This is a genomic window from Marinobacter aromaticivorans (assembly GCF_002806975.1).
Classification (GTDB): Bacteria; Pseudomonadota; Gammaproteobacteria; order Pseudomonadales; family Oleiphilaceae; genus Marinobacter; species Marinobacter aromaticivorans.
Window position 1 is genome coordinate 1 of record NZ_NIHD01000004.1, and the last position, 115343, is coordinate 115343.

At 55.7% G+C, this 115343-nt stretch carries 104 protein-coding genes and 2 tRNA genes (1 of these 106 running past the window's edge); 55 read left to right on the forward strand and 51 right to left on the reverse strand.

Translation table 11 applies throughout. The annotated features are described in order from the left end of the window. Window positions 1-267: 267 nt before the first annotated feature. From dsrO to CDH48_RS07505, 3 genes are read left to right on the forward strand one after another with little or no spacing between them, the layout of a single operon-like run. Window positions 268-1047, forward strand: coding sequence for a sulfate reduction electron transfer complex DsrMKJOP subunit DsrO (gene dsrO, locus CDH48_RS07495; protein ID WP_100688125.1), 780 nt, complete (start codon window positions 268-270; stop codon window positions 1045-1047). Continuing rightward, window positions 1028-2137, forward strand: coding sequence for an NrfD/PsrC family molybdoenzyme membrane anchor subunit (nrfD, locus tag CDH48_RS07500; protein ID WP_100688126.1), 1110 nt, complete (start codon window positions 1028-1030; stop codon window positions 2135-2137). The genes dsrO and nrfD overlap by 20 nt, the downstream gene beginning before the upstream one ends. A gap of 22 nt (window positions 2138-2159) precedes the next feature. Next, on the forward strand, window positions 2160-5261 hold the full coding sequence (locus CDH48_RS07505) for a molybdopterin dinucleotide binding domain-containing protein (RefSeq protein WP_100688127.1): 3102 nt from the start codon (window positions 2160-2162) through the stop codon (window positions 5259-5261). A gap of 33 nt (window positions 5262-5294) precedes the next feature. Here the strand turns inward: CDH48_RS07505 and CDH48_RS07510 are convergent, their stop codons facing one another. The 6 genes from CDH48_RS07510 to CDH48_RS07535 all read right to left on the reverse strand — a co-directional run bounded on the left by CDH48_RS07510 (window position 5295) and on the right by CDH48_RS07535 (window position 10681). Further along, entirely contained in the window at window positions 5295-5852 is a 558-nt protein-coding gene (locus tag CDH48_RS07510; protein WP_100688128.1) for a winged helix DNA-binding protein, read from the reverse strand. A gap of 56 nt (window positions 5853-5908) precedes the next feature. Then, entirely contained in the window at window positions 5909-7213 is a 1305-nt protein-coding gene (locus CDH48_RS07515) for a TRAP transporter large permease (RefSeq protein ID WP_100688129.1), read from the reverse strand. A gap of 4 nt (window positions 7214-7217) precedes the next feature. Beyond that, on the reverse strand, window positions 7218-7757 hold the full coding sequence (locus CDH48_RS07520) for a TRAP transporter small permease (protein ID WP_100688130.1): 540 nt from the start codon (window positions 7755-7757) through the stop codon (window positions 7218-7220). 91 nt (window positions 7758-7848) lie between these two features. Continuing rightward, window positions 7849-8859, reverse strand: a complete 1011-nt coding sequence (locus CDH48_RS07525) for a TRAP transporter substrate-binding protein (RefSeq protein WP_100688131.1) — start codon at window positions 8857-8859, stop codon at window positions 7849-7851. 192 nt (window positions 8860-9051) lie between these two features. Continuing rightward, window positions 9052-9849 carry a thiol:disulfide interchange protein DsbG gene (gene dsbG, locus CDH48_RS07530; RefSeq protein WP_100688132.1) on the reverse strand — a complete coding sequence of 266 codons (798 nt, stop codon included), beginning with the start codon at window positions 9847-9849 and terminating at the stop codon, window positions 9052-9054. 19 nt (window positions 9850-9868) lie between these two features. Further along, window positions 9869-10681, reverse strand: a complete 813-nt coding sequence (locus tag CDH48_RS07535) for a TlpA disulfide reductase family protein (protein WP_100688133.1) — start codon at window positions 10679-10681, stop codon at window positions 9869-9871. A gap of 234 nt (window positions 10682-10915) precedes the next feature. On the opposite strand from CDH48_RS07535, the gene CDH48_RS07540 reads away from it, so the two are divergent. Genes CDH48_RS07540 through CDH48_RS07550 form a run of 3 tightly spaced genes read left to right on the forward strand, consistent with a single transcriptional unit; the run spans window position 10916 to window position 13677 of the window. Beyond that, window positions 10916-11611 (forward strand): response regulator, encoded by a 696-nt coding sequence (locus tag CDH48_RS07540; protein WP_100688134.1) that lies wholly within the window; start codon window positions 10916-10918, stop codon window positions 11609-11611. Next, on the forward strand, window positions 11608-12924 hold the full coding sequence (locus tag CDH48_RS07545) for a histidine kinase dimerization/phospho-acceptor domain-containing protein (RefSeq protein ID WP_157807808.1): 1317 nt from the start codon (window positions 11608-11610) through the stop codon (window positions 12922-12924). Before CDH48_RS07540 ends, CDH48_RS07545 begins: the two co-directional genes overlap by 4 nt. A 12-nt stretch (window positions 12925-12936) precedes the next feature. Next, the gene (locus CDH48_RS07550; RefSeq protein WP_100688136.1) at window positions 12937-13677 is read left to right on the forward strand and encodes a 5-oxoprolinase subunit PxpA; all 741 of its coding nucleotides are present in this window, start codon (window positions 12937-12939) and stop codon (window positions 13675-13677) included. Window positions 13678-13680: 3 nt separating this feature from the next. Here the strand turns inward: CDH48_RS07550 and CDH48_RS07555 are convergent, their stop codons facing one another. The 3 genes from CDH48_RS07555 to CDH48_RS07565 form a co-directional block, all read right to left on the reverse strand. After that, window positions 13681-15537 carry a methyl-accepting chemotaxis protein gene (locus CDH48_RS07555; RefSeq protein WP_100688137.1) on the reverse strand — a complete coding sequence of 619 codons (1857 nt, stop codon included), beginning with the start codon at window positions 15535-15537 and terminating at the stop codon, window positions 13681-13683. Window positions 15538-15909: 372 nt separating this feature from the next. After that, window positions 15910-16359, reverse strand: a complete 450-nt coding sequence (locus tag CDH48_RS07560) for a hypothetical protein (protein ID WP_100688138.1) — start codon at window positions 16357-16359, stop codon at window positions 15910-15912. Window positions 16360-16507: 148 nt separating this feature from the next. Beyond that, window positions 16508-17044 carry a DUF2058 domain-containing protein gene (locus CDH48_RS07565; protein ID WP_100688139.1) on the reverse strand — a complete coding sequence of 179 codons (537 nt, stop codon included), beginning with the start codon at window positions 17042-17044 and terminating at the stop codon, window positions 16508-16510. A gap of 107 nt (window positions 17045-17151) precedes the next feature. On the opposite strand from CDH48_RS07565, the gene dbpA reads away from it, so the two are divergent. The 4 genes from dbpA to CDH48_RS07585 all read left to right on the forward strand — a co-directional run bounded on the left by dbpA (window position 17152) and on the right by CDH48_RS07585 (window position 22178). After that, complete coding sequence (dbpA, locus tag CDH48_RS07570; RefSeq protein ID WP_100688140.1) at window positions 17152-18525, forward strand: ATP-dependent RNA helicase DbpA; 1374 nt, start codon at window positions 17152-17154, stop codon at window positions 18523-18525. A 219-nt stretch (window positions 18526-18744) separates the two neighbouring features. Next, complete coding sequence (locus CDH48_RS07575; protein WP_100688141.1) at window positions 18745-18996, forward strand: OadG family protein; 252 nt, start codon at window positions 18745-18747, stop codon at window positions 18994-18996. Window positions 18997-19041: 45 nt separating this feature from the next. Continuing rightward, window positions 19042-20829 carry a sodium-extruding oxaloacetate decarboxylase subunit alpha gene (gene oadA / locus CDH48_RS07580; protein ID WP_100688142.1) on the forward strand — a complete coding sequence of 596 codons (1788 nt, stop codon included), beginning with the start codon at window positions 19042-19044 and terminating at the stop codon, window positions 20827-20829. 14 nt (window positions 20830-20843) lie between these two features. Next, window positions 20844-22178 carry a sodium ion-translocating decarboxylase subunit beta gene (locus CDH48_RS07585; RefSeq protein WP_227521001.1) on the forward strand — a complete coding sequence of 445 codons (1335 nt, stop codon included), beginning with the start codon at window positions 20844-20846 and terminating at the stop codon, window positions 22176-22178. 228 nt (window positions 22179-22406) lie between these two features. Here CDH48_RS07585 and CDH48_RS07590 read toward each other — a convergent pair whose 3' ends face one another. From CDH48_RS07590 to imuA, 3 genes are read right to left on the reverse strand one after another with little or no spacing between them, the layout of a single operon-like run. After that, entirely contained in the window at window positions 22407-25541 is a 3135-nt protein-coding gene (locus CDH48_RS07590) for an error-prone DNA polymerase (RefSeq protein ID WP_100688144.1), read from the reverse strand. Then, a complete protein-coding gene (locus CDH48_RS07595) occupies window positions 25541-26953 on the reverse strand; it encodes a Y-family DNA polymerase (RefSeq protein ID WP_100688145.1) in 1413 nt (470 codons plus the stop codon). The genes CDH48_RS07590 and CDH48_RS07595 overlap by 1 nt, the downstream gene beginning before the upstream one ends. Before the next feature lie 5 nt (window positions 26954-26958). Beyond that, window positions 26959-27648, reverse strand: a complete 690-nt coding sequence (imuA, locus tag CDH48_RS07600; RefSeq protein WP_100688146.1) for a translesion DNA synthesis-associated protein ImuA — start codon at window positions 27646-27648, stop codon at window positions 26959-26961. A 143-nt stretch (window positions 27649-27791) separates the two neighbouring features. Between imuA and CDH48_RS07605 the strand changes: the two genes are divergently transcribed. After that, complete coding sequence (locus CDH48_RS07605; protein ID WP_100688147.1) at window positions 27792-28130, forward strand: 4a-hydroxytetrahydrobiopterin dehydratase; 339 nt, start codon at window positions 27792-27794, stop codon at window positions 28128-28130. Here the strand turns inward: CDH48_RS07605 and CDH48_RS07610 are convergent. Next, a complete protein-coding gene (locus CDH48_RS07610) occupies window positions 28121-28294 on the reverse strand; it encodes a DUF2897 family protein (protein WP_100688148.1) in 174 nt (57 codons plus the stop codon). The two genes, CDH48_RS07605 and CDH48_RS07610, sit on opposite strands and share 10 nt — an antisense overlap. Before the next feature lie 139 nt (window positions 28295-28433). On the opposite strand from CDH48_RS07610, the gene CDH48_RS07615 reads away from it, so the two are divergent. Both CDH48_RS07615 and yghU read left to right on the forward strand, forming a co-directional pair. Beyond that, window positions 28434-28736 carry a monooxygenase gene (locus tag CDH48_RS07615; protein WP_100688149.1) on the forward strand — a complete coding sequence of 101 codons (303 nt, stop codon included), beginning with the start codon at window positions 28434-28436 and terminating at the stop codon, window positions 28734-28736. Between the two features lie 65 nt (window positions 28737-28801). Further along, window positions 28802-29683, forward strand: coding sequence for a glutathione-dependent disulfide-bond oxidoreductase (gene yghU, locus CDH48_RS07620; RefSeq protein WP_100688150.1), 882 nt, complete (start codon window positions 28802-28804; stop codon window positions 29681-29683). A 285-nt stretch (window positions 29684-29968) separates the two neighbouring features. On the opposite strand, the gene ftsH is transcribed toward yghU, so the two are convergent. The 3 genes from ftsH to ggt are packed head-to-tail and all read right to left on the reverse strand — an operon-like array spanning window position 29969 to window position 33951. Next, on the reverse strand, window positions 29969-31876 hold the full coding sequence (gene ftsH / locus CDH48_RS07630) for an ATP-dependent zinc metalloprotease FtsH (RefSeq protein WP_100688151.1): 1908 nt from the start codon (window positions 31874-31876) through the stop codon (window positions 29969-29971). Further along, entirely contained in the window at window positions 31873-32121 is a 249-nt protein-coding gene (locus tag CDH48_RS07635) for a YkoF family thiamine/hydroxymethylpyrimidine-binding protein (RefSeq protein ID WP_100688152.1), read from the reverse strand. The genes ftsH and CDH48_RS07635 overlap by 4 nt, the downstream gene beginning before the upstream one ends. Window positions 32122-32172: 51 nt before the next feature. Next, window positions 32173-33951 (reverse strand): gamma-glutamyltransferase, encoded by a 1779-nt coding sequence (gene ggt / locus CDH48_RS07640; protein WP_100688153.1) that lies wholly within the window; start codon window positions 33949-33951, stop codon window positions 32173-32175. A gap of 156 nt (window positions 33952-34107) precedes the next feature. Here ggt and purU point away from each other — a divergent pair, with 156 nt between their 5' ends. From purU to pyrF, 12 genes are all read left to right on the forward strand, one after another. Continuing rightward, entirely contained in the window at window positions 34108-34962 is an 855-nt protein-coding gene (purU, locus tag CDH48_RS07645) for a formyltetrahydrofolate deformylase (protein WP_100688154.1), read from the forward strand. Between the two features lie 126 nt (window positions 34963-35088). Next, the gene (gyrA, locus tag CDH48_RS07650; RefSeq protein WP_100688155.1) at window positions 35089-37746 is read left to right on the forward strand and encodes a DNA gyrase subunit A; all 2658 of its coding nucleotides are present in this window, start codon (window positions 35089-35091) and stop codon (window positions 37744-37746) included. Window positions 37747-37796: 50 nt separating this feature from the next. Further along, complete coding sequence (serC, locus tag CDH48_RS07655) at window positions 37797-38879, forward strand: 3-phosphoserine/phosphohydroxythreonine transaminase (protein WP_100688156.1); 1083 nt, start codon at window positions 37797-37799, stop codon at window positions 38877-38879. Window positions 38880-38881: 2 nt separating this feature from the next. Beyond that, a complete protein-coding gene (gene pheA, locus CDH48_RS07660; RefSeq protein ID WP_100688157.1) occupies window positions 38882-39979 on the forward strand; it encodes a prephenate dehydratase in 1098 nt (365 codons plus the stop codon). 66 nt (window positions 39980-40045) lie between these two features. Continuing rightward, complete coding sequence (gene hisC / locus CDH48_RS07665; RefSeq protein ID WP_100688158.1) at window positions 40046-41170, forward strand: histidinol-phosphate transaminase; 1125 nt, start codon at window positions 40046-40048, stop codon at window positions 41168-41170. 1 nt (window position 41171) lies between these two features. Next, on the forward strand, window positions 41172-43439 hold the full coding sequence (locus CDH48_RS07670) for a bifunctional prephenate dehydrogenase/3-phosphoshikimate 1-carboxyvinyltransferase (RefSeq protein ID WP_100688159.1): 2268 nt from the start codon (window positions 41172-41174) through the stop codon (window positions 43437-43439). Then, on the forward strand, window positions 43439-44119 hold the full coding sequence (gene cmk / locus CDH48_RS07675; protein WP_100688160.1) for a (d)CMP kinase: 681 nt from the start codon (window positions 43439-43441) through the stop codon (window positions 44117-44119). The genes CDH48_RS07670 and cmk overlap by 1 nt, the downstream gene beginning before the upstream one ends. Window positions 44120-44249: 130 nt before the next feature. Beyond that, complete coding sequence (gene rpsA, locus CDH48_RS07680; RefSeq protein ID WP_100688161.1) at window positions 44250-45944, forward strand: 30S ribosomal protein S1; 1695 nt, start codon at window positions 44250-44252, stop codon at window positions 45942-45944. A 133-nt stretch (window positions 45945-46077) separates the two neighbouring features. Next, a complete protein-coding gene (locus tag CDH48_RS07685) occupies window positions 46078-46374 on the forward strand; it encodes an integration host factor subunit beta (RefSeq protein ID WP_100640373.1) in 297 nt (98 codons plus the stop codon). A 67-nt stretch (window positions 46375-46441) separates the two neighbouring features. Beyond that, the gene (locus CDH48_RS07690) at window positions 46442-46744 is read left to right on the forward strand and encodes a LapA family protein (protein ID WP_100688162.1); all 303 of its coding nucleotides are present in this window, start codon (window positions 46442-46444) and stop codon (window positions 46742-46744) included. After that, window positions 46744-47913 (forward strand): lipopolysaccharide assembly protein LapB, encoded by a 1170-nt coding sequence (gene lapB, locus CDH48_RS07695; protein ID WP_100688163.1) that lies wholly within the window; start codon window positions 46744-46746, stop codon window positions 47911-47913. Before CDH48_RS07690 ends, lapB begins: the two co-directional genes overlap by 1 nt. 62 nt (window positions 47914-47975) lie before the next feature. Further along, window positions 47976-48686 carry an orotidine-5'-phosphate decarboxylase gene (gene pyrF, locus CDH48_RS07700; protein WP_100688164.1) on the forward strand — a complete coding sequence of 237 codons (711 nt, stop codon included), beginning with the start codon at window positions 47976-47978 and terminating at the stop codon, window positions 48684-48686. Between the two features lie 331 nt (window positions 48687-49017). Here the strand turns inward: pyrF and CDH48_RS07705 are convergent. Together CDH48_RS07705 and CDH48_RS07710 are read right to left on the reverse strand one after the other, a co-directional pair. After that, window positions 49018-49093: transfer RNA gene (locus tag CDH48_RS07705), tRNA-Asn, on the reverse strand. 69 nt (window positions 49094-49162) lie between these two features. Continuing rightward, on the reverse strand, window positions 49163-50347 hold the full coding sequence (locus CDH48_RS07710) for a pyridoxal phosphate-dependent aminotransferase (protein ID WP_100688165.1): 1185 nt from the start codon (window positions 50345-50347) through the stop codon (window positions 49163-49165). A gap of 214 nt (window positions 50348-50561) precedes the next feature. On the opposite strand from CDH48_RS07710, the gene uvrB reads away from it, so the two are divergent. Then, window positions 50562-52625, forward strand: a complete 2064-nt coding sequence (gene uvrB / locus CDH48_RS07715) for an excinuclease ABC subunit UvrB (protein ID WP_100688166.1) — start codon at window positions 50562-50564, stop codon at window positions 52623-52625. 20 nt (window positions 52626-52645) lie between these two features. Here uvrB and CDH48_RS07720 read toward each other — a convergent pair whose 3' ends face one another. After that, window positions 52646-53770, reverse strand: a complete 1125-nt coding sequence (locus CDH48_RS07720; RefSeq protein WP_100688167.1) for a GNAT family N-acetyltransferase/peptidase C39 family protein — start codon at window positions 53768-53770, stop codon at window positions 52646-52648. Window positions 53771-53972: 202 nt separating this feature from the next. Here CDH48_RS07720 and CDH48_RS07725 point away from each other — a divergent pair, with 202 nt between their 5' ends. After that, the gene (locus tag CDH48_RS07725; RefSeq protein ID WP_100688168.1) at window positions 53973-55472 is read left to right on the forward strand and encodes a RimK family protein; all 1500 of its coding nucleotides are present in this window, start codon (window positions 53973-53975) and stop codon (window positions 55470-55472) included. A gap of 26 nt (window positions 55473-55498) precedes the next feature. On the opposite strand, the gene CDH48_RS07730 is transcribed toward CDH48_RS07725, so the two are convergent. Then, window positions 55499-56659 carry a cation diffusion facilitator family transporter gene (locus CDH48_RS07730; RefSeq protein ID WP_100688169.1) on the reverse strand — a complete coding sequence of 387 codons (1161 nt, stop codon included), beginning with the start codon at window positions 56657-56659 and terminating at the stop codon, window positions 55499-55501. Window positions 56660-57089: 430 nt separating this feature from the next. On the opposite strand from CDH48_RS07730, the gene CDH48_RS07735 reads away from it, so the two are divergent. Continuing rightward, a complete protein-coding gene (locus CDH48_RS07735; RefSeq protein ID WP_100688170.1) occupies window positions 57090-58109 on the forward strand; it encodes a quinone-dependent dihydroorotate dehydrogenase in 1020 nt (339 codons plus the stop codon). Between the two features lie 174 nt (window positions 58110-58283). Here CDH48_RS07735 and rmf read toward each other — a convergent pair whose 3' ends face one another. Further along, complete coding sequence (gene rmf / locus CDH48_RS07740) at window positions 58284-58496, reverse strand: ribosome modulation factor (RefSeq protein WP_099619549.1); 213 nt, start codon at window positions 58494-58496, stop codon at window positions 58284-58286. Window positions 58497-58814: 318 nt separating this feature from the next. Here rmf and rlmKL point away from each other — a divergent pair, with 318 nt between their 5' ends. Next, window positions 58815-60989 (forward strand): bifunctional 23S rRNA (guanine(2069)-N(7))-methyltransferase RlmK/23S rRNA (guanine(2445)-N(2))-methyltransferase RlmL, encoded by a 2175-nt coding sequence (rlmKL, locus tag CDH48_RS07745; RefSeq protein ID WP_100688171.1) that lies wholly within the window; start codon window positions 58815-58817, stop codon window positions 60987-60989. Between the two features lie 27 nt (window positions 60990-61016). Here the strand turns inward: rlmKL and CDH48_RS07750 are convergent, their stop codons facing one another. Next, window positions 61017-61625, reverse strand: a complete 609-nt coding sequence (locus tag CDH48_RS07750) for an outer membrane beta-barrel protein (protein WP_100688172.1) — start codon at window positions 61623-61625, stop codon at window positions 61017-61019. A gap of 82 nt (window positions 61626-61707) precedes the next feature. After that, window positions 61708-62193, reverse strand: coding sequence for a hypothetical protein (locus tag CDH48_RS07755; RefSeq protein ID WP_100688341.1), 486 nt, complete (start codon window positions 62191-62193; stop codon window positions 61708-61710). A 149-nt stretch (window positions 62194-62342) separates the two neighbouring features. Between CDH48_RS07755 and CDH48_RS07760 the strand changes: the two genes are divergently transcribed. After that, window positions 62343-63632: a M18 family aminopeptidase gene (locus CDH48_RS07760; protein WP_100688173.1), complete on the forward strand. Its 1290-nt coding sequence runs from the start codon at window positions 62343-62345 to the stop codon at window positions 63630-63632. A gap of 5 nt (window positions 63633-63637) precedes the next feature. On the opposite strand, the gene CDH48_RS07765 is transcribed toward CDH48_RS07760, so the two are convergent. Next, window positions 63638-63713 (reverse strand) — tRNA-Asn (locus tag CDH48_RS07765). 73 nt (window positions 63714-63786) lie between these two features. Here CDH48_RS07765 and CDH48_RS07770 point away from each other — a divergent pair. Continuing rightward, window positions 63787-64752 (forward strand): YheT family hydrolase, encoded by a 966-nt coding sequence (locus CDH48_RS07770; protein WP_227521002.1) that lies wholly within the window; start codon window positions 63787-63789, stop codon window positions 64750-64752. 16 nt (window positions 64753-64768) lie between these two features. On the opposite strand, the gene CDH48_RS07775 is transcribed toward CDH48_RS07770, so the two are convergent. Next, entirely contained in the window at window positions 64769-65398 is a 630-nt protein-coding gene (locus tag CDH48_RS07775) for an arylesterase (protein ID WP_100688175.1), read from the reverse strand. 58 nt (window positions 65399-65456) lie between these two features. Here CDH48_RS07775 and CDH48_RS07780 point away from each other — a divergent pair, with 58 nt between their 5' ends. Together CDH48_RS07780 and CDH48_RS07785 are read left to right on the forward strand one after the other, a co-directional pair. Then, a complete protein-coding gene (locus CDH48_RS07780; RefSeq protein WP_100688176.1) occupies window positions 65457-66176 on the forward strand; it encodes an ABC transporter ATP-binding protein in 720 nt (239 codons plus the stop codon). Beyond that, entirely contained in the window at window positions 66176-68662 is a 2487-nt protein-coding gene (locus tag CDH48_RS07785) for an ABC transporter permease (protein WP_100688177.1), read from the forward strand. Before CDH48_RS07780 ends, CDH48_RS07785 begins: the two co-directional genes overlap by 1 nt. 43 nt (window positions 68663-68705) lie before the next feature. On the opposite strand, the gene CDH48_RS07790 is transcribed toward CDH48_RS07785, so the two are convergent. The 3 genes from CDH48_RS07790 to CDH48_RS07800 all read right to left on the reverse strand — a co-directional run bounded on the left by CDH48_RS07790 (window position 68706) and on the right by CDH48_RS07800 (window position 71846). Next, window positions 68706-69893 (reverse strand): iron-containing alcohol dehydrogenase, encoded by a 1188-nt coding sequence (locus tag CDH48_RS07790; protein ID WP_100688178.1) that lies wholly within the window; start codon window positions 69891-69893, stop codon window positions 68706-68708. Next, on the reverse strand, window positions 69893-70438 hold the full coding sequence (locus CDH48_RS07795; RefSeq protein WP_100688179.1) for a hypothetical protein: 546 nt from the start codon (window positions 70436-70438) through the stop codon (window positions 69893-69895). Before CDH48_RS07795 ends, CDH48_RS07790 begins: the two co-directional genes overlap by 1 nt. 175 nt (window positions 70439-70613) lie before the next feature. Beyond that, window positions 70614-71846: a M48 family metalloprotease gene (locus CDH48_RS07800; RefSeq protein ID WP_100688342.1), complete on the reverse strand. Its 1233-nt coding sequence runs from the start codon at window positions 71844-71846 to the stop codon at window positions 70614-70616. A 151-nt stretch (window positions 71847-71997) separates the two neighbouring features. On the opposite strand from CDH48_RS07800, the gene CDH48_RS07805 reads away from it, so the two are divergent. From CDH48_RS07805 to CDH48_RS07830, 6 genes are all read left to right on the forward strand, one after another. Then, entirely contained in the window at window positions 71998-72468 is a 471-nt protein-coding gene (locus CDH48_RS07805) for a PaaI family thioesterase (protein ID WP_100688180.1), read from the forward strand. Further along, window positions 72465-72899, forward strand: a complete 435-nt coding sequence (locus tag CDH48_RS07810; protein WP_100688181.1) for a PaaI family thioesterase — start codon at window positions 72465-72467, stop codon at window positions 72897-72899. The genes CDH48_RS07805 and CDH48_RS07810 overlap by 4 nt, the downstream gene beginning before the upstream one ends. A gap of 302 nt (window positions 72900-73201) precedes the next feature. Further along, window positions 73202-75094: a molecular chaperone HtpG gene (gene htpG, locus CDH48_RS07815; protein WP_100688182.1), complete on the forward strand. Its 1893-nt coding sequence runs from the start codon at window positions 73202-73204 to the stop codon at window positions 75092-75094. A gap of 4 nt (window positions 75095-75098) precedes the next feature. Further along, the gene (locus CDH48_RS07820; protein ID WP_100688183.1) at window positions 75099-75317 is read left to right on the forward strand and encodes a DUF2835 domain-containing protein; all 219 of its coding nucleotides are present in this window, start codon (window positions 75099-75101) and stop codon (window positions 75315-75317) included. A 226-nt stretch (window positions 75318-75543) separates the two neighbouring features. Then, window positions 75544-77058: a catalase gene (locus CDH48_RS07825; protein WP_100688184.1), complete on the forward strand. Its 1515-nt coding sequence runs from the start codon at window positions 75544-75546 to the stop codon at window positions 77056-77058. Between the two features lie 106 nt (window positions 77059-77164). Beyond that, on the forward strand, window positions 77165-78142 hold the full coding sequence (locus tag CDH48_RS07830; RefSeq protein ID WP_100688185.1) for a tRNA dihydrouridine synthase: 978 nt from the start codon (window positions 77165-77167) through the stop codon (window positions 78140-78142). 318 nt (window positions 78143-78460) lie between these two features. Here CDH48_RS07830 and CDH48_RS07840 read toward each other — a convergent pair whose 3' ends face one another. Continuing rightward, window positions 78461-79474, reverse strand: a complete 1014-nt coding sequence (locus CDH48_RS07840) for a class I fructose-bisphosphate aldolase (protein ID WP_100688186.1) — start codon at window positions 79472-79474, stop codon at window positions 78461-78463. 180 nt (window positions 79475-79654) lie between these two features. On the opposite strand from CDH48_RS07840, the gene CDH48_RS07845 reads away from it, so the two are divergent. Beyond that, entirely contained in the window at window positions 79655-81715 is a 2061-nt protein-coding gene (locus CDH48_RS07845; RefSeq protein WP_100688187.1) for a dehydrogenase, read from the forward strand. Between the two features lie 24 nt (window positions 81716-81739). Here the strand turns inward: CDH48_RS07845 and CDH48_RS07850 are convergent, their stop codons facing one another. Then, window positions 81740-82006, reverse strand: coding sequence for a DksA/TraR family C4-type zinc finger protein (locus tag CDH48_RS07850; protein WP_100688188.1), 267 nt, complete (start codon window positions 82004-82006; stop codon window positions 81740-81742). A 223-nt stretch (window positions 82007-82229) separates the two neighbouring features. Between CDH48_RS07850 and CDH48_RS07855 the strand changes: the two genes are divergently transcribed. Further along, on the forward strand, window positions 82230-82889 hold the full coding sequence (locus CDH48_RS07855) for a class I SAM-dependent methyltransferase (protein ID WP_100688189.1): 660 nt from the start codon (window positions 82230-82232) through the stop codon (window positions 82887-82889). Here CDH48_RS07855 and CDH48_RS07860 read toward each other — a convergent pair. From CDH48_RS07860 to CDH48_RS07905, 11 genes are all read right to left on the reverse strand, one after another. Beyond that, entirely contained in the window at window positions 82886-83272 is a 387-nt protein-coding gene (locus tag CDH48_RS07860; RefSeq protein ID WP_100688190.1) for a nuclear transport factor 2 family protein, read from the reverse strand. The genes CDH48_RS07855 and CDH48_RS07860 overlap by 4 nt on opposite strands. Before the next feature lie 195 nt (window positions 83273-83467). Next, window positions 83468-84445: a M23 family metallopeptidase gene (locus CDH48_RS07865; protein ID WP_100688191.1), complete on the reverse strand. Its 978-nt coding sequence runs from the start codon at window positions 84443-84445 to the stop codon at window positions 83468-83470. 3 nt (window positions 84446-84448) lie between these two features. Beyond that, window positions 84449-85276 (reverse strand): CPBP family intramembrane glutamic endopeptidase, encoded by an 828-nt coding sequence (locus CDH48_RS07870; RefSeq protein WP_100688192.1) that lies wholly within the window; start codon window positions 85274-85276, stop codon window positions 84449-84451. Continuing rightward, the gene (locus tag CDH48_RS07875; protein WP_227521005.1) at window positions 85269-86132 is read right to left on the reverse strand and encodes a DUF6544 family protein; all 864 of its coding nucleotides are present in this window, start codon (window positions 86130-86132) and stop codon (window positions 85269-85271) included. Before CDH48_RS07875 ends, CDH48_RS07870 begins: the two co-directional genes overlap by 8 nt. 36 nt (window positions 86133-86168) lie before the next feature. Then, complete coding sequence (locus CDH48_RS07880) at window positions 86169-86531, reverse strand: YajD family HNH nuclease (protein ID WP_100688194.1); 363 nt, start codon at window positions 86529-86531, stop codon at window positions 86169-86171. Beyond that, the gene (locus CDH48_RS07885; protein WP_100688195.1) at window positions 86528-87742 is read right to left on the reverse strand and encodes a serine hydrolase domain-containing protein; all 1215 of its coding nucleotides are present in this window, start codon (window positions 87740-87742) and stop codon (window positions 86528-86530) included. The genes CDH48_RS07880 and CDH48_RS07885 overlap by 4 nt, the downstream gene beginning before the upstream one ends. A 42-nt stretch (window positions 87743-87784) precedes the next feature. Then, complete coding sequence (cysK, locus tag CDH48_RS07890) at window positions 87785-88756, reverse strand: cysteine synthase A (protein WP_100688196.1); 972 nt, start codon at window positions 88754-88756, stop codon at window positions 87785-87787. Next, complete coding sequence (locus CDH48_RS19665; protein WP_319826653.1) at window positions 88687-89034, reverse strand: DUF3297 family protein; 348 nt, start codon at window positions 89032-89034, stop codon at window positions 88687-88689. The genes cysK and CDH48_RS19665 overlap by 70 nt, the downstream gene beginning before the upstream one ends. Next, a complete protein-coding gene (locus tag CDH48_RS07895) occupies window positions 88923-89339 on the reverse strand; it encodes a hypothetical protein (RefSeq protein ID WP_100688197.1) in 417 nt (138 codons plus the stop codon). Before CDH48_RS07895 ends, CDH48_RS19665 begins: the two co-directional genes overlap by 112 nt. Window positions 89340-89405: 66 nt before the next feature. Continuing rightward, window positions 89406-90152, reverse strand: coding sequence for an SDR family NAD(P)-dependent oxidoreductase (locus tag CDH48_RS07900; RefSeq protein ID WP_100688198.1), 747 nt, complete (start codon window positions 90150-90152; stop codon window positions 89406-89408). A 96-nt stretch (window positions 90153-90248) separates the two neighbouring features. After that, on the reverse strand, window positions 90249-90608 hold the full coding sequence (locus CDH48_RS07905) for a rhodanese-like domain-containing protein (RefSeq protein WP_100688199.1): 360 nt from the start codon (window positions 90606-90608) through the stop codon (window positions 90249-90251). 284 nt (window positions 90609-90892) lie between these two features. Between CDH48_RS07905 and CDH48_RS07910 the strand changes: the two genes are divergently transcribed. Next, a complete protein-coding gene (locus CDH48_RS07910; protein WP_100688200.1) occupies window positions 90893-91414 on the forward strand; it encodes a retropepsin-like aspartic protease family protein in 522 nt (173 codons plus the stop codon). Between the two features lie 128 nt (window positions 91415-91542). On the opposite strand, the gene CDH48_RS07915 is transcribed toward CDH48_RS07910, so the two are convergent. The 6 genes from CDH48_RS07915 to CDH48_RS07940 form a co-directional block, all read right to left on the reverse strand. Continuing rightward, window positions 91543-91830: a hypothetical protein gene (locus tag CDH48_RS07915; RefSeq protein WP_198515483.1), complete on the reverse strand. Its 288-nt coding sequence runs from the start codon at window positions 91828-91830 to the stop codon at window positions 91543-91545. Window positions 91831-91922: 92 nt separating this feature from the next. Then, window positions 91923-92621 (reverse strand): TSCPD domain-containing protein, encoded by a 699-nt coding sequence (locus CDH48_RS07920; RefSeq protein WP_100688201.1) that lies wholly within the window; start codon window positions 92619-92621, stop codon window positions 91923-91925. A 28-nt stretch (window positions 92622-92649) separates the two neighbouring features. Next, a complete protein-coding gene (locus CDH48_RS07925) occupies window positions 92650-94788 on the reverse strand; it encodes an adenosylcobalamin-dependent ribonucleoside-diphosphate reductase (protein WP_100688202.1) in 2139 nt (712 codons plus the stop codon). Between the two features lie 546 nt (window positions 94789-95334). Further along, a complete protein-coding gene (locus CDH48_RS07930) occupies window positions 95335-96129 on the reverse strand; it encodes an ABC transporter ATP-binding protein (protein WP_100688203.1) in 795 nt (264 codons plus the stop codon). Between the two features lie 9 nt (window positions 96130-96138). Continuing rightward, window positions 96139-97041, reverse strand: a complete 903-nt coding sequence (locus CDH48_RS07935; RefSeq protein ID WP_100688204.1) for an ABC transporter permease — start codon at window positions 97039-97041, stop codon at window positions 96139-96141. Between the two features lie 69 nt (window positions 97042-97110). Next, on the reverse strand, window positions 97111-98085 hold the full coding sequence (locus CDH48_RS07940) for an ABC transporter substrate-binding protein (RefSeq protein ID WP_100688205.1): 975 nt from the start codon (window positions 98083-98085) through the stop codon (window positions 97111-97113). 253 nt (window positions 98086-98338) lie between these two features. Between CDH48_RS07940 and CDH48_RS07945 the strand changes: the two genes are divergently transcribed. Together CDH48_RS07945 and CDH48_RS07950 are read left to right on the forward strand one after the other, a co-directional pair. After that, a complete protein-coding gene (locus tag CDH48_RS07945) occupies window positions 98339-100006 on the forward strand; it encodes an AMP-binding protein (RefSeq protein WP_100688206.1) in 1668 nt (555 codons plus the stop codon). Between the two features lie 128 nt (window positions 100007-100134). Continuing rightward, window positions 100135-100626 carry a YiiD C-terminal domain-containing protein gene (locus CDH48_RS07950; RefSeq protein WP_100688207.1) on the forward strand — a complete coding sequence of 164 codons (492 nt, stop codon included), beginning with the start codon at window positions 100135-100137 and terminating at the stop codon, window positions 100624-100626. A gap of 11 nt (window positions 100627-100637) precedes the next feature. On the opposite strand, the gene CDH48_RS07955 is transcribed toward CDH48_RS07950, so the two are convergent. Continuing rightward, complete coding sequence (locus tag CDH48_RS07955) at window positions 100638-102326, reverse strand: ABC transporter permease (protein WP_100688208.1); 1689 nt, start codon at window positions 102324-102326, stop codon at window positions 100638-100640. A 152-nt stretch (window positions 102327-102478) separates the two neighbouring features. Then, a complete protein-coding gene (locus CDH48_RS07960) occupies window positions 102479-103498 on the reverse strand; it encodes a Fe(3+) ABC transporter substrate-binding protein (RefSeq protein WP_100688209.1) in 1020 nt (339 codons plus the stop codon). 253 nt (window positions 103499-103751) lie between these two features. Between CDH48_RS07960 and CDH48_RS07965 the strand changes: the two genes are divergently transcribed. From CDH48_RS07965 to CDH48_RS07975, 3 genes are all read left to right on the forward strand, one after another. After that, a complete protein-coding gene (locus CDH48_RS07965; RefSeq protein ID WP_100688210.1) occupies window positions 103752-104030 on the forward strand; it encodes a PilZ domain-containing protein in 279 nt (92 codons plus the stop codon). 85 nt (window positions 104031-104115) lie between these two features. Then, window positions 104116-104727: a hypothetical protein gene (locus CDH48_RS07970; protein WP_100688211.1), complete on the forward strand. Its 612-nt coding sequence runs from the start codon at window positions 104116-104118 to the stop codon at window positions 104725-104727. 179 nt (window positions 104728-104906) lie between these two features. Then, window positions 104907-106217, forward strand: a complete 1311-nt coding sequence (locus tag CDH48_RS07975; RefSeq protein WP_100688212.1) for an HD-GYP domain-containing protein — start codon at window positions 104907-104909, stop codon at window positions 106215-106217. Here the strand turns inward: CDH48_RS07975 and CDH48_RS07980 are convergent. After that, the gene (locus CDH48_RS07980; RefSeq protein ID WP_227521006.1) at window positions 106207-107355 is read right to left on the reverse strand and encodes a hypothetical protein; all 1149 of its coding nucleotides are present in this window, start codon (window positions 107353-107355) and stop codon (window positions 106207-106209) included. The genes CDH48_RS07975 and CDH48_RS07980 overlap by 11 nt on opposite strands. Window positions 107356-107600: 245 nt before the next feature. Here CDH48_RS07980 and CDH48_RS07985 point away from each other — a divergent pair, with 245 nt between their 5' ends. Genes CDH48_RS07985 through queF form a run of 3 tightly spaced genes read left to right on the forward strand, consistent with a single transcriptional unit; the run spans window position 107601 to window position 110179 of the window. Continuing rightward, entirely contained in the window at window positions 107601-108551 is a 951-nt protein-coding gene (locus tag CDH48_RS07985) for an ABC transporter ATP-binding protein (RefSeq protein ID WP_100688213.1), read from the forward strand. Continuing rightward, a complete protein-coding gene (locus CDH48_RS07990; protein WP_100688214.1) occupies window positions 108548-109321 on the forward strand; it encodes an ABC transporter permease in 774 nt (257 codons plus the stop codon). Before CDH48_RS07985 ends, CDH48_RS07990 begins: the two co-directional genes overlap by 4 nt. 39 nt (window positions 109322-109360) lie before the next feature. Further along, entirely contained in the window at window positions 109361-110179 is an 819-nt protein-coding gene (gene queF, locus CDH48_RS07995; RefSeq protein ID WP_100688215.1) for an NADPH-dependent 7-cyano-7-deazaguanine reductase QueF, read from the forward strand. A gap of 1 nt (window position 110180) precedes the next feature. Here queF and CDH48_RS08000 read toward each other — a convergent pair whose 3' ends face one another. Next, window positions 110181-111626 carry an adenylate/guanylate cyclase domain-containing protein gene (locus CDH48_RS08000; protein WP_100688216.1) on the reverse strand — a complete coding sequence of 482 codons (1446 nt, stop codon included), beginning with the start codon at window positions 111624-111626 and terminating at the stop codon, window positions 110181-110183. Window positions 111627-111823: 197 nt separating this feature from the next. Between CDH48_RS08000 and CDH48_RS08005 the strand changes: the two genes are divergently transcribed. From CDH48_RS08005 to CDH48_RS08025, 5 genes are all read left to right on the forward strand, one after another. Continuing rightward, the gene (locus CDH48_RS08005; RefSeq protein WP_100688217.1) at window positions 111824-112378 is read left to right on the forward strand and encodes a nitroreductase family protein; all 555 of its coding nucleotides are present in this window, start codon (window positions 111824-111826) and stop codon (window positions 112376-112378) included. Between the two features lie 221 nt (window positions 112379-112599). Continuing rightward, window positions 112600-112998: a flagellar basal body rod protein FlgB gene (flgB, locus tag CDH48_RS08010; protein ID WP_100688218.1), complete on the forward strand. Its 399-nt coding sequence runs from the start codon at window positions 112600-112602 to the stop codon at window positions 112996-112998. 34 nt (window positions 112999-113032) lie between these two features. Beyond that, window positions 113033-113482, forward strand: a complete 450-nt coding sequence (flgC, locus tag CDH48_RS08015; protein WP_100688219.1) for a flagellar basal body rod protein FlgC — start codon at window positions 113033-113035, stop codon at window positions 113480-113482. A gap of 18 nt (window positions 113483-113500) precedes the next feature. Beyond that, complete coding sequence (locus CDH48_RS08020) at window positions 113501-114175, forward strand: flagellar hook assembly protein FlgD (protein ID WP_100688220.1); 675 nt, start codon at window positions 113501-113503, stop codon at window positions 114173-114175. A 26-nt stretch (window positions 114176-114201) separates the two neighbouring features. Next, window positions 114202-115343: the 5' portion of a flagellar hook protein FlgE gene (locus CDH48_RS08025; protein ID WP_100688221.1), read on the forward strand. It continues 805 nt past the right edge of the window; only the first 1142 of its 1947 coding nucleotides appear in the window; it begins with the start codon at window positions 114202-114204; its stop codon lies beyond the right edge, outside the window.

Below are 115343 nucleotides of genomic sequence, written 5' to 3' on the forward strand. Positions count from 1 at the left end.
CCGCCTAATCCTCCCAGCCGCGCCACATTAAGACCAGAACGCCTCAGTTTGTGCACCCCACATGCTGAGGCGTTTTGCTATGTGTTGCTGGGAGGATTTGAACCGAAAGAGGTTCGACCAGTTACAGACCGCATCCCGCCGTAAGGGAACCCCCTTAGTATCCAATCACACCAAATTGACGCCCATCAAGTTCCCCTCGCGCCTCCTTGATAGCATCCTGTTAGCTACCTCACTAATAAACCTCCAGCGTTACTGGATGGAGATATCATGGATAAAATCCGCCGTGCTCTGCTAGGACAGATTGCCAAACTGACAGCCGGGGCTGCGTTAGTTCCCCTGAGCAGCATTGCCTCTGCAGGCATTAACGATCAGCCGCCGCGCAGAGAGGGTGATCCGGAAAAACGCTATGCCATGCTGATTGACCTGAGGGCCTGCATCGGATGCCAGGCTTGCACGGTCTCCTGTCATATTGAAAACGAAGCGCCTCTGGGCAGTTTCCGCACCATTGTTTCGCAATACGAAGTAGAGCATGAAGACACCGGTGACTCTGCCACTTTTATGCTGCCGCGACTGTGTAATCACTGCGAGAACCCGCCCTGTGTACCCGTATGCCCGGTGCAGGCAACCTTCCAGCGCCAGGACGGTATCGTTGTGGTCGATAACGAGGTTTGTGTGGGCTGTGCCTATTGTGTGCAAGCCTGCCCCTACGATGCCCGCTTCATCAACGAGTACACCCAGACAGCGGATAAATGTACGTTCTGCGCCCACCGGCTGGACGTGGGCTTGCTGCCAGCCTGTGTGGAATCCTGTGTGGGCGGTGCCCGCATTATCGGAGATCTGCGCGACCCGGAGAGCCAGATCAGCCGCATGATGAAAGAACACTACAGTGAGCTGATGGTGCTCAAACCGGAAATGGGCACAGCCCCCCACGTGTTTTATCTGGGCATGGACGAACGGTTTGTATCCCGACCGGATGCCAAACCGGCAATCTGGGACGTGCGTGATCAACAAGGTGAGGAGATTGGCTATGAATTCAGCGGTCATTGAGGTTCTGGCACCTCGCTACGGCATTGCCTGGTACCCATGGGCAGTCCAGTACTTCTTCCTCATCGCGGTATCTTATTCGGCGCTGCTGTTGACGGTACCGGGGCTACTATTCGGCAAGAAGAATTATGAATCCCTGGCCAAAGTAGCGTTGCTGGTCACCGTCAGTTGCACACTGGCAGGCCCTGTCGCCCTGCTGGCGGACCTGCACCAGCCTTTGCGATTCTGGCACTTCTACGCCAACCTGACCCCCTGGTCCTGGATGTCAATCGGCAGCCTGCTGTTGCCTGTATACCTGGTACTGGTCGTCGCCTATGCCTGGCTGGCATGGCGGCCGGCCATGCAGGCGCAAGCCCGGGGTAACGGCTGGATTGCGAAGCTCTCGGGTTGGATCAGCCTTGGAGAGTGGCATGCGCCCCGCTGGATGCTGGTGGCGACCGGCCTTGGGGCCCTGGCGCTTTCTGTCGGCATTATGGTTTACACCGGTGCCGAAGTGGCGATTGTTAAAGCCCGCCCCCTCTGGAACACCTACTGGCTTCCGGTCATGTTCGTGCTGACAGGTGTGGTTGCAGCGGCGGGCCTGGTGATTCTGATTAACCGGCTGATGACCGGAAACGACCAGGAGGTAAACGAGCAGAGCCTGAAAGTGATCGTCGTCACCATGATTCTCTCTGCACTGGTTGCTGCGCTCTGGGTTTCGGAAGGTATTACCGGGTTCAGTCCGTCGGTTGAACAGGCCTTTGCATCGCTGCGGGGAAATCCCGAGTGGCGCGCTGTTGCGATTTACGGCTTGCTGGTTGGTATTGCGCTTACGCTCACAGCGATCGTTACGTTGCGTCGTCCCGGTTGGCTCGGGCGCTCCTGGATAGCAGGTTTGCTGGCTGTCCACATCGGCTGGACCTTCCGCTGGATGGTGCTGATGGAGGTACAGACCGTGGCCAAAAATACCGCTGGCTATTATCACTACGCCATTGAGGCGGGTTCCAGTGGTTTGCTTGGAATCATTGGAACATTTGGGCTCTGGCTGGCTGCGTTACTCATTATTGACATTCTGGTGCCCTGGAAAAAAAGCCTCCAGGCAAGCAGCCACTGATTTACGTCTCAGGAGTTGGGTTATGGACAAGAATCGTCGTAATTTCCTGAAGGGAGCAGCCGCTGCCGGCGGTGCCGCAACCTTCGCAGCCGGCTACTATGGCCCGCTGGAAAAAATGGGCAAAGGCCTGGTAAACGGAACCTCCGGCGTGGCGACCGCAGACCGGCTGCATGGTAACAGCCTTGCGCCGGAATACTCGGTAGATCCGAAAACAGGCGCGGTATCCCTCAACCCTGATCAGCGTATCGCATTCACAGTGTGCTATGGCTGCACCACCAAGTGTGGGGTGCGCGTGCGCATCGACAAGAATGAAAACCGGGTACTGCGAGTGTCAGGTAACCCTTACCATCCTCTTTCGTCTGACGAGCACCTGGATGAGAACACTCCGGTGCAGGAGGCGCTCAGGCGCATGAGCAGCTTCCGGGATCAGGGCCAGCTGAACCGCTCCACTGCCTGTGCCCGGGGCAATGCCGCCATGGCGCAACTGACCAGTGATCAGCGCGTACTTGAATGCCTGAAGCGCACCGGCCCCCGGGGCAGTAACCAGTGGGAAACCATCTCTTTCGAGCAGTTGCTGGATGAAATAGTTGCTGGCGGAGACCTGTTCGGGGAGGGCGAGGTTGAAGGCTTGCGCTCCATCCGTGATCTGAACACTCCGCTGGACCCGGATAACCCGGAGTACGGTCCCAAGGCAAACCAGTTGCTGATGATGGAGGCGACGGATTACGGACGTTCGGCATTGCTCAAGCGCTTTGCCTTCAATGCCTTTGGTACCCGTAACTACGGACATCATGGTGCCTACTGTGGTCTGGCGTTCCGTATGGGGTCTGGCGCATTGATGAACGATCTTGAAAAGAACGCTCACGTAAAGCCGGATTATGCCAACGTGGAGTTTGCACTGTTCATCGGAACCGCGCCCAGCCAGGCGGGGAATCCATTCAAACGCCAGGGCCGGCTGCTGGCCCAGGCCCGCAGTACCGGCAATCTGGAATATGTTGTGGTGGACCCGGCTCTCACAGCGGCAGCCTCTCATGCTGCCGGTGACCGTAGCCGCTGGATTTCCATTTTGCCGGGTACGGATACCGCATTGGCCATGGCCTTGATCCGGTGGCTGCTGGAGAACGAAGGCTATGCCAAAGACTATCTGGCAGTGCCTGGCAACAAGACTGCGGGTGAATCCGGGGAAGCTGGCCACACCAACGCGACCCATCTTGTCATCGATGAGGACACTCACCCCCGGGCCGGATATTTCCTGCGCCTGAGTGATATTGGCCAGGCGGAGGCCGGCACGGACCATGATCACCCGGTTGTTGTGAACCAGGCCGGTGAACTGGAGAGTGCTGAATCAGCCTCAAGCGGTCAGTTATTTGTAGAACGCAGGGTTCAGACCAGTGATGGCCCGGTCAGGGTACGCAGCTCTCTGTTCAAGTTGCGTCAGGAGGCTATGCGTCACAGCATTGAAGAATATGCAGAAATCTGTGGCATTGATGCCGCCGTTATCCGTGAGCTGGCCCGGCGATTCGCCGGTTTTGGTCGTAAGGCCGCAGCGGATGCCCATGGTGGCATGATGTCCGGTGCCGGCTTCTATGCTTCATATGCTGTCAATATGCTTAACCTGCTGGTGGGCAGTTTCAACCAGAAAGGCGGCGTGGCCAAAGGCGGGGGTAGTTTCAACGGAGTGGGTGCCGGCCCCCGGTACAACCTGGCGGATTTCCCGGGTAAAGTCCGGCCACGGGGCGTTTTCCTCTCACGGTCGCGTTTCCCCTACGAAAAAACCAGCGAGTACAAGCGCCGTCTGGCAGCGGGCGAATCGCCTTATCCCGCGACTGCGCCCTGGCGCTCACTGGCGCCGCCGATACTGACCGAGCACCTGCTTTCCGGCCTTGAGGGTTACCCCTACAGAATCAAAGCAATGATCGGTGCAATGGCGAATCCCATGTACGGCCAGGCTGGCCTGACATCATTGCTGGAAGAAAAACTGAAAGACCCGAAAAATATTGGCCTGTATGTGGCGGTGGACGGTTTTATCAACGAAACCAACCGTTTTGCCGACTACATTGTGCCCGACTCCGTTATGTATGAAGTCTGGGGGTTCACCGGTGCCTGGAGTGGCACCCTGACCAGAATGACCACCGCGTGCTGGCCGGTTGTTGAGCCGCGCCAGGCCAGAACGGCCAAAGGTGAGCCCGTAAGCCTCGATAACTTCTTTATCGAGCTGGGCCGGCGCCTGGATCTGCCCGGCTTTGGTGACAACGCTATTGAAGGCGCGGATGGCAGGATGCACGCGCTGAATCGTGCCGAGGATTTCTATCTGCGGGCAGCGGCCAACATTGCCATGACCGGTGAACCCCTGCCATCTGCCACTGAGGAAGACATCAGCGCCAGCGGCATAGAACCGTTGCTGGAGAGAATCCGGGATACGGTGTCGGAAGACGAAGCCGGGCCAGTGGCGCGGCTGTATTCCCGCGGTGGCCGGTTCGAGACCATGGATAAAGCTTACAACAATGAAAAGCTTGGCCATGCTTGGTCGCGCCCCCTGTGTGTATACAATGAGGCGGTTGGCACTGCCATCGATAGTTACAGCGGCAGGCGTTTTGTGGGCACGCCCACTCACCATGAACCCAGGTTCTGGGACGGCTCGCGGCTCAGGGATCATTATCCGGAGAGCGACTGGCCGCTACTGGCGTTTTCGTTCAAGTCCAACCTGATGAACTCCTATGCCATCGGGCTGGAGCGGTTGCGCATGATCAAACCCTACAATCCGGTGTTGATGCATCACAACGACGCGGTCAGGTTTGGTGTCCGTCATGGCGATACCATCAGCATAGAAAGCCCTGGTGGCAAAGTACTGGCACTGGCGCTGGTTGGTGACAATGTGCACGAGGGCGCTATCGGTATTGAGCATGGCTATGGCCACCGGGAATTGGGCGCCTCCAGTCATATCATCGATGGACAAGAGCGCGCCGGTAACCCGTATCTGGCTGCCGGTGTGAACATCAATGACCTGGGTTTTTCGGACCCCACACGCAGGGATGGCACAGCCACCTGGCTGGAGAACGTCAGTGGAGCGTCTGTCCGGCAGGGCTTGCCGGTGCGGGTGAGCGTGGTGCCCTATATCGCCTGAATACTTTGGGGCGGGGTGATCTGCAGGCGTGGCTTAAAGTGACGCAGCAGATCGCGCCGCCTGGTCATACAGCCCGGATATTCCGCGCAGAAAGCCGGCCACTGCACCCGTGTCGGCTCCTGAGAAGCCCAGGGTCCGCAGGGAATCCACAAGGCATTCCTCGCGAATTTCCCGGTAGCGACGGCACACGCTTTTGCCTTTCTCGGTTGTGGAATAGTAGGTTTCCTTGCCATGTTTCTCAGAGCTGACCACTTCATGTTTCAGAAGTTTCTTGAGCGCGTAGGTTACGGTGTGACTGTCTTCCACATTGAGCACCAGGCAGATGTCCGCGGTTTTTTTTGCGCGATCGCGATGGTTCACGCTGTGCAGAACCAGTATATCCAGAGGGCTTAACTCCGGCAGCCCGGCGGCGTTCATACAGCGAACCATCCACCGGTTAAAGGCGTTTCCCGCAACAATCAAACCGAATTCAAGTTCTGACAATTCCATCGCGCTGTCTGAAGCCAGGTGAGCAGAGGACACAATTGGGCCGACTTTGCGGTGTCCCTTGTCGTTGTCCGGATTCTTTAAGGAATCGTTGGTTTTGCTCATATCACTTAAATACTCTTATAAACGGTGTTTCTTCGGCCTGGCCTTTCTGGGCCGCTTTAATTGCCCATTTTCCCGGGCAGGTATGTCACAATCTCCGGGAACAGGGTAATGAGTACGACGCCGCTCAGGATCAGCAGGAAGTAGGGCAATGCCGCCCATGCAATGCGCAGGATGTTCTCTCCGGTCAGCCCCTGAATCACGAAGAGATTAAAACCCACTGGCGGTGTTATCTGGCTCATTTCCACCACAGTCACCAGATAAATACCGAACCACAGGGGATCAATGCCGGCAGCTTCCACCATCGGCAGAATCACAGACGTGGTAAGCACCACAACGGAGATGCCATCCAGAAAGCAGCCCAGCAGGATAAAAAACAGGGTGAGTGCCATCAGGAGCATGTAGGGTTCAAGGCCGAGGGTATTGATCCAGGCTGCTAGCTCCCGGGGAATACCGGTAAATCCCATTGAACTTGTCAGAAAGTGTGCACCCACCAGAATAAAGGCAATCATGGATGAGGTTTTTACCGTTCCCATCAGCCCTTTTACAAAGGTGGTCCAGTTCATGGAACCGCTTTTCCAGGACAGGAGATGTGCCAGAGCCACACCAATAGCCGCAGATTCAGTGGGAGAGGCCAGGCCGGCGTAGATCGAGCCGATCACACCGATGATTAACAGCATGACCGGAACAAGCGGGCGGCTGCGGCGAACTTTCTCTGCAAAGGAAAACGATTCGGCTTCGCCTGCCGGTATGCCGGAGGGGTTCATCAGGGACCAGATCATAACGTAGCCACCAAACAGAGCCATAAGAAGGAGGCCTGGCAGGATACCGGCTACGAACAGGCGCGCGATGGACTGTTCGGTTGCTACGCCATACACGATCAGAATGATTGACGGGGGAATCAGCAATCCCAGCGTGGCAGACCCCGCCAGAGTGCCAAGAATCTGGTTTTTGTTGTAACCGCGTTGGCTGAGTTCCGGAATCGACATCTTGCCAATGGTTGCTGCGGTGGCGGCTGAGGAGCCGGAAATGGCTGCAAAGATACCACAGCCTATAATGTTGGTGTGCAGCAGCCGCCCGGGCACCTTGCCGACCCAGGGTGAAATCCCCCGGAACATTTCTTCGGAAAGGCGGGAGCGGAACAGCACCTCTCCCATCCAGATAAACATGGGAAGCGCGGCCAGATCCCAGGATACGCTAGCGCTGTAGAATGCCGTGGAAAGGCTGTCGCCTACCGGTATGCCACTGAAAAAATACAGTGCTATGCAGCCGATCGTGGTCAGGGAAAAGGCAACCCATAACCCTGCGGCCAGGAATACCAAAAGCAGGCACAGCAGCAGCAAGCTCATCCAGATCATTTCCATGGGCCTACTCCTGCGCTGCTTCGTCTTTCAGCCGGGAAATCCGGCCGGTTGCCAGTAGAAAAAATGCATCCAGCAGGGCAATTAACAGCCAGATCAGACCGAGGGTCATAACGGCCTGAGGTATCCATAAGGGTACCGGCACCATGCCGATCGAGAGATCGCCAAAATCGTAGCTGTCATACGCCAGGCGGGCGCTGTGCCAGGCCGCAAAACCGGTAATAGCGCTCGCCACCAGCGTGACCAGCATGTCCATGATTCGGTGCAGGGATTGGGGTACCGACTGAAGAAGCAAAGTGACCCGAATGTGACCCCCTTGCCAGAATGTATAGGCAAGGCCAAAAAAGGTTGCGCCCAGCAACAGGAACGAAGCCACCTCTGCCAGCCCCGGAATGTTGAGCCCCAGAGCATCGAAGCCGGCCAGCCCCAGCAGTTTGTCCAGCACGCGGCCCAGTACCTGTGCCACGATCAACACCATAATGATGGTCAGGTGCAACGCAGAAAGAGCGCCCCCCAGCCTGTAAAACCCATCAAGTGCTTTGCGCATCGGGCCCTTCTCTTGATGTTGTCCTGTTGCTCACAGAGCAGGGATGGATCGGGGCGCTACGGCTTGGCTGTGCCGTAGCGCTACCCGGTTATTACTGCTTGTTGTAGGCGTCAAGCAGCGCCTGGCCGCTTTCACCGGCGCGCTCTAACCATTCTTCTGTCATGGTTTCGCCGATTTCTTGCAGGTGCTTGACCAGTTGCGGAGAAGGCTCCGATACTTCAATGCCGTTATCCCGCATGATTTTGATCTTCGCTGCTGTTTCCGCCTTACTGGCTTCCCAGCCACGCTTCTCAGCCACTTTGGCAGCGTCTTCGAGTGCAGTCTGGGCGTCCTCAGATAAGCGGTCAAAGGCTTTTGCGTTAACAACCACCATGTTCTTGGGGAGCCACAGCTGGGCATGGTTGAAGTGTGAGAGATAGTCCCAGGCGCGGGTGTTGGCGCCGGTAGATGGCGATGTGATCATGGCATCTACGCGGCCGGTGCCAAAGGCAGTAGGAATGTCCGGCACTTCCACCTGGGTGGGCAGGGCGCCCAGCAATTCTGCCAGTCGCTCACTGGACTTGTTATACGCGCGCATTTTCACGCCTTTGAGCTCGTCGCCGGTTTCAACCGCAAACTGCGTGTAAATGCCCTGTGGTGGCCAGGGCACGGCAAACAGCAGTTTCAGCCGCTGGCGTTCAAGGCGTTTGCTGAGCACATCTTTCGACGCCTGCCACAACTCCCACGCCTGGTCATAATTGCTGGCAAGGTAAGGCACGGAATCCACCTCAAAGAGAGGGTCCTCGTTGGCAAGGCGCGACATAATCAGCTCGCCAATGGGAACCAGACCGCGGCGCACGGAGTTCTTGATTTCCTGATGTTTGATCAATGAGCCACTGCTGTGAACGGTAATGTCCAGTTCGCCGTCGGTTGCCTCCCGCACATCGTCAGCAAACTGTCGGATATTGACGGTGTGAAAGTTGGAGTCGCCGTAGGGTGTGGGCATATCCCAGTCGGTAGCCTGGGCACTACCTACCGAAAATGCGAGGGCTGCAGCAGTAAGCAGACCCGCAATACGTTTGCTGCGACGAGCAGGGGCACTGCTCGGGTGTTGGTTTTGCATGATGTTTGCCTCCGGGCACCGCCATATTCAATATGGACGTCTGGCTTTGTTGTTGTGTTTAACCTGAATAAAGCTAGTTCCGGGGCACGGACCTGTCAAACCTTTTGCTATCAAAATGTCGAAAAAACTTAGATGTTATGCCGATAAATTGTCGACAAATTGTGTTTGACGGTCCGTAAATTCGTGTCCGAATCAGGGTTTCGGGCCGCCCATAATAGCTTCCATCTCACCGGGCCGGGGCGCTCCCTGTTTCATTTGGATAGTACCCTGAGCATCTTTGTAATAAGTGCTCGGCGTAGCACTGAGGCCCAGGCTGGACATCAGCTGATTGTTTTTCTGAACACGTTTTGCATTGTCGCTGACAATCTGCCGGTCTACCTCAATACCGCCTGCACTGTGGTTTTGTTGATTTTCCTTTAATGCCTCGCGAGGATTTTCCGAGCCCAGAATGGTTGCGGCTTTGGGTAAGCTGTCCTGTTTCAGAATGCCAACCATGATATGGCGCAGCTGTACCTCGCCCGCGTCAATCCATGGGGCTGCAGCTTGCCGGAATCGGTGGCAGAAGGGGCAGTTTGGATCGGTAAAGGTATACACAATCACAGGTGCGCTGGCATCACCGTCCCGGACCCAGTCGGCCTGTTCAAGCTGAGCCCAGGCTTTTTCATTTTGAGGGCCTACCACCAGCTCTTGGAGTTTGGGTGCGGTGAGATTGTCGCCGTTTGCACTGAGCATGGTGCCGACAATGACCTGCTCTTTATCTGCCGTAAGATAAAGAGCAATCGGGCGGCCCTGCATACTGCCTGCATAGCCGGTCATTCCGCCGGGCGCTTCAAAACTCTCGGCAATGGTAACGCCCCTGTCCACCAGTTGCTGAACGGCCTTCGGGTAGGAATCCTGGCTTTGGGCCAGGGTGGGCAGGCTGAAGCTGGTCGCGGCCATGGCGGCGGCGAGCATTGAGGGTTTGGTCAGGGTTTTCAATAGCTGCTGCATATCTGGCTCCGGTTGAATGTCAGTCGGTGTTAAAGCTTTCCAGATTGTGGGCCAGGGAAGCCCGTGAAAGCTCGCCCATGTGGGCGTTAACCTGCTGGCCGCTGGCGTTGTAAAACAGGGTGGTTGGCAAGGCCTGGCTGCCGGTTGCCCGGCCCAGGCTGGCACCTGTATCGGTGAGGACATTTTGCATCGAGAGGCTGTGCTGGCTCATGAACTGGTTGATGGTTTCCGGTTGCTCGCCCTGATTTACAAAAACGAAGACCACGCCCGGGTTGTCCTGCTGGGCTTTCTCCAATACCGGCATTTCGCGTATGCACGGTGGGCACCAGCTGGCCCAGAGGTTAACCACCATCGGCTTGTTGCCGGCTAGGTCGGAAAGGGTAACCTCTGTGCCATCCAGCAAATTGAAACGGTTATCTGGCAGGCCGCGGGAGCTGGTTTCTGCCAGGGTAACCAGCAGGGAAACCGAGCCCCAGGTCAGCAGGCCCGAGGCTGCAGCAATGGACAATGACCGGCGCATCCGGGGATGGCGCCAGAGTTTCCAGGCTGTTAACGCCAGGGCACCGGCTAATCCTGCAATGATATGGAAACCGCCGTCCCGGATATCAATAATGCTCCAGAGGTTGTCCTGATAGTGTTCAAAATACTGGATAACAAACCCGATTCGCGCTGCCACCAGCGACCCCAGGAAAATATCCGACAGGGTTCCTGCAACAGGAACTCCCTCTTTGCGCCCGGTGATGGCGCCCACAATCAGGGCGATCACAAATGCACCGAGCAATAGAAGCTGAGCCAGTGGCACGGCCAGGGGCCCAAGATTAACCGATAACATTATTACTCCTGTTTATGATTGGCGAGCGCACCTACGACCCGCAACTCACCCATGAGTTCCTGATCTGGGCAGGCCGGTTGCCAAAACCACAGGAGCGGATAACATCAACAGACCTAATCGGATGCTTCTCAACGATGACTCCCGGCAAGCGGACGTTTCAAAAAGGGAGCCGGCAGTTTGCAGGTGGTCGATTAAGGCAGCATTAAGAGTGTTTGCTCAAGGTGAGTTCAAAACGTGCATGTTTTATTGGTAGAAGACGATGAACTGGTTGCCTCCGGCCTGGAAGCTGGCCTGGCACTGCATCACTGCGTGGTTGACCGGGTAAAAACCGGTCGCGAGGCTATCGCTGCTTTGAAACACTTCGCCAGTGATGTAGTGGTCCTGGATCTGGGGTTGCCGGATAGCGATGGACTGGACGTACTGTCGCAATGGCGGCAGCAGGGCATGGATATACCGGTTCTGATCCTGACGGCGCGGGATGAACTGCATGAACGGGTGAGGGGGCTGGAAGCCGGTGCTGATGACTATGTGCTTAAACCCTTTGAGCTGGACGAACTTGCCGCCAGATTGCGCGCGCTGGTGCGCCGTGCCGCCGGTCGGGCCGCCCCGGAAATACAACACGGGGATTTGCGCATGCGCCCTTCAACGGGTGAGGTTTTCAAGGGTGACCAACTGGTACCCCTTTCCCGCCGTGAGCTGGCGTTACTGGAAAAACTGCTCAATGCCCGGGGCGCGGTTTTATCCGAGGATCAGCTCAAGGATAGCCTGTATGGCATGGAAGCGGAGGTGGAAAGCAATGCCTTGAACGTACATATCTATCACTTGCGCCGCAAGCTGGGCAAAGACCTGATCCTTACCGAGCGAGGTCTGGGCTACCGGCTGGGGGAGCCGCTCACAGCGTCAGCGAATCCCAGTGAGGTCCCGGAGTGAGCCTGCGCCGCCGGTTACTCTGGTCTTTGGGGCTGTCCTTCGTATTTTTGTGGTTTTCCGTAGCCGCAATCATGTACCTGCATCTGAACCAGCAGGTTGTAAAAACTCTGGATCAGCGCCTGGCGTCCTCTGCCAACATGGTTGCGGGGCTTGTGGCCCGGCGGCCGGAAATGCTGATAACCAGTAACGCAGCAAACCCTCTGCTGCTAGAGCCCGAGAGCAAATCCGTCGCTTGCCAGATCCGCTCGGTGACGGGCGAGGTCCTGCTGCAGACCAGCGGCGCCCGGGGGGCTTCCCTGAGCGATTCCCCTCCGGGGTACTCCATGCGCACCATTGGTGGCGACCAGTGGCGTATTTATACGCTGCAACAGGATGAAATGTTTATTACCACCGCAGACCGGATGTCAGATCGGAGGAAGCTGGAAAACAGCATTATTCTGGTTATGGTGGTGCCCTTTACTCTGGCGTTTCTTGGCGGCCTGGCAGTGCTGTGGTGGGGCGTCAGGGCCGGGCTGCGCCCGCTGCAATATCTGCACGACCAACTGCGCCAGCGTAGTTCCTACAACCTTGAGCCGGTGCGCGTGGGTTCAGCGCCTTCGGAACTAAAACCTGTGGTGGAAACCCTGAATGGCCTGTTTGCCCGGGTGCAAAGAACGGTAGCCCGGGAACAACGCTTTGCCAGTGATGCGGCCCATGAATTCCGCACGCCGTTAACCGGTATCAAAACCCACTTGCAGATAGCCCGCCGGGTGACCGGCGACAGGCAGCAACTGGCGTTAACCAATGCGGAGAAGGGCGTTGTCAGGTTACAGCGGGTTACTGAACAGCTTTTGATGCTGGCGCGACTGGAGCAGGGCGTCCCCTGTCAGGAAGAGGCTGGCAGCCGGGTGGAGGAGATTCTGGAAAACGTGCTGGCAGATCTTCCGGACCGAAGTCGTGTGCGTATCGAAAACCTGGTGCCCGGTGAGACCGTAGGGGTACCCTTGACACTGGCGTCGGTTGCCCTGCGTAATCTGATCGACAATGCCTTGAAATATTCTGTAAAAGAGTGCCTGTTGGCGATTGATACAGAGCCAGCAGCCGGACACGGGGCGTCAGTGCGGTTTCTGGTGCAGGATTCGGGCTTGGCTGAGCCGTCGGTTTCTGATGGGGCTGTTGAGCCTTCATCAACAGCGGCCCCGGTCAGCCATGGCCTGGGTCTGACCATTGTTGAAACCATCACCACGCAATGTGGCGGTACTCTGGTGGCAACGTATAATGATATGGGCGGGATGGACTGGTTACTCCACCTGCCTTTGGCTTCCAAAAGCTGACTGGTTAATGACATGTTATTGAATTGCGATATTGGCGAAAGTTACGGAACCTGGACCATGGGCCTGGATGATCAGGTTATGCCATTTATTGATCAGGCCAACATAGCCTGTGGTTTTCACGCAGGGGATCCGATGGTGATGCACCACACGGTACAACTGGCGCTGAAGCACAACGTGGCTCTCGGTGCCCATCCGGCCTATCCGGATTTGCAGGGTTTTGGCCGGCGCTCAATGGCGTTCAGCCCTGATGAAATCCACGCCATGGTGTTGTATCAGGTGGGAGCCCTTACCCATATAGCCGCAGCTCAAGGTGGCAGCCTCAGTTATGTGAAACCCCACGGCGCCATGTACAACGACATGATGCGCAACGAATCGCTCCTGCGCGCGATTCTGAGTGCCCTGAAACAGATACCGGGCGAACTCAAACTGATGGCAATGACCACCGCTGACAACCAGGCACTGAAATCACTGTGCGCCGAATACGGGGTTGAATTGTTACTGGAAGCCTTTGCCGATCGCGCCTATGACGATGCCGGTTTTTTGGCCTCCCGCAGCATTCCAGGGGCGGTGCACAAGGATCCGGACGCTATTCTTAAACAGGTGCTGGCAATTTCACGGGGCGAGACGATCCAGTCAATCAATGGAAAACCGCTGTATCTGGAGGCAGACACTGTATGCGTTCACGGCGACAACCCGGAATCTGTAGCCGCCGTGCGTGCCATTCGTCAGGCTCTTGAGGGGCAAGCCTACTGAGAATCAGAGCCTGAACCGCGAGATCAGTGTTTGCAGCTCGCCGCCAAGCCTTGCAAGTTCGGAGCTGGCGTTTGCAGTCTGGTTCGAGGAAACCGCAGACTGGTCTGTAATGTCGCGGATGCTGGTTATGTTCCGGTTAATTTCCTCGGCGACGGATGTTTGCTGCTCCGAGGCAGTTGCAATCTGGCTGTTGTACTGTTTGATTTCTTCCACCGACTGCGTGATGCGCCCGATAGATGCGCCCGTTGCTGTGGCCCGCTTGAGGGTATCCGAAGCCAGCGATGCGCTGGCTTCCATCGCTGTTACGGAAGTTTCCGCACTGCTTTGTAATGACGATACCAGTGACTCGATTTCCTGAGCTGAACTCTGGGTTCGCTGGGCCAGAGAACGCACCTCGTCAGCAACAACCGCAAATCCGCGCCCCTGTTCGCCGGCGCGTGCGGCTTCAATGGCAGCGTTCAGTGCCAGCAGGTTGGTTTGCTCCGCCACCGACTTGATGACATCCAGTACCGTCCCGATGTTCGCGGTTTCCCCTTGCAGGCCGTGAATGATTTCCATGCTCTGGTTGACTTCCTGAGTCAGTCTGTTGACCTGGCTAACGGTTTCCCTGACCTCCAGTTCACCCTCCGTTGCCTGGCTGGCTGCATCAGCCGCCACTGTAAAGGCCTTTTCGGCGTTGCGGGCAACATCGGCAACGGTCGCTGTCATTTGATTCATTGCTGCGGCAACCTGATCGGTTTCGTGTTTCTGCAGATTGATTCCGTTGCTGGTCTGGCCGGTGACCGTTGACAGCTGCTCGGCTGAGGCCGCAATGTCAGCGGCGCCGGATTCAATGCTTCTCACAAGCTCCCGCAGGCCGGTGACCATGGTTGCCAGTGCTGCCATCAGGCGCCCTATTTCATCGGTGCGGTTGTTGTCGATATGAATGGATAAATTGCCTGACGCCACCTCCGTAGCGATGGACACCGCATGATTAATGGGAGAGGTTATGGCTTTGGTGATCAGGTAGGCCATCAGGATGCCAAGTAAAACCGCAATGCCAGTTGCCCCGAAAATCAGTGTGGTGGCCTGCCTGCGCTCGGACTCCATTCTGTTTACCTGCGCCTCCCGCAAGCTGTTTGCAGATTCCATGACTCGGCGCGCTGTCGCAACCATGTCATTGGAAAGTTGCTCGCCGGATTCGGTCAGTGTTACGACGTTCCGGAATTCGCCGGTATAGGCGTCAAGGGCTTTGGTAACCTTTGCCGTTTCTTCCGCGCTGATACCTGCAGACCGCAGCGGACCCTGCATTCGTTCAGCATCTTCAAGATAGGATTGAACGCTGTCGGAGTCGCGTTCTACCAGAAACTTTCGCTCCGAGCGGCGCATATCCTCAAAGATGGCCGATGCAAAAAACAGTGAGCTTTGGGCTTTCAGAGACGACCCGAGTATCCGGGCTTTGGTTTCCAGCCGGTCCAGGGCTTCTTCACGCTGGTTGATGTTTGTTTCCACCTTGGCCATCAAAGACTGGTATTGCTCAACATCATCCTCAATGCTGTTTAAAGAGCTGATGTCGGCGCTTGTGGTGAGCAAAGGCTGGATATGCCCCGTGATTTCAAGAACCCGGTCGCCGTGGGCCCGTGATGCCTGCACGTTCCCGGTACTGCCAGAGAGCAGAAAGTTTTTCTCTTCGACGCGGGCTTCCGTGAGACTGGTGTTGACCTGGCCCAGTTTTGCCACAATGTCGGAGCGCTGGCTGTAGCTTTCCAATGCGCTATTCCCGACGACACCAACCAGAATAGTGAGCAGGAGCAGGAGAGCAAAGCCGCCCGCCATTTTCGTTCGGATGGTCATGCCGCTAAAGAGGTTTTGAAATGCCATACTGTGGTGTCCTTAGAGCTTGCGAGCAATACCAGTCCTGCCATTTGAGTCCATTCGACAGACCACGGAGAAGCATTTCTGATACGCGAGAGAGATGTTTGGGCTTTTTATTGTGTCTCTATTAACTATGTGCCGGGGACAAAATTCAATTTGTTTTGGGTAACATATAGTTGCGGAGTGCTAATGATATATTCCGTAAAGTAATTTTAATATCATTTTTTATTCTATGGTCGCCGTTTTTTGTTCTGGCGGTGGCACGCTCTTTGGTTGTTCTGCCAGCACCGAGGTTTGTTATTAAAAAGGCGCACAAAAAAGCGGGGCTGACTTTGAACCCCGCTTTTTATGCTCTGGAAAAGTGAAACCGAATCCGGGTTACTGTTTACCACTGCGCTGGCTACCAGATCCCTTGATTTTATAATCCTGGTTGCTGCCATTACCTCCAGCACCCTTGCCTTGGCCGGCACCCATTCCCTGGCTGGGTCCCATACCCTGACCGGCACCTTTGCCCTGGCTGGCACCTTTGCCTTGACCGCCACCCATACCTTGGCCGGAGCCCATACCTCGCCCCATTCCATTTTTCAGTTCTACGCCGCGCTCACGAGCACGTTGCAACATACGCTCGTGGTGCTGCTGTTGATACTGGGCTCGCTCGGCTTCGGTATTCAGATTGCGCATGGTCTGGCGGTGTTCCTGCAACTCCTGCTGGGTCATCAATTCCCGGCCAAACACTTCCTCATTGTCCTGGGCGGCCAACGGCCAACTCGCCATGGTGACAAGAATGGCGGCGCCGGCTGTGCGAATAAACGATGTTTTCAGTTTCATTGTTCAATCCCCTTGCTTCAGGTTGTGGTTTCATTCTAGACCCCGAGCCTGATTTGTGAGGGTTATGACTAATACCTATGTGTAAAATGGCTCAGCGACTGGGAGAGGATGACCAACTCCTGATTGACCAGCTCACCCGCACCAACGATCACCACATCAGGTCATCCGGGATTTCATAGCCAGCGTAGGGGTCATCATCACCCGCATCGTCTTTCTTGCGGTCATGGAGTACCACCACCGCCTGTTCATCCCGTTCGATAATCTTGCGGGCCACGCCTTCAGCAACAATCTCGTACTGCCCATTGACGAACACAATGGCAAGCCGGCCACGGGAGAGCTGATCTGCCATGATGTCGTCCACATACAATTTCTTTATTTTTTTGTCGTGAACGAACTGGTAAGAGGTTTCTCCCCGGCTGCGATCAAGCCGGTTGGTTTCCACCATTTGGCGAATCTGCGCCTGAATGGCTTTTTTCTCGGCCTCCTGCTGACGTTGCAGGTTCAGTTGGCGGTCGCGCTCTGCTTTTTCTTCCCGTGCCTGGCGAGCGCGAATTTCCGTCTCATTAACCTGCGCGGCCCCCTTGGGCTGCTGTTTGCGCTGTTTACGTTTCTCATTGCGAATAGCCTTGGCTTTTTTCTGATCGGCCAGGCCTGCTTTCAATAGCTGATCCTGCAGGGACGCCATGGGATAACTCCATCAATTGGTCAGTAATTCTGGTATTCTATCGCAACAGTATACGCCCTCATGTTTACCTTCTTAACCAGCAACCGCTGATTCCGGGATTTTCTTGTATGTCTTCCTTTAAAGATCTTGATCTGTCTGCAGCCATGCAGGCCAATCTTGCCCAGCTGGGTTTTTCCGAGCCAACGGATATTCAGGCCCGGGCTTTGCCCCACTGTTTAGCCGGGCGCGATGTGATCGCCATGGCCCAGACCGGCAGCGGTAAAACGGCAGCTTTCGGTATCGGGCTGATTGAGAGCCTCAGGCCAAAGCGGTTTGCAGTGCAAGGGCTGGTAATGTGCCCGACTCGCGAGCTGGCGGATCAGGTTGCCAAGGCATTACGGGAATTGGCGCGGGCGCGGGAGAATATCAAGATCCTTACGCTGTGTGGTGGCGTTTCCATTGGCCCCCAGATTGGTTCCCTGGCACATGGCGCGCACATTATTGTCGGCACTCCGGGGCGAATCGCGGACCATCTGCGCAAGGGCACTCTGGATCTGAAACACCTCACAACTCTGGTGCTTGATGAAGCGGACCGGATGCTCGACATGGGGTTCCAGGACGCCATGGAAGAAATTCTGGGTTATACACCCAAACAGCGTCAGACATTGATGTTCTCGGCTACCTGGCCGGAATCGATTCGTAAGCTGAGTTCCGGCTTTCAGCAGAACCCCGTGGATGTGCGTGCACAGGCCCGGAGTATGAATTCGGATATTCATGAGGTGTTTTACGAGATTCCTGCCCGGGAACGCACTCGTGCCATCATCAGCCTGCTGTCTGAGCATCAGCCTGCCTCCTGCCTGGTGTTCTGTTCCATGAAGCAGCAGTGTGATGAGTTGGCAGGCGAACTGGGCGCACAAGGCTTCTCGGCGCTGGCATTGCATGGTGACCTGGAGCAACGGGAGCGCGACAGCGTTCTGGTGCGTTTTGCAAATCAGAGTTGCCAGGTTCTGGTGGCAACAGATGTTGCAGCCCGTGGGCTCGATATCAAGGCATTGCCGCTGGTTATCAACGCAGAGCCTGCCCGGGACCCGGAAGTGCACACGCATCGGATAGGGCGCACCGGGCGTGCGGGGGAGTCCGGGCTGGCGGTTACCCTGTGCAGCCCGTCCCAGGGCCACAAGATCAACCGCCTTGAGGCTGAACGGGGCAGCCCGGTAGTGTGGGGCGATACGGAAATTTTGTTGTCTGTTCCGCCGAATCCGGTCGCTCCTGCCATGAAAACGCTTTGCATCGCCGCCGGGCGCAAGGAAAAGCTCAGGCCAGGTGATGTGCTGGGTGCGCTAACCGGGGAAGCCGGGCTGAAAGGCAAGTCCGTGGGCAAGATCGACCTGTTTGATTTCCAGTGTTTCGTGGCGGTGGAAGCTGCTCAGGCCAGGCGCGCTCTTGAGCGACTCGAGAGCGGAAAAGTAAAGGGTCGCAAGCTAAGAGTAAGGATGGTTTGAGATCCGGCGTTACAGGCTTCTGCAGTTAGCGGTAGATATCGCGAAACACTCGGAAACTCCGTATAGTCATTTGCATTTCGGTTGCTCACGGCTTGTGAAACCGGTAAATTACGCAGGATTTTACCTCCCGGTATGCTCCGGCGCTCTATAAGACACAGGCCTTATACGTTTCGGTTGCTCCGGGGAAAATCCATAAATCAATACAGGTAGCTGTTCAATATGGATGACCTGATGTCACAAGCCGTCGATCTGATGATTGCGGGTATGGGCTTTGTGTTCGTGTTCCTGATTATTCTGGTGTTCGCGACCCTGCTTATGTCCAAACTGCTGATCCGGTTTGCTCCGCCAGAACCGGCAACCCCGGCCAAAACTCCCCGTGCCAAGCCCAAGGCGCCTGCATCAGTTGACCCTGATACGGCAGAGGCGATCAAAAAGGCGATTGCGCAATTCCGGTCGCGCCACAAGAAGTGACCTGGTAACCGATTAGATACAACCTTTAAACAGAAGGCTGACACGATGACTGACACAAAGAAACCGCTGGGGATTACGGACGTTATACTTCGCGACGCCCACCAGTCCCTGCTTGCCACCCGTATGCGGCTTGATGACATGCTGCCCATTGCCGAGAAGCTCGACAAAGTTGGTTTCTGGTCTCTGGAATCCTGGGGTGGAGCTACCTTCGACTCCTGCATTCGCTACCTGGGCGAAGACCCCTGGGAGCGTATTCGTGAACTGAAAAAAGTCATGCCCAACACGCCCCAGCAAATGCTGTTGCGCGGCCAGAACCTTCTGGGTTACCGCCATTACGCGGATGATGTGGTTGAGAGGTTTGTTGAACGTGCGGCGGAAAACGGCGTGGATGTGTTCCGTATTTTTGACGCCATGAACGATCCCCGTAACCTGGCGACTGCCATCAAGGCCGTTCGCAAGACCGGCAAGCACGCGCAGGGCACCATTTCTTATACCACCAGCCCGGTACACACCATCGAGATGTGGGTTGAGCTGGCAAAAGAAGTTGCGGACATGGGCGCGGATTCTATTGCGATCAAGGATATGGCGGGTATTCTCAAGCCTTATGTGGCCTTTGATCTGGTCAGCCGTCTGAAGAAAGAGCTGGATATTCCGATTCACATGCAGTGCCACGCCACCACCGGCATGTCTACCGCTACAGCCATCAAGGCAGCGGAAGCGGGTATTGATAACGTGGATACGGCGATTTCCTCCATGAGCATGACCTACGGCCATTCGCCCACTGAGGCAGTGGTTGCCATTCTTGAGGGCACAGACCGTGACACGGGTCTGGATCTTGTGCTGCTGGAAGAGATTGCCAGTTATTTCCGCGAAGTTCGCAAGAAGTACGCAAAGTTTGAAGGCAGCCTCCGTGGCACCGATTCCCGCATCCTGATTGCCCAGGTGCCCGGTGGCATGCTCACCAACATGGAAAACCAGCTCAAGGAACAGAACGCTGCAGACAAGTTTGATGAAGTTCTGGCTGAAATTCCCAAGGTGCGTGAAGATCTCGGTTTCATCCCGCTGGTAACGCCGACTTCCCAGATTGTGGGTACTCAGGCGGTACTGAACGTTCTGACCGGTGAGCGCTACAAGTCCATTTCCAAGGAAACGTCTGCCATCCTGAAGGGTGAGTACGGTGCTGCGCCAGCGCCGTTCAACAAGGAACTGCAGGAGCGCGTTCTCGATGGAAAGGAAGCGATTACCTGTCGTCCGGCAGACAACATCGAGCCGGAAATGGACAAGTTGACCGACGAGTTGAAAAAGCTGGCAGACGAGAAGGGCATCAGGCTGGCAGATAACATTGTCGATGATGTTCTGACTTACGCGCTGTTCCCGCAGATCGGCCTGAAGTTCCTGGAAAACCGTGATAACCCCGACGCCTTTGAGCCGGTTCCCTCGGCGGAAGATGCGGCCCCGGCCAAAAAGGCCAGCGGTCCTGAAACCTATACCGTTGAAGTGAATGGCAAGAAGTACGTGGTTGCGGTTTCTGAAGGTGGTGAAATCTCCCAGATCCAGAGCGAGGGTGGTGCTGCAGCTGCACCGGCAGCGGCCTCTGCGCCAGCGCCGGCAGCAGGTGAAGGTGAGCCTGTTATTGCGCCTCTGGGTGGCAACATCTTCAAGGTTCTGGTGTCACCGGGTGACGCCGTTGAAGAAGGCGATGTGCTGATTATTCTCGAGGCCATGAAAATGGAAACCGAGATTCGCGCTCAGAAAGCCGGCACAGTCGGCGAAGTCTTCATCAAGGTCGGTGATGCCGTCTCTCCTGATGATGAAATGCTGACAATCGCATAAAGGGCCAGCATTCCATGGAAAAATTAATGACGTTATGGACAGGTAGTGGCCTGTTCAATATAGAACTTGGCCAGGTGATCATGATCGCTGTTGGTCTGCTTCTTCTGTACCTTGCGATTCGCAAGGGGTTCGAGCCGTTGCTGCTGGTACCCATCGGGTTTGGTGGCATTCTGGCGAACATCCCGGAGGCAGGGCTTGCCCTGACTGCGGCGGAAAATGCCATTCATTTTGCCTTGAATGGCGGAAAGGGCGAGATTCTGGCTGCTCTGGCAGCACCGCTGGATGTGGCCTATCAGGCCGGGCAGGCAATTACGCCCGAACTGAAAGATGCTTTCAAGGTGGCCATTAAAGAAGCGAGTTATTCCGAAATGGCTATGGCTAATGCCATCGCTCAGGATGCAGGTTATGGCAATGGCATGCTGTATAACTTCTACTCTGTGGTGATCGGCAGCACCATCGGGCCTCTGGTTATTTTCATGGGCGTTGGCGCCATGACAGACTTCGGTCCGCTGCTGGCCAATCCGAAAACCATGCTGTTGGGTGCCGCAGCCCAGTTCGGTATCTTTGGAACGGTTCTGGGGGCTGCACTTCTGGACTGGTTGGGCATTCTGGATTTCACCATTCTGGAAGCCGCTGCTATCGGTATCATTGGTGGTGCTGATGGCCCGACATCCATTTATGTATCCAGTGTTCTGGCTCCGCATCTGTTGGGCGCCATTGCAGTGTCTGCATACGCCTATATGGCGATGGTGCCGATGATTCAGCCGCCCATTATGAAGGCACTGACCAGTGAGAAGGAGCGGGCGATCAAAATGTCCCAGCTTCGCCCGGTCAGCAAGCGTGAAAAAATCTTTTTCCCGCTGGTTGTTCTGATTGCTGTTGTTCTGTTCCTGCCGGATGCAGCGCCGCTGCTGGGTATGTTCTGCTTTGGTAACCTGATGCGCGAGTGTGGTGTGGTGGAGCGTCTGAGCGACACTTCCCAGAATGCGCTCATCAACATCACCACGATTTTCCTGGGTTTGTCTGTTGGCTCCAAGCTGATGGCGGACAAGTTCCTGGATGCCCAGACACTGGGTATTCTGGGGCTGGGTATCGTGGCCTTTGGTGTGGGAACCGCTTGTGGTGTTCTTATGGCCAAGCTGATGAACAAGTTCACCAAGGATCCGATCAACCCGTTGATTGGCTCTGCCGGTGTATCTGCGGTGCCGATGGCAGCGCGGGTGTCCAACAAGGTTGGTCTTGAGGCGAATCCGCAGAATTTCCTGCTGATGCACGCTATGGGGCCGAACGTTGCTGGTGTTATCGGTTCGGCTGTTGCTGCGGGTGTGATGATCAAGCTGCTTGGCTGATTGTTGCTCTTGTACTGCAGAAAACCCCGCCTTGCTTTCGCTTGGCGGGGTTTTCTGTTTTTGTGGCCTCGTGCTATGAGTCCGAGTCGGTGCGGGGCCGATTTTCAGGAACCGCTACAAGCACATCCCTGTGCGCTTGTCTCCGGCCGTCCATGGCCTACGACATTCCTGAAAATCGGCCCCGCACCAACTCTTTGATCTTCGGTATTCGCCTTCTTAAAAACTTGTTTAATGAAAGTCTCGCGAGCTGACCGGAAGTGTCTGTATCAGATGGCTCAGATCCGAGAGCTTTCCCGCCATAACGTGAACAATGTCGCCCTCTCTTTCCAGAATGCCTTTTACGTGCAACAACCGTGCGGTGAGTAACGGTTTTCGTTGGCGGCGGGCGGTTTCGAGCCATACGACGACGTTTACGTTGCCGGTTTCGTCTTCCAGGGTTACGAAGGTAACGCCGGAGGCGGAGCCGGGGCGTTGGCGGCCGGTTACCAGACCGGCTACCTGTACGGGGATGCCGGCTTTGGTGGTTTTGAGTTGTTCGGCGCTGAGGCAGAACTGTAAGTGGCCTTGTTCCCGGAGCAGGGCCAATGGGTGGCGTTGCAGGGTCAGGCCCTGGCTGGTGTAGTCGGCGAGGATGTTCTGGCCTTCGGTGGGCTCCGGGAGTTGGTTGCAGGTTTCGGGTTCGTAGTTTTCGTTGTCTTCTGCAACAGTTTCGGCTGTTGAAAAAAGCCCGGTGGGTTTTTCGTGGCCCAGCAGTTGCCAGTAGGCCTGGTGGCGGTTGTCTGCAAAAGCAGACATGGCGTTTGCGCCGGCCAGGAGTTCCATTTCCCGCTGGTTGAGGTCTGCCAGGCGGCGCAGCTCGGCGGCGGATCGGTAGCCGGTTTCGGGGCGCTGCTGGCACAGGCGTTTTGCAGCGCTTTCCGGGAAGCCGCGGATGATTCTCAGGCCCAGGCGTAGCTGCAGGTCCGGGCTTTCCAGGGTGTGTTCCCACTGGCTTTTGTTGATGTCTGGTGGCAGTGCCGTCACCTTATGGCGCTTGGCGTCCTGTAGCAGTTGTGATGGGGAGTAGAACCCCATGGGCTGGCTGTTGAGTAGGGCGCAGTAGAAGGCGGCCGGGTAGTGGCGTTTTATCCAGGCGGAGATGTAAACGAGCAGGGCGAAGCTGGCGGCGTGGGATTCCGGGAAGCCGTAGCCGCCGAAGCCGCAGATTTGCAGGTAGAGGCGTTCGGCAAAGTCGGCGTCGTGGCCTCTTGCCAGCATGCCGTTGATGAGTTTTTCCCGGAAGGGAGTCATGTCGCCGTGGGATTTCCAGGCGGCCATGGCGCGGCGGAGTTGGTCGGCTTCGCCGGCGGTGAAGCCGGCGGCAACCATGGCCAGTTTGATGACCTGTTCCTGAAAAATGGGCACACCCAAAGTGCGTTCCAGTACGCCACGGATGGCGTCGTTGGGATAACTTACAGGCTCTAGGCCGTGCTTGCGGCGCAGGTAAGGGTGCACCATGTCGCCCTGGATGGGGCCGGGGCGAACGATGGCAACCTCAATGACCAGGTCGTAGAAGGTTTCGGGTTTCAGCCTGGGCAGCATGTTGATCTGGGCGCGGGATTCCACCTGGAATACGCCGATACTGTCGCCTTTTTGCAGCATGGTGTAGGTAGCCCGGTCTTCTTTTGGAATGTCCTGCATGCCAAAGGGCCGGCCTTTCTGGTGGCTGATCAGTTCCAGAGCTTTACGGATGGCCGTAAGCATACCCAGGGCGAGCACATCCACTTTCATCAGGCCCAGGCTTTCCAGGTCGTCTTTGTCCCACTGGATAACGGTGCGGTCGGCCATGGCGGCGTTTTCTACCGGTACCAGCTCAGCCAGCGGGCCGGAACTGATCACAAAGCCGCCCACGTGCTGGGACAGGTGGCGCGGAAAGCCGAGCAGGGTGTTCACCAGGGCAAAGAACTGGTCGGCGACTTTCGGGTTGCGGGTCAGGCGTTTGTCGAGAATCTGCTGGCGCCAGTTGGTGGCTTTGTCGCGCCAGTCGATGCCTTCCAGCAGTTGTTCCACCAGTGCCGGATCAAACCCCAGAGCCTTGCCAACGTCGCGGATGGCGCTGCGGGGGCGGTAGCGTATAACCGTTGCCGCCAGGGCGGCACGCTCCCGGCTATAGCGCCGGTAGATGTACTGGATGACTTCTTCCCGGCGTTCGTGTTCAAAGTCCACATCGATATCCGGCGGCTCGTTTCTGTCTTTGGAGATGAAGCGCTCAAACAGCAGATCCACCTGGGCCGGGTTTACTTCGGTAATCCCCAGGCAATAGCACACCGCAGAGTTGGCGGCAGAACCCCGGCCCTGGCACAGAATGCCGCGGTTGCGGGCGAAGGCAACTATGTCGTGGATGGTGAGGAAGTAGTGTTCGTACTTCATCTCCGAAATCAGTCCCAGTTCTTTGCGGATCAGGGCCTGAACAGACAGTGGTGTTCCTTTCGGGTAACGTCGCTGCTCACCTTCCCGGGTCAGGCGCTTCAGGTAAGCTGCCGGGGTTTCTCCTTCTGGCACAAGGTCTGGCGGGTATTCGTAGCGCAGGCTGCCGGGCTCGAAGGTACATTGTTGAGCAATGTGTACTGACTCTTTCAGCCAGGCTTCGGGAAACAGGCGTTGCAGCACCGGTATCGGGCGCAGGTAGCGTTCACCGTTCTGGAACAGGCAGTGGCCGGCATTTTCCAGGCTGGTGTGGTTGCGCAGGGCGGTGAGTACGTCTTGCAGGGGTTGGCGTTGCCGGCTGTGCATGTGGACTTCGCCGGTGGCGGTAACGGGGCAGCGCAGGTGGTCACTAAGCCAGCGGGCTCTGGCCAGTTGCTGTTCCTCACCGGATTCCAGGGTGCGGGCTGCGGCAATCCAGAGGCGGTGTTCGAACAGCCGGAGTAACCATTCGCCACAGGCCAGAGCCTGGTTAGAATCGGCTTCAGCGGGTGAGGGCGGCAGCCACAGGCACAGGCAGTCATCCAGAGCATGGATTTCCACGTCTTTATGGATAAGCTGATACTGCCCTTTTTCTGCTCGCCGCCGCCCGGTGGTTATGAGCTGGCAGAGTTGCCCGTAACCTTTACGGGTGCGGGCCAGAAGAATAAACCGGGGCGTGCTGGCACCGGGCGGGCTGTCGGCCAGTTCAAACCAGCTTCCGGTAATCAGTTTTACAGGGCTTTCTTTCAGTGCCGCCCAGGCGCGGGGGATACCCGCAACAGAGCAGGCATCGGTAATGGCCAAAGCGGCATACCCAAGCCCTGCTGCTCGTTCCGCAAGCTCATGGGGGTGAGATGCTCCAGTCAGAAAGGTGAAGTTGCTGAAACAGAACAATTCGGCATAAGAGGGTGCGGTCATCAGCCAAACCACCCGTGTATGAACCAGCCGTCGCGTACATCCCGGAACACCCAGGCCAGTTGGCCGCTATTGAGCTGGGCAATGTAATAATCCCTGTGTACCCTCTGGCCATCCCACCAGCCGCCGCTGATCCGTTCCGGGCCGGTAAACCAGGCTTTCGGGGTTTCCGTAAGTGGTTGCGGGCCTTGCAGAAGCCACAGAGGGCGACGGGGCAGTTGGTTATTTGTTGTTGTGCGGTTTGTTCTCCGCACTTCCGATGCGCTCCAGGCTCGCTCGGGCCGGTGATCTGCACGGGGCGCCAGTTGCCTTAATGCATTATCCCCAAGCCTTGCCTGCAAGCGGCTCATGAGGGTATGCCAGGCTTCGTTCAGATCCTGGTTTTCGCCCAGCAGATCCTGCCCGCCGGGCGCTTCCCGCCCAAGAAACCGTTTAACGACCAGGCGCAATGATACAACCGGGGCCTGCAAAGGCTGCTGTTCAAGTCGCAGGCTGATGAGGCTGAGAAACGCTTCCGCGCGGTGTTCTGGGCCGGATGTGCGAATACGCAGGCGCGTTGGTTCCGCGTGCCGGTGCCTGAGTAGCAGCAGCAGGCAGTCGGTATCCTGCTGGCGCCAGCACAGATCTTTTTCCAGCTCGGAGAGCATGCGGTGCAATGGAAAAAGCAGCCCCTGCGACTGCTCGATTTCCTGCACAAAATCGGCCTGCTGCCGGAAATGATGCGGTGGCTGCCAGGGCGCCCGGGGGTCGGGTCTGGAGCCCTGGATTTTCTGGATATACGCCAGGGTTTCCGGAGACAACCGGCGCGCCATCTCTGCCGGCGGTAAACTGAATACTTCCCCCAGAGTGTTCAGGCCAAGCCGCTGCAGTCGTGTACAGGTGCGTTCGTCAAACTCCGCAGCCAGCAGGGGCATCTTGCCAAGAGCCTGGAGGATGTGGGCTTTGTCGGAAGTACATGCTCCCGTACCGTTACGTGCAATCAGGCGTGCTGCCAATGGTGTGTGGCCTATGCCTGGCCAGGCAGTAAGCTGGCGCTCATGCAGTGCGTCTTCCACCGTTCGCCAGACTGCCGGAAGGCCACCGTACAAACGCTGCAGGCTACCGATTTCAGCCAGCAAGCCGTCTGGCGGGACCAGAACAATATGAGCTGCGTGCTGGTACAGCCAGCGGGCCTGGTCTTCCAGAATGCGCGCTTCCTGTTGTGGGTTTGCTCTTACTATGCCTAATTCCGGCACCAGGCTGATGGCTGTTTTCAGTTGCATGCCAGCACTTACGCCCAAACCCCGGGCAGCCGGGCAGGCTTGTATTACCTTCTGCCCGGAGCCATTGACAATCACCAGCGCAGCCATGTTTTCGCCGGAGCGGCGAATATGATCCAGCAGCAGGTGAGGGAAATGCAGGTGCAGCCAGAGCATGGTAATTACCGGGCAATTGCGGGCCAGGGGCCCTGGACGATGCGGGGCGTTTCATGGTGAAGCAGGCCCGCCCGGTGAGCCAGGGCAAGGGAACAGCGTTGGCCGGGCCAGCTGCCACGGCGTTTTACCACGTGCACCTTCAGGCTTTGCTGATTGTCGGGTTCCAGCTGAAGGCGTAAGGCAGCCGGAGAGTTCTGTTCGGCGTAGCGGCGCTCACGAAAAAGTACGCAAACGTTGCTGCCGGCTTCGGCGGCCAGCTGCAAGCGTCGGATTTCACGGGCAGCCAGCCTGCCAGGCCAGGCTATGACCAGACCTGTAACCGGGGAGCGCAGACAGTTTTCCAGGGTCCACAGAAAATCGTCTTTGCCTTCGGTATGGATCATGATGACCTGGTTCAGGTCGATATCTTCCCGCGCCAGTGCCGGAGCATAAGGCGTGTGCGGAGGGTTCAGCCAGAATACGGTTTTACCGGCCCGTGACAGCCTTTGCATGAGTGGTACCAGCAGGGTGAGTTCGCCAATTCCGGGGGTATCCAGCAGGCACTCGCTCAAAGCGCCCCGGGGCCAGCCAAGGCCTCCAAGCTGGTTGTCCAGAGCCTGATAGCCCGTCAGCTCGGCCAGTTGTGTGGTTTTGTTATGCCTGTGTCCCTGCCAGACACGGGCATCCTGCATTAGCGTGTCAAGAAGCTCGCTCATGGTGAAATCCTGAAATACTGTTTAAATATACAGTATTCTGAAGAGGGCCTGATTTCAAGAAGCGGGTTGATAAAATGAGGGCACGAACCCATCTTGTACTGTGCAAGCAGCAGAAAACCCTGCAATCAACTCGGAGGTTGGGCATGAGTGGACTGGCTGAACAGCATTGTGAGGCATGTAGCGCGAACGCTCCCGGGGTAACCGATGAGGAAAAACGTACACTGCACGAAGACGTTCCGGATTGGGAAATTCTCAGCGTGAGCGGTGAGGAGCAGTTACGCCGGGTATTCAAATTCAGGAACTTTGCCCAGGCCCTGGCGTTTACCAACAAGGTGGGTGAGCTGGCAGAGGCAGAAAACCATCACCCGGCCATCCTGCTGGAATACGGGAAGGCAACCATAAGCTGGTGGACCCACGCAATCGGTGGGCTGCACAAGAATGATTTCATTATGGCTGCGAGAACAGACTCGGCTTACCACTGATCCTCTGATTTTTCCTCAGCCTCAAGTTCTGCCTTGCGTTTGCGGACTTTCTCGAGTTTGTCCTCCGGCACCTGCATCTTGCCGGCTGAGTCCCGAAGCATGAATAAGCTGCCCAAAACCAGGGCCACGGCAGCGAGCAGAAAAATCCATCCTATCATTGGCATGTGTCAGGCTTCCTTTTTGTCGGAGTGGTGTTGTTGGAGCGGTTTTCTTTATAGTGGAGTATTCCGGCCAGATTGGCGGAACATTCCAATCTTTATCAAACATTATGGCAGCGTCTGCCGAAAACTGGAGTGTTATCAGATGGCAAAACTATTACAGGTTGATTTTCCGTTCACTGGCCCGTTCGGTTCAGAAATGGCCGGGGCGTTAAAAGATCTGGCTGTTTCCATTACAGAAGAGCCCGGTTTTATCTGGAAAATCTGGACAGAAAACGCTTCAGAAAAAGACGCGGGTGGAATTTATCTTTTTGAAACGGAAGAAGCCGCTCAAGCCTATCTTGAAAAACACACGGCAAGGCTGAAGGGACTGGGAGTTGAAAAGGTTAATGCCAAACTTTTCGATGTGAATGAGGATTTGTCGAAGATCACCAATGGGCCTGTTTAAGGCTCTGGATTCGGCACAGTCGCATCTCGGCAAATAACCAAACAGCAATCAAGGAGCCCGTAACTATGAGTGATTCCAGCTATACCCCACCCAAGGTCTGGAAGTGGGAATCTGCAAGCGGTGGTGCTTTTGCCAATATCAACCGCCCCATTGCAGGCCCTACTCACGAAAAAGAGCTGCCGGTTGGCAAGCACCCTTTTCAGCTTTATTCCCTGGCTACGCCTAACGGTGTGAAAGTCACGATAATGCTGGAAGAGTTGCTGGAACTCGGTATCAGTGAGGCGGAATACGATGCCTGGCTGATCCGGATTAATGAAGGCGATCAGTTCAGCAGCGGGTTTGTGGATGTGAACCCAAACTCCAAGATTCCGGCGCTGCTGGACCGCTCTCAGGATCCTGCTGTTCGGGTATTCGAGTCCGGCTCTATTCTGCTTTATCTGGCGGAGAAGTTTGGCCGGTTTTTGCCAGAGGATTTAGCTGGCCGCACCGAAACGCTGAACTGGCTGTTCTGGCAGATGGGCAGTGCTGCGTTTGTGGGCGGCGGTTTCGGACACTTCTTTGCCTATGCGCCCGAGAAGTATGAGTACCCGATTAACCGCTACACCATGGAGGTTAAACGGCAACTGGATGTGCTGGACCGCCAGCTGGCCGATAACCGGTATGTTGCCGGCAATGAGTACACCATTGCCGATATGGCAACCTGGCCCTGGTATGGCGCGCTGGTTACCAACAAGGTTTACGATGCTGCCGAGTTTCTTGAAGCACATACCTACACCAATGTAATGCGATGGGCCCTTGAGCTTAAAGAGCGGCCGGCTGTCAAGCGTGGGCGCATGGTGAACCGTGCCTGGGGTGAGCCAGCCAGCCAGCTGCATGAACGTCACGATGCAAGTGATTTCGAGAACAAAACCCAGGATAAGCTAGCCGGAGCTGCTGACGACTCCTGATTTGCCGGTTTTTGACCGGTCCAGGCTTTCTGATGATTTCTGACCTTGTCTACATCGTTGGTTTGACCGCACTTGCCGGTATCTGCATTCCCCTTGGCGGACTGCTGGCAAGAGTTGAACGGATCGGGCCCAACTGGCTGGAGCAGGAGTTCCGGCACTTTCTCATCGCTCTGGGCGGTGGCATTTTGCTGGGCGCTGTTCAGCGATGCGCCGGTTGCTCACGCCTGAGGCATGAAGCCTGCCCGAGCCGGAACATCTGGCTCGGGAGGAACATTTTTGGAGCCTTCAGGCGATTTTCCGGGTGGCTTCCTGGTGGAGGATTTTTTCAACCTCTTCCGCTGAGAGGTTTTCCTTCTTGAGCACGGCCTTGGCCAGGGCCTCAAGCTGACCCCTGTGCTCGGTCAGGAATTCGATAGTGTCAGCTTCCATAGCCAGAAGTTCTGACTGGATTTCAGCATCAATCAATTCCGCCATCTTTTCGCTGTACTCCCGATGCGAGCCCATTTCGCGGCCCAGGAATACGTGTTCCTCCCCAATACTCAGGCCCACAGGGCCGATCTTTTCGTTCATGCCCCACTGGCCGATCATGCGGCGGATCAGTTTGGTGGCTTCCTTGAGGTCGTTCTGGGCACCGGTGGTCACTTCTCCATAGATGATTTTTTCCGCCGAACGCCCGCCAAGCATCACCTTGATGCGGTCTCTGAGATAGCTTTCGGAGTAGTTGTAGCGATCTTCAGTTGGCGTTTGCTCAGTGACGCCCAAAGCCATGCCGTGGGGAATAATTGTTACCCGGGTGAGCGGGTCGGCCTTTGGCATGTAATAAGCCATGATGGCGTGACCACTCTCGTGGTAAGCCACCACTTCCCGTTCTTCCGGCGACAGCCTTGCGTCACGCTTCTCACCCAGAACGATGCGGTCGCGGGCAATCTCGAAACACCGGGCCGTGACTTCTTTCAGGTTTTCCCGGGCGGCTGTCAGGGCTGCTTCGTTCACCAGGTTTTTCAGGTCGGCGCCGGAAAAACCAATGGTGCGGGCCGCCAGTTGCTCCAGGTCAACATCGGCTGCCAGGGGCACTTTGCGCACGTGTACCGCGAGAATGGCATCCCGTGCATCCTTGTGTGGAAGATCCAGGGTAATCTTCCGGTCAAAACGGCCAGGCCGGAGCAGGGCGCTGTCCAGAACATCCGGGCGGTTGGTAGCGGCCAGTACGAGAATATTTTCGTGGGATTCGAAGCCGTCCATTTCGGTAAGAATCTGGTTCAGCGTCTGTTCCCGCTCATCGTGCCCGCCACCCAGGCCCGCGCCCCGGGAGCGGCCAATGGCATCCAGTTCATCGATAAAAATCAGCGCCGGTGCTTCCTTGCGGGCATTCGCAAACATGTCCCGAACCCTTGAAGCGCCCACGCCCACAAACATCTCAATAAACTCTGAAGCGCTGATGCTGAAAAACGGCACTTCCGCCTCTCCGGCAATAGCGCGGGCAAGCAGAGTTTTCCCGGTGCCTGGCGGGCCGACAAGAAGAACGCCTTTGGGCATGGAAGCTCCCAGAGCCCTGTATTTACCCGGCGATTTCAGGAAGTCGATAATCTCCGCAATCTCCCGCTTGGCCGATTCGATACCGGCTACGTCATCCAGGGTTGTGGTGGAGGTTTCTTTTATCGCCCGGCGGGCTTTCGACCGGCCGTAATCAAACATGCCACCGCCCTGGGTCATGCGCTTCTGCGCAGATCCCCAGAACCAGTACATCAGGCCCAGCAACAATATCCAGGGCAGGAAGCCGCGAATCAGCTCCTGCCACCACAGCAACCCCGAAGGCTGGGCCCGGATAGTGACATCGTGAGCCTCCAGCAGAGTCAGCAGTTCCGGGTCATCCATGGGTGGCCGGGTGGTGTTGAACCCGGGGCTTGAGCCCTGGGTAGCATCATCAGAGCTAAAAGACGCGCGCCCCTGGTCGTTGAACAGGCCGGTAATATTCTCTTCCCTGAGAGTTACCTCGGAAACCTGATCGTTTATAACAGCGGTTTTGAATTCAGAGTACGCCAGTTCCTGAAGCTTGGGGGCGCCGCTGTCCTGCAGCCACATGAAGGCCAGGAATATGGCCGCGCTGAGCCAGAGAAAGGAATACTGCTTGGGTATTTCCGGTTTCTGGTCAGTCGGTGGGGACTGCTTTCCCGGATTGTTTGAGTTGGTCATTTCGGTCTCCGGTCACCCTCCATGATTTTGGCAACGAAAACTGATTTCCCATAGGTCTCGAAAGACCACTTCATGGTATCCGAAAGAACGGCCATAACTTCATCGTACTCACCGAAAATTTCTGTGCCCATACGACCGGCAACAACCTGCAGGCCGGAGTCTTCCAGTCGGGCGATCAGATCCCAGATAGGCTGTTTGTAGTCATCCTTGAGGGGGTAACAGCTCAGTTGTACTGACAGGAACATAAATGCCTCCAGTTTTCGTACTCAACAATTTATTGCTCAATGGCGCCAGCATCAGTAGCCCATGGCCGAGGAAGTGCTGCGCCGCGGGTCTGCGCCACCGTACAAAGTGCCGTCTTCTCCGACCATGATACTCTGAATGGCCCCCATAGCCGAATTGGTGACCACTTTATGGCCGCGGCTCTCCAGCAAACGCACAGTGTCCCTGCTGATACCCTGCTCGATTCGTATCTCATCCGGGAGCCATTGGTGATGGATGCGGGGTGCGCTGACGGCGGTTTGTATGTTCATGCCGTGGTCAATCACGTTCATGATGACCTGCAGGGTGGTGGTAATAATTCGCGAGCCCCCCGGGCTGCCGGTTACCAGGAAGTTGCGATCGCCCTTGCGAACAATGGTAGGCGACATGGAGCTGAGCATGCGTTTGCCGGGTTCCACTTTGTTGGCTTCGCCGCCAATCAGGCCGTAGGCATTGGGCACACCCGGTTTGGCGCTGAAATCATCCATTTCGTTGTTGAGCAGAAAGCCCGCGCCCTTCACGGTAATCCCCGAGCCGTAACTGAAGTTGATGGTGTAGGTATTCGATACTGCATTGCCCCATTTATCAACCACTGAAAAGTGTGTGGTCTCCGGGCTTTCGTAGTTTGCCGGCTGCCCGGGGCGAACTTCGCTTGCGGGGCGGGCTTTGTCCGGCTTGATACCTTGCCGTAATTTCTCTGCGTAGGATTTGCTGGTCAGGCCTTTTAAAGGTACGTCCACATAATCCGTATCGCCCAGGAACTCTGAGCGGTCGGCATAAGCCAGCTTCATGGCTTCGGCCATATAGTGAATGGTGGCAGCCGAGTTATGGCCAAGTTCCGGGATCGGAAAACCTTCAAGAATGTTCAGTATCTGCACAATATGCGTGCCGCCAGAGGAGGGCGGCGACATGGAGTAGATGTCATAACCCCGGTAGTTTCCGTGTACGGGCGTACGCACAACCGGCTGGTAGGCCTCAAGATCCTGCCGGGTTATGAGGCCTCCGTGCCGCTGCATCTCTTCAACAATCAGTCGTGCAGTTTCGCCCTGATAAAAACCTTTTACGCCATCATCGGCAATGCGCTGCAGGGTATCTGCAAGTTCCGGCTGGCGAAAGCGCTCACCGGGCTGCCAGGCAGAACCGCCTTCCTTATAGAAGGTCTCAAGGGTTGCCGGCCAGCGTTGCAGTCTTTCCCGCGCCTGTTGCAGGCCTTCGCTGAAACGCCGGGGAACAATGAAACCTTCCCGGGCAAGCTTGATGGCAGGCGCCAGCGCCTGCTTCAGGGAAATAGTACCGTGGCGTTCCAGCGCCATAGCCAGGCCGGCAACTGTGCCCGGAACACCTGCCGCCAGGTGGGTAAAGCGGCTGCGGTCCTTTACCACCTCTCCGGATTCATCCTGATACATGGTTTCGGTGGCCCCCGAGGGGGCTTTTTCCCGGTAATCTATGGCTTCCGGCTCAGAGCCGTCGCCTTTGGAAATCAGCATAAAGCCGCCGCCGCCGATGTTTCCCGATCTTGGCTGGGTAACCGCCAGTGCAAAACCGGCAGTTACTGCGGCATCCACTGCGTTTCCGCCGTCCTGCAGTACTTTCAGTGCAACTTCGGTAGCCAGGGTGTGACTGGTCGCGACCATGCCATTACGGGCACTGGCGGGATGAAACCGCTCGCCCTCCAGAATGGCCTGGCTGAAAACCGGCGTTGCCAGTGTTGTGAGGCATACTGTCAGGCTTGCCATCAGGGCGAACGTGCGCAGGCTGCCTGAGCGTGCAGTGAATCGCGCTTTCCATGTTTGCTGGTGCAGGTCTCTGTCCATGTCTCCATTCCTCGTTTCTGATGTTCAGATAGGCTATGATAGCCCGTCATTTTAAAGGGTGCGTACCGCTAACGCCGATTCCTGTTCGGGCTGCCGTTTCCGGCACTGGTTCCCGGTGCACCTGCTTTCCCGTTTGTCAGTTAAGGAAAGGCTTTCATGGAGCATACCTATCGTCTTGTGATTTCCTGCCCGGACAGGGTTGGAATTGTCGCCAAGGTGAGTAATTTTCTATCGACTTACAATGGCTGGATCACGGAAGCGAGCCATCATTCGGATACCTACACTGGCTGGTTTTTCATGCGCCACGAGATCAAGGCGGAGTCTATCCCGTTTGGTCTGGATCAGTTCCGTGCCGCATTTGCACCGATTGCCCGTGAATTCGATATGCACTGGCACATTGCCGATTCCGCCCGGCCCAAGAAAATCATCCTGATGTGCAGCAAGGAGTCCCACTGTGTGGCCGACCTCCTGTACCGCTGGCACAGCAACGAAATCAACGCAGAAATTGTTGCGGTTATTTCCAATCATGATGATTTGCGCCGCATGGTGGAGTGGCATGAAATTCCATACCATCACATTCCGGTAAGCAAAGAGAATCGTGAAGAGGCGTTTGCCCACATCGACGAACTTTTCCAGAGCTACGAGGCCGATGTGGTGGTGCTGGCGCGTTACATGCAGATTCTGCCAGCAGATCTGTGCGCAAAATATGCTGGCAAGGTGATCAACATCCATCATAGCTTCCTGCCGTCTTTCGCCGGTGCGCGGCCATATCACCAGGCATACAGCCGCGGGGTGAAGCTGATCGGGGCTACCTGCCATTACGTCACCCAGGACCTCGATGAAGGGCCAATCATCGAGCAGGACGTTATCCGCATTACCCACAGCGATTCCATTGAGGATATGGTGCGCCTTGGCAAGGATGTAGAGAAAAATGTTCTCGCCCGGGGATTGCGCTCGCATATTGAGGATCGCGTGATTACCTACGAAAACAAGACCGTGGTATTTGATTAAGGCTGCCTCACAGATGCCCCTGAAAGGGCGCGACTGTGGTAGAATTGGCGGTTTGTTGAAGAATAAATACGGGGCCGGGAAGCGGCTCTGAAACGACTTCCAGATAACGCAAAGGAACCTTTCTCGATGGGTGAATTAGCCAAAGAGATCCTGCCGGTCAATATTGAAGATGAACTGAAGCAGTCTTACCTGGATTACGCCATGAGTGTAATCGTAGGGCGGGCGCTTCCTGACGTGCGGGATGGCCTCAAGCCGGTTCACCGTCGTGTTCTGTTCGCCATGTCGGAACTGAACAACGACTGGAACAAGGCCTACAAGAAGTCTGCCCGTGTGGTGGGTGATGTTATTGGTAAATACCACCCGCACGGTGACTCTGCTGTTTACGACACCATCGTTCGCATGGCCCAGCCTTTCTCCCTGCGGTACCCGCTGGTAGATGGCCAGGGCAACTTTGGGTCTATCGACGGTGACAACGCGGCAGCCATGCGTTACACCGAAATCCGCATGAAGAAAATTGCACACTCTCTGCTGGCGGACCTCGAGAAAGAAACCGTAGATTTTGTTGATAACTACGATGGTACAGAGCGCATTCCCGAGGTTATGCCCACCCGGGTGCCCAACCTGCTGGTGAACGGCTCATCCGGTATTGCTGTGGGCATGGCGACCAACATTCCGCCCCACAATCTGACCGAAGTGGTTAATGGCTGCCTGGCGCTGATTGATAACCCGGATCTTACCTGTGATGAGCTGATGGAGTTCATTCCGGGCCCGGATTTTCCAACCGAAGGCATTATCAATGGGCGTGCGGGCATCGTTGAAGCCTACCGCACCGGCCGGGGCCGCATTTATATTCGCGCCCGCCACGAGATTGAAACCGATAAAAAGACCAATCGTGATGCCATTATCATCACCGAGTTGCCGTATCAGCTGAACAAGGCACGTCTGATCGAGAAGATCGCCGAGCTGGTGAAAGAGAAGCGTCTGGAAGGTATTACCGAGCTGCGGGACGAGTCCAACAAGGAAGGTATCCGCGTTGTTATCGAGCTGCGTCGTGGTGAAAACCCGGACGTTGTTGTTAACAATCTGTTCAAGCATACCCAGTTGCAGACGGTGTTCGGCATCAACATGGTTGCGCTGATCAACGGCGAGCCGAGGACACTGAATCTCAAAGAGATGCTGGATGCGTTCGTGCGTCACCGCCGTGAAGTGGTGACCCGCCGCACCATCTTTGAGCTGCGTAAAGCCCGTGAGCGTGGCCATATTCTTGAAGGCCTGACCGTTGCACTGGCCAACATCGATGAAATGATCGAGCTGATCAAGGCCTCTCCGAGCTCAGTGGAAGCCAAAGAAAAGCTGATGGCCCGCGGCTGGGCGCCAGGCGATGTCATGGCGATGCTTGAGCGTGCCGGGGAGGATGCCTGCCGCCCGGACGATCTGCCAGAAATCTACGGCCTGCGCGATGGCCTGTACTTTATGTCGCCGGAGCAGACCCAGGCTATCCTGGACATGCGTTTGCACCGTCTGACTGGTCTGGAAACTGAAAAGCTCCAGAACGAGTACAAGGAAATTCTTGAGAAAATTGCCGGCCTTCTGGAAATCCTCGGTGATCCGGACCGGCTGATGCAGGTTATCCGTGAAGAACTGGAAGCGGTAGTAGAAGAATTTGGTGATGAGCGTCGCACGGAAATAACCAGCTCCCAGCGCGATCTCACGATTGCCGATCTGATTGATGAAGAAGAACTGGTGGTAACCATCTCCCACAGTGGTTACGCCAAGACCCAGGCGGTTGAGGATTACCAGGCCCAGCGCCGTGGTGGCCGTGGCCGGGCAGCAACCTCCATGAAAGACGAAGACTTTATAGAAAAGCTTCTGGTTGCCAACTCCCACGACACCATTCTGTGTTTCTCCAACCGTGGCAAGGTCTACTGGCTGCGTGTGTTCGAGATACCCCGGGCCAGCCGCGCATCCCGTGGCCGGCCGATGGTTAACATTCTGCCGCTGGATGAGGGTGAGCGCATTACCACCTTCCTGCCGGTTCGGGATTACCCGGAAAACCAGTTTGTCCTTATGGCAACGTCTGCGGGTGTGGTCAAGAAAACCCCGCTTCCGAACTTCTCCCGCCCGCGCAGCAGTGGCCTGATTGCCCTGTCTCTGGATGAAGGCGATACCCTGATTGGTGCAGCCATCACGGAAGGTGATGCGGAAATCATGCTGTTTTCCTCCGCTGGCAAGGCCGTTCGCTTCAGTGAAGCAGAAGTTCGCCCGCTAAGCCGAACTGCCCGCGGAGTACGTGGTATCAGAATGCCGGAAGGCCACCAGGTGGTCTCCCTGATCATTCCTCAGGAAGGTGGTGTTATTCTGACCGCCAGTGAGAATGGTTACGGCAAGCGCACCGCCATTGATGAGTTCCCGACATACAGCCGTGGCAGTCAGGGCGTTATTGCCATGCAGTGCTCCGAGCGTAACGGCAACCTGGTGACTGCTTTGCAGTTATTCGAAGGCGACGAGATGATGCTGATTTCCGATAAGGGCACGCTGGTTCGTACCCGCACGGATGAAGTATCCATTCTTGGCCGGAACACTCAGGGCGTACGCCTGATCAGGTTGAGCCAGGAAGATGAACGCCTGGTCGGTGTGGAGCGGATTGCCGAAACCGACGAAGACGACATCGACAATGTGGATGCTGGAAGCACGGGTGCAGAAAGTACGGATACCGAAGGCCAGGATGCTTCAACAGACGATAACGGGAACAGCAGTTCGGACCAGGATGCTGGCGAGGAATAAGCCAGCATTACCGGGCACCATATCCGCAAGACTTGAGAGACCACAGGAATATGAGCAGGGCGTATAACTTTTGTGCAGGTCCGGCAACCTTGCCGGAAAGCGTGCTGGCACAGGCACGGGATGAAATGCTGGACTGGCGCGGTACAGGCATGTCTGTGATGGAAATGAGTCATCGCAGTGACGATTTTATGGAAATTGCCGAAACTGCCGAGCGGGATCTGCGTGAATTAGCAGGAATATCAGATGATTACGCTGTACTCTTCATGCAGGGTGGAGCTTCCAGTCAGTTCTCCACCATCCCCCTGAACCTGCTTGGGGACAAGGCTTCTGCGGATTATGTCAACACTGGCATCTGGTCGAAAAAGGCCATTGCCGAGGCAAAACGCTACGCCGATGTAAATGTGGTGGCCAGTTCCGAAGATACCGGCTTTGTCAGTATTCCGGATCAGGCATCCTGGCAGACCAGCGCCGATGCGGCATATCTGCATTACACACCGAATGAGACCATCGGCGGCCTGGAGTTTGATTTTGTTCCCGATAGCGCGGGCGTGCCCCTTGTGGCAGACATGTCTTCTACCATGCTGTCGCGCCCGCTGGACGTATCGAAGTTCGGGCTTATCTACGCCGGCGCCCAGAAGAATATCGGCCCTTCCGGGCTGGTTGTGGTCATCATCCGGAAAGACCTTCTGGGCAAAGCCCGCAAGGAAACGCCGACCATGATGAACTATCAGGTGATTGCCGATAACGGCTCCATGTACAACACGCCGGCAACCTACTCCTGGTACCTCTCCGGCCTGGTATTCAAGTGGCTGAAAGCCCAGGGTGGCGTAAAAGCCATGGGTGAGATGAACCGCAGAAAAGCGGAGAAGCTGTACGGTTTTATCGACGCCAATGAGTTCTATGCCAACCCCATTGACCGGCGCTTCCGGTCCTGGATGAACGTACCTTTTACCCTGCGGGACGATGCTCTGAACAGCGCTTTCCTTGAGGGCGCCAACGCCCGCGGATTACTGAACCTGGCCGGGCACCGCTCCGTGGGGGGCATGCGCGCCAGCATCTACAATGCCATGCCGGAAGCGGGCGTGGATGCGTTGATTCAGTATATGAAGGAATTTGCGAAGGAGCAGGGCTGATCATGAATGATGAGCAAGTCCGCCTTGGAGAACTGCGGGAAGAAATAGACAAACTTGATCAGAAGATCATGGAACTGATCAGCGCCCGCGCCAAATGCGCCCAGGAAGTGGCCCATGTGAAAATGGCGGCAAATCCGGGAGAAGACGTGTTTTTCTATCGCCCGGAGCGGGAAGCGCAGGTATTGCGCCGTATCAAGGAGGCCAACCCCGGGCCTCTGCCCAGCGAGGAAATGGCCCGGCTGTTTCGCGAGATCATGTCGGCCTGCCTGGCGCTGGAAAAACCCATGCACATTGCTTTTCTCGGGCCCATCGGCACCTTTACCCAGGCGGCAGCCCTTAAACACTTCGGGCACTCTGTTGTCAGTGTGCCCCTGCCGGCGATTGATGCCGTTTTCCGCGAAGTGGAATCCGGTGCCGCGCATTATGGTGTGGTGCCGGTTGAGAATTCCACGGAAGGCATGATCAATCACACGCTGGACATGTTCATGTCCTCACCGTTGAAAATCTGCGGCGAGGTGCAGCTGAGAATTCATCATCATCTGCTGGTGTCACCGGATTTCCGGGATCTTGAAATCACCCGTATCTATTCGCATCAGCAGTCGTTTGCCCAGTGCCGCCAGTGGCTGGACACCCACCGTTATGGTGTTGAACGGGTAACGGTTTCCAGTAATGCCGAAGCAGCTCGCCGGGCGGCGCAAGAGCGAGGATCTGCAGCGATTGCCGGCGATATGGCTGCAGAGCTTTACGACCTGGAGAAGCTGGCGCACAGTATCGAAGACAGGCCGGACAACACCACCCGGTTCCTGATCATCGGTCGTGAAGAGGTGCCACCCAGCGGCCATGACAAATCGTCGATACTTGTCTCCATGAGAAACAAGCCGGGCGCGCTGTATCAGTTGCTGGAGCCGTTCCATAGCCATGGAATCAGTCTTACACGAATTGAAACCCGGCCATCCCCCAGTGGCACCTGGGCCTATGTGTTCTATATCGATTTTGAAGGCCATATGGACGATGATCGGGTGCGTAAAGTGCTTGCCGAAGTAGATGAAGAAGCTGTTGAACTCAAGCGCCTGGGTTCCTATCCCATTGGTGTTCTCTAGCAGCAGTCTGGCCGGCGGGAGCAGTATTTGTTCAGGATTCGCTATCAGATAGTTTGAGGAAGGTATATGTCCATTGATTATCAGGGTCTTGCGGTAAAAGGCGTTCAGGCTTTGTCTCCCTATCAGCCGGGTAAGCCAATCAGCGAACTTGCCCGTGAACTGGGCCTGAATCCATCCGAAATCATCAAGCTCGCGAGCAATGAAAACCCTCTCGGGCCCAGTGAAAAAGCGGTTGCTGCAGTGGAGCATGCGTTGACAGATCTGTGTCTGTATCCCGATGGCAACGGCTTTGAACTGAAACAGAAATTATCCGCGCGACTGGGTGTGGGCGCTGACCAGATTACACTCGGAAATGGGTCCAACGACGTGCTCGAAGTGATTGCACGTTGTTTCGCCGGTAGCGATTCCGAAGTTGTGTTTTCCCAGTACGCTTTTGCCGTTTACCCTCTGGTTACCCAGGCAATTGGTGCCACGCCGGTTACTGTGCCTGCCAAAGACTGGGGGCACGACCTGGACGCCATGGCGGCAGCAGTGACAGAGCACACCCGGCTGGTATTTGTGGCCAACCCGAACAATCCTACGGGAACCGTTCACGACGCAGACGCTATTGAAGCGTTTCTGGGGAAGATTCCTGAAGACGTACTGGTGGTTCTGGATGAGGCCTATTGTGAATACATGACCGGAAAGAAAGACCCGGACGGTGTTGCCCTGTTGAACCGCTTTCCCAATCTGATCGTGTGCCGAACCTTCTCCAAAGCCTGGGGCCTTGCCGGCCTGCGCGTCGGCTACAGCCTCAGTTCACCGGCCATCGCCGACATACTGAACCGCGTGCGCCAGCCTTTTAACGTTAGCTCTGTGGCACTCGCCGCCGCCACTGCAGTGCTGGATGACGAAGACTACCTGCAGCGTTCCCGGGCGGCCAATGCAGCCGGACTGAAGCAGCTCGAAGAGGCCTTCGACCAGATGGGGCTTCGGTATATACCATCGTCCGGAAACTTTATCGCCGTTGAGGTAGGGCCCCAGGCTATGGGTGTCTACCAGGCGTTGCTCGCACACGGTGTTATTGTGCGCCCCATTGCAGGTTACGGCATGCCCAACCACCTTCGGGTCACGGTGGGTTTGCCTGCAGAAAACGAACATTTTATTGACGCGCTCTCCAAAGCGCTGGCGGCAGCAGGGCAGGGAGCCTGAGGTGTTATCGCACAAACCGCTTTTTCAGCGTGTTGCCATCATCGGGCTGGGCCTGATCGGTGGTTCGCTGGCCGGCGCAATACGGAAAAACAACCTGGCGCAGGAAGTGGTTGGCGCAGATCAGAGAAAAGACGATCTTTTACTGGGGCAGTCCCTGGGTGTGATTGATACCGTTGCGGAAACCACCAGCGAGGCGGTGCGTGGTGCTGACCTTGTTGTGCTGGCCGTGCCGGTACAGGCGACCCGCAAAGTGCTGGAGGAAATACGCCCACACCTTGCCGCCGACGCCATTCTTACCGATGTGGGCAGTACAAAGTCCGGTTTCGTGAAGGACGTTGAAGCGGTGTTCGGGGAGTTTTTACCCTGTGTCATTCCCGGGCATCCCATTGCCGGGTCCGAGCGCAGCGGTATCCGAGCAGCTAATCCGGAGTTGTTCAGTAACCACAAGGTTATACTGACGCCACCTGATAACGTTTGCCCGGTTCATCTGGGAAAGATCCGGGCCTTGTGGGAGGCCTGCGGCGCCACCGTGCTCACCATGTCGGTGGCGTATCACGATGAAGTATTGGCAGCGACCAGCCACTTGCCCCATCTGATTGCCTTTTCGCTGGTGGATACACTGGCCGGCGAAGACGAGAATATGGATATTTTCCGGTATGCCGCAGGCGGATTCCGCGATTTTACCCGCATTGCCGCGAGTGATCCGGTTATGTGGCACGATATTTTTCTCTCCAACCGCGACGCCGTTCTCCGCGTGATTGACCATTTTACCCAGGATTTGGACCAGCTGCGTACAGCGATTGCTGAGCAGGACGGTGCGACCCTCTTGCGGGTATTCAGTCGTGCCAAGGCAGCGCGCGAACATTTTTCAAAAATGCTTTCAGGACAGGCTTACGTGACAACTAACAGTGAAAATCAGGTGACGTTCCGGCTTCAGCCCGGTGGCTCAGTAACCGGTGACATACGGGTGCCCGGCGACAAATCCATTTCCCATCGCTCGATTATGCTCGGGGCCCTCGCTGAGGGAGTAACGGAAGTAAAGGGTTTTCTGGAGGGTGAGGACAGCCTCGCAACGCTGCAGGCATTCTGCGACATGGGTGTTGCCATCGAAGGGCCGGATAACGGTTTTGTTCGCATCCACGGCGTCGGAATGCATGGGTTGCAGCCCCCCCATGGACCCATCTATCTGGGTAACTCAGGAACCGGTATGCGGTTGTTCGCCGGTTTGCTCGCAGCACAACCTTTTGAGTCCGAGCTTACCGGGGACGCAAGCCTTTCCGTTCGCCCAATGAACCGGGTCGCCGACCCGTTGCGGTCTATGGGTGCCGTTATCGACACGGCGGAAGGCGGTCGCCCGCCTCTGAAAATCAGGGGTAGTAAAGACAGGAAACTTACCGGTATCCATTATGATATGCCGGTAGCCAGCGCCCAGGTGAAATCCTGCCTGTTACTCGCTGGTCTTTACGCAGAGGGCACCACATCTGTTACCGAACCGGCGCCAACAAGGGATCACACCGAGCGCATGCTGACTGGCTTTGGTTATAAAGTAGAACGTGACGGCCCCACCGCCAGTGTTACCGGTGGTGGCAAGCTGACAGCCAGTGAAATAGATGTTCCTGCCGATATTTCATCCGCCGCATTTTTTCTGGTGGCGGCCAGCATTGCGCCGGGTTCCGATCTGGTTTTGCGCCATGTGGGCATGAATCCGACTCGGGTGGGCGTGATCAATATTCTGCAACAGATGGGTGCGAATATTGAAATCATGAACAAGCGTGAAATCGGCGGCGAGCCAGTTGCTGACCTGCGTGTGCGCTCTGCGAAGCTGAAAGGTATTGATATTCCCGAAGACCAGGTGCCGCTGGCCATTGACGAATTCCCGGTGCTGTTTATCGCTGCGGCCTGCGCCACTGGCCGCACGGTTCTGACCGGTGCAGAAGAGTTGCGGGTAAAAGAGAGCGACCGCATTCAGGTGATGGCCGATGGCCTGGCGGCGCTTGGAGTGGAAACGACGGTGACCGCGGACGGCATAGTTATTGAAGGTGGCCAGACCATTAAGGGTGGTACCGTCCACAGCCATGGCGACCACCGTATCGCCATGTCGTTCGCGGTGGCTTCCCTGCGGGCCACCGGAGAGATCGAAATAAATGATTGCGCCAATGTGGCAACGTCGTTCCCCGGCTTTGTGGAACTTGCGAAACAAACCGGCATCAATATCTCAGCCGAAACAGCTGAACGTGTTGCTGCAGGTGCGGATCAGGGAGTTCATTGATGTCAGAAGGCAAAGCGCCAGTCATTGCTGTTGACGGGCCGGGCGGGTCAGGCAAGGGGACGGTCACCCAGATGCTGGCCCGGAAACTGGGCTGGCACCTGCTGGACAGCGGCGCGCTTTACCGGCTGACTGCGCTGGCCGCAATGCGCCAGAACGTATCCCTGGATAATGAGCCAGAGCTTGCGCGCGTTGCTGCATCACTGGATGTGGCCTTCGAGCCAACACCTGAGGGTGAGCCTGCAAGGGTGATTCTTGCAGGGGAGGATGTTACCTCCGAAATTCGTACGGAAACCTGTGGTAATAACGCGTCGCGTATTGCCGTGATGCAGCCGGTTCGGGATGCTCTTTTGCAGCGCCAGCGAGACTTTCAGCAAGCACCGGGGCTGGTTGCGGACGGTCGCGATATGGGCACCGTTGTGTTTCCCGATGCGGCCGTTAAGATTTTCCTGACGGCCAGTGCCGAAGAGCGTGCGCGGCGGCGTTTCAGCCAGTTGAAGGCTGCGGGAGTCGATGTTAGTATTGACGCCCTTTTAGAGGAGATACGGGCTCGTGATGAACGGGATATGAACCGCTCTGCAGCCCCCCTCAAACCCGCAGATGATGCGCAAGTCATTGATTCTACGGGGTTGAGTATACAAGAGGTGTTAGACAGGTGTATGGCCGCAGCAGGCCAGGCCTGACTGCACCTTTTTGTCGTTGAAATGCCGGAAACAGCGAAATTTGCCAGCCGCTGGCTGATTCCGGAACTTATTAACAGACCGTGTTGCTGGCGGCACGGAGCGTACTTGCGTTGAACCTATAGGACTCATAATGAGCGAGAGCTTTGCGGATCTTTTTGAAGAAAGCCTGAAAGAAATTGACATGCAACCAGGTTCCATTGTCCAGGGAACCGTAGTGGATGTTGATAGCGACTGGGTCACAGTTAACGCCGGACTGAAGTCCGAAGGCGTTATCCCCGCCTCCCAGTTCCTGAATGAAAAAGGCGAGTTGGAAGTAGCTATCGGCGACGTTGTCGACGTAGCACTGGATGCCGTAGAAGATGGTTTCGGTGAAACCCGTCTTTCCCGTGAAAAGGCCAAGCGCGCTGAAGCCTGGAAGGTACTCGAGAAGTCCTTCGAAGCTGAAGAAGTGGTCAAAGGTATTATTAATGGCAAGGTCAAGGGTGGTTTCACTGTTGATCTGGCTGGTATTCGCGCCTTCCTGCCGGGTTCCCTGGTAGACGTTCGCCCGGTCCGCGACACTGCGCACCTGGAAAACAAAGAGCTCGAATTCAAGGTTATCAAGCTGGACCAGAAGCGTAACAACGTGGTTGTTTCCCGCCGCGCGGTTCTGGAAGCTGAAAACAGCGCCGAGCGCGAAGCTCTGCTCGAAACCCTGACCGAAGGCCTGGAAATCAAGGGTATCGTCAAGAACCTCACCGACTACGGCGCGTTCGTAGATCTGGGCGGTGTTGACGGCCTGCTGCACATTACCGATATGGCCTGGAAACGCATCAAGCATCCGAGCGAAATCGTAAACGTTGGCGATGAGATCAACGTCAAGGTTCTGAAGTTCGACCGTGAGCGTAACCGTGTATCCCTGGGTCTGAAGCAGCTGGGTGAAGATCCCTGGGTTGATATCAAGGGTCGTTACCCGGAAGGTACCAAGGTTACTGCACGTGTAACCAACCTGACCGATTACGGTTGCTTTGCTGAGCTGGAAGAAGGCGTTGAAGGCCTGGTTCACGTGTCCGAAATGGACTGGACCAACAAGAACATTCACCCCTCCAAAGTCGTTCAGGTTGGCGACGAGGTAGAGGTGATGATTCTGGACATCGACGAAGAGCGTCGTCGCATCTCCCTGGGTATCAAGCAGTGCGTATCCAATCCATGGGAAGATTTCTCCAGCAACTTCAACAAGGGCGACCGTATCTCCGGCAAGATCAAGTCAATCACTGACTTCGGTATCTTCATCGGTCTGGACGGTGGCATTGATGGGCTGGTTCACCTGTCTGACATCAGCTGGAACGAAACTGGCGAAGAAGCCGTTCGCGAATACAAGAAGGGCGACGATGTTGAGACCGTTATTCTCTCTGTTGATCCCGAGCGTGAGCGCATCTCCCTGGGTATCAAGCAGCTTGAAAGCGATCCGTTCGCAGAGTTTGTTCAGCTGAACGACAAGGGCTCGATCGTTAAGGGCACTGTGTCTGCCGTTGATGCCAAGGCAGCCACCATCGCGCTGAACGACGAAGTTGAAGCCGTGCTGAAGGCCTCCGAAATCAGCCGTGACCGTGTTGAAGACGCGCGTAACGCACTGAAAGAAGGTGAAGAAGTCGAAGCGAAGATTATCAGCATTGATCGCAAAAACCGCATTATCAACCTGTCTGTCAAGTCCAAGGACGTTGAAGACGACAAGCAGGCTCTGGACAATGTGCGCAGCAAAACTGCAGAGACTTCCTCCGGTGCGACCACCATTGGTGATCTCATCAAGGAACAAATGCAGCAGCAAAACGCCAACAAGGACTGATCTCCGGTTGGTACGAAAAAAAACGGGCTCTAAGAGCCCGTTTTTTTTGTGTTTTTTTTTGATTTGGCTAAACTGGGAAGATGGGAATTCGGCAACCAATGGCCGAATAAAAAAGAAAAGAGGGAAGTGCCTCATGACAAAGTCCGAACTGGTCGAATTAATTGCCTCGAAACAAACACAACTCTCGGTAAAAGACGTTGAACTGGCGGTAAAAACAATCATTGAGCATATGTCCCAGTCACTTGCCAATGGGCAGCGAATCGAAATTCGGGGCTTTGGCAGTTTTTCCCTTCACCATCGAGCGGCCCGCACCGGTCGGAACCCGAAAACCGGCGAAGCCGTGCAGTTACCCGCAAAGTATGTTCCTCACTTCAAGCCCGGAAAGGAACTGCGTGAGCAGGTGAATGACAGTTTGAAACAGGGGTTTTAAGCTGTTTATCCCTGAAACTGGACATCTATAATTCGGGCACTTATTAGCGTTTGGGAGAGCTAAGGCTATGGCAGGATTACAGAAAATCCTTTTGATTCTGTTGGTACTGGTCCTGGTGTTGCTGGCGCTCGTGTTTTCCCTGAATAATCAGATGGCGGTTGCTCTCAACTTTCTGGTGTTCGAGACCCAGCCCCACGGTGTTGCCGTCTGGATCATCATGTCTTTTGTTATCGGTGCGTTGGTGGGTGTTCTGATGACCTTGCTGGCTACCTTTCGCACGTCGGTTTCCCGTCGCACCCTCCAGAAACGACTTGATCGCGCCGAGCAGGCATTGGAGAAATCCAGGGCCCAGAACGACCGGGCTATTTAATGGATATAGTATTTCAGTGGCTACTGTTAACTATTGCAGTCGCCGTTGGTTGGTCGGTTGGCCGTTTTGGCGGCGGGCGTAACCAGACCCGAACCAGGATTGCGGATGAGGACTCTGTAAAAGACAGGCTGCAATTCCTGTTCACGAACTATTCTGATCAGGCGGTCGATAACTTTGTACAGTCACTGGCCGTCAACAAAGATACTGTAAGTCTGCATCTGTCTATTGGCCGGCACTTTCGCAACAAGGGTGAAACGGACCGGGCCATCCTGGTTCACCAGAACCTGCTCGCAAGACCCGAACTCCCGCCACGGTTTTCCCCCCAGGTAACACTTGAACTTGCCATGGATTTTCTCAACGCCGGCTTGCTGGATCGAGCGGAAGCACTGTTGCAGCAATTGATGGGTGATCGTGAGTACGGTCGCAAAGCGGCGCAGCAACTGATTGATCTTTACCAACAGGAACGGGAGTGGGGCAAGGCATCTGATGTTGCCCGAACCCTAGTCAAAAACGATGCGGATCCCGCCATGTACAAGGATCTGGCCTATCTGACCTGTGAGTTGGCAGAGAAGGCCCTTGGCAAGGATGATCGCTGGGCTGCCCAGAAACTGGCGAAGGAAGCGCTGGACTATGACCGTTCCTGTGTTCGTGCCACTCTGATACTGATGAAAATTCTGATTCGCCAGGGCAATTATCGGGAAGCAGGCAACCAGGGCCTGAAGGTATTTGATCAAAACCCGGATTTTGGACCGGAAGCGATCGATCGCCTTATGAAGCTGGAGCATGAGCACGGGGATATCGGTCGGCTGGTAAAAAAATTACGCAAGCTGTACGAGGCTTACCCGAGCACCAGCCTGTTGCTGGCTCTGGTAGAATCGGTTGAACGAGTTTCCGGTCGCCCTGCCGCTATTGATCTGCTGCGCCAGGAACTGGAGATACGCCCCAGCGTAAGGGCTCTCTTGCGGCTGGTGGAAATGGCAGGCTATGAAAAGGGCATGACGACCGATGAAGGCCGGCTGGTTAGCCGTATCGGTGTTCTGATACTTGCAAACAGGCCGGTTTACCGCTGTGTAAGCTGCGGTTTTTCCGGTCAGCAACTGCACTGGCTGTGCCCAAGCTGCAAACAATGGGAAACCGTTCGCCCGATTCAGGGCGTTGAAGCTGAATAAGATTGTTCAAGGTTCTCCATTACCTACACTCTATTACCGACATCCCCGTAGGACATTTTAACGTGCAAACTTCTAGCGACCCCAAGATCATCGTGGCCCTCGATTTTCCGTCTGCAACCCCGGCACTGGAGCTGGTAGACAAGCTCGACCCTGAAAAATGCCGGCTGAAGGTGGGCAAAGAACTCTTTACCCGTTCCGGTCCGCAGCTTGTTGAGAACTTGCACCGGAAGGGCTTTGACGTGTTTCTGGATCTGAAATTCCACGACATCCCCAATACGGCTTCAGCGGCCGTGGCTGCGGCTGCGGACCTGGGCGTCTGGATGGTGAACGTGCACGCCTCGGGCGGCGGAAAAATGATGCTGGCCTGCCGGGAGCGGCTGGATACCTTTGGCGCGGACAAACCTTTGCTGATCGCCGTGACGGTTCTCACCAGCATGGGCGCTGAAGATCTCGCCGGAATCGGTATAACCGATTCACCGGAAGCCCAGGTGTCGCGACTGGCAACACTAACCCGAAACTGTGGCCTGGACGGCGTAGTCTGCTCCGCACAGGAAGCCCCAAAACTCAAAGCAGAGCAGGGCATCGACTTCAAGCTGGTCACCCCCGGAATCCGTCCCTTAACCGCCGGAAAAGACGACCAGCAGCGCATCATGACCCCCAGCGACGCCCTCAAGGCGGGCTCCGACTACCTGGTTATAGGCCGGCCTATAACCCAGGCGGCTGATCCTCTGGCGGCGCTTGAGGCTATTCATGCTGAGGTTATGGGGCTTTAGTTTGGTTTTCTTGGTCTTGCTATGACCCTAGCCTTGTGGCTTTGGTGCAGGGAATGGTGGGGGCACCCTCCCAAAAACCGCTACGAGCACGTCCATGTGCGCTTGTCTTCGGCCATCCTTGGCCTACGACATTTTTGGGAGGGTGCCCCCACCATTCCGCTCGGTCTTCTCAGTTATCGCTTTAAAAACGGAACTTAACATCATTGATATCCATTTGATGGTGCCAGCCACCCCTATCTCCCAAGCCAGGCAGGCTAGGGTCCAAACCAAAAGTCCACGAACAAAAACGAAAAAACCCGCTAACTCAGAGAATTAGCGGGTTTTAGAATAGTGGCTCCCCGAGCTGGGCTCGAACCAGCGACAAACGGATTAACAGTCCGGTGCTCTACCAACTGAGCTATCGGGGAACGTCGTCATGTGACGAGGCGCGTATATTAAGATTACGCCACCGCCTCGTCAACCCCTTACCGAAGTTTTTAGCCCAGAGCCTTCTGCAAACGCTCAATGGCCTTTTCCAGATTGTTCATGCTCGTTGCGAAGCTCAGGCGCATGTGGCCGGGGCAACCGAACGCAGAGCCGGGAACCAGCGCAACGCCGGCTTCGCTTAGCAGCTTCTCTGCGAACTCCACATCGTTGCTGACAGTGGAGTCTGCATCAATGGCGCTCTGGAAACTCGGGAACACGTAGAAGGTGCCGTCGCCTTTGAGGCATTCAACACCCGGCAGCTTGTTCAACGCGTCTACCAGCCAGTCGTGGCGCTCTTTGAACGCCTTGACCATCTCACCGACACATTCCTGCGGGCCATCCAGAGCAGCCTGTGCGGCGGCCTGGGAGATGGAGCAGGGGTTAGAGGTGCTTTGGGACTGAATCTTCTTCATGGCCCCGATGATCTTCGCCGGGCCAGCGGCATAGCCGATACGCCAGCCAGTCATTGAGTAGGCCTTGGATACACCGTTCAGAACGAAAGTACGCTCATAAAGCTCCGGAGTAGCGTTCAGAATGTTGCAGAACGGCTTGCCGGTCCAGAGGATGGGCTCGTACATGTCGTCGGTGGCGATCATGATGTTCGGGTGCTTTTTCAGCACCTCGCCAATCGCCTGCAGCTCTTCCATGGTGTAAGCCATGCCGCTGGGGTTGGACGGGCTGTTGATCACGAACAGGCGGGTGCGCTCGGTGATGGCGTTTTCCAGCTGCTCCGGGGTGATTTTAAAGCGGGTTTCAGCACCGGTTTCGATGATTACCGGCTTGCCTTCAGCAACCAGCACCATATCCGGGTAGGATACCCAGTAAGGCGCGGGGATAATCGCCTCGTCGCCGGCGTTCAGTGTAGCCAATGCAAGGTTGAAAAAGCTCTGTTTGCCACCACTTGATACCAGTATCTGGTTGGCTTCGTATTCCAGGCCGTTGTCCCGTTTGAACTTCGCAATAATTGCTTTCTTCAGGGCCGGCGTACCATCAACAGCGGTGTACTTTGTCTGGCCGTTTTTGATGGCCTCTATGGCTGCCTGTTTGATGTGATCCGGAGTGTCGAAGTCCGGCTCGCCGGCACCCAGGCCGATGATATCCCGGCCTGCTGCGCGCAGTTCAGCGGCTTTGTTGGTGACTGCGAGGGTGGGAGATGGCTTGATTGCCTGTACTCGGCTGGAAAGTTGAAGGTCCAAACTTGCGCTCCTTGAAAGCTGCGTCTGATAGGTCCGTGACCGGCGGGGTGTCTGAATCCTTGCCTTTTGGCGGCTGATTTTCGCCCAGCCGTCGATCACGTTGATGGTACCATGAAGCCGGCGTAACAATAAATTTCTCTCTGATACCCGGTCTTGCAACGGCAGGATGCGGTAAAGAGCCCTATGTTGAGTGAGTGGAGGTTGTTTGCCGATTATGGCCAGTAGCGATTCCAGCAAAACAGGTAAAGACGGTGTGTTCAAGGTTGATTCACCATTTGAGCCGGCAGGCGATCAGCCAAAAGCGATTGCCGGGCTGGTGGATGGTATTCATTCCGGCCTGGCGCACCAGACACTGCTGGGTGTTACCGGCTCGGGTAAGACCTATACCGTGGCCAAGGTGATTGAGTCGGTGCAGCGACCGACCATTGTCATGGCCCACAACAAAACCCTGGCGGCGCAGTTGTACGGCGAGTTTCGCGAGTTTTTTCCGGACAATGCCGTGGAATACTTCGTGTCCTACTACGATTACTACCAGCCCGAGGCTTACGTTCCCTCGTCTGATACCTTTATCGAGAAAGATGCCTCCATTAACGAACACATCGAGCAGATGCGGCTGTCTGCCACCAAAGCGCTGCTTGAACGCCCGGACGCGATCATTGTGGCAACGGTATCCGCCATTTACGGCTTGGGTGATCCCAAATCCTACCTGAAAATGATGCTGCACCTGGACCGGGGCGACAAGATAGACCAGCGCCATATCCTGCGCCGGCTGGCTGAACTGCAGTACACCCGCAACGATATTGAGTTTCATCGAGCCAACTATCGGGTGCGTGGCGATGTGATTGATGTGTTTCCGGCAGAATCGGAAAAAGAAGCGATCCGCATTGAGTTGTTCGATGATGAAGTGGAAAACCTCAGTTATTTCGATCCGCTCACCGGCGAAGTGCTGCGGCGTGTTCCCAGGGTTACGATCTATCCGAAATCCCACTATGTAACCCCGCGCCAGACCGTGCTGGATGCTGTGGAGCGTATTAAAGTCGAGCTGGATGAACGTTTGCAGCAACTGCGGGACAACAACCGCCTGGTGGAGGCCCAGCGCCTGGAGGAACGCACCCGCTACGATATGGAAATGATGAACGAGCTGGGCTACTGCAATGGTATCGAGAACTACTCTCGCTATCTCTCGGGCCGGCAACCCGGGGAAGCGCCCCCGACATTGTTTGATTATCTGCCGCCGAATGCACTGCTGGTTGTTGATGAATCCCATGTGACCATTCCGCAAATCGGCGCCATGTACAAAGGCGACCGCTCCCGGAAGGAAACCCTGGTGGAGTACGGTTTTCGGTTACCCTCTGCCCTGGATAACCGCCCCATGCGGTTTGATGAGTGGGAGCGTATTGCGCCCCAGATGATCTTTGTGTCTGCCACGCCTGCCAACTACGAGGCAGAGCATGCAGGCCAGGTGGTTGAGCAGGTTGTCAGGCCTACCGGCCTGCTGGACCCGGAGATTGAAGTACGGCCGGCCTCTACGCAGGTAGATGACCTGCTGTCCGAGATCCATGCCCGGGTCAGGGTTAAAGAGCGGGTTCTTGTTACCACGCTGACCAAGCGTATGGCGGAAGATCTCACGGACTTTTTAATGGAGCACGATATCCGTGTGCGTTACCTGCACTCGGATATCGATACGGTTGAGCGGGTCGAGATCATCCGCGATTTGCGCCGGGGCGAGTTCGACGTGCTTGTTGGTATTAACCTGCTGCGTGAGGGCCTGGATATGCCGGAAGTGTCCCTGGTCGCCATTCTGGACGCCGACAAGGAAGGTTTCCTGCGTTCCGAACGTTCCCTGATCCAGACCATTGGCCGCGCGGCCCGGAATCTCAGTGGCAAGGCCATTCTTTATGGCGACAGGATTACCGGCTCCATGCAGCGGGCCATTGACGAAACAGAGCGTCGGCGCGCCAAACAGGCCGAGCACAATGAACTCCACGGCATCACGCCCAAGGGGCTTAACAAGAGCATTGCCGATATCATGGAGGGTGCGGGAGGCGTCGGTGGCCGTGGCCGGCGTAGGGCTGAACGGCCCGGGGAAAAAGCGGCTGAAGAAGCCGAGCAGTACCGGGCAAAGGTTGGCGGCCGTTCGCCACAGGAATTGCTCAAAGAGGTCGCACGCCTTGAGGACGAGATGTACAAGGCTGCGTCGGAGCTGGATTTCGAGGCCGCTGCTCGCTTGCGGGATGAGATCTCAGACCTCAAGGAAGCCGCGCTGAGGACCGGGTGAGCTGGCGGTGCGGGTTTTTCTCAGCGTTTGGGGCCAACAATAACAGCGGCCTGGAGCGGCTGGTTGCGGCCATACCGTGAAATTCTGCTGAAAACCCGCTTATCCACTGGCAGGTATTGTTTGTCGGCCACGGTTTCGCCGTCGTCAACGTCAATATCCGGGTCGTGCAGGTAAACAAACTGCTCGTCTATGGCGCACACCGTTACCCAGTGGGGTACCCGGCTACGGTTCAGTTGCCAGGTACTGATCAGAATCACCGGGATCTGGCCGTTATGAAGCGCCTGCTCCATGGCTTCCAGAGTGAGCGGGGCGTGGTGTAACCGGATCCCTGTCTGGCTGATATCCTTCAGAAAGCCCTCATGCACCAGCTCAAGAACGCGTTTTTTATCGTTATTGCGTACAGTGTCCTGGAACAGGGGGCCTTCTGTGCTCACCCAGGCACTGGCTTCAAAACCGCGCTTCCAGGCTGAGAGGGCAAGGCCGTGGGGGCCGCAGCCGCCATGCCCGGCCAGCATGAAAATTGTCGTTGCCTCACGCCAGATTCGGAGTTCTTCCAGAGTGGTGAGCGGTTGTTCTTCGTCAAGCGCTGCCATGGCCATGATCAATGCGGCCGGGCCACAGGAGAAGTCGGTGGTCTGAGGGTAATAGGGCACGGGCAGGAACTCCCGTGAGGGCTCATAAAACAGTATGCGGCGTTCGAAACGCAGAGCCGTGCCATGGTCTTCGTAATAATCCCGGTAAGTGCCGAACTGGCGATAGCCCAGTCGCTTATAGAGGGTAATGGCACCGCTGTTATCTTCCCGCACCTCCAGGCGCATGAGAATACGGCCAGCCGATGCCGCTTCATGCTCTGCCGTTTTTATCAGCTGTTCACCAATGCCATGTCCGCGGGCCGTTGGCAGTACGGCAATGGAATAGATGCGGGCCAGGCGGGTTGCCGCACTCATCAGAACCAGGCAGTAGCCCAGGAGTTCGCTGGCACCTTCATGCGTGGTCTCGGCCACGATCAGCCTGTCCCGCGGCATCTCGATAAAACGCCGGAAACTGCGGCGCGACAGCCGGTCTTCTGTAAAACAGCGCTGTTCAAGTTGCAGAAGCGCGTTCAGGTCATCGCTGGTGGCTTGCCGAAGGTGCAGTTTGGACATGTATGAGAAGGCCTTGGGGATATCGGCTCGGGCGTGCTCTCGGGCTTCCCGTGTGCCGCTATTATGTTAGAGAGTCGAGCCCGGGAATATAAGTTGTTTATGCGTAAAAGCACGCATTGTCGGCTGATTGTTCCAACCCGCGAAGCGGCGTATTGTTGCGACCATTGCTCTTGGCAACTACCTCCCGGGAGGACCGCCGCGAATGTCCCGCTTGCTTATCGTTGTAGATCGCACCAAAGACTGGGCACCTTACTATCCCAGCGAAGACGTACTGAGCTTTGATCAGTACCTTCAGTTTTCTGCGCCACCGGCCACCCGCGTGCGTGTTATCAACCTGTGCCAGAGCGCCAGATATTTAAGCCGTGGTTACTACTGTTCCTTGTTGGCTGAAGCCCGAGGGCACCACGTAGTGCCATCGGTGATGACACTGAACGACCTGAGCCGCAAGGGCCTGTTCTCCCTTGAGCTGGAGGAGCTGGATGCCAGCGTCATTAACTGGCTGGAGTCTGCAGGTTCGGCGATTGACCCTGCCAGCGACGAGCGCAATGCTACCCATGAGGTAAGGATTCGAACTTATTTCGGGCAGACTGAACACCCGGATCTCAAGCCGGTTGCAAGGGCGCTGTTCGAACGGTTCCCCAGCCCGATTCTGGAGGTTGTGTTCCGCCGCAGAAAGGCCTGGCAAATTGAATCCATGAAGCCGGCTGCGCCTGCGGATCTGGAGGAAAGCGAACAGGACACGTTTGCAACCGCACTGGACCGCTTCAGCAGCATGGTGTGGCGCAAGCCAAGAACTCGCCGCCGTTATCGTTTTGACCTTGCGGTGCTGGTCAACCCGGAGGAAGAAATGCCGCCGAGTGATGCGGTGGCCCTGAAGCGCTTTGAAAAAGCCGGCCGCAAACTGGGTATAAACGTAGAGCAGATTACCCGCCGGGATTACATGCGGCTGCCCGAATACGACGGCCTGTTCATTCGCGAGACCACGGCCATTGATCACCACACCTATCGTTTTGCCCGCAAGGCAGCAGCCGAAGGCATGGTGGTCATTGATGATCCGGTGTCGATTCTCAAGTGCACAAACAAGGTTTTTCTGGCGGATTTGCTGAAAAACAACAAGGTGCCAACCCCCAGAACTCTGATTTTATCCAAAGACCAGAAAGATGCCGTGGAGCAGGTTATCCAGGAGCTTGGTTTCCCGGCGGTTATCAAGATACCGGATGGTGCCTTTTCGCGGGGCGTTACCAAAGCGGAAGATGAGAAATCCCTGCGCGCGGGGCTGAAAGACCTGTTCCGGCAGTCCGCACTGGTACTGGCGCAGGAGTATCTGTACACCGATTACGACTGGCGCATCGGTGTGCTCGGGGGGCGTGCCATCTACGCCTGCAAATATATGATGGTAAAGGGCCACTGGCAGATTTATCAGCATGGCGAGTCAGCGAGCCAGAGTGGTGGGTTTGAGACCATGCCCACGTACGAAGTGCCGAGAAACGTAATACAGGCAGCGCTGAATGCCACGCGGCTGATCGGTAACGGGCTTTACGGCGTTGATATCAAGCAGTCCGGGAGCCGGGTAGCGGTTATCGAAGTTAATGACAACCCGAGTATTGATGCGGGCGTTGAAGATCGTTTTCTGGGGGGCGAGCTCTACACGCTGGTTATGCAGGAATTTCTTTCCAGAATGGAAGAAAACCGCCGGCGGTAACAAGGCAGTCGATACGGATTGCCGGTTTATGGGCCGGCTACCCAGACTCTCACGCTGCCAAACCACGGGTAATCCTCAAGGCGACTTCGGGCGTTTTCCAGCGTAAACACGCCTTGCGGGTCGGGCTCATCGAGAAAGATCTCCACGTGCAGTTTGTTTCTGAGATAGTGAAGCCTCAAACGGCTGCGCTGGGGAATTTCCCCCAGATTCTCCGCGATGATTTTCTTCACTTCAGCACGTGAGGGCAGTGATTCGGAAGGGGGGTGCTGATCTTCGTCGTTTTCGGCATCAATGTGAAAGTTGATGTCGATAATATTCTCCAGTGCCTCACGCATGCCAGCCACCACCCGCATGCCAATCTGGTGTCCCTCGGATACACTGATTTCCGGGCGCACTACCAGATGAATATCCAGCAGAATGTCCTGACCCATCTTGCGGCTGCGCAGCTCATGCACATTGAGTACACCGTCTGTATTACGGGCAATGGTTTTCAGCATTTCGGTGTTGTCCGGAGATAGCCCGGTGTCCACAAGTTCCTGGAAACTGTCCCAGGTAAACTTCCAGCCTATATGAATGATAATGGCCGCAACCGCAACCGCTGCAAGCACGTCCAGCCATGGAAATCCGAGCATTGCGCCGGCTGTTGATGCCAGAACCACCAGGGATGAAAAGGCGTCGGTACGGCTGTGCCAGGCATTGGCAATGATCAGGTCTGAGCGAATAGCCTCGCCAATGTGGCGGGTATAATGGAAGATCCACTCCTTGCCAAGAACAGACACGCCAGCAGCAACCAGCACTGGCCATCCCGGTGTGTTTTCAATACTCCCTTCGAACAACCTCAGAGTGTTTTCCCAGGCAAGTGCTGCCCCTACGGCAATCAGGATACTGCCAAGAACGAGCGTGCCAAAGGTTTCAATGCGCTGATGGCCGTAGGGGTGATTCTCATCCGGTTCCTGGCGGGACAGTTTCATCACACCAAGAACTACAAGGTCGGATGCTACATCTGTGAAGGAGTGAACACCGTCAACAAAAAGAGCCTGGGAATGAAACAGGGTACCGCCGATGACTTTTATGACACCCAGAAAAGCATCGAGAATCATTCCTATAACAGTAACCCGCGATGCCGCTTTCATTTCCCTCGCGAGATTGTCACGGTTGAGTTGGGCCGGTGAAGCGGGTTGCTGCATTCAAAGAGCTCCGGGTCGGATATCGACGGGTAGTATAGCTTTACTCCCGGCAAATGTTGAAAAACCGCCGGGAGATGCCTTGATAAGCGGTTTTTTGCCGTATTTGCGTTTGATTTATGCACATCATACCAGTAGCGCAGTTGAATGACAGGTTGTTCACAATTTCTGACATTTAAAGTTGAAATTTAATAAGTTATTGAAAATAAGAGGAAAATAAACTGATCAAAAAATGATCAATCTGTAGATTGGCGCAGATCACAAGGGATTCGCAACGTTGCACCGCGATTTTCAACAGGGTTATCCACAGATTCCGTGGAAAAGCTCCCGAGAGCGCAAAAATACAGGTGTTTAGCGCTGTCTTTTATGTAAACGAGTCGCTGTGGAAAACTTCCGGTATACTCGCGGCCAGATTTTACTGAGGAGCTTTCAGATGTACGGTGTTATCCGAAACCTGCTTTTCCGATTACCTCCCGAGCAGGCACACTCTGTCGCTTTGAACGGTCTGGATCTGGCGTACAGGTTACGTGTACTGGGTGCTTTTTCCCCACAGGCAGATGCGCTGCCAGTGAAGGTTATGGGGCTGGATTTCCCCAACCCGGTGGGGCTTGCAGCAGGGCTGGATAAAAACGCCGATCATGTGGACGCGTTGGGCGCGCTCGGTTTCGGGTTTATAGAAGTCGGTACAGTTACGCCGCTGCCACAGCCGGGTAACCCCAAACCCCGCATGTTCAGGTTGCCGGAGCATACGGCCATTATTAACCGGATGGGATTTAACAACGAAGGCCTGGAACACTTGCTGGAGCGGGTGGGCAAGCGAAGGTACAAGGGAATTCTCGGTATTAACGTAGGCAAGAACAAAGATACGCCAAACCAGGAATCCGAGTCGGATTACCGCAAGGGCATCGCGGCGGTATACACCCGCGCAGACTATATTACCGTGAACGTATCGTCACCCAACACACCCGGCTTGCGTGATCTTCAGTTTGGTGACTCGCTGAAAAGCCTGCTTCACGCCATTAAAGATGAACAGCTCAGTTGTCAGAAGCAGCATGACCGATATGTACCCGTTGCTGTAAAAATCGCACCGGATATGGACGACGAGGGAATCCGGTTTGTTGCAATGGCCCTGAAAGAAGCAGGGCTGGACGGGGTTATTGCGACCAACACCACCATCAGCCGCGATGCCGTTGCCGGTCATCGGCACGCACAGGAGCCGGGAGGGCTCAGTGGTGCCCCGGTTCGTGAGGCATCATTGAGAGTTATTCAGGGGCTGTATGCAGAACTTGGTAACGAATTGCCAATTATCGGTGTGGGCGGCATTACAGACGGTAAGAGTGCCGCTGAAAAAATACGGGCGGGTGCAAAACTGGTCCAACTCTATACCGGCTTTATTTACAGAGGGCCAGAGCTTATCCGTGAGTCGGTTGAAGCGATACGAAAGCTCGGGTAGCACCTGGGCAGCCCAACGAAAATGGGCCCGTATTACGGGCCCATTCGGGGGTTTAACCCCCTGGCGCTTCATCAGCGCGTTGTACGGGGCGGGTGGCCCCGTTATGGTTGCTCTGATTACTGCATCAAATTGTGTAAAAAAGATCAGATTAAGATTTCGGGGTTTCGACGAACATCACGCTGTTGTGACATTGGCCAGTTTATGAATACCGGAAACGCCGGTCATGCCTTCCCATTGATCTGTGCGGCCTTCTCGCCACCCGTTCAACCATTCCTGGCGAACCTCTGCCTGTTCGAGCGGGCAGCTGTCTTTGGATTTGCCAGACACGCCAGCGAGATAACCCCGCTTGAATGCGCGAGCATACATGTCTCTTTTCTGTCTTTTCATGCCGTTCCTCACTAATGGATTAACAGAACAAGCGTGTACACTTCTGCAGTGGCTATGGCATATGGAATCCACTCCGGGATAACCCACTATTGCCAGCTCCAGCCAGAGCAGTCAGGATCCTGTTAACGAAAGGGTGTTACCCTTCCCGAACGACGCGTCAAGTACAAGGTAAGCTTAACCTCGAGCAGAAGTACACTATCATTTTGGACTATAAATACTGCTTTTTAGACTGTTTCTGAATATTAAAATTACCCCGAACCTTTGAACGCTGCGATTCCCGCAACTTACCGGGGATGGCTCAAGAACCTGGAGTTGAACTTGTCCAAACATGTCTATTTCGTAACCTGCCCGAAAGGGGTTGAATACCTTCTGGCGGACGAACTCAGCACCTTTGGTCTGGGGCTGGTGCGAAACGCACCTGCAGGCGCCTGGGTAGACGGCTCGCTGGAAGCCGGTTACCGGGCCTGCCTTTGGTCCCGCCTCGCTAACCGGGTCATTCTTCATATTGATGAAGTGGCTGCTACCAGCGCAGATGAATTATACGATGGCGTAGTTCACCTCGACTGGCAGCAGCACATTCCGGTCGCTGGCAGTTTTCGCGTCAATTTTATTGGCGAAAACGAAGCTATTCGCAACACCCAGTTTGGTGCTCAGCGTGTAAAAGACGGCATAGTGGACCGCTTTACCATGAGTGGCGGTAAGCGCCCGGCGGTAGAGGCGAAAACGCCGGATGTGACGGTTTCCGCGCGGTTGCACCGTGGGCGGCTGGCGCTGGGTATCGACATCAGTGGGCATAGCCTGCATCAGCGTGGGTACCGCACCGAACAGGGGCTGGCGCCCCTTAAAGAAAATCTGGCCGCGGCGTTATTGCTGCGTGCAGGCTGGCCTGAGATTGTGGCCGCAGGTGGCGATTTTGTGGATCCCATGTGTGGTTCAGGCACTTTGGTGATTGAAGCTGCCATGATGGCGCTCGATATAGCGCCAGGCCGCCGCCAGGAGCGTTTCGGTTTTGAAAAATGGCTTGGGCATCAACCGGACATCTGGCTGAACTTGCGCCAGGAAGCTGAAAAACGGGCCTATGAGGGCAAGCAGGCCCGAATACCCGGGTTTCTCGGGTTTGATCAGGACAGCCGGGTTATTTCCACTGCCCGCAATAACGCGCAGCGCGCAGGCCTTGATGGCCTTGTCAGATTCGAGACCCGTGCGGTTGAAGAACTGGCGCTCGGCGACGATCGGGCCAAAACCGGACTGGTTCTGGTAAATCCGCCTTATGGCGAACGCCTTAGCGACAGAAAAGCACTCGCCAGTCTTTACGAATCACTGGGCGATGCGGTGAAAAAGGCGGCTTCAGGTTGGCGCCTTGGTGTGTTTACCGGTGCTCCGGAATTTGGCAAGTCTGTCGGCCTGCGCAGTTTCAAGCAGTACAAACTGTTCAACGGCAAGCTGCCCGCACAACTTCTGTTGTTCACCATAGACGATGCCAGTGTGCGCGTTCCGCGGGAGCCTGCAGTTCCTGGTGAAGTTCAGCCCCGGATTGCGAATGAAGAGCGTGCAGCCATGCTGCGCAACCGGCTTAAGAAAAACATGAAAAGCATAGGCCAATGGGCGCGCAAGCAACAAATATCCTGCTATCGCCTGTACGATGCGGACATGCCGGAGTATGCGCTGGCGATCGATATCTACGACGGCAGGGTGCACGTGCAGGAATATGCCGCCCCCAAGTCTATTGATGAACACTCAGCCCGGGAACGCCTGGCTGAAGCATTGGCAGTCATTCCCGAGGCCTTGGGCATCGCGCGGGATCAAATGGTTTGCAAGCAGCGTCAGCGCCAGGCAGGTACCAGCCAGTACGAAAAACAGGATGCCAGTGGTGAGTTCTTTCAGGTTCAGGAGCATGGTTGCACCCTGAAAGTAAATCTCAGGGATTACCTGGACACCGGTTTATTCCTGGATCACCGGCCAGTGCGCCACTGGATCCAGCAGAATGCTCATGGCAAGCGTTTTCTGAACCTGTTCTGTTATACCGGCGCTGCGACAGTTCATGCGATCGTTGGCGGTGCCAGCCGCTCGCTGAGCCTGGATTTGTCGAAAACATACGTAAGCTGGGCTCAGGACAATCTGGCGCTGAACAGGGCGGACCCCCGAAAACACAGGGTAGAGCAGGTGGATTGCCTTGCCTGGCTTGCGGCAAAGCCGACACCTGATCAGGTTTACGATCTGATCTTCATGGACCCGCCGACCTTTTCCAACTCTGCCCGCATGGCGGGCGTTCTGGATGTACAGAAGGATCACAGCAGGCTTATCCGGCAGGCCATGGCCAGGTTAAGCTCAGACGGGTTGCTGATTTTTTCCAATAACTTCCGGCGTTTCAAGCTGGATGAATCACTGGCACCGGAGTTTGACGTGGAGGAAGTAACTGCCAGTACGCTGGACAAGGATTTTCAGAGGAACCCGCGGATTCACCGTTGCTGGCACATCCGCCACAGTGCGTGAAGCGGCAGCCTGACGCGGTGTTCGTCGTCAGAATTCGTATTTGAGGCCGGCGGAAAACTGGAAGGTGTTGGCGTCTGTGCCTGTGTCCTTGAACAGTCTCCCACCCTCAAACACCAGGTAGGTATCGCTGACTAGCTCGACATCCATGCCGAGCACCCAGCTTATACTGAAGCTGCTGTCCGGGAAATCGCCTTCCAGGTCCCGGAACTGGGCATTCTGTTTCTCGTCCGTATTGGTGAGCTCGGCACTGCCGTGAATAAAGGAAAAGCCAGCCTGGGCGTACAGGTTAGCGTAGTCGGTAACAGGGTAGTGCAAGCCTATGTACCAGCTGGCGAAGTAATCGACGGAAAGCGTCAGGTCGCTGCCGGGCACCTCGGCATCGCGATACCCGCCACCGGCCCGCAGCTCGGCGTGGAACAGGTCATTAATGTGGCTGCCGAAAACGATTGTGCCGCCGCTACCCGTGGCTTTCTCATTCGAGGCGCTGCCTATGGAGCGATGGTTGAAGGCGGTTACCAAAAGGCCGACATAGTGCTTGTCTGCCCTTGGTATGTCCTGGGCCAGCGCTGACTGAGCGGGCATCAGACAGATCGTTACTAACGCAAGCAGCAGGTGTGATCGCACAACCTTTTTCATTGTTATCGGGTTTCCTGACATGGGCGGTTAGGGGCTGAGTTTGCCTTGTGTAACCGATTGTTACGTCGACCCGTGTCACAGTTTAGTCCTCCTCAAGCAGGCCGTTTTCCCGGGCCATCAATAACAGGGCGTAAACTCCGTTTTCCGGCAGTTGCGGTTCCAGGCTTTCCTCAAAAAGAAGCTGACGGCGGCGCTCTTCCAGGGCATCACTGTCAAGGCCGGTAATGAGTTCTGTAATGGGCGCAACTTCAAACGGTGCGTCCTGCTCCATGGCGCTGAAAATCAGATCCACCAGGATTTCGTCCGGGTCCAGGCCGTCTACGTACACTGTCAGGTCTGGCAGGTCCTGGTGCAACTCGTGAACAAGTTCGAGTAATGGCACACCCTGTTCTTCCAGGTAATGCAGATCAATGTCGCCAAGGTCGCCGTCCTCTGGCAGCCATTCGTCTGCGGGGGCAATGACCACGGTTTTCATCTGGCCGTCTTCAAGTGACCAGGCGATGGCTGTCGGGAACAGAGCGTCGTCAGTCTGGCAGTATTCTATGTCGAGGAATCTTGGTACCGGCATATCTGGTTCCTTCTGCTGCTTCTGGCAGGTAATGTGTGTTGAAATCACGCTCCGGGTGAGCAAAGTTTCCTGCCCTGGTATGAGGTGTCGGGGCTTCATGCCATACTAGACCCCGTCTGGCTAATCCTTATCATTCTATCAGGGACACCATGGAACACGCTGAATTCAACAAAGATTTACTGAAGTTTCTCAATGCATCTCCCACACCCTGGCATGCAGTGGCTACCATGAAACAACGGCTGGATGCAGCCGGTTTTGAGGAGCTGGATGAAAAAGATGACTGGTCTCTTGTGCATAATCGTGGCTATTACGTGATTCGTAACGGCTCTTCTATTGTTGCGTTTCGTACCGGTGCTCAGGATGCTGCTGCATCGGGCATCCGCATGGTGGGTGCTCACACAGACAGCCCGTGCCTGAAGGTAAAGCCCAACCCGGAACTGCGCCGTAAAGGTTTTTTCCAGCTGGGTGTCGAGGTCTATGGTGGTGTTCTGATGAACCCCTGGTTCGACCGGGACCTTTCGCTGGCCGGCAGAGTGACGCTTCTCGACGGCCAGGGCAGGATGCTGGATACGCTGGTTGATTTCCGCAAACCCGTGGCATTTATTCCCAGCCTTGCAATCCACCTGGACAGGGAAGCGAACACCAGCCGCACGGTGAATGCGCAAACCGACCTCCCGCCGGTGCTGATGCAGGTTCCGGAAGAGGATACGACCGGGTTTGACGAGTTATTGAGCCAGCAGATTGCCAGCGACTCCGGCACTAAAGTGCGCAAGATTCTGGGCTATGAACTGGCCTTTTATGACGCTCAGGAAGCCGGGTTTGTCGGGTTGCGTGACGAATTCATTGCGTCAGCGCGGCTGGACAACCTGTTGAGCTGTTATATTGGACTGCAGGCATTATTGAACACCTCCGGTGAGGAAGCCGCGTTGCTGGTGTGTAATGACCATGAAGAAGTAGGCAGCGTATCTTCCGAGGGCGCACAGGGGCCGTTCCTGTCTGCCATTCTTGACCGCTGGTGTGGGGCAGGGAAGGTTAAAGCCATTGCCCGTTCCATGATGATCTCGGCAGACAACGCCCATGGTGTGCATCCGAATTACCTGGATAAACACGATGAAAACCACGGCCCCGTTCTGAACAAGGGCCCGGTGATCAAGGTCAATCATAATCAACGCTATGCCACCAACAGTCGCTCAGCCGGTGTTTACCGGCACATCAGTGATGAGTTGGGGTTGCCTCACCAGACTTTTGTGGTGCGCAGCGATATGGCTTGCGGAAGCACAATCGGACCGCTCACAGCAGCTAACCTGGGGGTGACAACCCTGGATATCGGTGTGCCGCAGTTCGGCATGCACTCGATTCGTGAGCTGATTGGTACTGAGGATGGTTTTACGCTGTTCCGCGTGCTGACTGAGTTCATGCAGCGGAAGCAGGTTTTCTGATTGGATGGCTCCCCGAGCTGGGCTCGAACCAGCGACAAACGGATTAACAGTCCGTTGCTCTACCAACTGAGCTATCGGGGAACAGCGTTAAGTCGGGCGGCATCTTAAGCGCTTTGCATTACCCGGTCAACCCCCTGATATAAAAGGTCAAAATTTGTACCGAAGTATGGCTCATCAATATCGTCCTCCACCCTGGCTGCGCAGTGGCCATGTCCAGTCTGTGTGGCCGTCCCTGTTTCGCAGGGTAAAGGTGGAAAGTCCGGAAACGGAAGTGCTGGCAACAGCCGACAACGACGAGCTTCATCTGGACTGGTATCGCCAGCGCAGCAACCGCCTGGCGATTATCTCTCACGGGTTGGAGGGGCATAGCCGGAGGCCTTATGTGCAGGGATTGACGAGAGCACTCCTGGCCGAAGGCTGGGATGTTCTGGCCTGGAACTTCCGCTCCTGCGGCGGTGTGATGAACCGGCAGCCGAGGTTCTATCACAGCGGCGCTACGGAAGATCTGCGGCATGTGGTCGGGCACGGCCTGGCTCAGGGCTATAAAACCGTGTTTCTGTCCGGTTTCAGCATGGGGGGCAACCTCACACTGCTGTATCTCGGCGAGCAGGGGGAGCGCGTTGACAGCCGTATCTGTGGCGCGGTGGCCTATTCGGTGCCCTGTGATCTGGCGGGCAGCGCAAACATGCTGGCGCTGCCCAGTCGAAAGATTTACATGCAGCGGTTCTTACGTGATCTCCGTGCAAAAATGGAGGAAAAGGCGCAAAAATTTCCCGATCTTATCGACGTTTCCGGTTTTGACGGGATTCAGAGCTTTCACCAGTTTGATGATCGCTATACCGCCCCGCTTCACGGGTTCAAGGATGCCGCAGATTACTGGGCCCAATGTTCGGCGCTGGGCCGACTGAAAGACATACGGGTACCCGCGCTGATGATTAACGCAGCAGACGATCCTTTTCTGTCACCTGAATGCTTCCCCGAATCGCCCTCTGTGCTTGGGGCGCACGTTCGCCTGGATGCACCGAAGTGGGGTGGCCATGTGGGATTTGTGGAACATGGCCGTGACGGATATTACTGGTCGGAGCGCCGTGCTCTCGCGTTTCTGCAAGGCGTGGTGTGATTGGCCGGGTGCGGGTTCACTCAAGAAGCGGCTTCAGCACCGGCCACACATTGTCCAGCAGCCTGGGCTGGGCTTCTGCAGTGGGGTGAATGCCGTCATCCTGCATCAGGTTTTCTTTGTTGTAGATGCCGTCGAGAAAAAAAGGAACCAGAGCAGTGTCGTAGCTGTCTGAAAGCGCTGGAAAGATATCGGCGAACATCTGTGTGTAACGCTCACCGTAGTTCGGGGGTATTTGCATGCCCACCAGAACGGCGCGGGCTCCCGAGTCCTGCACATGTTCAACCATTGCGGCAAGGTTGGATTTGATTACGCCGGGAGGAAAGCCGCGAAGGCCGTCGTTCCCGCCCAGTTCGATAATAACCACGGAGGGACTGTTCTTCTCAAGCAAATCGGGTAAACGGCGAACGCCACCATCTGTGGTTTCGCCGCTGATGCTGGCATTGACTACGTTCCAGTTGCTCAGCCCGTTGTCTTGCAGGCGTTCGCGCAGAAGTTGTACCCAGGCTGTTTCCGAGGGAACGCCGTAGGCCGCGCTGAGGCTGTCACCGACAATCATCAGCGTTTGCTGGCCCGCCATTACAGGCACGGCCATTACCGCCACCAGCAAGAAGGTCATAGATCTCAAGTACAGCAAGACTTTATGCATAGACAATCCGTATACCGTGATAAATAAACCTGTTTTTTCCGGGAGCCCCGTGAGCAAGATGCACTCTTCAAATTCTGACAGCCAGCAACTGATGCTGCGCGTAGAAAACCTGACCCACCGTGTTAGCCTGGAATCAGATACGTTGACGATATTGAAGGGGGTCAGCCTTGAAATCAATCGGGGAGAATCCGTAGCTATTGTGGGCCGGTCGGGTTCCGGGAAAACCACACTGCTGGGGTTGCTGGCGGGCCTCGATACGCCAACTGAAGGCACCGTAGAGCTTGATGGCTCCACCATCAGCCGGCTGAGCGAAGATGAACGCGCCCGCCTGCGGGCTCACCGGGTTGGCTTTGTATTCCAGTCTTTTCAGCTGTTGCCGGCACTGACCGCTTTGGAAAACGTGATGCTGCCGCTGGAACTGGCCGGCATGGATACACCGGAAAAACGCGCCCGTGAACTCCTGCAGCGAGTCGGTCTGGGCGAACGGCTCACCCATACGCCGCGGCAGCTTTCCGGCGGGGAGCAGCAGCGGGTAGCCATTGCAAGGGCGTTTGCTTCGGACCCGGCAATTCTGTTTGCAGATGAGCCTACCGGTAACCTGGATAACCGCACAGGCCAGGATATTTCAGATCTGTTGATGGCGCTGAACCGGGAGCAGGGCACAACGCTGGTAATGGTTACACACGATGAACAGCTGGCTGCGCGTTGTGACCGACAGTTTCATATTGAAGCGGGCGAGTTGACAGAGCCGGTCGCCGAGAAGGAGTTCGCTGACTGATGGCCGCTGCAAAAAAACTGATGTCGGTGCGCCGTGACTGGCGTGAGAGAGACGTGCGAGTGGTACTCGCGGCCCTGATTATTGCTGTAGCCACGGTGGCCACCATTGCGCTGTTCGCGAGCCAGTTACAGCGAACCCTGGTGTCCTCTGCCAGTTCCTTCCTGGCCGCAGACCGGCAACTGGAAGCCGAAAACGGGCGCCCGGTGCCTGAATCCTGGATTACCGAAGCGATGGAGCGCGGGCTTGAAACTGGCCGTATGGTGGAGTTTTCTACCATGGTATTCGGCAGTGATGCCTTTCAGCTTGTGTCGGTAAAAGCGGTCAGTAACGAATACCCCCTGCGGGGAGACCTCGAAATACAGGAAACCTCCGAAGGTTCCAGAAAACAGGTGCAGCGGGGGCCGGCGCCAGGAGAGGTCTGGGTCAATCCGCGGCTCTTGCGGCTGCTGGATATACGCATAGGGGACACCCTGGAAGTGGGCAGCAGGAACCTGACGGTTTCCGGCCTGCTGCTACGGGAGCCAGACGGCGGGTTCAGCCTCTCTGCGCTGGCGCCCCGGGTGATGATGCACGTAGACGACGTTGCCTCCACCGGTGTGATTCAGGAGGGCAGCCGGGTTGAATATGTGTATTTATTCGCCGGAGCCGATGAGGCGCTCGAAGCTTATTACCAATGGTTGCAGCCCCGGCTGGGGCCGAGCCATGAATGGGAGGGCGTTCGCGACGGCGAAACCTTCTCCCGCTCTCTGGATAGGGCTGAGAGCTTTCTGCTACTGGGCGGAAGCCTGGCAGTGTTGCTGGCTGCCGTGGCCGTTGCTGTTGCCAGTCGCCAGTATGCGTTATCTCAACGTGATACCGTAGCTCTGCTTAAAACCCTGGGGTTGGGGAGTTCCGGTATCGGAAATCTCTATCTGAAGCGGCTTGCACTCTGGGGAGTAACCGGCATGGCTGGTGGACTTGTGGTCGCCATTCCGCTGTTCTGGTTGCTTACCCGCTTGCTGAGCGAGGCGCTGGACAGACCGGTAGAGTTTCAGCTGGATTCATCCGCACTCACGCCGGCGCTTCTTACCGCACTGATTTCCTTGTTTGCATTTGCTTATCCACCCATCCGGCGCCTGAGAAATGTGCCGGCCATGCGCGTTTTACGCAGTCAACCGGGTGAAACAGGCCGTGAAGCCTTGCCGGATATGCTGATTGCCATTGTGGCCGTGTTTGGGCTGGTGTGGCTCTATGCCGGCGAGCTTTCGCTGGTGATTTCCCTGCTGGGCGCCCTTGCGCTGTTGCTCGGTGCCCTTGGGCTGCTCGGCTGGCTTCTGGTAGCTACATTGAGAAAAGTCCGCGGAGGAGGTCATTCCTGGCGCCTGGCGCTGGTCGGTCTGTACCGCCATCGCCGCGCCAGCCTGTCGCAGATTGCCGTGTTTGCCATGACCCTTATGCTGGCAACCACACTGATTCTGGTGCGCACCTCGTTACTGGATGACTGGCAGGCACAGCTTCCGGATGATGCCCCCAATCATTTCCTGATCAATATTGCCCCGGATGCGGTGGATGAGGTTGCCGGCTTCTGGCAAGAGCGCGGACAGCCGCTGGACCAGCTTTACCCAATGGTGCGGGGCCGGTTAACGGAACTCAATGGCCAGCCGGTGAAAGAGGTCGTGAGCAAAGATCAGCGGGTAGGCGCCCTCAACCGGGAACTGAACCTGACCTGGATGGAGTCCCTTCCGGAGGACAACAGGATTGTACAAGGCAGCTGGTTTGAGAAGGGGCAGAAAGAAGGCGTTTCAGTGGAGGCAGAGCTGGCAAGCACACTTGGGCTGGCTTTGGGGGATGAGCTTACCTTCACCATTGGTTCCGACAAGGTCACTGAAACCGTTACCAGCATTCGCACGGTTCAGTGGGACAGCATGAAACCCAATTTTTACATGGCGTTCCCACCGGAGGGCGGGCTTACCGCCATGCCGGCCACCTGGATTACCAGTTTTTACCTGCCAAAGGACAAGAAAAACGCACTCAACGAGTTCTCGCGGCGTTTCCCGACGGTTTCCCTGTTGGAAATCGATAACATTATCGAGCGGATCCAGGAGATTGTCCGGCAGGTTACCCAGGCCATAGAAGCGATTCTGGTGCTGATACTGGCTGCGGCGTTGGTGGTAATGGCAGCGGTGGTAAGCGCCACGCTTCAGGATCGCCAGCGGGAAGGGGCGCTCCTGCGAACGCTGGGTGGTCGCCAGAGCCTTCTGGTGCGCAGCACCGTGCTGGAGTTTGCGTTGCTTGGCGGCTTCGCCGGCATTCTCGGGGTTGCTGCGGCCGAAGCTGCAGTGTGGGCGTTGCAGTTCCGGATGTTTGAAGGGGCGTTCAGCTGGCACTGGCAGGTTGTTTTGCCGGTTCCGGTGATCAGTGCCGTAGTACTGGCCTTGTTTGGCCGCTGGCAGCTAACGCCCGTGCTGCGCGTGTCGCCAATGTTGCTGCTGCGCAGGCTTGAGTAAAACAGGGTCCGCTCGGCGGACCCTGTTTCACCGTTCAGAGATTTCAGGCCCAGGCGCGCTGCAGCACGGCTCGCGCGTCCTTCAATGACACCTCTTTCGGATTGAACATGATGGAACCATCGTCCAGCGCCATCTCGGCAATGTGGTCCAACTGATCTTCCGAAACCTTGCCCGTTTCCTTCAGGGTTCTGGGCAACTGGCAACGCTTGTATAGCGCATCCCGCAGCTTGCGCAGGGCTGAAATACTGGCCTCGGCGCGGCGGCTGGCGGGCGTGGCGGCGTATATCTCCGGCCCTTCCAGATACAGCAACAGCTCTCCCAGAGGCTGGCGTATGGTTTCCAGGTTGTACTCGAGTACGTAAGGCAGGTACAGGCTCATACACAGGCCGTGGGGCAGGTGACAAATGGCGCCGGTGGCGTGGCCAAGAGAGTGCACCAGCCCGACCATGGAATTGGAAAACGCAATGCCGGCCATGGTTGATGCTTGGGCCAACTCAAGCCGGCCATCGCTGTCTTTCGGATTGTCCATTACGTGCAAAAGGGATTGGCTGACTTTTTTGATAGCCGCCGTGGCGTACGCATCGCTCAGTGGGTTTTTTGCCATGCAGGTAAAAGATTCCACCGCGTGGGTCATGGCATCCATCGCCGTTGCGGCGGTGATGTGGGGTGGCAGCGTCAGCGTCATGCGGGGGTCGATAATGGCCGCATTGGGCAGCAGGAACGAGGAGGTAAAAGGCAGTTTGACGCCTTTCTTCTCATCGGTAATCACCGCAACGGATGTAACTTCGGAGCCGGTTCCTGCGGTGGTGGGTACCACAAAAAACGGTTTGAGCGGATGCTTCAGAACGCCTGCACCTGCATACTTGGCAATATCAGTGCCACCCTCGGACACCAGAATATTCACCGCTTTACCGGTGTCGATCGCGGAACCGCCGCCGACCGCGATAATCGAGTCACACTTTTCCTTGCGGTAAATAGCGGCGATATCGCGAACCACGGTGGTTGAGGAATCGGGGGGTACATCGTCGTAAATGCTGATGATTTCCAGGCCGCTTTCTTCGCAAGCTGCAATCACAGGATCCAGCAGACCGGCGGCGCGAACGCCTTTATCGGTCACAATCATCGGGCGTTTGGCAGCCAGCCCTGTCAACTCGTAAGGAATGTGTTCAAGGGCGGCTTTTCCGGCAATGACTTTTACCGGGCAGAAGAACTCATAGTAAGTGTTGGTCATCAGGCTCTCGCTGTCTGAACAAAGTGAGTGGCAACTTTCAGGTAAATCTGTGCAGCACTGATCAGTTTTTCCGGGAGATGCAGGTTCTCCGGGTACTCTTTCACTGCACGTTTGGCAATGATTTTTGGCAGAATGAACGACTCCAGCCGGTTGAGTATCCGGGTCATGCGCACGGCATAACTTACATCGCCATCCACCAGCATGCGGTCGTTGGCAAAGGCAACAGCCGTTTTTTCCTGGAATGACAGCACCAGGAAAGCGTGGGCGATGTGTTTGAACTTGATGGAAACGTCCGCCGGGCGTGGCGCTGAACCGCCATGGTAGTGGAACCTGCCGTTACCGATGTGTTCAACAATCAGTTTTGCACCCTCGGGCATCACCATCATTTCAAACAGGAACCCTTTTGGCAGTGCTTGCGCCTCTCCCTGCACTTCGCTATCAACCTCACTGACCGCCTGAAGAGCCCGCCCCATAACCTGGAACATAAGCTCGACATACAGGCGCCGTGCCTGGAAAGCCAGAGGCTGAATACGTTTTGCTAACATGTCCGTCACCCGATTTTGGTTAGTGATAACTGATTTTTAGAGTTATTGCTCTAGAAGTCAATGATCATGTTGACGATTAACCGTGAGTGTGCCGGCAAACCTTTCCCCCTGAATGAAAAAAGGCCCGAATCCTCAGCAGGGTCCGGGCCTTCTCAGATAATGCCGTCGGGTAATGTTACCGGGTAAGTGCTGCCAGTTTCCGGCGAGCCTCCTCAGCGACATCACCGCTGGATTCCGCTGCCTTGCTGTAATAGGCAATAGCCTGCTCGCGGTTATTGGCCTTCACTGCAACATCGCCAAGCCGGAGGAAAGCAATGGATGTGGGCACCACCTCGTTCGCCCGGGTCAGGTTTTCCCGCGCCTTGTCCAGATTATTGAGCTTCAGTGCATTCAGGCCATTGTGCAGGCGGTACACAAACATCTCCGGGTAAATGGAAACTGCTTTGTCAAAATCGGCTGCGGCCTTCTCAGGCCTGTTCTGCTCCTGATAGATACGGCCACGCAGGGAATAGAACATGGCTTCGCGGGGCAAAAGGTTGATGGCCTCGTTGATCTTTTTCAGCGCCGCATCCATATTGCCTTCCGAAGCCAGCTTCATGGCCTGGTCATGGGCATCGTAGGCAGGCTGGACCTCGCGCAATGTGGCTGTTTTCTTCCTGTAAACATCGGCCCCGCGATAGCCACCCGCTCCTATCTTTTTCACCAGCTCGCTGTTCTCGCGAACACGCTTGGCGGAGGGTGGGTGTGTGGCAAAAAGACCGTCGATAAACCCTGGCTCCTGACCCCTGGAAAGTTCAAGAAAGAGCTCCTGCAGCTCCACGGCGGCTTGCGGATCGTAGCCGGCTTCTTTCATATAGAGAATGCCGTAATGATCCGATTCCAGCTCGTCGCCCTGGCCATATTGCGCCAGAGCGAGCTGCGCCCCCAGAGCGGCACCGCCCATAAGCAGGCCTGCCCATTCGTTGTCGGACAGGGCAAAACCAAGACCAGCCACGCCTGCACTGATCAGCATGCCCTGTTGCATGCGCTGAACACTGTGGCGGGCGGCAGCGTGAACGATTTCGTGGCCCAACACGGAAGCCAGTTGCGCTTCGTCATCCAGCTTGGTCAGCAACCCCCTGTTAATGGCAATCTTGCCGCCGGGCAAAGCCCAGGCATTGGGAACGCTGTTGTTCAGCACCACAAATTCGTAGGGCAGGTCAGGGCGGTCACTTACCCGCGCCAGCTTTTCGCCTACCTCTCTGACGTATAACGTAAGCTCCGGATCAATGTAAAATTGCCCGCCCTGGGTTTGCTGGGTGGGCGTATACTGCTCAGCACCCATGGCAAGTTCCTGGCCTTCGCCAATCAGCGAAAGTTGCTTCTCGCCGGTTACAGGGTTTACAGAACACCCTGTAAGCACCAGCATTAGCGCCAGAACTGGAAAACAGCGTTGCAAAACGGTGTTTTTCACTCTCGACTCCTGTAGTTGAATGCCCGGAGCCTATAATTACATGGCTTATGCCGGCTTTAAATACTTGAAAATGAAAACCAACACACGAACCACAGGTTTGTCCTGAATGAACGATCAAATCCGACGAGACCGGGTTACCCGGTTTATCGAAACCCTCAATCAGGCCCGGGAGCTTGGCCTGTCTGTTACTGAGGCCACCGGGCATAGCCTGACCCTGTGCCTTCCGTACAGCGACCGCATCATCGGTAACCCCGCTACCGGCGTAATACACGGCGGCGCCATCACAACACTGATGGATACCACATCCGGCTCAGTGATGCTCTGTGCTCTGGACGTATTCGAACTATGCCCAACGCTGGATCTGCGAGTTGATTACATGCGCCCGGCCGAGCCGCATAAACCCGTCTATGCCCGTGCAGAAGTCTACAAAATAACCCGAAACATCATATTCACCCGATGCGAAGCCTATCAGGAAGGCGGCGAAACCGTAGCCAACTGTGTGGGCACCTTCATGCGCATCGGCCCCCAGGCCCTGCCGACTGCTTACCGTGAACAAATCACCGGGGGCCCGGCATGACCGACCCGGAAATCCTGCGCTACACCCGCGAAACCGGAGACTTCTCCCGGTTGATCGCCAGCATCCCCTACGCAAACTTCATCGGATTGCAGTGCAACAAGTTTGGCGACGACCTCATCTTCCGCCTGCCGGCAAAAGAACAGAACCTCGGCAACCCTGTGTTGCCCGCCATACACGGCGGCGTAATCGGTGGTTTCATGGAGCTTTCTGCCGCGATCTACCTGATGCTGGCGCAAGAAACCATCCGCATGCCCCGTATCGTCAATTTCTCCCTGGATTACCTCCGAGCCGGCCTCGACCGCGAAACCTACGCCGAATGCCAGCTCACCCGCCAAGGTAACCGAGTGGCAAACGTAATAATCACCGCCTGGCAGAAATCCCGCTCCCAGCCGATTGCTACGGCACGAGCGCACTTCTTGCTGGAAGGCTGATTCAGTTGGCGTGTAGGGGCTTGAAATACCTCCGCAAGCCCCCACTTTCCCAGCATGACTAATTCCGAAGTCGGATGACGCGGGAGCGAAGGGGCTTCCAAAACCGTGCGGAGCCATGGGTGAAGAGCGAAAGCGCTTCACGGGCTGGCCAGGGACGGCCAGCCCAGGACTTTCACTGCGACGCAGGAGCATTAAGCAGTGAAAGGCGGAGCCGAGCGTACACGGACGTATTCACAGCGTGTTTTGGAAGCCCCTTCGCTCCCGTGTCCCCCCACATGTTCCATGCAGGAGAGACAAACAAAATGACGGTTGAATCGCAAAAAGAGACCTTAGGATTTCAGACCGAAGTAAAGCAGTTACTTCACCTGATGATCCACTCCCTGTATTCAAACAAGGAAATCTTCCTCCGCGAACTGATTTCCAACGCCTCCGATGCCGCGGACAAGCTGCGCTTCGCCGCATTGAAAGACGACAGTCTCTACGAAGGCGACTCCGACCTAAAGATACGCCTCGATTTCGACAAGGACGCCAAAACCATCACCCTGACCGACAACGGCATCGGCATGAGCCGTGATGATGTTATCCAGAACCTGGGCACCATTGCCCGCTCTGGCACCGCCGAATTCCTCAAACAGCTCTCCGGCGACGAAAAGAAAGACAGCAAGCTGATTGGCCAGTTTGGAGTGGGTTTCTATTCTGCCTTTATCGTGGCCGACAAAGTCGAGGTCTTTACCCGCCGTGCCGGTGCGCCAGCAGAAGAGGGTGTGCATTGGCAATCCACCGGTGATGGCGAATTTACCATTGAGCAGGTTACCCGCGAAAAACGCGGCACCGAAATCGTTATCCACCTGAAGCCAGACGCCACAGAATTTGCCGACGGGTTCCGCCTGCGCAGCCTGGTGAAGAAGTACTCCGACCACATTTCCTTCCCGGTGATCATGAAATCCGAACCCACCGAAGAAGGTGAGGAGCCCAAAGACGAGACCGTTAACGATGCCACCGCCCTGTGGACACTGCCCCGTACCGAAATCAAGGACGAGGAATACAAAGAGTTCTACAAGCATGTTGCCCACGACTTTGAGGATCCGCTGACCTGGTCTCACAACAAAGTGGAAGGCAAGCTGGATTACACCAGCCTGTTGTACATTCCGGCCCGCGCCCCCTTTGATCTGTACAACCGTGAAGCCCCCCGTGGCCTGAAGCTGTACGTGCAGCGTGTGTTCATCATGGACGACGCAGAACAGTTTCTGCCGCTGTACCTGCGCTTCACCAAGGGTGTGGTGGACTCCAACGACCTGTCCCTGAACGTGTCCCGCGAGATTCTGCAGAACGACGCTACGGTGGACAGCATCCGTACCGCGCTTACCAAGCGGGTACTGGACATGCTCTCGAAGCTGTCCAAGAAGGATGCAGACAGCTATCAGAAGTTCTGGAACGAATTCGGTACCGTTCTCAAGGAAGGTCCGGCAGAAGATTTCAGCAACCGCGAGAAAATCGCCGGCCTGCTGCGCTTTGCCTCCACACACACGGGTGAGAGCACGCAAAACGTGTCTCTGGACCAGTACATCGAGCGCATGAAAGACGGCCAGAGTAAGATCTACTACATCACTGCTGATAACTTCATGGCCGCCAAGAGCAGCCCGCACCTTGAGGTCTTCCGCAAGAAAGGCATTGAGGTATTGATCCTCACCGACCGCATCGACGAGTGGATGATGGGCTACCTCAACGAGTATGACGGCAAGCAGTTCCAGGACGTTGCCCGTGGCGATCTTGATCTTGGTGAAGTGGAAACCGAGGAAGACAAGAAGCATAAGGAAGAAGCCGCCGAAGAGCACAAGGAGCTTCTGGAGCGCATTAAAACTGCTCTGGCTGACCGGGTTCAGGAAGTGCGGGTAACCAATCGTCTTACGGATTCACCGGCGTGCCTGGTGGTGGGCGACTTCGATATGGGCGCCCAGATGAAGAAGATCATGGAAGCGGCGGGCCAGAAGGTTCCGGACAGCAAGCCGATCTTTGAAATCAACGTGGACCACCCACTGGTACAGCGCCTTGAAAGCGAGAAGGGCGAAGAGCGCTTCAACGAGCTGTCTGCGGTTCTTCTGGACCAGGCCACACTGGCCAGCGGCGAACAGCTGCAGGACCCGGGTGCCTACGTTACCCGCCTGAACCGTCTGTTGCTGGAACTGGCTAACTAAGCCTATGCACCAGATTGTTGTGGATATCAGCATCAGCCCTGATGAGTGGATAAAACTCTACCAGGGCGTTGCGACCGATGTTCACACCAGGGCCCGGGACGGACGCTCAGTCCGTTTCCCGGCCCGTATTCTCTCACGCTTTTATCTCCGCGATGGCATTCGCGGTTCCTTCCGTATCGTGTTCAATGAGCAGGGCAAATTTGAGTTCATTGAGCGCATGTAATGGCTGCCTCCTGTTGATAGTTAAAAGCTTTGGCGCTCTTTTCCGGAATTGATTATCCAGGCTGCGACTGAAGTGGTTCCATGTTGTTGGAGGCTTACACCGAAACAAGGGATTGAGGAAGAGTTGCTACGCACGAGTCTTGGCTCATTTATCCTCCACCTCTTTAGTATCTCCAGGTCTGGGTATAAGCTGCTTGATAGTGTTATGAACTTCAGAGGAATTGACCATGACCGATGAAAAGCCGAACAAAAGCAAATGCCCGGTATCACACCTGACAACCGCCTTTGGTGCCCCGGTAGTCGACAATCAGAACTCGATGACCGCTGGCAAGCGTGGGCCCGTGTTGGTCCAGGATGTGTGGCTCAACGAAAAACTCGCCAATTTCGTGCGTGAGGTTATTCCCGAGCGTCGCATGCACGCCAAAGGCTCTGGTGCGTTCGGTACGTTTACCGTAACCAACGATATCACCCGCTACACACGTGCCAAAATTTTCAGTGAAGTAGGGAAAAAGACGGAAATGTTCGCCCGCTTCAGCACGGTGGCAGGGGAGCGGGGCGCGGCCGATGCCGAGCGTGACATTCGCGGCTTCGCGCTCAAGTTCTATACCGAAGAAGGCAACTGGGACATGGTGGGCAACAACACACCCGTGTTCTTCATGCGGGACGCCAAGAAGTTTCCGGACCTGAATAAAGCTGTAAAACGCGACCCGAAAACCAACATGCGTTCGCCCACGAACAACTGGGATTTCTGGACGCTTCTGCCAGAAGCTCTGCATCAGGTGACCATAGTGATGTCGGATCGCGGCATCCCCAAGAGCTACCGACACATGCATGGCTTTGGCAGCCACACCTACAGCTTCTGGAACGAAGCAGGTGAGCGCTATTGGGTGAAATTCCACTTCATAACCCAGCAGGGCATTGAGAACCTGACCGATGCCGAGGCTGCGGCAGTTGTTGCTGATGACCGTGAAAGCAATCAGCGGGATCTTTTTGAAGCGATTGAGCGTGGTGACTTCCCACGCTGGAAAATGTATGTGCAAGTGATGCCCGAAGCCGACGCGGAAACCTACCACGTGCATCCGTTTGACCTGACCAAAGTCTGGCCTAAAGGGGACTACCCGCTCATCGAGGTCGGCGAGTTTGAGCTGAACCGGAATCCGGAAAACTATCATATGGATGTTGAGCAGGCAGCCTTCTCGCCATCGAATCTCGTTCCTGGTATAAGCGTGTCCCCGGACAAGATGCTGCAGACGCGGCTCATCAATTACCCCGATTCGCAACGGTACCGTCTGGGGGTGAACTATCAGCAGGTACCGGTGAATGCTGCCAAATGTCCGGTTATGAGCAACCATCGCGATGGTCTTGGCCGGATGGACGGTAATTACGGCAGTTTGCCGCATTACCAACCAAACAGCTTCGGTCAGTGGAAAGATCAGCCCGAATATGCAGAACCGCCGCTCAAGATTGACGGGGATGCGGCCATGTTCGATTTCCGCGAGGATGATGACGATTATTACAGCCAGCCGCGCAAACTTTTTCAACTGATGACGCCTGAGCAACAGCAGGTACTGTTTGAAAATACGGCGCGGAATATGGGGGACGCTCCGGACTTCATCAAACAGCGCCACATCGACAACTGCACCCGCTGCGACCGGGCTTATGGCGAAGGGGTTGCCAAGGCTCTGGGTATGTCGGCCAAGTCGCCGGATGAATTGTCTGCAGACCCTGAATTGGCAGAGTAATATCGGCCAGCAATAAAAGCCCTCACAAGAAGTGAGGCAGTTTGTGAACTGCGCGGTTGCCTGTCGGGTTTCCGCGCATTTTTGATTTTGAATTTGTGGAGACCCTATGCGGATCATTCTTGCCCCTATGGAAGGGCTGGTTGACGCACCTATTCGCGAAACACTAACGAAAGTCGGCGGGATAGACCGGTGCGTCACGGAATTTATCCGTGTGACCCATGGCACGTTGCCGCCGCGGATTTTCTACAAGTATGCGCCGGAATTGCATAACCGTTCTCTCACGCGGGTGGGTACTCCAGTGGCCGTTCAGTTGCTGGGTTCAGATCCGGAACAGCTGGGCGTGCATGGGTTAAAAGCAGCGGAGTTGGGTGCCACTCAGGTGGATATCAACTTCGGTTGTCCTGCCAAAACCGTGAACAAGCACAAAGGTGGCTGTGTACTGATGCGAGAGCCTGAGTTGATGCACGAAATCGTTGCCGCCGTGCGCAAGGCTGTCCCTGTTGGTGTGCCCGTAACTGCAAAGATGCGCCTGGGGTATGACGATCGCTCCATGGGTGTGGCCTGCGCTCAGGCACTGGAAGCGGCCGGGGCGGAAGAAATCGTGATTCACGCACGCAGCAAGGTGGATGGCTACAAGCCACCGGCGTACTGGGAAGAAATTGCCAGGGCCCGGGAAGCGGTAAAGGCCAGAGTTATCGCCAATGGTGAGATCTGGACGGTAGCGGATTACTGGCGTTGCCGCGAAGTGTCCGGTTGTGAAGATGTGATGATTGGCCGTGGTCTGATCGCAAGGCCGGATCTGGCGCGCAAAATCAAAGCCAGCCAGCAGGGTGTTGAGGTTGAAGACATGACCTGGACAGAAGCGGTTGCTCTGGTTCGGGAATACGCCGGAGTGCTTCAGGGTTGGCTGGAAGACAAGTACGTAACCGGCCGCATCAAACAGTGGATGAATTTCCTGAGGCAGGGCTTTCCTGAGGCTGAGGCAATATGGCAGGACGCCCGAAAAATCCGGGAGGTAGCGCCAATGCTCGCCTGCCTGGAGCAGGATATGCCTTTATCAGGCAGCGCGGTTCAGGCCGCCTGATCCTTTCGTTTTCTGATTACCTTCCATTTGATCTCCCTGATTGCGAACTACACTGGTATGGGGTGCTCGTGTGCTCGTAATTATTGTGGTGCGTAAAAACAAAACCACGAAGTAGGAACTCAATGATCTGATCGACCCGAAGGCCGTTATTGACTCCCACGCCAATGAACGGGCTACATCACCCGGTGGAGCGTTGAAACAGGGCACGAAAACTGCCTTGTTCAGGGATCTGGTAAAAGTCCCCATGCATGTTCCCTTGAGCGGGCGCACCATCGCCTTCAACGGCGACGGTGGCTGTACAGTTGGCTGTAACTGATATCAGCCTTCCATATCCGCTGAATACGCGCCCGAGGTGGCCGCGCCGTTGAGCCTGGCCCGCTTGAGCATGGCTTCCTGGACAGCCGGCCCGTTATCCAGTTTGCCGGCCCAGGCCTTCTGGGCCGGTTCCTGCAGGGCACGACCGTAAGAAAAGCTCAGGTACCAGGGCTGCTGCCCAAGGCTGTTTATGGCGTTCAGGTTCAGGGTGGCTTCTTCAGGAGTCTGCCCGCCAGACAGAAAGTTGATGCCCGGAACAGCCGCCGGTACAACCCGGCGGAACACGCGCAAGGTGGCCTCTGCGACTTCCTCTGGAGAGGCCTTTGCACTCTCTTTGCCGGGCGTTACCATGCTGGGTTTCAGGATCATGGTTTCCAGCTGAACGCGGTGTCGGCGCAGGGCATTGAACACCTCTGAAATCACGGCTTCGTTCACTTCTGCAGAGCGCTCGATAGAGTGATTGCCATCAATCAGCACCTCTGGTTCCACAATCGGCACAATGCCGGCGGCCTGACAGAGTGCGGCGTAACGGGCCAGGATTTCTGCGTTGGCTTCCACCGCCTGGCGTGAGGGCAGGGTGTCGGATATGTGGTAAACGTCACGCCACTTGGCAAAACGGGCCCCCTGGTTTTTGTAGATTTCCAGCCGGTCGTCCAGGCCATCCAGGCCATAGGTTATTTCATCGCCCGGCGCATTGACCAATGGCTTCTTACCCTTGTCGACTTTAATGCCCGGCACAATACCCTGGCTTTCCAGGAGCTTTGGAACTGGCACGTTGTCCAGGCTGTTCTGGCCAAGGGTTTCTTCAAACAGAATGACACCGCTGATAAATTCTCCAAGCCCCGGCGTTGACAGGATCAGGCTGCGGTACTCCCGGCGCTTGTCTTCTGTAGACTCAACACCCACTGCCTTGAAACGCTTGGCGATGGTAGGGTGACTTTCATCGGCTGCAAGAATGCCTTTGCCAGGCTGGACAATTTCCTGAATGGTTGAAATCAGCTCATTTTGAATGCTCATACCAGCTCCTTCAGAGGCGTGTGTCTTGGTGTGTTTCAGTTGGGTTATTATCCTATTGTAGTCGGTTGACAGGGTGCTGTTATCATGACGCTGCAGATAATTTGACCTGTGCTAAAGCAATTGGCGGAACACTAACATAGGCTCAAGGTAATCAAATTAACACAACATCAGGGACTGGGTATGAAAACCGTTATCAGCGTAAGCCAGGGCTCAGCGGAATACGATTACGATCTGGAAACCGAGTTTCTGGGGCAGTCCTTCAGAGTTATCAGAGCCGGCACCGACGGGGATCTTTCCCGAGCTGCTGCCCTGCTCAAGTCATACCACGACCGTGCGGATGCCATTGGCCTCAGCATGGTGGCTGATCACTACAAGGTGGGGTCGGTGCAACTGGAACACCCGGATACCGCCATGCTCGAGGCCTGTATTCCCGATAAACCGATAACCACCGGGGCAGGGCTGAGGGGTATTCTGCAGGAATGGGCAGTGCGCCACACGCAATCGGAGCTGGGACATTTCTTTGACAATGCCCGGGTATTGTTCCTGAACGGGCAGGCCAGCTACCGGGTGGCAAAAGCACTCTCCGAACACACGGATAACCTGTTTTTTGCCGATCCCTATGTGGATTTCGGTGTGCCGAGGCTGCTCACATCGCTCAAGCAGCTTGAAACCTACACGTCGTTAACCGCGCCTTTCATGTTCCGCCGGGTTGCTGTGAAAGCGGTTGAATCCGCGCTGCGTACACCTCTGTATCGGCTTGGAGAAGGGCTTGTCAAAGGCTCTTTGCACCGGGCTGCAAAGGAGGCGCACGTTATTGTCGGGCATATGGGTGATCTTGAGAACTTCACCGCCAAAGAGCTGGACGGCAAGACCATTATCACCTCCCGGGTAACCGAGGCCGCTCTGGACTGGATGCGCTCCCGCAAAGTGGCCATGGTTGTTGATTACAGCCCCTGGCTGGAAGGTCGCCCGCTGGGTGTCAACGTGATGGAAGCCATGATCAGCGCAGCGCTTTCACGCACGCCTGAGCAGCTAGGAGCCGATGACTACCTGGATGTTATCCAGAAACTCGGCATGGAGCCCAGGGTTCTTTACCCCAATGGCTACCGGCGGATAAACCGCTTTGCCTTCGTGATTCACCCCTTGTCTCAACAGTACCTCACCAAAACAGCGCCGCTGGACTGGATTGCCAGTGTTTCACCACCGGTAGTGATGAACCTGGTGGAAAAAGCAGTGGCTTATACGCCACCATTTGTTTACTCGAAAGTATCCGGTATCAAATCACCCACAGGAGACGAAGTTGAAGGTTGGTTGATAACCGTGGGTGGCACGCCCAGAGAAATCATGGCGCACGATCCGGAATTTACATACAGCCGCTTGCTGGCGGCCGCCAAGCTGGGGAAAAAGCTGGGCGCCCAGATCATGGGTCTGGGTGCCTTTACCAAAGTGGTGGGGGATGCCGGAATTACTGTCGCCAAACGCGCGCCCCTGCCTATTACCACGGGCAACAGCTACAGTGCCTCTGGGGCTCTGTGGGCGGCCAAGGAGGCGGTACAGAAGATTGGCCGTGTCCATATCGGGAAGAGTGGAAAAATGGCTGGCAAGGCCATGGTCGTAGGTGCAACCGGAGCCATCGGATCGGTTTGCGCCCGTTTGCTTGCCAAAGCCGTAGACGAGATTTACCTGGCTGCGCCGGAGCCCGCCAAGCTGCTGTCTCTTAAAGACAGTATTGAACAGGAAACCCCGGGCGCCATCGTGCACGTGGCAGGTTCTGCAGATCGCGACATCGAAGACATGGACATGATTGTGACTGCAACCTCCGGCGCGGGTAAGCGGATTCTGGACATTACCAGAGTAAAGCCTGGCTGCGTGATAACCGATGTGGCGCGCCCGCTGGATATACCTGCAGAAGATGTCGCCAAACGCCCGGATGTGCTGGTAATCGAATCCGGAGAAGTGCAGCTGCCGGGTGATGTGCACATGAAAAACATCGGCCTGCCTTCCGGAGTGGCCTATGCCTGCCTGGCTGAAACCATTGTGCTGGCGTTGGAAGGGCGGTTCGAGAACTTCACGCTCGGTCGCAACATAGAATGGGAAAATGTAAGGGAAATCTACAAACTGGGCCTGAAGCACGGCATGAAACTGGCCGCCATTTCTGGCGTGAACGGCGTGTTCAGCGAAGAAGACTTTGAGCGGGTCAGAGTGCTGGCAGCCAAAAGCGATGCGGTAGAACCGGCCTAGATCCGGGTAATGCGGGACAGCCAGCTAGCGCAGCTGGCTGTCTTTGCTCCCCCGGCGGTTGATGCCGCCAGAAGCTGTTTGCTGTTTTTCCAGCGCAGACTGACATTCAACGCACAGACGCACTCCGGGTATGGCCTTGCGCCTTGCCTCCGGAATAGCGCAGTCGCACTCGTCGCAGAACTCCGCACTTTCACCCGTGACCAGCCGGCTTCGTGCTTCAGCCACGGCATCCTCTATACTGGCATCAATCTGGTCCTGCACAGCCCCATCGCGTGTCCATCCACCAGCCATAATATTGCTCCTGTGAAACCCGTGAACCAACACTCAGTAACAGCATGATACCAAAGCCACCGTGATCGGGCTAAGGTAAGGGTTCGTATTCAGACTTTTCCTGAAGATCTGGCAAAACGATAAAATCGTCGTTTATACACAACAGGGGTATACTCAGAAGGAACAGGTTGTTGCCGCTTCGTTTGCCAGGTTGGCGGGCCTAACCTTTTTAGTGTGACCCAAAATGAAAGAATCTCTGCGTATTCGGTACCAAACCATAGAGTTCGGGAACGTGGACATTCACGTGTGCACCCTGCGCGATAACCAGCAATTTGACGACCCCGACGACGTTGCTCTCAAGCTGGGCATTTCCTCTGCAACCTGGCCGATATTCGGGATAATCTGGCCCTCCAGTATGGTGCTGGCCCACCACATGGTGGATCACCCGACAGAAGGCAAGAGGATTCTGGAGATTGGCTGTGGAATGGCACTATCCAGCCTGCTGCTGAACCAGCGCCATGACGATATCACGGCCACCGACTACCATCCTGAGGTCGGCTTTTTCCTGGAACGGAACACAGAGCTGAACCAGGGCAGGGCAATCGGTTACCAACGGCTCGATTGGGCAGATAAAGTCAGCAACCTTGGCGTGTTTGATATCATCATCGGCAGCGACCTGCTGTACGAAGACGAACACATCAACCTGTTGGCAGACTTCATAAACAAGCATTCCAAACCGGCTTGTGAAGTGATTCTCGTTGACCCCGGGCGGGGCCGGAAAAACAAGTTCAGCCGGCGGATGGAGACGCACGGTTACCGTTATTCCCACACCCGGCCAGAGCATACGGACTATCTTGAAAAGCCCTTCAAGGGGCACATCCTCAGGTTCTGGAGGGAGGGCTAATCACGTCCGCTGGCAGTAGGCAGGATGCCGCCCAGCATATTTTCAACAATGGCCGCATTGTAGAAGGCCTCTACTGTGTGGATTTTACCTTCCCGCACACGAAACCACACCGCCAGCCTCACATCCCCAATGGGTTCAAAGTTGGTGCGGTAATCCAGAATTGCGAATACATGCTCACCATCGGCACTGAGCTGGCGAAGAACCAGATCTTTCTGAATGGCCGCCATACCGAACTGGTAGGACATCATGTCGTCCCGGCTGAGGAACCGCATGTTCGGCCCCACGTATTCGAAGCCTTCAGAAACCAGCAAGGTCTTGGCCTCGTCAAAACGCTGGGCATGAATATCGGCAATAAACTGCGCCACGATGTCTTTTGGCAGCATTAACAGACTCCATTTTTCAATACAGGGATAATGTGAACGGCTCGTTGCTCCCGGATGCCGCAAAATCGGGTTTGAATGCCCCTTTTAGCCCAATGCTACCAAGGTTACACATGGGTTTCCTTGGAAATCTTCTCCGGAATCAAGCGTCAGCCAAGAGGCGGTGCAAGTTTCATCGGTTGCCACAAGATCTGTCTTTTACCGAAACCTGTCGTTATCCGTATCAAAAACACGAAGTCTGTCGTTGCGCACCAGGAATCGATCATCGATGGTGAGCCACACCGGCTCGCCAGCCAGGGGAGCTTCTTTTGGCAGTCCCCGCTGGGCATGCAGATGCAGGTGCGGTTGTGAACTGTTTCCCGAGTTTCCCATCTGCCCCAGAACGTCACCGGTTTTTACCCTGTCTCCGGTTGCCACGACGATGCTTCCTTGGCGTAAATGCGCCAGGATTAGGAAAAAACCCCCACAGTCTATAGCGATATGATTGCCAGCCATGTGGTTGCGGTCCATTTGCGGAACCGGCATATCTTCCAGCCCATCAACCACCAGCGCCACGTCGCCACGGCACGGCGAGAGAACCGGCACGCCGAAAGTTGTGTATCTGGCGGGATCTGTCGGCTGCCAGCCATTGGTATGAAATCCCAGCGGAGTAACCCGGAAGATATCCAGAGCCTTGCTTTGGCCGCGCCACAGAAGAAAGCGCTCCACTGTCGGATTCAGGGTTTTGAGGTGTACATTGATCAACGGCGTGCTGCCTCCATGGGCAATGAGGTAGTGCCCCGGAGTAAACGGAGGGGCTATGTTCACTACCGCTTCCCCGGGCAACATCCGCCCTTTCATTGCATGCCACGTCAGGTAGCCACCGAGCAAGCCTGGCACCGTTGCGATCACGATCATGACAGAATTCGCCAATGACGCCCGCCACAGCCCGGGGCCGGGGAGGCCTTTTCGGAACAGGTGAGTAGTCGTTATAAGAAGCAGTAACAGGCCATAAGTGTAAGCCACCCAGAATGGCGGCACTGTCCAAAGAGCCGCGAGGCCAATACCCAGCAGGGCCAGCGTTACCGACACAAGCTGAAGCCCCCATGCCAGCCATCCCGCCGCCGGGTACAACGCCACCCAGGCCAGCAGCGCAAGTGGCAGAAGAACCTGTGTGAGCATTACCATCCAGGGCATGGGTCAGGTCCTTTTTCTGTTCCACCAGAGAACCAGCAGAACGGCAGCCAGGAGATTTCCGGTCAACATAAAAGGGTACATGTCTGGTGAGATTCGAAGCCACTCACCAGTAAAGTTCATCATACCGTGGAAAATCAACACTGCCAGAATGCTACGACCGGTCCGGTTGTAGACCTGCACAATCAAAAGAGTCTGGCAGATAATCATAGGCAGCCACCAGTATAGTTCCGGGTTAAAAGTGGTGTTGGCGTAATAGCCGGGGAACCACAAAAACGGTGCGTGCCAGATAGCCCACACCGTGCCGTTTACCAGGCCTGACGTTGTGGGACCGAAGTGCTGTTGCAGGGTATCCAGATAGTATCCCCGTAAGCCTATTTCCTCGATAGCCGGAAAAACAAACGACAGTAAAAGCAGAAACAGAAGCATACCCGGATTGAAAAACAGCGAGGTGTTTACATCGAGCGGTGAATCAGTGATCCCCAACCAGAGCGCCATGCCAGCCATGGCCAGATCCAGGCATAGCCAGAACAGCAGGATCACCAGCCACCAACGGCCGGGAATGCGTCGCCAGTCAACCAATCGGCGCATCAGGTCGAGAACTTGCGCCTTACCGCCTGTCAGCGCCGCCAATCCAAGCCCTGCCAACAACGGGCTGGCGCCTCCGATCAGAAACCACAACAGGTTAGGAAATGCCCACACCGACTCATCTGACAACAACACCGGCACCCAGAACAGGTAGGCCCAGCCAAGGTAAAACAGCGGAAAAGCCAGTAGCGGATGGGCGAGAACCCATTGCCGCAGGGCGATAAAACGATGGCGGGAATCACTCATGGGGGAACTCGACAGCGGTCACATCCGCCAAAAAAAATGGAAAGTACTGGTCTGTGGCAAAATGATTTCCGGCTTCCACGTGAGTTGGCAGGCGAAACCCACCGAAATTCCGGAATTCGGAGAGGTACCCGCCGAAAGGTTGCAGTTGATGCTTTTTCTCCGGATTGGCATTGCTCCAGCGCTGAAAACGGACCTGTGTCGGCTGACCATCAGCCGCAACGGTCAGATCCACCGACTGTGACAGGCCCTGATAGTTTATGGTGACCCGGGCGCGATCAGTATCCAGGCCCTCCCAGACAATACCGGGGCGGGGCAATATCGCCGCAGGTGTCCAGAACACGGCTTCGGCCACATAGCGGCCAAACGCAGAAAGGCTATGGTCCGGATCCTCACCCAGGCGGGCGATTGGCAGCAAACCCATGAGCCAGAACCGCGTCCACCTGTGGGTGTCAGAACCGGACAGCCTCATCAAGCCACGCCGTGCATGCATTTTCCAGACAAATCCGGCAGGCATGGCCAGGACCTGCGTTGCCGTAAAATCGAGATAGTTGGGTTGGTCCCTGTTACCCATACCGAAACGCCCGGCCATGGTGATACGGGCCACCGTATAAAGCGGGGTGCCCGGTTCAATTGCGTACATAAAGTAGCGGCGTACCGGTTCTGGCAAACGCGCGATCATTTCCGGGGTAAAGGTTTGAGGTTGTGCCGGTTGGCAGAAGGCAAACTCATGCATGGCTTTATAGTCAGCCCGGTGGTCCAGCAGGCGCCAGGCTGAAAGCGCTAAAACTGTGGAAATAAGCAAAACAAGCACAAAGACCATTGCAAGTACCTGAAAACCTCTGGGTTTCGTCGTCACTTTGTTCCTGACTCTGCTCTCGCTGTTTTCCAGAAATCAGTCACGTTTTTTTTCAAGTGCCTCCCTGAGACCCGCAAACGGGTTGTGAGTAGCCGCTTCTCGCCTTTTTTCGGAACTGCCGCCGTAACGCACAAAATCCTCAAATTTGCTGTGTTCCTCATTGTGACAGTACACACACAACAACTCCCAGTTACTGCCATCGGGGGGATTGTTGTCGTGATCATGATCAACGTGGTGCACAGTCAACTCCCGCAAATTGGTGCGGGTAAATTCGCGGGCGCAACGCCCGCACACCCATGGGTAGATTTTCAGAGCACGCTCGCGGTAGCCGGCTTCACGTTTTGCAATATAGTCACGCTGTTCTGCAAGCAGTTGATCCACTTTGCTTCTGCCGATCACACGAGTGCTCCATTAACAATCGCCCGTAACTCCTGGCGAATGGGGTAAGACGAGGAGGGGATCAGCTGGGTCAGGAAAATCATCACCAGCTCCTCAACCGGGTCAATAAAAAAGTTGGTGCTTGCCAGGCCACCCCAGCCATACTCACCAAGCGATCCGTTGGTCTGGGATTTGGCAACGTCGGTCTTTACCGAAAAGCCCAGGCCAAAGCCGGTCCCGGCATAAGGTGTCTCGCTGAATGCGCCTACGGCAAGGCTGGGAAGGTCCTGATTATCAGGCAGGTGGTTGCTGCGCATGAACTCCAGGGTTTTTCGTCCGATAATCCGCCGCCCCTGAAACATTCCGCCCTGACACAGCGCCTGCGCAAAATGAAAATAATCGTCAATGGTGGAGACAAGCCCGCCACCGCCTGACAATAACCTGCCGTTGCGCCGGAAAGGGGAGGTTGCCGGATCGTCCTGCAGCTCAAACCGATCGCCGGGCTGGTACTGATAACACGCGGCGAAACGGTCCAATTGATCATCACGGACGTGAAAGCCGGTGTCTGGCATGTGCAAAGGCTCGAAAATATGCTCGCGCAGATACTCGTCAAGGGGCTGATCTGCCAGTAACTGCACCAGATACCCCAGCACATCCGTGCTGACCGAATAGTTCCAGGCCGTACCCGGCGAGAACTCCAGCGGCAGTTCCGCCAGCTGGTGGACCAGAACGTCCAGCGTCAGATTCCGGCTGCCGTCCAGTCCCAATTCGCGATAGGCCGCATCCACGTTGGTGCGGTTCATGAACCCGTAGGTGAGGCCAGACATGTGCGTGAACAGGTCGCGGATAGTCATGGCGCTGGTGACCGGCGTGGTCAGGAAATGAGGATAGACACCGCTTTTATACACCCGCTGGTTTTTCCAGGCCGGAATGTACTTGTGCACCGGATCATCCAGCAAAAACCGCCCCTGCTCGTAAAGCTGCATCATGGCGATGGATGTGATCGGCTTGGTCATGGAGTAAATGCGGAAAATGGTATCCCGGCCAACCGGCTTGTTGCGTTCCACATCCATCAGGCCCTGCGCTTTTAGATAGGCAATTTCGCCTCGCCGTGCCACCAGTGTCAGCGCACCGGGGAGTTTTCCGGGCTGAATATAGCGACGATCAAGGTGGTCTTCGATATTACGAAGCTGATCCGGTGCCAGGCCAGCGATCTGTTTGAGTTCCCTCATGGAGAAGGTACCCTCCTGTGTGGTTTTGAAATCACTACACTCTCACTGCACGTTTTCCGCATCCCCAAACTGGTCGGCAAACAGGGCGCTGGACAGGTAACGCTCGGCAGAGTCCGGCAGGATTACCACAATGTTCTTGCCTTTGTGTTCGGGCTGCTGGCTAACCCGGACTGCGGCAACAACTGCTGCACCACAGGAAATGCCACACAGAATGCCTTCTTCCTGCATTAGCCGGTGCGCCATGGCCATGGCATCTTCGTTGGTTACCGTCTCCACCTGGTCCACCATGCTCATGTCGAGGTTCTTGGGCACAAATCCTGCGCCAAGGCCCTGGATTTTGTGCGGTGCCGGCTTCAGGTCCTCACCGTTGCGCACCTGGGTGATGATGGGGGAGTCGGCAGGTTCAACGGCGACGGTGGTGATGGCCTTGCCCTGGGTGTTCTTGATATAGCGGGAAACACCCGTAAGTGTGCCGCCTGTGCCTACGCCTGCAACAAAAATATCCACAGCGCCGTCGGTATCGTTCCAGATTTCAGGGCCGGTGGTGTCCTCGTGGATCTGCGGGTTGGCAGGGTTGTTGAACTGCTGTGGTAAGAAATACTTTTCAGGCTCGGCGGCTGCCAGCTCTTCCGCTTTGGCGATCGCACCGGGCATGCCTTTCGCAGGTTCTGTCAGCAGCAAATCCGCGCCCAGCGCTTTCAGTACCTTGCGGCGCTCCAGGCTCATGGAGGCCGGCATGGTGAGAACGATTTTGTAGCCTCTGGCCGCAGCCACAAACGCCAGGGCGATGCCGGTATTGCCACTGGTGGGCTCGATAATGGTCATGCCCGGCTTGAGCACGCCCCGCTTCTCGGCATCCAACACCATGGAGGTACCAATTCGGCACTTTACCGAGTAGGCCGGGTTGCGCCCTTCAATCTTGGCCCAGATAGTAGCGCCGTCATTCACACGGTTAAGTTTGACCAGCGGCGTGTTGCCAATGGATTGAGAGTTGTCTTCAAAAATGCGGGGCATGCGTTATCTCCTTGGTTTTCATCGATCTTATCATACCGGGAGAGTGCGGTTTTTACCCAGCCCTCACTGATGCAATATTCCTCAACATTGGTGCGCTCTTTACCATTAAGCTTGATGCCAATATCGTGCCCGAAAACTTCAGCTGCATGGAGCGGGTTATTGGGGTTTATTGTCTTTGGATCAGAACCCGTTGTATAACATGGCCCCAGATGCGATCTTTTGCCTCGCTGGCATGCTGGTCGGCCCGGCTTCGGGCTTCTGCTTGACCGGCACTTGATACAAAGGCCGTAAACTGTTTGGTCACAGCCTGATGATAACTCCTGAAAGCAGCTTCACAGCCCGCTTGAGCGCCCTTGGCAATGTCTGAAGGGGGTGCCGATGTGATATGGCTGAAGCGATCGGATTCACTGATCATGCAATCCTGATACGCCCTGTATTTCTCGTTCAGGCTGGTACTCAGGGCTTTCTTTTCATCGGAGGTCAAATTCGGGGCAGGCGAAAGAGCCGCGCAACTGGCCAGCGACCCGCACAAAGCCACCACAATGGTAGCGCCCCGCCAACGGGCAACATCAAAGAAAATCATACCTATCATCCTTGTATAATGTGCATTGAGGTTACTATTCTCCCGGTAAAACCTACGCTTATGAAATCAGCGAAGTTTTATGGAGCCGCCATCGGCCATCAGGGTTTGCCCGGTCATATAGCGGCTGTCATCACTGAGTAAAAAGGCCACCACCGGCGCGATATCTTTTTCCGGATCACCGAAGTAACCCAGCGGAACCCGGCTGGCCGCCTCCTGATAGGGGCCGGGATGACTCTTCTTCCATTGCGCCACTCCCTCAGTTAGCGCCTTGGGACACACAACATTGACACGGATTTTGTCTTTTGCCCATTCATTGGCAGCTACCCGGCTCAACCCGCGAATGGCTTCTTTCGCTGCCGCGTAACTGGCCTGTAACTCCATCCCTTCCAAACCTGCACCCGACCCGAAATTGACGATAGCACCGCCGGATTCAGACAACTCCGGATAGGCGGCCTTCATGAAGTACAAAGTGGCGTTCAGGCCTGTGTTGAAAGACAACGCCCAATCATCTGGCGTAAGTTCCATCAGTGGCTTCTGCCGGGAAGCATGAGCGTTATTCACAAGGCCAGTCAGCTTGCCAAACCTGGAAACTGCCAGGCTCACAGCGGCGTTGGCCACTGATTCTTTGGACACATCGCCATTGAGAAAAACAATCCGCTCCGGATTACTCTGTTCAATGGCTTTTCCAGCATCCTCATTGATATCCACCGCAACAATGGCTGCACCACGTTCAGCCAATACTGAGGTTATTGCACCGCCAATGCCGGCCGCGCCACCCGTTACGATAATTACCTGACCGTCCAAACGACCCATAAAATTTACCCTGAATGTGAAAAGTGGATGCCCCTGAAAACAGAACCCTCTTGGATCAAAAACCTAAAATATGTTCACGCCCGTTGCCCCTGACAGTCAGCCATTTCCCCTTTGCCCGCTGACGACTGGATAATTTCCTTTCCACCAGGCCTGCATACCGCCATGTAGTTGTTTCACGTCATACCCGAGCTGCTTTAGCCGCCGGGTTGCAGGAATGCTCCGGTGGGCGGACAAACAGACCGTTACAACCGGAATGCTCTGGTCCAGCGACAGCCGGCTGATCGCCTTTTTTGAAAAGTGGGTAATCGGTAGGTTGATCGCTCCTTGAATATGGCTTTGCTGGAACTCTCCCGGCGTTCTTACGTCGACGATCTGAACATCCTTTAATTGCTCATTCAGTGCTTCGCTCGGGATTTCGGGAACACGGCCAAAAGGCAGCCAGTCGAATAAATTCATACATTTCCTCTATATTGCGCACCACATTTCAGATATTCCTCGCCAGTAACTACTCCCCATCCTCCGCTAGTTCCAGCGAACGGTTGTGGCACAGGAACAAACGCTTGCTTATTATGGTGCGATGCTTGGCGGCACTACAACAGTCAACATTTTGTCTCTGCAGTGCTTGCTTCGTTCTTTGCGGGTGTCGATCTGAATTCAACGCAGCCCCAACTCCCTGCTCTGGTGCCCGGAATGGGTTAGAATTCAAACAGCCTGTCGGACAACCCACAACAAGGAATGGAATGAGCAAGCCTGGCATCATCAGACCCGAAATCCGATACCTTCTTTACTTCGGTGTTTTCTGGGTTGTGTTACTCGCCGCTGCGGCGCATTTATTCGGTAGTTGGGACTCCCGCAAAGCTAACCCCAACCAGCAACTGGTCAGTCACACCCGCGGCAGCGCCACCGAAATTGAACTGCAGGCCAACCGGCAGGGCCATTATCTGGCAAACGGAACCATCAACAACCAGAAGGTCACCTTCATCCTGGATACCGGTGCCACAACCGTATCAGTCTCAGAAGCCATCGCCCAAAAAGCAGGCCTTATCCCGAGGCATCCCAGCATGGCACGCACCGCAGCTGGCACAGTGCGTGTCTGGAGCACTACCATTCAAGAGCTCCGCCTGGGCGATATCACATTCAATAATGTACCCGGCACCATCAACCCTGCCATGGACCCGGACATGGTGCTGCTTGGCATGAGTGTGCTTGGACAGCTTAACTTCTCTCAACAATCGGGCGTTTTGACCTTGAGCCAGGAATAGTCCAATTCTGGTTCTTCAGCCACACATCTCCTGATCGCCAACACTGAGCTTAGCGGCGCCACGTCAGTGGCGTCCGGTGGACGGCCCTTGGGTTGGGAACGTACTACAGCGACTGGTTAAATACAGTCTTACTCAGACTCTGAGCCCCATGAGTAGCTGGCATTTTTACCTTTGCCCTTGGCGAGTTTTTTACGGTCAATCATCCGGGATTCGAACCTAAAGCTCTCGTCGATTTTGACAACGAGTAACTTGTTGAAATTGCCCGCCCTCTTGACCAATACCTTACCTTTACCTTTTTCAGGGGAAATCGTCTTGATTTCTACCCAGTCATCAAAAAAACTAGCCCAAAACCAGGCGATTACCACCGCGGGCACGTCAAATATCGTAATATCCCCACGCAATAACGAAGCGGTCACACGAATACATTTCCTGACAGGTGAGTGAGCCCACAAAAAAAAGCCCGAAGCGCTAACTCCGGGCCTTCCTGTTTACCTACCAATCACTTACCTCAGCCACACTTACTGTCGCCACAGGACAGGCACGTGGCACAACCATCCATCACAATCACCGCCTTGGTACTGCACTTGCCGCACATGGTGGCGTTGGGGGGGAAATCGCCGGCCTTGTCGTCGTTGGTGGCGGTGGTGTTGTTGGCTTCAAATTCCGCGCGTTTTTCGGCGAGGATACGTTTGGTGGTTTCGCTCATTTCCTCGCTTTCCATCAGGCCGACGGCCTTCAGGTGTTTCTCGATCACGGCGCCGATTTCAGCCACCAGTGAGGGCATGAATACGCCGCCTTTTTTGAAGTAGCCGCCGTTGGGGTCGTATACAGAGCGCAGTTCTTCCACCAGGAAGGTCAGGTCGCCGCCTTTGCGGAATACCGCGGAGATTACGCGGGTGAGGGCGATTACCCACTGGAAGTGCTCCATGGATTTGGAGTTGATAAACACTTCGTAGGGCTGCCGGCTTTCGTGGTCTGTATCTTCGTTCAGCAGGATGTCATTGATAGTAATGTACATCGCGTGCTCAGCCACTGGCGGCTTGATTTTGTAGGTGGTGCCCACCAGGAAATCCGGCCGCTCGATATGCTCGTTCATCTGTTGCAGCTTGGTTTCCGGTTTGGCCGGGGCCTGCTGCTCGGCAGGTGCGTCTGTGTCGGCTTTCTTTACCCGGTAGCCGACGATTTTGTTGCTGATTTTCACTGTCATGTCTGTTTTCCTGTGTCGGTGTTCCGGATCAGTACTTTCCGTAAGTGCCTTCTTTCAGCGCATCAAACAGGTTGGCGGCGGTGTGGATTTCACCGTCGTACTCTACCTGTTCGTTGCCTTTCAGGCTCACCTTGCTGCCGTCGTCGAGGGTGAACTCGTATAGTGTGTTTTCAAGGTCTTTCTCTTTTACCAGCACGCCCTGGAAGGCCTCCGGGTTGAAGCGGAAGGTGGTGCAACCTTTCAGGCCTTTGTCGTAGGCATACAGGTAGATGTTCTTGAAATCCTGGTAGGCGAAGTCGGTCGGAACGTTCGCGGTTTTGGAAATTGAAGAGTCTACCCACTTCTGCGCGGCGGCCTGTATGTCTACGTGCTGCGCCGGGCTTACATCATCGGAGGTGGTGAAGTAGCTGGGCAGTTTTTTGTCTTCTTCGTCCGAGAAGGGCATGGCTCCCGGGTTAACCAGGTGGCGATATGCCAGCAGCTCAAAGGAGAATACGTCCACTTTTTCTTTGGTTTTGCGGCCTTCACGGATTACGTTGCGGGCATAGTGGTGTGAAAAGCTGGGCTCTATGCCGTTACTGGCGTTGTTGGCCAGGGACAGGCTGATGGTGCCGGTCGGGGCGATAGAAGTGTGGTGGGTAAAACGACCACCTTTTTCAGCCAGCTGTTCAACCAGTTCGGGCTCAACTGAGGCAATTTCCTGCATGTAGCGGCTGTATTTTGCGTGCAGCACGCGGCCTTTGAGCCGGTCGCCGATTTTGTAGCCGTCTTTTTTCAGTTGCGGGCACTTGCTCATCATTTTCGGGGTGACTTCAAAATCATCGTTCATGATGGGCGCAGGGCCTTTTTCTTCGGCCAGGGCCAGAGACTGGCGCCAGCCTTCCACAGCCATTTCGCGTACGACATCCTCGGTGAACTGCACGGATTCAGCGGAGCCGTAGGGCATGCGCAGCATGGCAAGGGTTGAACCCAGGCCGAGGATGCCCATGCCGTGGCGGCGTTTGTAGGTGATTTCGTGGCGCTGTTCGGGCAGGGGCAGGCCGTTGATTTCTACTACGTTGTCCAGCATGCGGGTAAAGATGCCCACAACCCTGCGGTACTTCTCATAGTTGAAGCTGGCCTTGTCGGTGAACGGGTAGTCCACGAACTTGGTCAGGTTTACAGAACCCAGCAGGCAGCTGCCGTAAGGGGGCAGGGGCTGTTCGCCACAAGGGTTGGTGGCGCGGATGTCTTCGCAGAACCAGTTGTTGTTCATCTGATTGACCTTGTCGATCAGAATGAAGCCGGGCTCTGCGTAATCGTAGGTGGAGGTCATGATGGTGTCCCAGATGAACTGGGCTTTCAGAGTGCGGTAGATACGGCACGCCACCTTGCCTTCGTCGTTTACCACATAACCGTCCAGTATCGGGAAATCGCGATATACGAACTGGCTGGCATCTGCGAGATCCAGGCCTTCGTCTTCAACTTCCTTTTCGGTTACCGGAAAGGACAGGTGCCAGTCGTCGTTGTTACGGACCGCCTCGATGAAGTCTTCGGTGATCAGCAGCGACAGGTTGAACTGGCGCAGGCGCCCGTCTTCACGCTTGGCCTGGATGAAATCAATGACGTCCGGGTGGTGAACGTCAAAGGTGGCCATCTGGGCGCCGCGGCGGCCACCGGCTGATGACACGGTGAAGCACATGCGGTCGAAGATATCCATAAAGGACAGCGGGCCGGATGTGGTTGCACCGGCACCGGCTACATAGGCACCCCTGGGGCGCAGGGTGGAGAATTCGTAACCGATACCACAGCCGGCCTTGAGGGTGAGGCCGGCTTCGTGGTTTTTCTCCAGGATGTCGTTCATGGAATCCTGAACGGAACCGGAGACGGTGCAGTTGATGGTAGACGTTGCCGGCTTGTGCGCTTCGGCCCCGGCATTGGAGGTGATCCGGCCGGCAGGAATGGCGCCGTTTTTCAGGGCCCAGATGAAGTTTTTCATATGCTCTTCGCGCACATCCCTGTTTTCAACTTGCGCAAGGGCAGTGGCAACTCGCTGGTAGGTTGCGTTTACGTCCTTGTCTACAGGCTCGCCAGTCTTGGTTTTAAGCTGGTATTTACTGGCCCAGATGTCGAGCGATGTTTCCTGCATCGGAATTGTTGTAACCACTGCTTCTGCCTTTGCGTTCATTGCCACCCTCAATCTTCAAGTAGGTCTGTTATTGGTAGCACGGTTTGTATGCGCCACCTTCCTGTAAAACCCTGCAAAAGTTTCTTGTGCGCTCTTGCAATTCAAGCTGTTTTCGGAAATTCGCCTTTAAAACACTATATGTGGTGTCCGGGGGGAACCATAAATTGCTCCGATTCCCGATAATAGTGCCGCTGTTTGCGGCTCCCTGTGGGGCTTTGGCCGCTGCTGCGCCTTTTCAGGCGCCGGCCTCTCAAGATGTCTGTGGCCCTATATATGGGCTTATTTTTGAGGAGTATAACAGGATATAGTGTTTTGTGAACCTAAGCGGGACTATTGAGAAGCGCCTTGTGGCAAAGAAAATCAATGGAAAACGGCTTGCAAGAAATAAAAGTTCAGTAAATCCGGCGCTTGGGCGGGCAATCCCGAAATTACTATATGTAGTGGTTGAAAAATGCACGGAATGACGTGTTTTGCCACAGGAACGGGCGCCAGCGGCGGGAAAGGCAGTAGAAAAGGAAAGGCGGGAATGGCTCCCGCCTTTGGGAATCAGCCCAGCAAAAGACTGTCGTCATCCACGGAAAGCCCGCGCTGTTTTTCAAACAACTCCAGCAGGTCTTTTACTTCCAGGCCTTCGCGGTCTTTGCCTGCAATATCAAACACCACCTGGCCCTGATGCAGCATCACCGTGCGGGTACCCACTTCCAGGGCCTGCTTCATGCTGTGGGTAACCATAAGAGCGGTCAGTTTCTGTTCGTTGATGATTTTTGTGGTGAGATCCAGTACAAAGGCTGCGGTTTTGGGGTCCAGCGCTGCCGTGTGTTCGTCGAGCAGGAGGATGGCGGAAGGGGTAAGGCTTGCCATCAACAGGCTGACGGCCTGGCGCTGGCCGCCGGAGAGTAAGCCCATTTTGTCGCCAAGGCGGTTTTCCAGCCCCAGCTTCAGGGACGACAGGCTTTCCCGGAATTGCCCCATATACTGCTTTTTTACCGCCGTGGTCAGGCCACGACGCTGGCCACGTTTTATGGCGAGTGCCAGGTTTTCTTCAATGCTCAGGCCCTCACAGGTGCCAGCCAGCGGGTCCTGGAACACTCGCGCTACGCGGTCGGCGCGCTTGTGGGTTGGCAGTTTGGTAACGTTCACGTTGTCGACAACAATGGTGCCGCTGTCCACCAGGATTTCACCTGCCAGGGCGTTGAGAAAGGTGGATTTGCCGGCGCCGTTGCTGCCGATCACGGTAACAAATTCACCCTGGTTAACCGTGAGGCTCATGCCCCGGAGAGCGGGGTTTTCCAGCGGTGTGCCTTTGCCAAAGGTAAGCCGGAGATCGGTTGCGCTGATCATAGTGCCTCCTCAGGCTTTATTGCGAGTGAGTTTGTTTACCACGGAACTGCGGATACCGGGCAATACGATTGCCAGGGTTACCAGCACGGCGGTAATCAGGTTCAGATCCTGCGCCTTCAGGCCGATAAAATCGGCGTTCAGGGCGAAGGCAATGGCCAGGCGATAGATGATTGCCCCAACAACACAGGCAATAAGCGCACGAATAACCGTGGTAGGGCTGATAACCGCCTCACCGCCAATCAGCGATGCCAGGCCGATGACGATAACGCCAACGCCCATGGTGACATCGGCAGCCCCCTGGCTCTGGGCAAACAGTGCGCCTGCCAGGCCCACCAGGCCGTTGGATAGAGCAACGCCCAGAATGATCATGGAGCCGGTGGCAATGCCCTGGGCTCTTGCCATTCTCGGGTTGGCCCCGGTGGCTCGCATGGCCAGGCCGGTTTCGGATTTCATGAAGCGCCACAGAAGTATCAGCGCGATGACGATGACAATGGCAAACAACAGCACCGGCACCTGATGATAGGCGAGGTCCAGGGAATACCAGGGCGTAAGGACTGTGTCTTCGCCGAGCAGGGCAATGTTGGGCCGCCCCATGACCCTGAGATTGACCGAATACAGGGCAATCATGGTGAGAATGGATGCCAGCAGGTTCAGTATGTTCAGTTTTACGTTCAGTATGGCGGTTACCGCGCCCGCAGCCATGCCGGCAAGTACAGCACAGCCGGTCGCCAGCCAGGGGTTCCAGCCCGCCATGATGAGCACGGCTGCAACGGCCGCGCCGAGGGGAAAGCTGCCGTCGACGGTCAGATCCGGGAAGTCGAGTACACGAAAAGACAGGTAGATACCGAACGCAACCAGGCCATAAATAAGACCCGTCTCGATTGCGCCGTAAAATGCAATTTCACTGAGCATGGGAAAGATTCACTGTGAAAGAAAAACGGGCGGGCTCTTTATACAGAACCCGCCCGTGTAAGTCAGGCGTTACTTGTCGTTTTTTACGACTTCAGCAGCTTCGGCGATAACATCATCAGCCACGGTGATGCCCATGCGCTCGCCGGCTTGCGGGTTTACAAACAGGTTGAGTTTTTCCATGGTTTCTACCGGCATATCACCCGGCTTTTCACCATCGAGAATGCGTGCAACCATCACACCGGCCTGGCGACCGTGGTCGTAATAGTCAAAGCCCAGTGCGGCAACGGCGCCGCGGGCAACGGTGGCTGTATCGGCCGCAAACACCGGGATTTTGGCGCGCTCGCCCACGGAGATAACCGCTTCGGCAGCGCTGATAACCGTGTTGTCGGTGGTCAGGTAAATGGCGTCGGCCTTGCCCACCAGGGAGCGGGCTGCACCCAGTACTTCGGAGGTCTTGGTGGCGGCACCTTTAACCAGAGTCAGGCCACGGGCTTCCAGGCGTTCCTCAAGCAGTTCAATCAGTGACACTGCATTGGCTTCGCCGGGGTTGTATACCGTACCGATGCGCTTGGCATCCGGAACCATGCGCAGCAGCATATCCAGGTGTTTGTCGATGGGCAGCATGTCGCTTACGCCGGTAATATTGGCACCCGGAGCTTCAGCATTTTTGACCAGTTTGGCGCCGACCGGGTCGGTTACGGCGGCAAATACAACCGGGATGTTACGGGCGGCGGCAGCAATCGTTTGCGCGGAGGGTGTCGCGATGGCCACAATAACATCGACGCCTTCACCCACAAATTTGCGGGCAATCTGGGATGCGATGGCGGAATTGCCCTGGGCACTCTCATGCATGAGCCTGAGGTTTTCGCCCTCTTTATAGCCCCGCTCGGCCAGTTCATCTTTTACACCCTGGTGAACGGCATCCAGAGCCGGGTGTTCCACAATCTGGGTGATAGCGACAACACGCGGCTCCGCCGCCTGCGCAAGACTTGCCATTGCCATCAATGACGCACCCAGCAGGGTGCGCAGGGTTTTCTTGGCCATATGCCCATCTCCGAGGTCTGTTTCAGTGGATGTTATACGTTCATGGTTATAAAGAGGTGCGAGAGTTTATCACAGCCCTGCCACCTTGGTGGTAGGGCATGTTAACGTGAACCGGATGGAATTGAATCTTTCCGGGACGAGTTCCGGCTCAATTGGCCTTTGTCACGGTCTGGCTGACGATAATATGTTGAAGTACACTACTAAAGTCTAAATAATGTGTGCATAAATCAAATAACGAAAGCAAGGAAGGTCCATGCAAAAAACAAACAGATTGCCCCTGGATATGGTCTATCACTGGGAGGCCACCAAAGCGAATTCCGTGTACCTCACCCAGCCGGTTGGCGATGGTAAAGTGGTGGAGTATACGTGGGCAAGGGCGGTGGATGAGGCGCGCCGTGTAGCGTCGTACCTCAAATCGCTGAACCTGCCGGAAAACAGCCGTATAGGCCTGATTTCGAAGAACTGTGCGCACTGGATCATGACCGACTGGGCGGTCTGGATGGCCGGGCACATTTCCGTACCTCTGTATCCCACCTTGAATGCCGATACAGTCAACTACGTACTGAATCACGCAGAGTGTGAGGTCCTGTTCGTGGGTAAGCTGGACGACTGGGACATGATGAAGCCCGGTGTGCCGGACTCTGTGCGCTGCATATCCTTCCCCCTGAGCCCGCCCAACGATTTCGAGACCTGGGACGATATTGTTGCCAAGTATCCGCCTCTTGAAGAAAAGGTTCAGCGGGATCCGGACGAACTGGCCACGATTGTTTATACCTCGGGCAGTACCGGCAAGCCGAAAGGTGTCATGCTCAGCTTCCGCAATATGGCTTTTGCGGCTGAAGGCGCCATGGAAGTTCTGCACGTCGGCCCTGATGAGCGCATGTTGTCCTATCTGCCCCTGGCGCACGTATTTGAGCGTACGTTTGTCGAGCTTGCGTCCTTGTACGCCGGCTTCCATCTGTTTTTTGCGGAATCCCTCGATACCTTTGTTGAGGACATGAAACGGGCACAACCAACGCTTTTCCTCTCGGTGCCAAGGCTGTGGGTTAAGTTCCAGCAGGGTGTCCTGCACAAGCTGCCACAGAAAAAGCTGGATACGCTGCTGAAGATTCCGGTTGTGAACAAGCTGATCAAGAAGAAAATCCTCAAGGGGCTTGGGCTGGACAAGGTCAAACTGGCTGGCAGTGGTTCCGCCCCGCTTGCCAACGATGTGCTTGACTGGTACCGCAACCTGGGCCTGGAATTGCTTGAAGGCTACGGCATGTCCGAGAACTTCGCGTACTCCCATATCAACAAACCCGGGCGTACCCGCACCGGTTATGTGGGTGAATCCATGCCGGGTGTGGAGACAAAAATCAGCCCTGACGGCGAAATACTGATCAAGAGCCCGGCCACCATGGTGGGTTATTACAAGGATGAAGAGAAAACCCGCCAGGCCTTTACCGACGACGGTTTCCTGAAAACCGGGGATAGAGGTGAAATCGACGAAATGGGTCGCCTGAAGATCACTGGCCGGATGAAGGAGATTTTCAAGACCAGCAAGGGCAAGTACATTGCTCCTGCGCCTATTGAAAACCGCCTGATGACGCACCAGTCCATTGAGATGGTGTGTGTGTCCGGTGCCAACCAGACCCAGCCCTTTGCAATGATTCAGCTGGCGGAAGGTATCAGGCCCAAGGTGAGTGACGGAGGTGTGCGGAAGGAACTTGAGGAGAGCTTTACTAAACTGGTCGAAAACGTAAACAAGACCGTAGATCCCCATGAACAGCTGGCCTTTGCGGTAATCGTCACTGATGACTGGACAATCGAGAATAACTTCCTCACCCCAACGATGAAGCTCAAGCGGGATGTTGTGGAAGATGCCTACGAAAGCAAGGTGAACGAGTGGTATGCGCAGCACAAAAAGGTTATCTGGCAGTAACGCGCAGATCCTGTTCTGTTTACATCAGGCCCGGCTTCAGCCGGGCCTGATGCGTTCTGGAGCCGACATTGGTCGCATAGGGAATATTGGATGGCGCGCCTAAAATCGGTTTATAACAGGAGGGGGTTATGACTCAGCTATCCACATTCCAGAAGCGCATTCATGAGGAAATACCGCTTTCCCGCGCACTCGGTATTGAACTGCACTCGTGGGATGGCAGTTCGTTGCTGCTCAGTGCACCGCTTTCACCCAACATTAATCACCAGGGTACCGGGTTTGGTGGCAGTGTGTATTCCGTGGCTGTTACCGCAGCCTGGGCGGTTACGGAGCTTGCACTGGCAGACCTCGGCTTGAAGGGCAGCGTGGTGGTGCAAACCGGCAGTATTGATTACCTTGAGCCTGTCACTTCCGATTTTTACGCGATCTGCCGGTTGCCGGGCGATGAAATTCCGGAGCGTTTCCGGAAAAGCCTCGCGAGGCATGGCAAAGGCCGTCTTGATCTGACCACTGAGGTATTTTGCGGCATGCCCAACAGCTTCCCGCAGGGTGATCCGGTGGCGGTATTTCAGGGCAGGTTTGTAGTGCAGGATGCCCGATCAAAAGCGACTCCCCAGATGTAACAGGGCATGGGTCAGGCTATAGAACGTGTATTGGAGATTGAACGGCTCATCAGAATAATCGGGATAATCCCCGCCAGCACAATTATGAGCGCCGGCAACGCGCTGTGGTATAGGCGCTCGTCAGAAGCGAACTGGTACACATAGGTAGCCAGGGTTTCAAAATTGAAGGGCCGAAGTATCAGGGTGGCCGGTAACTCCTTCATGCAGTCTACGAAAACCACCAGTGCTGCAGTAATCAGCGTGCCCCGCAGCATGGGCAGATGCACCTTCACCAGGGTTTTGCCCGGGCTGTTACCCAGTGACCGGGAAGCCATATCCATGCTTGGCGTGATTTTCTGCAAGGCACTTTCTACACTGCCGGCAGAGACCGCCAGGAACCGTACCGTGTACGCAAACACGATGGCAAAGGCTGAGCCGCTGAGCAGCAGGCCGGTGCTAACGCCAAAATAATCCCGCATCAGGCTGTCCAGCCAGTTATCAAAACCTGCCAGAGGCACGATCACACCAACCGCCAGTACAGCACCGGGCATGGCGTATCCCAGGCTTGAGAGGCGCATGAGTACCTGCATGCCACGAGTGTTGTGGAGCCTGCGGCTGTAGGCAAGGGTAATCCCGATCAGCAGGGTGGTCAGTGCGGCGGTTCCGGAAAGGAACAGGCTGTTGAGGGTGTTTTGCACAAAATCCGGGTTCCAGCTTTGCTCAAAATACTCCCAGGCGTACAGGCCCAGGGTTGCTCCCGGAATAACAAAACCAAATATCACCGGCGCAGCGCATACGGCAACGCAAATCAGTTGCCGCGGGAAGGACATGGTAAAGCGGCGGATCGGTTCGCGATTGTCCCGCGCCGCAAACTGTTGCTGGCGGCGCCGGGAATAGCGCTCAAGGGTAACCAGAATGACCACGAAGATGAGCATGGTTGTAGCAATCTGAGCAGCACCGCCCAGGTTGCCGAGGTTCATCCAGGTATCGAACAGACCGGCGGTGAGTGTTTGTACGGCAAAGAAATCCACGGTGCCGAAGTCGTTCAGGGTTTCCATCAGCACCAGTGAAAGGCCTACGGCAACTGCCGGGCGTGCGATCGGGAGGACCACTTTGAAAAAGGTGCTCAGTGCGGAATGCCCCAGGCTGCGGCTGACGGCAAAAAGGGAAGGTGACTGCTCAAGGAATGCAGCGCGGGCCAGGAGGTACACATAAGGGTAGAGCACCAGGCCAATCATCAGGGTTGCGCCTTCGAGGCTCCGGATTTCGGGAAACCAGTAATCCGATGCATCAGCCCAGCCAAACCAGCTTCTCAGGGCTCTCTGAACCGGGCCGGCATAGTCCAGAAGGCTGGTGTAAACATAGGCAATCACGTAGGCGGGAACGGCGAAGGGCAGCAGCATGGCCCACTCGAAGAATTTACGGCCGGGGAACTCGCACATGGTAACGGTCCAGGCGGTCGCAAGGCCGATGACGAGTGTGATTGCGCCAACCCCCGTCATGAGTTTGAGAGTGGTTACAAGGTAACGGGGCAGGGTCGTTTCCATCAGGTGCGGCCAGATGTTCTCTTCCGGGAAGAAGGCCAGGAAAATGACGGAAAGAACCGGAAGCGTAACAATGGCTGTGGTCAGCACGGCACTGACAAGCCAGCGGCGGGAGGTGCGCTTTGCCAGCAGGGGCTGGGTAAGCCCGGGGTTAACGCTGGTCGCGGCCTCGCTCATAGGGTTCCTGTAAGAAAAGTGGAATGGTTATTGATATTGATGTTGAAGGGTGGAGATTGTAGTCAGCTCAATTAGCCGCTGCAATGACTGGAATCATTTGCGGGGGGATTTGAAGCGAACGCGAGGATGGTTGCCCACCCTCGCCAGTTCACTTACTCGCCGTCGAAATCTACACGGTCAACCAGTTTGACGGCGGCGTTACGTTTCTCTGCAATCTCCTGCAGGGAAAGGCTGTCGGGGTGGATTTCGCCCCACTCTGCAACCAGGCCAGTGGGTTCTACATTCGGGTTTGCGGGGTATTCGGTGTTCGCCTCGGCATAGATACCCTGGGCTTCCGGCGATGACAGGAATTCCATCAGTTTGATGGCATTTTCCCGGTTAGGTGCACTTTTGGTGAGGGCAATGCCACTGATGTTGATGTGGGTTCCGCGGCCATCGGCGTTCGGGAATACCAGGCGAACGGCTTCGGCGGCCGGGCGCTGGTTCTCATCCTGCAGCATGTTGCCGTAGTAGTAACTGTTGCCGATGGATACGTCGCACACACCTTCGGCAATTGCCTTGATCTGATCCCGGTCGCCGCCCTGGGGCTTGCGTGCCAGATTATCTTTCACGCCCCTGAGCCAGGTTTCCGTTTCAGCTTCGCCATGATGGGCAATCATCGATGAGATCAGGGCAATGTTGTAGGGGTGCTTACCGCTGCGGGTACAGATGCGGTTGTCCCACTTGTCATCGGCCAGCTGTTCGTAGGTGGTGATTTCGCCTTCCTCAACACGCTCTTTGGAAGTGTAAATCAGGCGGGCCCGGGTGGTGAGGCCAAACCATTTACCATCCGGATGGCGCAGGCTTTCCGGAACATTCTTCTCCAGCACATCGCTATCTACACCCTGGACCAGATCGCGCTCTACCAGTTCATTGAGGCGGGAGATATCAACGGTCATGACTACATCGGCCGGGCTGTTGCGGCCTTCGCGCTGCAAGCGCTCCGCCAGGCCCTTTTTGGCGAACACAACGTTGGCCTCTATACCGGTTTCCTGTTCAAACGCATTCAGCAGGGGCTCCAGAAGATACGCCTGGCGATAGGAATAAATATTGACTTCGTTGCCTTCTGCGGAGGCGGCGAGGGGAAGAGCGGTCAGGGCAATTGCCGCTGTTGCTGCGAGTTTCATGCGCATAGTGCCATCCTTAAATGAGATCGTTCTGTGCTGCGCCTATGATTGAAAGTCATAGGCATCTAAAAACGCCAACCATTCTCATTTGTGTTACGGGATATGTCAATATTCCTTTTGGCATACTTCCTGAAAAAAGTTCCTGAAAAAAAGCTTCTGGAAAATGATGTTATTCTTTTTTTTGCCGGATATACGATATGATTTGCAAAGGCATACAACAACCTACAATAGACCTGACAGAATCAATGGAACCTTGCCGATGGCCGCAAATGACCGCAGGGAACACTGCCGCACCGCAATGAGTGCCAAAGTGAAAGTAACTCACGACTCCTCGGGCGAGTTTGTTTTCTCTACCCGGGACATATCAGATGGCGGTGTGTTTATCGTGGTGGATAACGAGCCCTTTGCGCCGGAGTTGGGCGACAAGGTAAAAGTGCAGGTGCAAGGCCTGCCAGTGCCGGCTCCGGTTCTGGATATGATAGTGGTTCGTAAAACCAACGATGGCTTTGGCCTGCAGTTTGACGAGAGTGTTAACTGACAGCCGGTTTCGGGGTATGTTTGCAAGGATAATAGGCTTTCTCAGGTGAGATGTTCGTTAAGGATTAACGAGTGGCTAATGGCTCATGATAGTTTCCAGAATTTGTAAGCCCTCCCCGGGTGTTACGCGCCTGTTGGCCATTGCAGGGCTGCTGGTGCTGCAGTCTGGCTGCGCCTCCTATTACTCCCATTACGCGATGTTCCCTGCAGAAAACTCACGGGGTGAGGTAAGATCCGTGCGCTTATCCTGGCAGAGCGCGGAATACCCGGATTGGTGGTTTGCGTCGGATCGGGCCACCCCCATTACCCTTGAAACCCAGTGCAGTGAACGTATTTGGCGTTTGCACGATGCCAGCCATGCAGAGGCAGGAAGCTGCGCCCCGGGGATCCGAGCATGCGGTGTCAGCGGCAGCGACCGGAAAGTTCCCGAGGGAACACCCGCAGGTGCAGAAGACACATGCCTTTCAGTAAACCCTTCCAACCCGGACGCCCGGATTGCCGATATGACCGGCAAACTGGAACTGCTGGTTGCCTGCGAGCCGGTTTCCGCGGTCAGGAGTGAAGAGGAGGACACGGTAAATCTTGATTATATTCGTGCATCCGGAGTGCCCTATATCGTGTATAGCCGCAAAGCTCCGCGAGGGTCTTTCCACGCCCGCCCGCCAAAATTCGAGAGCGCCGTATGTGATGATGACTGATAACGGGGTATTCCTGACCCTGTGATGGCCGTCACGTTGCTACAAATTGTTTCGGGCTGAAGATTATCGTTACGGTTTGTCTGATAGTCGTTACTTCTGGCTACCAATTTGTAATGGACTATTCCTTTTAGCCGTTCGAGAATGATAACTCGGAAAAATCAGGTACTCAGGAGCGAGTAGTGGGCGTCAGTCAGAGAAAAATAGCGGTGCATGATCTGGAGGTGGGCATGTTTGTGTCTGACCTGGATCGGCCGTGGCACCAGACGCCATTTCCCATCCAGGGGTTCCACATTCGCTCCCAGGACGATATCCGGGCTCTGGTGTCCCATTGCAAATGGGTTTCCATAGATGTTGCTGAAACCCGGGGTTCAGTTGATCTGTCGAAGACTAACGGGGCTTCTTTCGGCGCCAGAGGGCAACGCAAAGGTAAAGGCCGCGACGAGCTTCACCTCCCTCCGTTGAGCATACGCGAACCAGTAGCATACAAGGCAGTCACCACACTGAAGCGTGAAATGAAATCATCGAAAAAGCTGCTGGATGATGCCGGTGTTGCGCTTGAGCGTGTTTACGCCGCCGCTAACACACCGGAAGCCCGCGATCTGCGCCCTGTGGCTGCGGTTGTCAACAAAATGGTGCGCAGCGTTATCCGTCAGCCTGACGCACTGCTGTGGCTTAGCCGGATCCGCCAGCACGACAGCCATGTTTACCGGCACGCTGTAAACACATCGGTATGGGCGCTTGTGTGTGGTCGCCAGTTGGGGTTGAACGAAGGCTTGCTGAATCATCTGGGGCTGGGTTGCCTTTTATCACAGGTTGGTAAAACCCGGTTGCCTGAAGATCTGTTAAGCCGCGAAGGGCAGCTTGGCCCTGAAGAATATGCGCTGTACAGGACCTATGTTGAGAAAGGCATGGCAGTACTTGAAGGCAGCGGGCTTTCGCGGGCGGTGCTCAGTGTTGTGCAAGGCCACCGGGAACGTCATAACGGTTCGGGTTTTCCGGAGGGAATTCGCGGTGACCGGATTCCGTTGCTGGCGAAGATCGCCGGGCTTGCGGAGTTTTTCGAATCACTTATCGAACCACGAGAAGGTGTGGCGGAGCCGATGACGCCGGCGAAAGCCGTCACCTTGCTCTACGATATGCGCAATATCGAGTTCCAGGGTGATCTGGTCGAGAGCTTTATACGGGCTGTTGGTATTTATCCCACGGGGAGTCTTGTTGAACTGACAGATGGCCAGCGGGGCATCGTGGTTTCCCACTCGCCCGAGCGACGGTTGTGGCCCCGGGTAATGGTGATGACGGACCGTTACCAGGCTCCGCTGAAAACGGCAAAGGTTGTGGACCTGGCGAAGTACAATGAAAGCCGTTCCGAGGCGGAGATATTAGCCATCAGGGAATGCCTGGCCCATGGAACCGAGGGGCTGGACCCCATTGGTTACGATGTGACGGGTGCCGAGTCGCGCTGGGGTATTGGCCGGCTTCTCAGTTGGTAATAACAACCCGCAGCTGTTTTCGGACCCATCTGTACGTGTTGTCTGGCAAAAAGCTGATAACAATCTCCGATTCCCCGCCGGCAGGCCCTGCCACAAAATACTCAACCTCTGCGGATTGCCAGTTGTAGGCGTGCAGTACCACGTCTTGCGGGCGCGTGGTAATGGCTTCAATGTCTGCCAGATCCGCGTTGCCGCCGATGCGTCTTACCTTTACCTGTTTGATGCGAGTGTCGCTGGCCGGCGTTCTTGCAATGTCATCATCCAGATAAAAGCGGTTGCCGATGATGGTTGAAATACGTTTGAGCTCCCGGGTCAGGTAGATCCGTGCATCTTCGGCATCGATTTCCTCCATCGAACGGGCAGCGGCGAGAATCCGTTGTTTTTTCGCCTCCAGATCCTGTTTGTACTCGATATCCGGATCCCACTGGTCCTCGTTTTCCGGGCGATCGGGGGCGTTGGCTATTTCTTCGTCTGTTGGAGGGGCCTCACAAAGTTCATCGCCTTCCGGGTAGAAGCATATTGCGGAAAGCAGCTGGTTAGCCGGGGATGGGTTGTTGCCGGCTGCATCGAATTCGGAGGTGGTGACGCTGAAATCAACCGGGCCGGTGAGTTCTGGCAGGGCCGTGTTCAGTTGTTGTATAACACGGTCGCGGATATCAATGCCTTCGCCCTCGCGTACATGTTCTGTCCAGTTCAGTGCCATGAGAAAACGGGTGAGGTTGATGAGCGATACGTTCTCGAGAAGTCGTTGCTCGGTTCGCGTATGGGTGCTCAGGCCTTCTTCGTCTGCCGTGGGGGTGGTGAGCTGGGCGCGGATGTCGGGGAACAGCTCCAGAAGCGTTACCCATTCCTGGGCCGGCACGCCTTCTGCAAGCGGCAGATTACCTACCCGCAGGCTGAGGGTTTCACCCGGATAATACCGAAACCGGCCGTTGGCGTCTGTTTTGCCCGACTGGCTGGCGGTCTGGTAGGTCAGCCCGCTGATACCAAGGGCATTGATTGTTCCGGTGCTTGTGTCGCTGCTGTTATTATCGCTGTCTCCACTGAAACAGCCGGAGAGAAGCGGGCCGATAATCAATGCGGCAAGCCACGCACGAGGCTGTGAAAATACTGGGCGAGAGCTGTGAACGGCAGCCATGTTCGGTGTACATTCCCTGAGTTTGTGCCGTGTCAGCGGGACCGCTGAGAACGGCTGATTGTAAGTTGTTGTAACCGTATTATAGGGAGCAGGCCCGGGTTATATCGGGATATCTGTCGCAGTTTGCGGATTTCCAGATGCGGTATTGGTGCGGTATTGACGCGGGGCGCAAACCTTGAAAAAGCCTCCGGCGCCTCAATAGAAGATAGTCTCCTAAGAAACTCTTTCTCTGATCGGAATCTGTTATGACCAATGCGCTGGAAATTCGGGGGCTTACCAAAGTCTATGGCAGTGGGTTTGAAGCACTCAAGGGGATTGACCTTCATGTGGCGCAGGGGGATTTCTTTGCATTGTTGGGCCCGAACGGCGCGGGTAAATCAACCACGCTGGGCATCGTGTGTTCACTGGTAACGAAAACATCCGGCAAGGTAAGCGTGTTCGGGTACGATATCGATACCCACCTTTCAGATGCCAAACTCCACCTGGGTGTTGTTCCCCAGGAGTTCAATTTCAATCAGTTTGAGAAGGTGTTTGATATTGTCACCATTCAGGCTGGCTATTACGGCATTCCTCTGAAGAAAGCCGCGGTTTCCGCTGAAAAATATCTCAAAAAACTGGGCCTGTGGGATAAACGCAATACGCCTGCCCGTATGCTGTCCGGCGGCATGAAGCGCAGGCTGATGATTGCCCGTGCGCTGGTGCACGAACCGAAACTGCTCATTCTGGATGAGCCTACGGCGGGCGTGGATATTGAGCTGCGGCGGTCCATGTGGTCGTTTCTTGAGGAAATGAACCGGCAGGGCACCACTATTATTCTTACCACCCATTACCTGGAAGAGGCGGAGGCCCTGTGCCGCAATATCGCCATTATTGATCATGGCCGTATTGTACGAAATACCAGCAAGCGCGAGCTGTTACAGCAGCTCAGTCTTGAGACATTTCTGCTGGATACGGAGACAGCGCTTGAAAATGCGCCCCAACTGGATGGCTTTTCTTGCAGGCTGGACGCCGAAGGCGTGCTGGAAGTTGATGTGCACAAGGGGCAGGCACTGAACGAGGTATTCATGCAACTGGAGCATAAAGGAATAAAAGTGGTCAGTATGCGCACCAAGGCAAACCGGCTGGAGGAGTTGTTCATTCGTATGGTGGAGCAAAATGCACCCGGGGCGGAAGCAATAGCGGAGGGCACAGCATGAATGCCCGGGCGCTGTTTACTGCGTACATCACCATTGTGCTGAGGGAGATTCGCCGGTTTACCCGTATCTGGCCCCAGACTCTGCTGCCACCTGCCGTGACCATGACGCTGTATTTCATTATTTTCGGCAACCTGATTGGTTCCAGAATCGGCGAGATGGGTGGTTTTGACTATATGTCGTTCATTGTGCCCGGGCTGATCATGATGGCGGTTATTACCAGCTCTTACGCCAACGTAGTGTCGTCATTTTTTTCCATGAAGTTCCAGCGCAGTGTTGAAGAATTGCTGGTATCGCCGGTGCCCAACTGGATAATACTGGCCGGTTATGTAACGGGCGGCATGGCGCGTGGGCTCGGGATTGGCGTTATAGTGACGTTGCTATCGCTCGCGTTTACCCGCCTGCAGATTCACAACCTGCCTATGGTGGTGGTGACTGTGTTTCTGACATCCGCACTGTTTGCGGTGGGTGGTTTTATCAACGCGCTGCTGGCCACCAAGTTCGATGACGTTTCCATTGTGCCCACCTTTGTTCTCACCCCGCTTACGTACCTGGGTGGTGTGTTCTACAGCATCGATCTGCTGCCGGATTTCTGGCAGGGCGTTTCCATGGCAAACCCGATTCTGTACATGGTAAATGGGTTCCGGTTTGGCATTCTCGGTGTTTCAGATGTAAACCCGTTTGTGTCACTGGGTATGATTCTGGTGTTTATTGCCGTGCTTTCTTTCATTGCGCTTAAATTGCTAGCGCGAGGGAAGGGTATTCGGCACTAGCATCGGTTGTTTTCGAAACAGTGGTAGTCAGGAAATTCTATGGCTCTTGATAATGCGCCGCTTGGCAAAGCCAGCCATTACCCGGATCGTTACGATCCATCCTTGCTTTTCCCGGTAGCGCGGGATGAAAATCGCCGCCGGATCGGCCTCGAGGACGGGCGCTGGCCCTGGTTCGGAGGGGATCTTTGGCAAGCCTGGGAGATATCCTGGCTGCGCCCTGACGGTATTCCGGATCTGGCCTGGGCTGAAATCCGGTTTCCGGCGGCTTCGCCGTCAATTATCGAATCCAAGTCTCTCAAGCTTTACCTGAACTCCCTGAACCAGACGGTGTTCTCGTCGGCTGAGCAGGTTGTGGAAACCGTATCCGGCGACTTGTCCAGTGCCTGCGGGGCTGCTGTTAACGTGCGGTTTCTGAGCGTGGACGATTCGGCTATGGCGATTGGTCGCCCTGCAGGGTTCGCGTTGATTGATAACCAGCCGGTTGAGAATGTGGTGTATGAGTATGCGCCGGAGTCGCTTACCGCCTCGGGGCCGGTGGTTAGCGAGAAGCTGTGTTCACATCTGCTGAAAAGCAATTGCCCGGTAACCGGCCAGCCGGATTGGGCCACTGTGCTGATCAGCTATACGGGGCCGGCGATTGATCGGGCGGGCCTGTTACGCTACATCGTGAGTTTCCGGCAGAAACAGGATTTTCATGAGCATTGCGTGGAAACGATGTTCACTGATCTGTTAACCCGCTGCAAACCCGGGAGCCTGTCGGTGTGTGCCCGTTACACCCGGCGCGGGGGGCTTGATATCAATCCCTGGCGCAGCACCGAGCCGGACGAACAGGTTGGCCCGAGGCTGATTCGCCAGTAACTCAGTCCCGGATGGTATCTTCCTCATGCCGCAGGCGCTCTGCGGCATCTTCCAGGGCGCTGAGGATGCTGTGGCGTTCTTTTTCCGAGATCTTGTCAGAGTCCAGATACATGGCAAAGCCGCTGTGTTCATGCTCCAGAAAGCTGCGGTTTGGCCCCATATCCCGGCGAAAATCCACAACCTCGTAAATGGGGACGGGGCGACCGAAACCTTTCACGGTGATTTCGCCCTTGTCACGGCACATGATCCGGTCCTTGATCAGCGAGAAGGTTTCGTAGGAAACCAGAATTTCCCCTGGCTCGGCAATAGACTCCAGCCGGCTGGCGAGGTTCACTTCCTTGCCGATGATGGTGTAGTCCATGCGGTTTTCAGCGCCAAAATTGCCCACGGTTGTATAGCCGGTGCTGATGCCCATGCGGATTTCCAGGGGCGTTTTTATACCCTGGCTGCGCCACTTCTGCCGCATGATCTTCATGTGCTTGCGCATCTCGATAGCCATGGAGACGCAGGCAAACGCATCTTCCCGCTGGCCGCGACTGGTGGGGTCGCCAAAGAACACCATGATGGAGTCGCCCACGAACTTGTCGATGGTGCCGCCATACTTCAGCGCCACCTCAGCCATGCCGTTGAAATAGTGGTTGAGCAATTCGGTCAGCGCTTCCGGCTCCATTTCTTCAGACAGCTCTGTGAAGCCCTTGATGTCGGAGAAGAAAATAGCCAGCTTTTTGCGCTGGGTTTCAAGACGCACGTCCCGTTCCCCGGTGAAAATGGATTGCCACACCTGTGGTGACAGGTACTTGGAAAGCTTGTGGGACAGTGCAATGGATTGCTCGCGCTGGTTCTGAATCTGGGTTTTTGCCAGCATCAGGGCGCGGGCCTGCTGGTGTGAATAAAATGCGGTTACACAAATATAAAGCCCGGTGGAGAGTATGGACAACAGGCTGGTAAGCAGGGGCGACTGGAACGAATCCGCCGGACCAAAAATTGAGAAAAATGCCAGAATAGAAGCGGCCATCAGCCCACAGCCGATAAGCCATTGCCGGATTCCGCCAATGATCAGCGCACTGAACATCAGCATGAGTGCAACCGAGGCAGAGGGAATGGCAACCAGGCCTATACAGCCAATGAAACCGCCGCCGATTACGCAATCGGCCATGAGCATTTTCTGGCGGATACGAGGGGAGTGGCGCAGAAACGTGCGCCGGGTGAGCAGGAAGGCAACGTGGGGCCAGATGAGGGCGCCCGCCACCAGCCACAGGTGCCACTGCTGAAACGCACCTTGCACAACACCCACGATTATAATCACTGCCGATGCGGTGTAAGCAAGCATGCGCCCGCTGTAATCGGGCATGGGAGGAATAGCCACCGGGTTATTCAGAGTCTCGGAAGCCAGGGATTTTCCCGCACTGTGGCTGGCATTGCGCAGATCTGCCGAAGCACTCATCATGTACGCTGATCACTCATGGCGCTGGAACCGTATAGTTTTTTAAAATTATGCCGAGCAAAATTGAACTGCAAAATGAACCAGGAGTAGGATTTGCCTGCGATTGCGACTAAAGGTTAACAGCATTAAGTATAATCCACAATTCACTGGCAGGGCCTGAGTGGTGTTCAGCCAGAAACCAGTTACCGGAAATCACTGATATGAGTTCAGTTACTGACTTTTTGCTCAATCGGGCTTCTGAGCCGAGGCTGGAAGCACCCGCGCCGGACGCGCCGACGCTGGAGCGGGCGTTCGCCTGTGCGGCGCGCGCGCCGGATCATGCCTTGCTGCGCCCCTGGCGTTATCTGGTTATAGAGGGTGAGGGTCTTGAAGCGCTTGGTGACCTGTTCGCGGACGCCTGCCGTGATACGAGTGACAAAAAGAAGCTCGATAAAATACGTAACAAGTCATTGCGGGCCCCGATGATCATCGTTGGTATTGCATCACCGAAAAAACACCCCAAGGTTCCGGAAGTTGAGCAACTGCTGTCGGCGGGTGCGGGCATGAGCTTTCTGGGGCTGGCTCTGCAGGATGCAGGCTATGGTGTGATGTGGCGCACAGGCGATATGGCGTACAACCAGCAGGTGCGGGAAGGACTGGGGCTGGAAGACAGAGAATCTGTTATCGGCTTCCTGTACACCGGCACGGTGTCCTCCTCAAAACCTCCGGTTCCCCGGCCTGAACCAGCGGATTTTGTTGCACGTTGGCCGCTCTGACTGGTGTCCCCTGGCTTCCTTCCGGTCAGGGGAAACAGCTTGCCGGTTTTAGCCGGGTGTAGCGCAATACCTTCTTCTCTGATTCTCCTTCCACTGCCCGTAACCCCCGCAAGAGCCCGGATTCCGCTGCGTCTCCAATTCTGGCATTGGCATTGCTTATGTTCTCCCATAGAACGAAACCGGCAAGGTGGTAACCGCCGGTACAGGATTCCGGAGGTTGTATGGCAATCACTTTTGACAAGGCCCTTGGCATTCACCAGCACGCACTGGAAGCCCGGGTAAAACGCGCTGAAATTCTGGCGAACAATATGGCGAATGCCGATACCCCTGGCTTCAAGGCCCGGGATATGGACTTTCAGGCCATGATGCAGAAAGCCCGGGACAGCATGAGTGGCATTGGCATGGAGAAAACGCACCCGGGGCATATGGACGTCTCTACCGGCGGCGACGGTGCAGATTTGCTGTACCGGGTCCCGAACCAGCCTTCGGTTGACGGCAATACCGTTGATGCCCAGGCCGAACAGACCCGGTTCATGCGCAATGCCATGGATTACCAGGCCAGCTTCCAGTTTCTGAACAGCAAATTTACCGGCCTGACAAAAGCCCTGAAGGGCGAGTAAGCCGCCGTTTTACGATTAGCGAAGGAGACACACCATGTCACTGGGCAGTATCTTTGACATCGCCGGTTCCGGCATGACGGCGCAATCGTTGCGGCTGAACACCACCGCCTCGAACATTGCCAATGCAGAGACCGCAAGTTCAAGCACGGACACCACCTACCGTGCGCGCAAACCGGTTTTCTCAGCGATTCAGCAATCCCTTATGAACCCGGGCCAGCAGAGCTTTGGCCTGACGTCAGATGAGAATGCAGGAGCCGGTGTTCGCGTTGAAGGTATTGTCGAGAGCGATGCCGAACTGCAGATGCGTTATGAGCCGGATCACCCGGCAGCCAACGAAGATGGCTATGTATTTTATCCCAACGTGAACATTGTGGAAGAAATGGCAGACATGATGTCTTCTTCGAGAAGCTTCCAGATGAACGTGGACATTATGAACACCGCTAAATCCATGATGCAGCGCATTCTCACACTTGGTCAGCAGTAACGGGGCGGGGAGCAGATTATGAGTGCAGTTAACGCAACACAGGCCTCCGACATACTGGGCCAGTACAGGACGCAGACAAACGAAGCCAGCGGCAACAGTGAACTTGGCAAGAACGAGTTCATGGAACTGATGCTGGCGCAGTTGAAAAACCAGAATCCGCTGGAGCCCCAGGATAACGGCGAGTTTATATCCCAACTGGCCCAGTTCAGTTCACTGGAGGAAATGCAGAAGCTTGCGGGCACCGTGGAAGATGTGGCCGGGCAGTTCCGTTCCACACAGGCACTTCAGGCCTCTGCCATGGTCGGTAAAACCGTCCTGGCACCTTCAGAGGTAGGCATCCTGGGTGCAGAAGGTGAAATCACAGGCAACATTCAGGTGCCGGCATCCACAGGCGGGGTGCGCTTGTCCATCCAGAGCCCGGGAGGCGAGCTGGTACGGCAGATTGATCTTGGCAGCAGTGCCGCAGGGGTAAAATCGTTCAGCTGGGATGGCAAGGATGGCAACGGCAACAGCTTGCCGGCCGGGCCCTACAAGATCGTGGCCGAAGCGTCCTACCCCCAGGGCAGTATGCAGCTCCCTACCATGGTTAGCGCCAATGTAGACAGTGTGTCGCTGGGTAAGAACGGATCGGTGACTTTGAACCTGGCAGGTATGGGCTCCATAGCCCTGTCAGACGTTAAACAAATCAATTGATACCGGTGTCAGATCAGAGGTGAATTATGGCTTTTAACACAGGGTTAAGCGGTCTCAGGGCGGCGGCGGTAGATCTGGATGTAACCGGCAACAATATTGCCAACGCCAGTACCGTTGGTTTCAAGGGCAGCAAGGTCCAGTTTGGCGATCTTTACGCCAGTGGTTTTCTGAGTGCGGGTACCAACCCCATCGGCGATGGGGTAAACGTTCAGGATGTGAAGCAGTCTTTCAGCCAGGGCAATATCAGTTTTACCGACAGTGGTCTGGATATGGCCATCAGTGGCGACGGCTTCTTTATCCTGAGCAGTGGCGGCGAAACCCGTTATTCCCGGGCGGGCCAGTTCACCATCGATAAAGACGGTTTTGTGGTGAACAACCAGTCCATGCGGGTTCAGGGTTACACGGCCGATGATGATGGCAATCTCTCGGGGATTCGTGGTGATCTGGAGATCGAAACGGATAACCTGGCGCCACGGCGCACCACCAATTTACGTTCTGATCTTAACCTGGACTCCCGCGAGCCGGTGCTTGAATCCCGGGTGCGGGATGTGGGGCCCCTGGCATTCGCTGATATAAATGGCGAGCAGTTTGAGGTGACTTATTCCGACGGCTCGCCCGCTTACGCCGTGAATCTTAATACGGTGGATGCAAGCGGCAATCCGGTTCCGCTATCAACTGCCCGGCAGATAGCCGACCGGATTACTGCCGCGCCGGGCCTGAGTGCTTCGGCAACCACATCAGCGCGAATTGAAGATCCTACGCTGCCACCGAGTGCCGCGCTGACAGATAGCTATATTTCCAGTGCGCAGGCGGCAGGCACTTTTTCCTTCACTCTCAGTGTGAATAATGCCCTACTGCAACTGGATACCAACACGGTGAGTTCGCTGGCGGATTTACAGGCGGCGATCAATCGCTCCAGCGACACAGCTATCTCTGCGCAAATTGACAACGGGGTACTGCGGGTTATTCACAACCAGGGTGAAAATATCGAGTTCAGCTATGGCAATGACGACCCGGCCCAATCCATGACTGCTGCGCGCACGGTCAATGGTGAGGTGAATGTAACGGGGGACCGGACCATTGTTGGTGTTACCGCAACAGGCACTTCAGGCACCAACTTTGCCACCGAGTACGGCCAGGCCCCCATTCGCATAACCAACGAGTTCAA

Bases quoted from the DNA above. Each gene is read 5' to 3' on its own strand.
- dsrO (WP_100688125.1), top strand. From the start codon at position 268: ATGGATAAAATCCGCCGTGCTCTGCTAGGACAGATTGCCAAACTGACA.
- nrfD (WP_100688126.1), top strand. From the start codon at position 1,028: ATGAATTCAGCGGTCATTGAGGTTCTGGCACCTCGCTACGGCATTGCC.
- CDH48_RS07505 (WP_100688127.1), top strand. From the start codon at position 2,160: ATGGACAAGAATCGTCGTAATTTCCTGAAGGGAGCAGCCGCTGCCGGC.
- CDH48_RS07510 (WP_100688128.1), bottom strand. From the start codon at position 5,852: ATGAGCAAAACCAACGATTCCTTAAAGAATCCGGACAACGACAAGGGA.
- CDH48_RS07515 (WP_100688129.1), bottom strand. From the start codon at position 7,213: ATGGAAATGATCTGGATGAGCTTGCTGCTGCTGTGCCTGCTTTTGGTA.
- CDH48_RS07520 (WP_100688130.1), bottom strand. From the start codon at position 7,757: ATGCGCAAAGCACTTGATGGGTTTTACAGGCTGGGGGGCGCTCTTTCT.
- CDH48_RS07525 (WP_100688131.1), bottom strand. From the start codon at position 8,859: ATGCAAAACCAACACCCGAGCAGTGCCCCTGCTCGTCGCAGCAAACGT.
- dsbG (WP_100688132.1), bottom strand. From the start codon at position 9,849: ATGCAGCAGCTATTGAAAACCCTGACCAAACCCTCAATGCTCGCCGCC.
- CDH48_RS07535 (WP_100688133.1), bottom strand. From the start codon at position 10,681: ATGTTATCGGTTAATCTTGGGCCCCTGGCCGTGCCACTGGCTCAGCTT.
- CDH48_RS07550 (WP_100688136.1), top strand. From the start codon at position 12,937: ATGTTATTGAATTGCGATATTGGCGAAAGTTACGGAACCTGGACCATG.
- CDH48_RS07555 (WP_100688137.1), bottom strand. From the start codon at position 15,537: ATGGCATTTCAAAACCTCTTTAGCGGCATGACCATCCGAACGAAAATG.
- CDH48_RS07560 (WP_100688138.1), bottom strand. From the start codon at position 16,359: ATGAAACTGAAAACATCGTTTATTCGCACAGCCGGCGCCGCCATTCTT.
- CDH48_RS07565 (WP_100688139.1), bottom strand. From the start codon at position 17,044: ATGGCGTCCCTGCAGGATCAGCTATTGAAAGCAGGCCTGGCCGATCAG.
- dbpA (WP_100688140.1), top strand. From the start codon at position 17,152: ATGTCTTCCTTTAAAGATCTTGATCTGTCTGCAGCCATGCAGGCCAAT.
- CDH48_RS07575 (WP_100688141.1), top strand. From the start codon at position 18,745: ATGGATGACCTGATGTCACAAGCCGTCGATCTGATGATTGCGGGTATG.
- oadA (WP_100688142.1), top strand. From the start codon at position 19,042: ATGACTGACACAAAGAAACCGCTGGGGATTACGGACGTTATACTTCGC.
- CDH48_RS07585 (WP_227521001.1), top strand. From the start codon at position 20,844: ATGGAAAAATTAATGACGTTATGGACAGGTAGTGGCCTGTTCAATATA.
- CDH48_RS07590 (WP_100688144.1), bottom strand. From the start codon at position 25,541: ATGACCGCACCCTCTTATGCCGAATTGTTCTGTTTCAGCAACTTCACC.
- CDH48_RS07595 (WP_100688145.1), bottom strand. From the start codon at position 26,953: ATGCTCTGGCTGCACCTGCATTTCCCTCACCTGCTGCTGGATCATATT.
- imuA (WP_100688146.1), bottom strand. From the start codon at position 27,648: ATGAGCGAGCTTCTTGACACGCTAATGCAGGATGCCCGTGTCTGGCAG.
- CDH48_RS07605 (WP_100688147.1), top strand. From the start codon at position 27,792: ATGAGTGGACTGGCTGAACAGCATTGTGAGGCATGTAGCGCGAACGCT.
- CDH48_RS07610 (WP_100688148.1), bottom strand. From the start codon at position 28,294: ATGCCAATGATAGGATGGATTTTTCTGCTCGCTGCCGTGGCCCTGGTT.
- CDH48_RS07615 (WP_100688149.1), top strand. From the start codon at position 28,434: ATGGCAAAACTATTACAGGTTGATTTTCCGTTCACTGGCCCGTTCGGT.
- yghU (WP_100688150.1), top strand. From the start codon at position 28,802: ATGAGTGATTCCAGCTATACCCCACCCAAGGTCTGGAAGTGGGAATCT.
- ftsH (WP_100688151.1), bottom strand. From the start codon at position 31,876: ATGACCAACTCAAACAATCCGGGAAAGCAGTCCCCACCGACTGACCAG.
- CDH48_RS07635 (WP_100688152.1), bottom strand. From the start codon at position 32,121: ATGTTCCTGTCAGTACAACTGAGCTGTTACCCCCTCAAGGATGACTAC.
- ggt (WP_100688153.1), bottom strand. From the start codon at position 33,951: ATGGACAGAGACCTGCACCAGCAAACATGGAAAGCGCGATTCACTGCA.
- purU (WP_100688154.1), top strand. From the start codon at position 34,108: ATGGAGCATACCTATCGTCTTGTGATTTCCTGCCCGGACAGGGTTGGA.
- gyrA (WP_100688155.1), top strand. From the start codon at position 35,089: ATGGGTGAATTAGCCAAAGAGATCCTGCCGGTCAATATTGAAGATGAA.
- serC (WP_100688156.1), top strand. From the start codon at position 37,797: ATGAGCAGGGCGTATAACTTTTGTGCAGGTCCGGCAACCTTGCCGGAA.
- pheA (WP_100688157.1), top strand. From the start codon at position 38,882: ATGAATGATGAGCAAGTCCGCCTTGGAGAACTGCGGGAAGAAATAGAC.
- hisC (WP_100688158.1), top strand. From the start codon at position 40,046: ATGTCCATTGATTATCAGGGTCTTGCGGTAAAAGGCGTTCAGGCTTTG.
- cmk (WP_100688160.1), top strand. From the start codon at position 43,439: ATGTCAGAAGGCAAAGCGCCAGTCATTGCTGTTGACGGGCCGGGCGGG.
- rpsA (WP_100688161.1), top strand. From the start codon at position 44,250: ATGAGCGAGAGCTTTGCGGATCTTTTTGAAGAAAGCCTGAAAGAAATT.
- CDH48_RS07685 (WP_100640373.1), top strand. From the start codon at position 46,078: ATGACAAAGTCCGAACTGGTCGAATTAATTGCCTCGAAACAAACACAA.
- CDH48_RS07690 (WP_100688162.1), top strand. From the start codon at position 46,442: ATGGCAGGATTACAGAAAATCCTTTTGATTCTGTTGGTACTGGTCCTG.
- lapB (WP_100688163.1), top strand. From the start codon at position 46,744: ATGGATATAGTATTTCAGTGGCTACTGTTAACTATTGCAGTCGCCGTT.
- uvrB (WP_100688166.1), top strand. From the start codon at position 50,562: ATGGCCAGTAGCGATTCCAGCAAAACAGGTAAAGACGGTGTGTTCAAG.
- CDH48_RS07720 (WP_100688167.1), bottom strand. From the start codon at position 53,770: ATGTCCAAACTGCACCTTCGGCAAGCCACCAGCGATGACCTGAACGCG.
- CDH48_RS07725 (WP_100688168.1), top strand. From the start codon at position 53,973: ATGTCCCGCTTGCTTATCGTTGTAGATCGCACCAAAGACTGGGCACCT.
- CDH48_RS07730 (WP_100688169.1), bottom strand. From the start codon at position 56,659: ATGCAGCAACCCGCTTCACCGGCCCAACTCAACCGTGACAATCTCGCG.
- CDH48_RS07735 (WP_100688170.1), top strand. From the start codon at position 57,090: ATGTACGGTGTTATCCGAAACCTGCTTTTCCGATTACCTCCCGAGCAG.
- rmf (WP_099619549.1), bottom strand. From the start codon at position 58,496: ATGAAAAGACAGAAAAGAGACATGTATGCTCGCGCATTCAAGCGGGGT.
- CDH48_RS07750 (WP_100688172.1), bottom strand. From the start codon at position 61,625: ATGAAAAAGGTTGTGCGATCACACCTGCTGCTTGCGTTAGTAACGATC.
- CDH48_RS07755 (WP_100688341.1), bottom strand. From the start codon at position 62,193: ATGCCGGTACCAAGATTCCTCGACATAGAATACTGCCAGACTGACGAC.
- CDH48_RS07760 (WP_100688173.1), top strand. From the start codon at position 62,343: ATGGAACACGCTGAATTCAACAAAGATTTACTGAAGTTTCTCAATGCA.
- CDH48_RS07775 (WP_100688175.1), bottom strand. From the start codon at position 65,398: ATGCATAAAGTCTTGCTGTACTTGAGATCTATGACCTTCTTGCTGGTG.
- CDH48_RS07780 (WP_100688176.1), top strand. From the start codon at position 65,457: ATGCACTCTTCAAATTCTGACAGCCAGCAACTGATGCTGCGCGTAGAA.
- CDH48_RS07785 (WP_100688177.1), top strand. From the start codon at position 66,176: ATGGCCGCTGCAAAAAAACTGATGTCGGTGCGCCGTGACTGGCGTGAG.
- CDH48_RS07790 (WP_100688178.1), bottom strand. From the start codon at position 69,893: ATGACCAACACTTACTATGAGTTCTTCTGCCCGGTAAAAGTCATTGCC.
- CDH48_RS07795 (WP_100688179.1), bottom strand. From the start codon at position 70,438: ATGTTAGCAAAACGTATTCAGCCTCTGGCTTTCCAGGCACGGCGCCTG.
- CDH48_RS07800 (WP_100688342.1), bottom strand. From the start codon at position 71,846: ATGCTGGTGCTTACAGGGTGTTCTGTAAACCCTGTAACCGGCGAGAAG.
- CDH48_RS07805 (WP_100688180.1), top strand. From the start codon at position 71,998: ATGAACGATCAAATCCGACGAGACCGGGTTACCCGGTTTATCGAAACC.
- CDH48_RS07810 (WP_100688181.1), top strand. From the start codon at position 72,465: ATGACCGACCCGGAAATCCTGCGCTACACCCGCGAAACCGGAGACTTC.
- htpG (WP_100688182.1), top strand. From the start codon at position 73,202: ATGACGGTTGAATCGCAAAAAGAGACCTTAGGATTTCAGACCGAAGTA.
- CDH48_RS07820 (WP_100688183.1), top strand. From the start codon at position 75,099: ATGCACCAGATTGTTGTGGATATCAGCATCAGCCCTGATGAGTGGATA.
- CDH48_RS07825 (WP_100688184.1), top strand. From the start codon at position 75,544: ATGACCGATGAAAAGCCGAACAAAAGCAAATGCCCGGTATCACACCTG.
- CDH48_RS07830 (WP_100688185.1), top strand. From the start codon at position 77,165: ATGCGGATCATTCTTGCCCCTATGGAAGGGCTGGTTGACGCACCTATT.
- CDH48_RS07840 (WP_100688186.1), bottom strand. From the start codon at position 79,474: ATGAGCATTCAAAATGAGCTGATTTCAACCATTCAGGAAATTGTCCAG.
- CDH48_RS07845 (WP_100688187.1), top strand. From the start codon at position 79,655: ATGAAAACCGTTATCAGCGTAAGCCAGGGCTCAGCGGAATACGATTAC.
- CDH48_RS07850 (WP_100688188.1), bottom strand. From the start codon at position 82,006: ATGGCTGGTGGATGGACACGCGATGGGGCTGTGCAGGACCAGATTGAT.
- CDH48_RS07855 (WP_100688189.1), top strand. From the start codon at position 82,230: ATGAAAGAATCTCTGCGTATTCGGTACCAAACCATAGAGTTCGGGAAC.
- CDH48_RS07860 (WP_100688190.1), bottom strand. From the start codon at position 83,272: ATGCTGCCAAAAGACATCGTGGCGCAGTTTATTGCCGATATTCATGCC.
- CDH48_RS07865 (WP_100688191.1), bottom strand. From the start codon at position 84,445: ATGCCCTGGATGGTAATGCTCACACAGGTTCTTCTGCCACTTGCGCTG.
- CDH48_RS07870 (WP_100688192.1), bottom strand. From the start codon at position 85,276: ATGAGTGATTCCCGCCATCGTTTTATCGCCCTGCGGCAATGGGTTCTC.
- CDH48_RS07885 (WP_100688195.1), bottom strand. From the start codon at position 87,742: ATGAGGGAACTCAAACAGATCGCTGGCCTGGCACCGGATCAGCTTCGT.
- cysK (WP_100688196.1), bottom strand. From the start codon at position 88,756: ATGCCCCGCATTTTTGAAGACAACTCTCAATCCATTGGCAACACGCCG.
- CDH48_RS07895 (WP_100688197.1), bottom strand. From the start codon at position 89,339: ATGATTTTCTTTGATGTTGCCCGTTGGCGGGGCGCTACCATTGTGGTG.
- CDH48_RS07900 (WP_100688198.1), bottom strand. From the start codon at position 90,152: ATGGGTCGTTTGGACGGTCAGGTAATTATCGTAACGGGTGGCGCGGCC.
- CDH48_RS07905 (WP_100688199.1), bottom strand. From the start codon at position 90,608: ATGAATTTATTCGACTGGCTGCCTTTTGGCCGTGTTCCCGAAATCCCG.
- CDH48_RS07910 (WP_100688200.1), top strand. From the start codon at position 90,893: ATGAGCAAGCCTGGCATCATCAGACCCGAAATCCGATACCTTCTTTAC.
- CDH48_RS07920 (WP_100688201.1), bottom strand. From the start codon at position 92,621: ATGACAGTGAAAATCAGCAACAAAATCGTCGGCTACCGGGTAAAGAAA.
- CDH48_RS07925 (WP_100688202.1), bottom strand. From the start codon at position 94,788: ATGAACGCAAAGGCAGAAGCAGTGGTTACAACAATTCCGATGCAGGAA.
- CDH48_RS07930 (WP_100688203.1), bottom strand. From the start codon at position 96,129: ATGATCAGCGCAACCGATCTCCGGCTTACCTTTGGCAAAGGCACACCG.
- CDH48_RS07935 (WP_100688204.1), bottom strand. From the start codon at position 97,041: ATGCTCAGTGAAATTGCATTTTACGGCGCAATCGAGACGGGTCTTATT.
- CDH48_RS07940 (WP_100688205.1), bottom strand. From the start codon at position 98,085: ATGGCCAAGAAAACCCTGCGCACCCTGCTGGGTGCGTCATTGATGGCA.
- CDH48_RS07945 (WP_100688206.1), top strand. From the start codon at position 98,339: ATGCAAAAAACAAACAGATTGCCCCTGGATATGGTCTATCACTGGGAG.
- CDH48_RS07950 (WP_100688207.1), top strand. From the start codon at position 100,135: ATGACTCAGCTATCCACATTCCAGAAGCGCATTCATGAGGAAATACCG.
- CDH48_RS07955 (WP_100688208.1), bottom strand. From the start codon at position 102,326: ATGAGCGAGGCCGCGACCAGCGTTAACCCCGGGCTTACCCAGCCCCTG.
- CDH48_RS07960 (WP_100688209.1), bottom strand. From the start codon at position 103,498: ATGCGCATGAAACTCGCAGCAACAGCGGCAATTGCCCTGACCGCTCTT.
- CDH48_RS07965 (WP_100688210.1), top strand. From the start codon at position 103,752: ATGGCCGCAAATGACCGCAGGGAACACTGCCGCACCGCAATGAGTGCC.
- CDH48_RS07970 (WP_100688211.1), top strand. From the start codon at position 104,116: ATGATAGTTTCCAGAATTTGTAAGCCCTCCCCGGGTGTTACGCGCCTG.
- CDH48_RS07980 (WP_227521006.1), bottom strand. From the start codon at position 107,355: ATGGCTGCCGTTCACAGCTCTCGCCCAGTATTTTCACAGCCTCGTGCG.
- CDH48_RS07985 (WP_100688213.1), top strand. From the start codon at position 107,601: ATGACCAATGCGCTGGAAATTCGGGGGCTTACCAAAGTCTATGGCAGT.
- CDH48_RS07990 (WP_100688214.1), top strand. From the start codon at position 108,548: ATGAATGCCCGGGCGCTGTTTACTGCGTACATCACCATTGTGCTGAGG.
- queF (WP_100688215.1), top strand. From the start codon at position 109,361: ATGGCTCTTGATAATGCGCCGCTTGGCAAAGCCAGCCATTACCCGGAT.
- CDH48_RS08000 (WP_100688216.1), bottom strand. From the start codon at position 111,626: ATGATGAGTGCTTCGGCAGATCTGCGCAATGCCAGCCACAGTGCGGGA.
- CDH48_RS08005 (WP_100688217.1), top strand. From the start codon at position 111,824: ATGAGTTCAGTTACTGACTTTTTGCTCAATCGGGCTTCTGAGCCGAGG.
- flgB (WP_100688218.1), top strand. From the start codon at position 112,600: ATGGCAATCACTTTTGACAAGGCCCTTGGCATTCACCAGCACGCACTG.
- flgC (WP_100688219.1), top strand. From the start codon at position 113,033: ATGTCACTGGGCAGTATCTTTGACATCGCCGGTTCCGGCATGACGGCG.
- CDH48_RS08020 (WP_100688220.1), top strand. From the start codon at position 113,501: ATGAGTGCAGTTAACGCAACACAGGCCTCCGACATACTGGGCCAGTAC.